Below are 115,343 nucleotides of genomic sequence, written 5' to 3' on the forward strand. Positions count from 1 at the left end.
GGCCGCTCATCCGAACATCCCCTTCTTCAACGGCTACGGCCCAGCCGAGGCGACGGTCTTTGCCCTCATGCACCGCGTGACGCCCGGCGATACCCACGACGCCATCCCGCTGGGCCGGCCGATACCCCGCACCGGCGTGCACGTGCTGGACGGGGAGCGGGAGTGTGACCCCGACGAGATCGGGGAGCTCTGCATCTCCGGCGACGGGGTGTCTCCCGGATACCTCGGTGACGAGGCGTTGACAGCGGCCAAGTTCATTTCGGTGTTGGTAGGCAGCCGCCGTCTGCGGGTGTACCGCACCGGGGACTACGGCAGCAGGAGCACCAGCGGCGTGTTCAGGTTCACGGGACGTCACGACCGCGAGCTGAAGATCCGTGGACACCGGATCGACGCGGGCCAGATCGAGCGGACGGCGTGCGCTTTCGAAGGCGTCGCGCAGTGTGCCGCGCTCCCGCTGCTCGGCCTCTCCGGCCAGCCGGAGTCCCTGGCCCTCGCCGTGGTCCCGGCTGGTGAACACTTGGACGAGAAGGGCCTGAGGGGTGCGTTGACGGCCGGCCTACCGCCGAACTGGGCTCCGAATGTGATCGTCCGGCTTGATGCCCTGCCGCTGACCAGCAACGGAAAGCTCGACACGGTCGCATTGAGCTCCGCCGTCATGGAGTTGGTCGCAGCCCGGGCGCAGGATGATCCCGGTGATCCGATCGAGGAGGTGTTCAGCCGGATCCTCGGCGGCGAACCGGCGGATCCCGACACCTCGATGTTCGATCTGGGCGGCACGTCGCTGAGCGCGATTCGTCTGTGCACAGTCCTGAGCCAGATGACCGGTCTCAGCATTCCCGCGTCGGTCGTGCGCAGCCACCCGTCGCCCAACGCCATGCGGGCTTGGATCGCCAAGCAGTCCGCGGCAATGAACGTCGTCGAAAGCAGGACGGACGCGACCGCGCCGGCCCCGCTGAACGGGATGCAGTCCGGATTCCTCCTGCAGCACCTCGACGGCGACGACACGCAGAACCACCTCCTTTTCGCCTGGCACATCGCCGGCGCTCTCCACACCGAACCTCTCGTCGAGGCGCTGCACGATGTCCACCGACGTCATCCGTTCCTTCAAGGCCGTTACATCTTCGAGGACCAGGCCACATGGAATCCCACCGATCGCCCGGTCACGGTCGAGCACATCGAGGCCCCGGACGAGGCAACCGCCCAACAGCAGGTGCAGGCCGCCCTCAACCGGGCCTTCTCCCTCTTCGATGGGGAAATCTGGCGGGCGGTGCTCTGCCGGCTCGACGAACCCGGACGATGGGTCCTCGGCGTATCCGTTCACCACATCGCGTTCGACGGATGGTCCAAGCGGATCTTCGTAGAGGATCTGGCCGAGGCGTACCGCGCGCGGTGTGAGGGACGTGATGCCCGGTTCGCGCGTTCGGTCGCCGCGCCGTCGGAGATCTACGCGGAGACGCAGCGGATCCGGAGCTTGGCGGATCTCGCGGTGCAACGGGAGTACTGGGCGAAGGAACTGGCTGGGCTCCCGGTGGGCCAGGCGCCGTGGGTCACCCCCACGAAGGGCGTGGAGCCCGGGTTGGCGACGATCGATGTTCCCCTGACGCCGGAACAGGCGGGCTTCTTGGGCCGGCGCTCCATCGGAAACGGCCTCCTTCCGCCAGTCATCGCCGCGCTCGGCGAAACGCTGGGCGACGTCACCGGCGCCGAGGACCTGACCGTCGGCATTCCGGTGTCCCAGCGCTCCACCCCTGCTCTGCAGGACACCATCACTTGCCTGATCGACACGATGTGCGTCCGGCTGCGGGCCCACGTCGCTCACGAAAGCGCGGTTCTCGCCGCGCTGCGCAACAACGACCTGTCCATCGCCGAGGTGGCCCGGCTTGCCCGGTCGGCGGGCCGGCAGCTCTATCAAGTCATCGGCGCGGTGCAGGACTCACCGAGCGCCAAGCTCCAACTCGACGGCTGCACGGTGCGCCCGATCGAGCTGCCGTGCCTCCGCCTCCACGTTCCGCTGCTTGTCGAACTGCTCGCGGACGATGGCATCGCGTCAACGGTGCGGGTCAGTTACGAGACCGCGTCGGTGTCCGAGAGCACAGCCCGAAAGGTCAGCGCAGGTATGGTCGCCCGGCTCACGGACGACCGCGAAATCGGTCGAACTGGACAGCGACGAGCAAGAGGAGCCGCCAACTATGAGGACTGAACACACGAACGTCTCGGACCACACCGCAGCGCTCATCGAGATCTGGTGTGAAGTGCTTGAGGAGGCAGACCTCGACGAGACGTCTGATCTATTCGAGAACGGGGCCACCTCTCTGGACGTCCTCAAGATTGTCGCCCGGGTCTACGACGTCCTCGGTGTGGACCTCCGGCCGCGCGAGGTCTTCACGCATGCCTCGCCCCAGAGCCTGTTGGCATACATCGAGACCTCCCATGCCTGACGAGAATGGGTCAACCGTGAAGCCCTATCTGGTCTGTCACCCGTTCGCCGGAGGCGGCGCCAGCTTCTACCGGGTTTGGCAAAAGCAGTATCGCAAGCAGCCGGGCAGCCTGGCGATCCTGCCACTCCAGCTCCCCGGCCGAGAGGAACTGTTGCACGAGGAGCCCTTCCGCGACCTGTCCAAGGCGGCCGACGCACTAGCGCCGCAGGTGGCCGAGCGAACCGCTGGTCGTCCGGTGGTGCTCTTCGGGCACTGCCTGGGCGCGATGCTCGCCTACGAGGTCGCTTGCCGCTTGCAGAACGTCCCCACCGTCGACCTGCGCCATTTGATCGTGAGCGGCTCACCGGGGCCGTGGAGCGACTGGCGCCAGCTGTCCGGTGGCCTCGCGGACGATGAGCTCGTCGCCAGTGTGGAGGAACTCACCGGCTACCAGCATGAGGCGCTAGCCCATCCCGACCTGCTCGACCTGCTTCTGCCGGCGCTGCGCGCCGATGTCGAGATGCACGCGAGCTATCGGCCGGACTCGATCGAGCCTTTGCGCATCCCGATCACTGCGCTGCGCGGGAAAGACGACCATCTGGTCAGTGCGTCCCAGGCCGGCGGATGGAGAAAGGCCACGGCGGATGAATTCCGTCTCCGCGAGTCACCCGGCGGTCACATGTACCTGGTCGAGTCGCCTGAGCAGGTGATGACCACCGCGACGGCGGTCCTGGCCGGACCGGACTCCTGACTCGGCGCCGGCCCGCCGGTCAGCGCCTATAGCTGGTTAACGAAGAAGTAAGGGCACTCGAATTCCTGCCGCGCCCGGGCCTGCGAATTCTGGCCGCATCACCGACTTCGCCGTTCCGAGCCGCTGCGAAAGCCTCGGCGATGAGGGTAACGGACTCCTCGGAAGCGCCTTCCAACGTCACCTCGGCGCTGCCCAGCCGGAAAATAGGATCCGCGAAGCCCGGCATGTCGGTCTGGACGTTGACCCGGACCCCGGCCTGAGCCAATGCTCCGGAACGTGTTCGTCGCGGCCTGGTCACCGACATCAACCCAGACCTGGTGGTTGTCGGTAAAGCCGTCCGCGCAGCGGACGACCTCAAAATCCCGCGCCGCCAGCTCAGAGCCGAGCCGCCGCGGTCCTTCTGGACAGGATCAACGTCCTGTCCAACTGACCACACGCAGGTCGAACACGGAAATCTACGCAGTCCTTGCGCGGCTCAGACGAGGAAACTGGCCTGGCAATACGAGTGGTCGGAGTCCGTGGTCGCCACCGTGGTGGTGAGCAGCCTGATCGCTTGCCCGTAGAGGATGTAGTCCTTCTGCATGCCGAAGGGCGTCGTGGGCGTGGCGTCGAAGGCGTTGAAATAGTGGCCCGAATGCAGGACCTCGCTCAGGATATCCGTCAGGCGCGCATGGTTGAGGTCGACGGCTGCAACAGTCGGCCCGGCACCGCCGACGGTCAGCAGATCGGCCCGCAACATCTCCCACATCTGCGCGAACATGGGCTCGGTTGGGCTGATGCCAAAGTGGTGCAGCGGAAAGCAGTGCCCGGTGATCAGTCCGAGTGGCTGGCCGTCCAGGTCCAGGCGTGCGACGACATAGCCCTTGTCGTGCAGGCTCCACTTCTGCCCGTCCGGCCGGACAATGCTCAGCCCGGGGTTGGGGAACTGCTTGTACACAGCGTCGTCGATGGGAAATCGGGAGACGACCCCGAGCGCCAGCGATGCGTTCTCCGCCATATGGGAAGCGCTCGTCGGGAAGGATGCGAAGTGCGGATATCCGAGGCACTTCGCCAGATATTCGGCCTGGCCGACCTGGCGTCCGTGATAATCATGGGCCTCCTGAAGGCAGAGCACGTCAGGACGATGTTCCACGAGGAAAGATGCGTAGTAATCAAGCGACGGGCTCACGCCCCGCTGATGGGACTCTCCAAGAATTCCGCCGCCGATATTCCACGTCGCGACCTTAAGGGGGGTAGGCACCATGATGCCGCCACTGTGCCATGGACGGGCGATCGCGACACCCGAACATCTGTCAGGGCTCGGCGCTCACGGAGTCCCTCCGCGGTACTGGAGCAGAGGTAAGGTAGAGGCCGGACTGCGATGAAGGTCCTCCACCTCTCGCCGTCCAACAGAAACGTAAGGGGCGGTGGGTTTACCGGCCGGGTTGCAGGCCCTCGCCGACGCGGCGGGCATGATCGCCTGGGACGTGTCGGTGGACTTCAGCACCGCTCGGGCCCACCAGCACGCCGCCGGGCGAGAAACCCCCACCGGCCGGGGAGGGCCTGGGAGCATCGGGGCGCGGCTCCGCCGAGGACCCGGCCGGACCGGTCCTGGCCGACAAGGCGTACACGTCGAAGGCGAACCGGGCCTACCAGCGCCGGCGTGGCATCGCTGCGACCATCCCGAGCAAGGCCGACAGGACGCCCACCGGCTGGCCAAGGGGTCCAAGGGCGGCCGACCACCGGCCTTCGGCCCGCACATCTATCAGCAACGTCACGCCGTGGAGTGCGGAGTCAACCGCCTCATGTAGTCGAGCCGGTCCGTGACGCCGTTCGACAAGCTGGCCGTCCGTGAACCAGACGCGAATCGCCGGAGCAAATACGCTGATTCCGGTACGGGGTGAGCCCATCAAGATGTGTCCACCTCGGGTCGAGCCGGTCATCTTGCCCTACCCCGCCCGATAGATGAAACCGTCACTGACATCAACGACATCAACCCGGCACCGCGAAGTCACCATCACCCACTCAAAAGCGACAAAGCACTACTAGCTGATGTCAGTACGCGGGCGGCTGCACGATCGGTAAGGTCGGCACAGAGTTGCCCGGCTCGACAGCTCGAATTACTCACTGAAACCGATCTCGCAACCCTGACTCAGCCGTAGCCGACAAGCATCCGGCTAATTCAACCTGCGCTCTTTTCCGCGGTTTCCGGCGGGGACTCGTCAGGCAGGAAACCGTTCCGAGCGGCTGGGGAACCGACCTCATCCGAAGGATGTGACTCATGGCAAAGTCTTTTGCGAAAGATCTACTTCCTGAGGTGCGCGACCGCTTGGGGACAATTGGCTCGCCTGGCGGCGGCTCGCTCTCTGAGCGAGGCGAGGCTGTGGTCCGCAGGTTCAGCAGGCGCGACGAGATGCGATACCTGCTGGACGGGATTCTGTCGGACGACCGTCAGCTCGGCGAGATCGCGGCGCGGTCCTACTATCACGCGAACAGCTTCCTCAAAATCGTTCTGGCGGTGGGCGACGAGAACGCCTGGAAGCTTCGTCTACACGTGTGGCACCCGCGGTCGGAGGCGGATTCCCTGCCGAGGGAGGACATTCACTCACATCGCTGGGACTTCACGACGGCCCTGCTGCTCGGCGAGTACAACGCCCGCGAGTACATGATCGCCCCCGGCGACGGCTACCACCACTACCGGTACACCCCGGTCCGGGCGAACCAGCGCTTCTCGCTCGAGGACATGGGGAGCGAAGAGCTCGCCAAGGTCTGCGACATCAATGTTCACGCCGGCACGGTTTACCACCTTGATCATCGGGTCCTTCACAGCATCGCGCGTTCCAACGACGGGCCCACTGCCACGGTGGTGCTCCAGGGTCCCACGCTGAGGGATTCGACGAATGTCTATCGCACGAGCCCAGTCAGCGAAAAGGGTGGCGGAACAAAGGGGATCTACGTCGAACGACCTTCCGTCGACCAACTGCGCGGGGAGCTGACGCAGCTCCACCACTGGTTGTGACGCGGGTCAGGTGCGCGGGAACATGACCCGGTACAAGTACCCGGCGGATGCGGCCTCCCACTTCACGAAGCACGGCGTCGACCTCACCGTGTACGGGCAAGTGGACCCGTCCATGACCGTCGCCCACGTCAGCGTCACGGAAGGCCACTTTCAGGAGTTCTACAACTCGGAGAGCACCTATGTCTACTACGTCATCAGTGGCTGCGGCACCTTCTATCTAGATGACAAAGCCATCCCGGTGAAAACCAGGGATCTGGTTGTCGTTCCACCAATGACGCGCATCTATTATTTCGGCGCCCTGGAGCTGCTGCTCACGGTCTCGCCGGCCTTCGACGAAGCGAAGGAACGGCACGTCAGGTTCCTGGATAAGAGCCAGATACCGGACACGGCCCGCTCGTGAAGTTCTCAGTCCGTCCTGACTCGGTGTTCCTTGCCTGGTCAAGTGGCTGACCTGGGCACCCGCCCTGAGCTGAGGGTCGCATGATCCGGCTGCCGGTCACCGGCCGGCTGCCTGGTCGGCTCGATCCTCGTACGGGATGACCCATTTGATGGAGAGTGGGTTAGCTAGGGCCGTGACCACGAACGTTTACGGTGTTGGTGGACACGCCGCGCGGCCTGTCGGCCGGGCGGCGTTGTGCCGGTCAGGCTGTGGCGGTGGCAGATCTTGTACGCGTTCGGCGGTTGAGTGATCAGGAAGGTCAGCAGCTGCTCAGAATCACCCGCCGGGGAACCGGCTCGGCGATCCGACTACGGCGGGCGATGGTCGTGCTCGCCTCGGCCGGCGGGAACACGGTGCCGGCGATCGCCCGCCTGGTTCAGGCCGACGAGGACACGATCCGGCAGGTCATCCACCGGTTCAACGAGATGGGGATGGCCAGCCTGGACCCTCAGTGGGCGGGTGGCCGTCCCAGCCAGATCAGTCCTGACGAGGAGCAGTTCATCGTCGAGACGGCCAACACCCGCCCCGAGAAGCTGGGGCGACCGTTCACCCGCTGGAGTATCCGCAAGCTCGCCGACCACCTGCGCCTTCACACCACCCGCCGGATCCGTATCGGGCGGGAACGGCTGCGGCAGTTCCTGCACCGGCACCAGATCAGCTTCCAGCGGACCAAGACGTGGAAGGAGTCCACCGACCCGCAGCGCGATGCCAAACTCGCCCGGATCGAGTACGTGAGCAGCCAGTTCCCGCAGCGGGTGTTCGCGTTCGACGAGTTCGGTCCCCTGGTGATCCGTCCGCAGTCAGGGGCCGGGTGGGCGCCGGCGGGGCATCCGCATCGGCTGCCCGCGAACTACCACAAGCTGCACGGGGTCCGGCAGTTCCACGGCTGCTACTCGGTGGGCGACGACCAACTCTGGGGCGTCGTGCGCCGCCGCAAGAGCGCCGCGAACACCCTCGCCGCCTTGAAGTCGATCCGAGCCGCGCGTCCCGAAGGGGCGCCGATCTACGTCATCCTGGACAACCTATCCGCGCACAAAGGCCTCAAGATCCGCAGGTGGGCGGCCCGCAACAAGGTCGAGCTGTGCTTCACCCCGACCTACGCCTCCTGGGCCAACCCGATCGAGGCCCAGTTCGGGCCGTTGCGCACCTTCGTCATCGCCGGCTCCGACCACCCCAACCACCCGGCGTTGACCCGGAAACTGCAGGCCTACCTGCGCTGGCGCAACGCCAACGCCCGCCACCCCGACATCCTGGCCGCCCAACGCCGCGAACGCGCCCGCATCCGCAGCGAACGACAACGACGCTGGGGCCAACCACCACTCGCGCAGCCTGATCCCAACACTGCGAAACGTTGGCGGTTACGGCACTGCGTGCTGCCCGAACATCAGGCCTCGCCGGCTGGTCGCCCCACCTCGCCAAGCGCATCCAGTAGCCGATTCCTCGCATCCTGCAATCGGACGGGATAGTCCGGCCTGAACACCTCCGCCAGCGAGGTCTCCAACGTCCCGGAGATGCGATACAGCGGGGACCACACCGCACGATCGCGATCGACCAACTCGTCGAAATCGGCAGTGCCCATCATCCGGTGAAGCCAGTCTGAGAGCACCAACGCCTCGTCCCGGCTAAGCCTGATCATGAAGTCGTCCTCCGTCACCGCGCCGAGGCTACCGTCGGCTCGACACCGTGAACGTTCGTGGTCACGGCACTAGTTTTCAAGGGTTGCGGTGACCGGGTGGGGTCATCGCGCGTAGCGTCTCGTCCTCGGCTGGCGGCACGTGGCCGAGTTCGCCGCGCAGCCGGCGGTTGTTGCACCGGTCGATGTATTCGACGGTTGTCATCTCCAGGTCGTCGAGGCCGGGCCACGGGCCTCAGGTGCGGCGAGTCCGGCCCTGTACAGGTCGTTGAACGGCCTCGGCCATGGCGTTGTCGCAGGAGTCGGCCAAGGACCGACCGAGGCGACGGCGCCGGCTTCGGCGAGGCGCTGGCTGTAGCGGATCGCTCGGTATGGGGTAGCCGCGGGCGGATTGAAAGATCAACCCGGATGGCGGTCGGCGTCGCACGATCGCGCCCCTCGAACGCGGCGTCGACCAAGTCGGTCTTGAGGTGGTCGGCGGTGGCCCACCCGTGACCCGGCGGGACGCGTCATTTAGCGCCGTACGCGAGAGGACCGCTCCGCCTCGCGAAATCGGCTGCTGAGCCGCTGGTGAGCCAGGGTCGCCAGGACATAGTCCCCGGCGGTGTGTTCGGAGGTGCTCAGGTCGAGCGCCAACCGGTGGTGAGCACGGCTGTATCGGCTCTCCAGCCGCCGGATCGCCTCTCGCACCAGGCCAGCATCATCGTGGAGCTGGACCAGCCCCCGGGACTGCAGCCAGACACTCCCACCGCGGTACTTCACGATCGACACGGCAGCGCGTGGATTCTTCCGGAAAACGCCGGTGTCCCGCTTGTCGACGAGGAACGCGATGCGGTCCTCCCCCCGAACGTCGAGCACGTCGAACCCGATCTGCCGGCAACGCAGGAGTCCGTGGTGGCCGAAGCAAGCGAGGTGTCCGTAGGTGGGGCTCACTGCGCGGTATCGGCCGGTCCCGGCGTGCCGTGCCATTCCGATGACCGCTAGCTCGTCGCGGGCCTCGCGCAGCTCGGGCTCGTCCTCCGTGTAGTCCTCGTCCGGTCCCCAGAAGTGGTCGTGCGCGACCGACGCAGGCACGTAGGCGTCGCCGTATCTCGGAGGCAGCGTCTCAGCGTACGGCGCGAATCGGGACACGGGCTCGTCCCCGAGTTCGTTGCGGACGTGGAAGGCAAGAACTTCCAGCCGGACCCGCTCGTTCCGTTCCCGTCGGTCCCAGCTCGTGTAGTTGCCGTCCGCTTGCTCGCCGACTTTCGGATTGCTGTACACCCGGGCGAGCGTCCGGATCAGTTCGCGTTCGAGGTCCGGCGACTGCCGAACGAAACCCCCGATTTCGTACGAGAGCTGACTCCCGATGCCGGCCGGAACCGACAGCGCAACAAGCGGGTCGAGGGCCGTCGCTCGCGCCTTGATTCGGTTCTCCACCGTGCTCATGACCACGTTTGCGTCCATCACAGACGCCCAGAGCGGCGTGACACTCACACCGCCCCGTCCAGTGTGCACGGCCAGGTGTGCGTATGGGCGATCGGGGCTCGGCAGATAAGAAGCTCGGCCGAAAGGCGGCTGCAGAATAGAGCGCTCGTCGGACGTCAGCGGCAGGCCGTCCACCTTCTCCAACAACTGGGCGACAACCTGCGCCCGCCGCTGGATCTCGTTTCGCGCCGCACGCGTCTGTGCCACCTCGTCGTCGGAGCGACATCGTCGCTGCGCGGCGTCCTCGAGCAACTGGGCCGATTCGGGTGTGGGCGCTTGAGCGAGCCTCGCTATCAGGTTCGTGTCGCCCGCCTCAAGAGGCGAGGACCACGCGCCAGAGACCGAACCCATCCCACGATTTTGCTGCATTCAGGCACTCCTCTCACTCCACTCGGCCGTCATTAGTCGAGCCACGGCGGGAAGCACGTCACCTCCTCGCGCAGCTGGTTGACGGACGGCCGCTGAACCTCGATCGGTGTTGGCCTCCTCGCCCATCCGGTGACCTCCGATAGAACGCATCCGCCCGACCTGCGGGATGGCCCACGTTCACGGTCGCTACAGCAGATCCGTCGATGTCGAACTAGTCTGCCCTTACTTCACAGCCTCCGGAAGCCCTCACAGGTAACAGGCCGCGGGACCTAACACTCCAGCGTCACTTCGCCTGTCTGCGCTGGTAGTGGGTTCGTCGGGCGCGAGCCTGGGATGTTCGTCGCCAGATCGACCAGTGCGGGGTGTGCGTGGGTGGGAGCGTCACGGCGAGGACGAAGGCGTTGAGGAGTCGGCGGATCTCGGCGACGGTCAGCGCGATGATCTCCGGGTCGACGTCGGGCTGCTGCGCGACGAGGATGGTCAGGACGGCCAGGGCGGCGGCGATCATCTGCCGGGCGAGGGCATGCTTCGTGGCGAACCGACCTGGTCGGGGAGGCCGGCGGCGGCGAGGCGGTCAGGCTACTGACATCTCGACACGTCCGGCAGTGCCGGTGTACTGCCGCTGGCCCCTGACCGAGGACAGGCCTTCCCGAACACATCCTGCGCGAACTCGGCCAAGTCATCACGTAGGCGAGCCACCTCAAGACCATCCATACAGGACACGACGAGCCGCGGATACCGGCAACCACTACGTTGATCAAAACGTGGCAAGTACTACTAGCGCTCGGTGGAGACCCTGCCTGGTACCAGTACGTACGCGTTGGGTCGGTGCCTTAGCCTCAGCCTCAGCCTCCAACCGCTAATAGATCGTCCGGACCGCGCGCCCCGCGGCACTCGGCGCCGCCAGGTTCGTCCTGGTTGACTCTGATAGGCGAGGTAGAATGTCAGTGGACAAAGGCGCTATACCCGGCGCAGCTTCACGAGAACAGCATGGGCGTCAACTGTATGAATTCGCGCGGCGACTTCGCGATGGCCACGGTCGCAGTCGAGATGCCCTGAGCCTGGTCCCCAGCGAGAACCGTCTCTCCCCTTTGGCACAGCTGCCCCTGCAGCTTGATTTTTACAACCGTTACTTCTTCAATGAGGACCACGACCCGGATTATTGGCAGTTCAGGGGCGGGGAGAGCATCGCAGACATCGAAACGGATGTGGCGCACAACAGCTTGAGTGCACTGTCCGACGCGCCGTTCGTCAACCTCCGTCCGGTTTCCGGACTCAGCGCGATGATCATCGCGGTCTCGGGGATGGGTGGCGACACCGGAAACACGATCGTCTGCCTTGATCCCGCGAGCGGAGGCCACTATGCCACCGCGGCAGTGATCAAGCGTTTTGGCTTTGTTCCCGCCACGGTCTCTATCGAAGCAGGTGCCGTGGACGTCGATGGCCTACGGAAGATCCTCTCTTCGCAAAACGTATCCCTGGTCTACCTTGACCTGCCCAACAGCTTGCATCTGCTGGACGTCGCCGCTGTCGCCGCCTGCCTCGCCGAACACAGCCCGCATACCTTGCTGCACGTCGACGCCAGTCACACCCTCGGCCTCATTCTCGGTGGCCAGGCCCCCAACCCACTTGGACTCGGCGCAACCTCCTTCGGTGGCTCTACACACAAGACCTTCCCCGGGCCGCACAAGGGCGTCCTGTTCACCCGACTCCCGCGTGTGCGTCAGCTCATCAAGGATGCGCAGTACGTCCTGCTGAGCAGCCACCACTTCGCCGCGACTCTGGCGCTGGGTCTGGCCGCACGCGAGTTCCAGTATTTCGGCCCCGCTTACGCCCGACAGATCATTGTCAACGCCAAGCGGCTCGGCGCCGAGCTGGCATCGCAGGGCTTTGACGTTGCCCGCTGCACGGACGGGTTCACCGATACCCACCAGGTCTGGGTTGAGATCGGGGACCACGCCACAACCAACAAACTCTCCGCCGCCCTGGCCGAGGCCGGAATCCGAGTCAACGTCCAGACTGGCATACCGGGCTTCTCGGGTCCGGTGTTCCGGTTAGGTACCAACGAGGTCACGTTCGAAGGTGCTACCGAGACGTCCATGACCCTGATCGCCGAGGCATTCTCAGCGGCTCGAGACGGTGCAGCCGGTCGTGCCGCCAGCAAACGCTTACAGGCCCGGCAGTCGTTCGGAAGTCCCTACTTCTTCACTGACATCGAGTAGGCGTAAAGACCCTGGCAGCCCAAGTCGCTGCACGACCTACCTGCACTGACCCGACGCTCGGTGTCGAGCAGGACGCTGACCAGCGTCTCGGCCAGCCAGTCCCGGAACTCCACGACGCTCCAGCCGCACACCTCGGTCAACCGCTCGAACAGCTCGATCGAGGTCAGCGCGTAGATCTGGTCGGCCGCCCGGTCGACGCCCAGGCCGGCGCGGAGCGCACCGGTCTCGGCCAGGTGCTCGGCCGGACCGCGACTGCCGACCCGACGCTGCCGCTCGGTCTCGGCCAACAGGTCGTCCAGCCCGGCCGCGCCGGCACCGGCGGCACCTGCGGCGATCCGCAGGACCCGGCGCACCGGGCCGACCCGCTCGAAGATGGCCACCGCCATCGCCGCGTACCCGGCAAGCTTCCGCACCGGATCGGGCTCGGCGACGATCGCCGACACCTCCGGGCGGGCGTCCTGCGGGATCGGCTGCGCGTCGCCGGCCAGGCTGACGTCGTAGACCAGCTTGGCCAGCCCTGGCTTGCCGCCCGGGCAGGACGCGTAGAGCGTCTGCACGGCCACCCCGGCGACCCGGGCCACCTCGGCCATCGTGGTCGCGGCATAACCACGTTCGAGCATCAGCGCCCGGGCCGCCTCGGCGATCCGCAGCCGGGTCTGCTCGGCGTTCTCCCGACGCAGCTCGCTGACGTACCGCCGCTTGATCCTGTCGTTCATCGCCAGCCATCGTGCCAGAGTATTGACTGGAACAACTTCTAATGAAAGTATCAGCACTCTATTCAACTCGCCGAAGCACGGGCCCGGCGGCGCGTTGGGTCGTACCGCACCAGCCGGACGACCTCGCTCGGTCACCGGTTTTCGCACCGACACGATCCTCGATCCGAGGGAAGGAAGTCGATGAACCGTCACGCCTGGTCACTGCTGGGAACCCTGATCGTCACCGCCGGTATGATCGGCGCCATCGGACCCGCGTCCGCCGCGCCCGGCGAGGCCGGACCCGCCGTTCGCCCCGCCCCCGCGACTGCGGCCGGCGGCGCCGACGCCGGCCGGGCCCGACTGGCGGCGGCGCCGCTCGGGCCGTTCAAGCTGGTCAACTCGCACAGCGGCAAGTGCCTGACGATCGCCGGCGGTAGCATCGGCGACAATGTGGTGGCCGTGCAGTACAACTGCGACGCGCACCTGTCCCGGCAGTGGCTGCTCTACGACGTCACCGGCACCTCGGTCTACCACCTGGTCAACCGGAACAGCGGCAAGTGCCTGACCATCGCCGGCGGGAGCACCGCAACCGACGCGCTGGCCGTGCAGTATGCCTGCGACACCGACCCGTCCCGGCGCTGGACCTTCCACGACGTCACCGGGCTCAGCGACTATCACATCGTCAACGTGAACAGCGGCAAGTGCCTGACCGTCAACGGGGCGAGCACCGCCAACAACGTCAACATCCTGCAGTTCCCCTGCAACACCACCGCGCCCTACAACGAGCGCTGGTACCTCATCGACGCCTGAGCACCCGGCCCCGCGTCTCGATCATCCAGCCACTGTGCCTGGACGTGGCGTACGGCAGCCAGGCGCACGCGGCGAACGCGCTCCAGGCGAACTGCACCGCGAACACCAACCAGCTCTGGTACTTCGACTACACCACGCACATCCCGGGGCTGAACTGGGCCGAGGACATCCACGGCTGATGCCTCGACCTGACTGCACCGCCTCGACTGTCGGGTGGGTGGCGTCTCCACGACGCCACCCACCCGGCGTGCGTCATCGGGGCATCGGTGCGTACTCAGCGACCAGGTACGACCGGTAAGAGATCACCGCGGGAATCGTCACGTTCAACTTCCCCGCTGTCGTGGTCAGCACCTCCTCGTATCCCCACAGCGCGCCAGAGCGCGGATCGACGATCACTGTGTACTGGGCGGGTAGGCCGTGCGCGCGCGACGTGATTGAGAACGCCTCCCCGGCGCGCCCGGTCCGGTCCGTGACGATCCCGGTCACCGTGATGCCCGGCAGGTCGGCCAGCAGCCTGAGCACCGCCGCCTCGTGCACGGACGCACCCGCAGTCAGCCACCCACGCAGCTCGGCGACGTCCGTGGGCACCGCACCCTTGAAGCGGCTGGAGAAACCGCCAGCTGCGAAGTCGCGCGTCTCCTGCGACGCGCCGACCCGGCCGCCCCGCCGCTGCCACTCCCCGCCGGTCGGCGTCCTCCAGGTCGGCCGGTACGCCGAGTGCGGGCTCGTCGTGCCAGCAAGGTCAGGAGGTCGAGCGCCGCCAGACCTCGCCTCCGTCGCCGACGGGCCCGTCGCAAGCCCTGCGCCCCTGACTCCGCCATGCCGTACGTGCTGCCGTAAGCGAAGCAGTGACCCATCGGCTCACGACCTCGCCGGGCCGGGCCTGCCCACCGGCCGGGCACCGACCTTCGACGAAAGCCACCACCCGGGCCCCAGGTGGCCGCCACCTACCCAGTGTGCAGATCGCCGGAAGGCACAGGTGGCGAGCGTCGGTCGACGGGCCCGCACCGGCAGGTGGGCGGACCTCGGTGGAACAGGTGAATCCATCAGAAGGACGCGGTCATGGCGACGTCAGGTGTGATCTTCAAACGGTGCGGGTGCCGAGACGACCAGCGGCGGCGATTGGAGCAGTCCTGCCCCCGACTGGGCGAGCGCGGCCACGGCACCTGGTACTTCCACTGCTCTGCCCGGAACTTGCTCGGCCGCTGCGAGCGGGTCCGTCGAGGTGGTTACCCCTCGCGGACCGCCGCCCGGCATGCCCGCGATGAATGGCTGACCACGACCGAGGCGGATCGGACGGCGCAGGGCTGGACGGTCGAGCGGTGGCTGCGGCACTGGCTCGACAACCGCACGAAGATCCGGCCCACCACCCGCTTCCACTACACCCGCGACGTCGAGAACGTCCTCATCCCCCAGCTCGGCCGCTACCGCCTCGCCGACCTCGACGCCCCGCTCCTGCGGACCGTGTTTGCCGAGATAGCGGCGACGAGAAACAGCAAGGGCCGCCCACAGTCCGCCTCCGCGATGAACCACCTGCGCACCACCCTGCGGGCCACCCTCAACCTCGCGGTCAAGGAAGGCGTCCTGGACTGCAACCCGGCCCGGCACATCGAGATCGCTGGCTACCAGCAACCCCACGCCAAGGAGTGGACCGACGCTCGCGTGCAGTCCTGGGAACAGACCGGCGCCCGGCCGGCCGTGGCGGTGTGGACCGCCGACCAGCTCGCCGAGTTCCTCGGCGCGGTGAACGACGACCCGCTGTTCACCCTCTGGTGGCTCGCTGGGCTGCGCGGACTACGCCGCGGTGAGCTGTGCGGGCTGCGCTGGTCCGACATCGATCTCGACCGCGGCACGCTGACCATCGAACGCAACCGCACCACCGCCGGCTACCACGTCGTCGAGGGCGCACCCAAGACCCCGGCTGGGCGGCGGTCGGTCGCCCTCGGCAAACGCAGCGTGCAGATCCTGCGCGTGCACCGCCGCCACGAGCAAGACCGCAAGGCGGAGGCGGCAGAGAACGGCACGCCCTGGACCGACAGCGGATCCGTGTTCACCCGCTCAGACGGCAAGCCGATCAACCCGAACTACGCCACCACCCGGTTCCGCATCCTCGTGCGCCGAGCGGGACTACCCCCGGTGCGGCTGCACGACTGCGCCACGGCGCCGCGTCCCTCGCCCACGAAGCCGGCGCCGACCTCAAAACCCTGCAGGACCTCCTCGGGCACTCCAGCATCGTAGTCACCGCCGACACCTACACCAGTGTCCTGCCACAGATCCAACGCCGCTGCGCCGACGCCACCGCCCAACTCGTCCTCAACGCCGCCCGCCGCACCCGCCGGAAGATCAGAGCCAGCGCCCGCAAGAACCGGCCCGACCGCGGCCCCAAAGCTGGCACCCCGGCACCGACGAAACCGAAAACAGGTGCTCCGACCCGGCCGAAGGGCAAGCAGGCTACAAAGCCGCAGGTCACGTCCCGACAAACCCGCGAGACGGCCGCTTCCAGGGCTGCACCCACATCGCACCCACGTGACACCCACCGTCCACGCCGGCCAGACAGCAAGAGGAGCCTGACCCGCGTTTCCGCAGGTCAGGCCCTTACGATCTTGTGCGCCCGAAGGGACTCGAACCCCTAACCTTCTGATCCGTAGGCGGCCGCATCCCGCCGCGTCCGTGCAGGTCCGGGCCTGCGAGCGATACGCTCTGAAACTGGACCGATAGTTTGACCACCCCGGGAGCGGCCCGAAATCCGGCCGCGTCCCGGAGCTTTCGCGTCAGTTCCTCGACGTCCGAGCACCCGCGGAGCACCCTGTCAAGCCCCGGGTTTGACACCCGGTGCTCCCGCGGCGAGGCCACCCTCCCCCGCTCGCTCTCCCTGCCGTCAGGACCGCCGGCTGAGGTGGCGCCGTCGCCTTGCGAGACTGCGCGGCGTCTCGGGCTTCGGCGCCTTGGGAGCGATAGGCGGCTTGCTCGCTCCGCGTCGCTTGCGCGGCGGATAGGTGCGCCCCGGCCCGCCGCCCGACATCGGGCGGACAGGATCGCCGGGCCGAACGGCACCGCACATAGACTTTTCCAAGATTCACTCCTCCGACATGAGCAACTGCGCCAAGGATCCCCTCAGACGGGGTTCCCTGCTTGTGGTGATCTTTGCCGACAAAAGTCTGCCACAGCGACCGGCCCGGACGAATCGGAGCGTGAGCGCAGCGTGAGCAGTAGGCCAGAGGGGATGAGAAGCTTCCCTGGCGCAGTGACGTGAGTGCCTGCTCGCAATGAACCGGTGGGAGGGAAACATGCAGTTCGAGCTCTTGGGCGACTTTCACGCCTTCGAGGGCGACCGACGCATTCAGATCAGGTCCATGCAGGTCCGCGCCCTCCTGGCAACCCTTCTGCTCGCGCCCGGGCAACGCGCATCGCACAAGTACATCGCGGACCGCCTCTGGCCAAAGGGCGACTACAACCCGACCAGGGTGCGGTCGTGCTGCCGAAAGCTGCGCAGTTACTTCCCGGACGTCATGCCTGACAGCAATGAGCGGCGCTATTGCAGCCTCCGTGTCGACCGGACTGTTGTTGACTACTTCCGATTCGAGGACAAGCTCGAACTGGCTCGACTTCGGCAAGGCGCGGACCGGATCGGCACCTTGCGCGACGCCCTCGCCGAATGGCGAGGCGAGCCCCTGGGCGAGATCACTGGCGCGGACCTGAGCGACGAGAGGCAGCGCCTCGATCAGAGCCGCCTGCGCGCCACCTTCCTCCTCCTCGATGAGCTGTTGAAGGTCGATGCGTCGGGCTTCAACCGTGAGCTGCGGCCAGCACTGCGTCGGTGGCCAGCGGATCAACCGCTTCTCAGCCTCGAACTACGGTTCCTTGCCAGCACAGACGGCCCGTCGCGGGTCCGCCAGCGATACCAGGAGTGGACGAGACTGCACGGTGCCCCGGACGCCAAGCTGGAGAGGTACGTCGACCAGCTGACCCGCCGTTCCGTCACCAAGCCGGCGCAACCTGGCGTACCGCGCCAGCTTCCGCCCCACCGGGCACCCCTTGCGGGACGGCAGGCGGAGCTCAGCGCTTTGTCGGAGGCGTTGCTGACGGACGCCCCGGCGAACACTGGGCTGGCTGTGGTCACCGGGATGGCCGGCGTCGGGAAGACGCAGCTCGCGCAACACTGGGCGGCTTCGGTGGAGGGCGACTTCCCAGACGGCACGCTCTACGTGGATCTCAACGGCTACACGGCCAACGGGTCTCCGGAGCAGCCGGGCCAGTTCCTGGCCCGGATCCTCAACGACCTCGGCGTCCGGCCCCGCACCCCAACTGTCGATGGGATGAGCACGGAATACCGCACGGAGCTCGCGCGCCGCAAGATCATCGTGCTGCTCGACAACGCCCGTGACGTCCATCAGGTGCGGCCGCTGCTGCCCGGCACCGGCTCGTCGGTAGCCATCGTGACGAGCCGGGACCGTCTCATGCAGATGATCGTCCGTGAGCATGCCAACGAGGTCAGGCTCGGCCCGCTCGGTCACGAGGACGCGGTCGCCCTGCTGACCAGCAAACTCGGTGCCGCGCGGATGCGGGCCGGTGCCGAGCACGTCAGCGAGATCGTCGCGCTGTGCGGCGGGCTACCGCTCGCGCTCTCGATCGTCGCGGCCCAGGCCCGCTCGAGACCCCCCGAGGCCCTCGAGGAGATCACCGCGGCGCTGCGGGAAGAGGGGACGCGCCTGGACTCGCTCGGACACCGCGACGCCGAGCTGAACGTGCGGGCGGCCCTAAGCAGCTCCTACGGCACGCTCAGCGCACCGGCGGCCGAGCTCTTCGCCCGGCTCGCGATCCACCCCGGCCCCACCATCAGCCGTCGGGCAGTCGGCTGTCTCGCCGAAGACACGCCGGCCGTGGCGATCGACGAGTTGATCGAGGCCAGCCTGCTGGATGAGCCGGTGGTCGGCCGGTTTGCCTTCCATGACCTCGTACGGATCTTCGCCGCCGACCGAGCCGCCGCGATGCGGCCTGAGGACCACGACCGCGTCGACCGCCGGGTCTCGGATTTCCTCCTGCGGAACACCTGGGCCTGCGACCGGGTGCTCACCCCGGATCGCGGGCTGCCCATCGCCGGTCCGGACGACATCCACGTTGTCACACCGGCCTCCCCGCAGGAGGCGATGGCTTGGCTACATGCGGAGTACGCCACCGTCACGGCGGCGGTCAGGCGGGCCCACGCCCGGCAGGATGACCGGTATACATGGCTGTTGAGCATGTCGCTGGTGACCTACCAGTGGCGCACCCACCGATACGCCGACGCCGAGCGCTACCTGTCGTACGCGGCGGTCGCTGCCGGCCGCGTCGCCGGTCCTGCCGACCAGGCCATGGTGTACCGGATGCTGGCTGGCTCCCGCCGTGGGCTCTGCGACCTGGAGCAGGCGAAGGCTGACCTGCGGCGAGCGATCTCGCTCAGTGAGGCGGCGGGCCACCCGCTCAGCGTCGCCCATAGCCGGCACTCGCTCGGACTGCTGCACCGGGAGAGCGGCGAACCGCAGATGGCGACCGAGTTGTTCGAGTCGGCGCTGTCCGCATATCGCCAGTTCGGCGACGTCCTCGGCGAAGCCGGCGCCCTCCGAGGACTCGGCACAGTGCGGTTCGACCTCGGCGACCACGAGGGCGCACTCCGGCACGGCCAGGAGGCACTCCGGCTCTTCCTGGCGACCGCCGACATCAACAGCCAGGCGAGCACCTTCATGGATCTCGGACGCGTGCACGCCGCCCGCCGGGACGGACACAGCGCGCTGGACTGCTACGCGTCGGCCGCCGACCGGTATGCCAAGTTGACGTATCCCCGCCGGGAAGCGACGGCGCTTCTGGAGATGTCCGAGGTACTCAACACGTTGAACCGTGTCCCGGAAGCCCGCACTGCGCTTCGGGAAGCTGCAGACCTCCTTCGAGAACTGGAACCGGCGGCCGCCAACGAGGCGGAGTCCCGGCTCGCCGCGCTCTCGGAGTCGCCGCGATGACCGTGGGACGGCGCTCAGCGCGTATCCGACGGCACGCGGTACCAGGCGGCGGGGTCGGGTTGGGGTGCCTTCGGGTGCGGTGGGGTGGCGGAAGTGGGAAGCAAGGGCCGCAGCGCGGCCAGGATGTCGGACACCGACTTGGGACGGTCTGCCGGGTCGAAGGCGACCATGGCCGTGCCCAGCGTCCGCAGCACGGCCGGCATCCCGGTCAACGAGCCCGGCGGGAACTGTTCGGTCTGCTCCTCCGGCCGCCCGCTGTGTTCCTGGTAGGGCAACCGCAACGCGCTCATTTCGAACAGCATTGCGCCGAGGCTGTAGACGTCGACCTGGGGCTGGTGGTGCTGCCGGTGATACTGCTCCGGCGCGGCGTAGCCTGGCGTGCCGCAACCGGTGTACTCCTCGTCCTCACAGGTCGAGACGATGCCGAAGTCGAACAGCCAGATCCGCCCGTCGTGGCCAACCATGATGTTGTCGGGCTTTATGTCGTGGTGCACGATCCCCCGGCTGTGAACGTCGGAAAGGATCTCGCAGAGCTGCGCGAGCACCGAGACAGCGGTTTCCGTGTAGAGCGGTCGGTTCCGCTCGATCAGCTCGCGCAGCAGGATTCCGTCGACGAAATCCATTGCCAGGTACGCCCTGTCCTCATGCGACCCGCGTCGGATGTGGGCCGGCACCCCTGGAATGCCACGCAACGTATCGCCAAGGCTGGCCTCGTCGACGATCCATTCGCCACCCCGGGCGAAGGTGGCGGTTGACTCGAACCTGCGGGGCGGTTGGAGCTTAATTGCCACCTCTCGCTCGCTTTCTATGTCCCAAGCCCGATAGACCTCGGCCGAAGCACCCTCGCCCGCCAGACGGACGACGCGGAACCGGTCGTCGATGACAACGCCACCCCGAAGCACTGACACCCCTGTGAGGAATGAGAACGACATGAGTCACGTGCAGATGTCGGGAATCCCGACCGCCGCGACCGCTGGCATCAAGGTATCGCTGGGCATGTTGGCCTCGAGTACCCATCGATGTCCCGCCCATGATGCCACAGCGGCACGCCGGGGCCGGTCACCCGATGGATCGGCGAGGCGCAAGGTCGAGGCGCTGGAGAGCTTCGCCCAGGGACCGTTCATGGCAATTCTCGACCTGGTCGAGGGCGAGGGAGTCGACGTCGACGAGGCGTTCCGGGAGTTGGACCGGCGAATTGCCGCAGGGCGGAACCGGCCCGTTCACGAGGGCGTCCGCGCGTGGACGGCCCACGCGGTCCGCACCTACCTGCGAGCCTTCGACCGGACGGACGACGCCATCGTCCCGGTGCTGCAGAAGTGGGAGTACCGACGGCACCTGTCACAGGCCGACGACCGCGGTGCCACCGACTATGTGATCACGGCATGGGGGCGCTGCTACACCTCAGCCGATGGGCGCACGCGGGAGTTGCGCCTCATCAAGAATCGCCTGGGGAACGGAAAGCGGACGATCGCCGAGATATCCGTGGCGGCCCTGGTCGTTGCCGCCGGTGTACCCGGCCCGCCTCCGGAACGCGTCCGCGTCCTACAGATCGCACTTGTCGACGGCACCGTGGAGACGCTGTTCGACGACAGCGTCGAGTCGGCTCTCAGCCTCTACCGGGCCCATGGAAAGACCACATTGGGTGAGCTGGTCGACAACATCGAGTACCGGCCTGGAGCCACCTGTGCCAGCTGCGCGCTCGCGCCCCGCTGCCCGGCGCTGCCCCGCGCGCCGGGCCTGTTAGGGATCACGGATCGAAGCCGGCCGCGCCGCACGTGGTCGGCCACCAACGCCCGCCAGTACCGGGACTGCCCAGCCCGGGAGTACCTGCGACGCCAGTGGCTGCCGATCAACACAGACATCGAGTACGGCCCGGCAGCCGAGCGCGGTCGCGCAGTGCACGCGTACCTCGAACGCCAGCACGCCGCTCTGCCCACCGTGCCCTGCACCTCCGACGTCCCGCTCGACTGGGAGTACGACGACCGTCGGCTGTCGGAAGACGATCTGGCACTGGGCCGCAAGCTCATCCGGTACCACGCGGAAGTCTGCCCACTTCAGCACGTGCAGGACCCCTCGGACGTACGCGTCGAACCCGACCTGGTGTTCGACGACGCTGACGCGGATGTCGTCGTCCTCGTCAAGCCCGACCTGCTCTACAGGGAGCACGGCGCCTGGGTGTGGCGTGAGACGAAGACAGTCGGCAGCGACCGCCGACGACTCCGCGACCCGTTGGTGGAATACCCGCAGCTGGCACTGGCCGTAACGCTCATCAGTGCTGGGCGGCTGGGTGGTGGCCGTGGCCGGGTCGAGTTGGAGACGCTGCGTCCTGGGGGTCCGGACCTGGTCATCATCGACCCGTTCACCGCCGAGGTCCGTGCAGCCGCGAGCCGTGCCCTGACGGATCACGTCCGCGCCTGGCATGCCGATGATCGGTTCCTGGCATCGCCCGGCCCGAAATGCGCACAGTGTGAGGTCGCTCGCTGGTGCCCGTCCGGCACAGGCACTCCCGTCGGGGCGGGTCCGATCATGCTGGGACCGACCCGGTGATCCCTGCGGACCTGCACGAGCGCGCTGATTTCAAGAGTCTGTCGCAACTCGCCCGCGGCCTTTTCGAACTGGGCGACGCTACCCGGCGGGGCTCGCTGAACCTGCCCTACCCACCGTCGATACAACGCGCACTGGACCGGGTCGTCCTCGCCTGTCTACGTGAGGGGCGCACACCACCGTCCAGCGTCCCCGAACTCGTTGCCTGGTGCACTGCTCCCCTGGGAGCTCGCTGGCCGTCCTCCGCCCTGCCAGGGTTCCTCAGTGCCGAGGCAACCTTGCTCGATCTACGGCGACGCCTTCCGACCCGCTCGTGCGCAGAACTCGCCGCATACGGGTCGGAAGACTCCGCCGAACGGAGTGTCGTACACAAGCTGGACGAGCTCGCGCAGGCCGCCTCCACGCCAGCAATGTTCGCGCAGTACCGGGACTTCCTGATCGACCGGGTTGCCGTCACCAATGACGACGCGCGGGGCAGGTCCTGGAAGCCCCATATCTGGAAGCGCGTACATGATCTCTACCAACCTCCGGCGCCGGCCCACGCCCACGATGGCCTGACCACCTGCCCGACATGCGGTCTTCTCGCCACGGTGGAGCACGGGCGCATCGCCTGGTGCGAGGGCGAGGTCTGCGAACGGGGGCTGACACCAGGCCCGGCTTACAAGAAGGGCAGCGTACGAGTGCTCGATTCCTCGCTGCGCCTGTTCCTGTCACTGCCAGGGCGGACGGAGCGGGCGGTCATGCGGCGGCTCGCAGAGCAGGGCGTGACCGGAACGCTCCTCCCCGGCGGGCTCGGGGCGTACCAGCTCAGCGAGCCAGTCCTCGGCCGGAGCATCGTGCAAGTGTTCGACAGGGTGGAGCCGCTTCTGCTGGCCGCCCGGCTGAGTGGACGCTCCGATCTGCTGGCCGTCATCCCCGATCACCTGGCGCGGGCGCGTCCCGCACTCCTGGAGTCGGTACGTGCCGCGCTTCCCCCGGAACTCGACGTCGTGGTGACCACACAAACTACCGCTACGGAAGGCGCACCGCAGCATGCGTAGCACGGCGCAAGGGTTTGCCCCGATCATCCAGGCACTGCTACAAGCGGGCGTGCTGCGGTCGCGAGAGTTGCTCAGGCTCTGCGAGGTGGAGCTGGGGCTTCGTCTCCAGCGACACCTGGCCCCGGAAGCCCCTGCCACGGACGCCTGGGTGCTGTTCAGCGGATACCCGTTCGCCCACGCCTGGGGGCTGGTCGCGGATCAACAGAGTGAGCAGATGCTCCGCGTTGCCCGACATAGCCTCTGGACACTCCGCCGCAAGACCGCCTGGGAGGAGGCACTGAGCTCGTACCAGCAGACCGATCCTCCTCTACGCGGCTACGACGTGCCGGACATGTCGCGCCCGGCGACCGAGCGACTGCCCGCCTTCGCGCCAGACCGCTGGGATACCTACGACCTCCTACTCAGGTATGCCCCACCGTTCACGCGAACGGAAATGCCGGTGGCGGGGGACGGCTTGGCCGAATTCCCCATCGGCCGCCACGCGGTGACCGTCCGGCTGTCCGGAACGGGGAACATGCCGGCGCCGACATCGCATGACCTCGGCCTCCTCCCGGCAGGTGGTGGCGCACCGGTCTGCCTACGCTGGCGGGACCTGCTGGAGACCGCGGCGGAGATGGACGAAGTTCTGTTCCAGAACTGGGTGGACAGGCTCTCGCGTACGCACCTGTTCACCAGTTCCGGTGGAGCATTCGCGCCGGACGAGGAATTCTCCGTCGCTGGGGTGCAGCATCTACTCGGCATCGTCGGCGCCGGAAAGAGCACACTGCGCGATGTGATCACCGTGTACCTCGTGAACCGGCACGGATTCTGCGTCACAGTGGTCGTGGGTGACGTGGCCGAGTCGCTCAAGCTGGTGAGCCTCTACAACACCTACCTGACGGCGGGTCGCACCGCCGCCCCGATCATCGGCGCGTCTGGTCGGGAACGGCACGCCCAGCGGCTGCACCGCCGGCTGACCAGCCGGGGAGAGCACAACATCCTGAGTCACACCGACCCGAGCTTCACGTATCTGAGCACGTCCTGCGCGATTAATGCACTGCTCCCCGAGGACGACGACGTACTTCCCTACGGTGCTGCGCCGTGCGCCAGGCTCCAGGTGCGGTCCCGACGAGGGCGAAGCGAAGAGGAGGGCGGCCGGTCCGGAAAGAGGCATGCCTGCCCATACTGGTCCGGCTGCCCCCGCCACCATGGCGCCCGGGAACTCGTGGACGCTCACGTCTGGGTCGCCACGCCGCCGAGCCTGATCGACGCTGCGGTGCCCCGCGTGCAGAACGCCGAGCACCTGCACTACCTCGAGTTGGCCTGCCGACGCAGTGACCTCCTCATCGTGGACGAGGCGGACCGCGTTCAGATGCAGCTGGACCGGATGTTCGCGCCGGCAACGAAACTGGTCGCCGGACTCGGCGACCGTTCCCTGCTCGACGAGCTAAACGCCCACAAGATCCGTGAGCTGGCCGACGGGGAGCGTCTGCAGCTTTCGAACCGCGACGTCGAGGTCTGGAACGCCGCTGTCAACACGATCACGGCAGCGACGGATCGCCTGTACGCAATGCTGGTTGGTGACCATGCACTACGCACCTGGGTGCGGATCGGCTACTTCAACGCCTGGACACTCCAGCTTCAACTCCTCGACGAGCGCTACCCGGACGCTGGCGAGCAGGACCGTGAAGCCCTCGAAAAATGGCTCGACGAATTCCGGGACAACCCGCTCGGGGACCGGCGCCCGGAGCTGCGCCGAGGCTTGATCGACCTGGCCACTGAACTGCTGCACACGAGCTACCAGGAACGCACCCGCCTGCGGCTCGTCGAGTTCGTGGTCGACCTGTTCAACCTGCCGCCATTCCTCGCCGACAAGCAGTGCGCCTTCGAGAAGGCGTCCGAAGAACCGCGCCGGAAGGGGGCGAAGCCGCCGCAGAGCCCGGACGACTGGTTGTCCGAATGGACACGCCGTTTTGAATTCACGCTGCTGCTCGCCGCACTGGAATCGAAGCTGTCACTGATGAACGCCATGTGGCCCCGCGTCGAGGCGACCCTGAAGCTCGGCTTCAACGAGATGTATCGCAGCCCCTTGTCCTACGGGCCGGTCATCCCGGAAGCGCCCATGGGCAACGTTCTTGGCTTCCAATTCCTGGTCAACGGCCCGGACTCGGGCGGTGTCCGCAGCGGCGAGCTCCGGTACTTCCGGTGCAACGGCATTGGCCGGGAACTGTTGCACGCGATGCCCGACATCCCAGTGGCCGACGGCAGGCCGCCGACGAACGTACTGCTCATGTCCGGCAGTAGCTGGGCCGGGGAGTCCAGTCGTTACCACCTCCGGTTTCCGGTCGGCGTGCTCCTCAAGCCGGACCCCGACGAGTTCGAGGCCGTGGTGGCCGGCACGGAGATGCGGCTTGAGCTGCTCGGGGAGGACACTCCGCACCTCCGCGTGTCCGGCGCGAGGCCGGAGGCGCGAACACGGATCCTCACTCAGATGGCGCTCCGGCTCGGTGAGACGCAAGACGGGGAAGCCAGCCTGCTGGAGAAGGAGTTGCTGAGCCTACCGGAGGCTCGCCGTCACGTGCTGCTCCTGGTGGGCAGTTACGACGAGGCCGGGACCCTCGCCGACACGCTGCACACGCTCGGAACCCGGTGGCGCGGCCGGGTGCTACGCCTGGTGGCCGACGACTTCGATGAAGAGTTCGCCACGGACCCCTCCGACGACGACCAACACGCCGGAATTCTGCGCCGTGGCGACGTGGACACCCTCAGAAACACGTCCGCGGAGGTCCTCGTCGCACCGTTGCTCGCCGTCGAACGAGGACACAACATCCTGAACAGCGACGGCCAGGCCGCGATCGGCACCGTCTACTTCCTCGCGCGGCCGAATCCGCGTCCGGACGACATCGGCCTCGCGGTCCACGCCGTCAACGACTGGATGATCAGATCGATCGGCTCCGGTGAGTTCGACGACTGGGTACGTGGCGCCGCCACGCTTAGCGCCGGAGCACGGGAGGTACGCCGGCAGGCAAGACAGACGTGGTACCGGGTGCTACGTCGTTCCCTGGCGTGGAGCCGGCTCAAGGAGGACCGGCCTGCGGTCACCTGGGACATGCTCGTCCTGATCTGGCAGGTCATCGGCCGCCTCGTCCGCGGCGGTGTGCACGCCCGAGTGGTCTTCGTTGACGCCGCGTTCATGCCGAACCTGGGGGATGGGACAGACCTGCCGGACACCGCCGAAACCAGCCTCTTGCACAGCATCTCCGAGGTGCTGGCGCCCTACTTCCTTCCGGACAGCGATGTATCGCCCCGCGACCGGGACATCGTCCAGTCGCTGTACCGGCCCCTCTGGGACGCCCTTGACCGGTTCCTCCCGCCAACTCAGGAGAAGAACGAAACGTGTACACACTGATTCGCCCCACTGCCTACGAGCCCGATCCCGCTGCCGGCCCCTGGCTGGAGCAGTATCACGTCATCCGGTTCGACGAGCGCTGGCGCACAGGCCTCGAAGAGGTGTACCGCCTCGGCTGGAAGAGCAGGCAGAGTCATGTCGGACTGCCGTTGCGCCAGCTCAACGGACTGTTCCGCGCGGTGGCCCCGGGCGTGACGGCGACCGGGCGCGGTGCTGGAAGCGACCCCACGGTGCCGTGGATCTACGCGCGCGAGCCGGTGCCTGCCGACGTAGTCCAGCCCGTGATCTCCTCCTGGGTCACAGGCTTTCCGATCCCCGATGAGCACCAGCAGCGCCTGGCCGACATCGTGGAGACGACCCACGAGAGCACCCCCGAGTGGGACGTGGCGCAGGTCGACCTGACCACCGTCCAGCCCTCGCCGGAAGGCACGGGGGAGCCCTCACGTCAGTTGTACGCACTGGTGCCGGAGATCCTGGCCGCCCGGCTCGCGGCACGCCCGCTGCGCCTACCCGGCGTCGGGCGCGACCTGTGGTTCCGGGTTGTCGCGCGAGAGCAGGGGGCCGAGTTGGTGTCCTGGCCACCGCAGGAATTCGTGACGAACCGTCGCACCTGGTTCTACTCAGCCGTCCTGACCATCACGGTGCAGACCGTGCCCTTCGTTCCGACGTACCGGGTGCATGTGTCGTCCGGGATTCGCCGGTGGATGACCTCCGGCACAGATCTTTCGCATAACCAGACAGCTCGGGTCCTCCTCGATGCTCCGCTTCCCTGGTCCGACCCCACCGAGGAGCGGACGTCTCGGCTGATCGTCAACCGCGTCGGGTGGAGCCGGGACCGGCAGCGCATCGACTGGCGAGACCACAGTGTCGCAGGTCTTCTGCCCGACCTTGACATCGTTCGGACCTATCCGAGGGCGGACGAGGTCGTCGCGCACGCCCCGACCTGGATAAAGGGCCGGGGCGGGATCTCGGCTGGGATCGTGCACCAGAACCGGTACGGGGCCCACGGGGTTGAGACCGGGCTGCTCTCCGGCGAGCGGTCACTCATCGACGGTTGGGTCGAGGAAGGGCTTCGGCCACTGTTCCGCCGGGCACCCGATATGCACAGGGTCCGCGAGGCCAACAAGCCGGCCCTGATCTCCAAGCCTGCCGCGAAGACCAATCCGGCCGGTCACGCCGAGGCAGTGCGGAAAGCGATCGCCGCACGCCGCGAGGCGCTGAAGTCAAGCCTCGCCGGCGAGCCCTTAGATGTGGATCTCCTCTGGCAGTTTCCGGAGACTCGGCACGCGCTCCTGTCCGCACTCGCCGAGCTGCTCGGCTTTCCGACCGACGTCGCCGGCACCGAGCCGGACCAGGAGTGGCGGTGTGAGGGACTACGGGTGCGCGTCCGTACCGCTGAGCTGGGGGCGCTCGGGGCGCCGCTCGACGTCTCCCGGCGGGCGGGTGTGACGCGGTCCGCTGCCTTGGACGAGGGTCTTCGCGCGCGCCGGGTCGCTGTCGCGGCGCGACTGCGCCAACGGTCCGGGCCTCCGGGGCTCGCCGTCGTCGAGATCGGTGGGGAGCAGCGGTTCACCGCTCAGGACTCCGACCCCAAGTTCGCGGTCCGCTTGGGCCTCGCCGACACCGGCCGACTCAGCCAGTTCATCACCGTGCCAACCGACGCCACGGCTGACGTCAGCATGCGGGCGCGTGCCGCGTGGCTGGACGGCCTGCGCCAGCTCGGCGCGACGACCGTCCCCACCCCTCGGGTCAGCGACGAGGTGCCGCAGGACATCCAATACCTGGCGCTGTGGGTAGTGCGCCGACGCGCCAACGGGCCGACCAGGCGGGCGGGGCAGAAGCTGGTAGCGCTCCTGATTCGGCCGCACGACGACCACCACCGTGTCTGCGGGTGGGACGACGTGAGCCGAGAATGGGTGCCCTACCCCGTGCTGCTGCTACGACTCGCTCAGCGCGTGGAGTCGGTCGAAGTTCGGGACACAGAGAGCGACGAACGCGCCAAGCCGCAGGCGCCTTCCCCGGACGAGCAACGCGAGGACATCGAGCGGCAAATCCGTTCCGTCCTCTACCAGGCTCGCCACCAACCGACGCTACTGCTGACGAACGCGGGCAACCTCCGCAGCGCCTGGCAGTGGCTCCGCAACCCCTCGCTCACTCTCGACAGGGTCGGCTTCGCCGCCGACGAACCACAACGGCTGGTCGCCTACGGTCCCGATCTACGCTTCGTCCTGACCCGCGATGGCGCAGGACGGGAGGAGACGCCCCAGTGGTACGCGCCAGCGGCGGACGACGCAGTGGCTGGCCTGGCCAGCGGACTCTGGGCTGCGGAGGACGCGGCGGACGGGAATCGGGTCTTCGTCAGCATCACCGACAAGCCGGCGAGCGCGGGAAAGGTTCACAAGGGGCTGATGAAGCTCGGCCCGCACCCATCATGGCCAAAGGGTCCGTCTGTGGTCGGGCGGAACCCCCAGTACCTCGAACTCGTCGTCCTCGGCTGCCTCTCAGAGAAGGTGCTGGCCGACGCCGGCGTCGTGGACGGCAAACCGGACTCGCCCGCGACCTGGGCGGCCCTCACCCACCAACTCCGCTTCCACGACGACTACCCGCCGCTAGCGCGGCCCCTTCCACTGCACCTGGCGAAGCTCGCCGAGGAGTACGTCCTACCGGTCATGCCCGAGGCGCTGAAGGACTGAGACTCACCGATCGCGACGCGGCGCGGCACCTCCCTATACGGGAAGGTGCCGCGCCGCACCGCGTTCGAAGCGGCGTACCTCGCGGGCGGTCGTGGTCTTCCCGCTGCCGGAGCTTCCGCGAATGATCAGCAGCGTGGAGGGCGCGAGTGCCGCCGCACTATTGCGCGCCCAGGTGGCTGCCGGCCGCAGCTTCCCCTACCGGCTGTCGCACCGCAGGTCGACCTCGCCGACGCATACGTCCGGCAGCGTGTCACCATGCCAGACGGCTCGTCCCAGCGAGACGCGGACCCCGGTGCGCTGGTGGAGTCGGTGGAGTCCGCGCTGGCGCGGCATCGGCAAATGGTGGTAACCGGGTGGCTCTCGCTGCAACAAGTCAACCATGACATTACGGGCTGGTCGCCACGACTTCGGCGGCGCTTGTCGAGAAGAACCGGCGGGCTTCGTTGATGCCGACCCGGGAACTGGCCGAGATGTCCAAGGCGCTCTCACCACAACACTGTCCGCAGCAGTCGCCGCCGAACCCGGGGCAGCCCCAGCCGGTCAGCTATCTTCCCTGGTCACGTTGGTGTGCCCGAAGGGACTCGAACCCCCTAACCTTCTGATCCGAAGCCACACCATCACCATCGCCACAGCGGGAGCCCCACCGGCACCGACCGGGGCCCGAACTGGATGCTTTGATCAACTACTCGATACCTGGGAGCAAGATTCTTAAGAACGCTGCCGATAGGCGCGGAGCATCGTCTCAACGTAGATGGGGGCTAGCCCACGCAGCAGTTCCTCGGGAAGCGCTCCGGCCAGCGCCGTGACTGCGAGATCGACGCCAGGGCTGCTTGGCCCGCCGAACTGCGCGACTAGGCGGTCGACGCCGGCGGCGACGCTGGCGCCACATATGGGGTTCATGGCGAGTTCGGCCAGACGGGTGCCGACGGCGTCCGGCGGTGTGGGAGCCCGCATTAGCCGGATGACATCGGCGCAGTCCTTGGGCTTAACGCGATGCGCGCGACCGCGGTCGCCGTCAGTCAGCCGGTCTGCGATCTTGTGGCTCTTGGCGACCAGAAGAGCTGCGGGGCCCGCCACTCTGATCGTGGCTTGCCGGGTGTCGAGGTCTGGTTCGAGGCTGCCGACCGTCATCTCAGTGTTGTCGACGATGGTCGCTTCGAGTCCTGGCGTCCAGCGGGTGGCGTTCTTTCCGTGGTCGGGCAGCCGGGCGTCGCGTTTGCCTCGTCCGGGTGCGAGCGCTTCGGGAACGAGGAGATCGACGGGTACGAACACGGTCTCTTTTTCGATCTTTGCGGGTGCCAGCCACGTGCCCGGCTCGATGCCGCCGTTGTCGGTCTTCACCTTGAGGGTGAAGCCTGCTTCGGTCATCGCTTCGGCGATGCGCGGGTCGGGGCCGAGCCTGGCCGGGTCGATGCTCAGGTCAGCGTCGGCGGTGAACGGGGCGACGCTGACCTCTAGGTCTGCCTCGCCCGCCTGCAGGTAGATCGCCTGCGCGCCCACCAGTACAACGGCGGCGCGGTGCTCGCCAAGAGCGTCCAGTGCGTTGAGGAGGACGCGGCGGGCAGCCACGTACACGAGGGGATCGGGCGCGGTCACCCGCCGACGCTACACCGGGTTGGGCAGATGGTCTTGGCGCCAGGCCGCGGGATCGCCCGACATCCAGTCCAGCAGTGCCTCGCCCTCCTCTGGGAGACGGCCGTTGCCCGCCAGGCAATCCATGACGAGTTGCGAGAGTCCGACGTGGAATGTGCCGTCTTCGGCCATGCGGGCACGGGCCAGCTGAGATGCGTCGGCTGCGGTGAGCAGGATGATGTTGGCACCCTGCTGTGTGGGCATGAGCTCAAATCGGGATGCGGTCGCGGCGATGTCGGGGACGTAGAGGGCGAGCTGCGTCGGGGCGGCAATCTGCACGTACTCGTTTGCGGCATAGCTGCCGGTGATGACGGCCTGGTCGTCGTTGCTGAGCCTCCGCAGCAGCGATGGGACGCCGGTTCGTGCGATATAGGTCTGGCTGCGGTTGCTCTTGAGCAGGTTGTAGTGCTGCGCTCGGGCGCGCAGCAGTTCTCGCCAGTCGACGCGGGTGACAGCCTTGCTGCCCGGGTCGCGCTCGACCAGGCGGTCGTCAACGAGTGCGGTCAGAGTGCGCGAGACGTAGGCGTTGCTGAGGCCACTGGCCGCAGCGAGATCTACGAGCCGATACGGCGGTGCGAAGTCGGTGAGCACGCGTACCAGAGCGTTGCTGCCGGGACCTTTGAGCCGGACGGGTGGCTTCGCCGGCGGGTTCGGGTCCTGCTGGGCGCCATCGAGCCTGATGTGAATCGCTGGCCGCGGGATCCGGACTAGAACATTTCCGGTGAGGTCGATGTAGTTGATGTCCTGTTCGCGGAGCACTTCCCTTGAACGCGGGCTGAGCCAGGGCGCGACGACGATGATCGGTTCTCGGACGACCCGGCGCATGAGCTGGTGGTTTCCGCCTAGCACACGGTCAACGTCGCGCGGGATGAAGCGCCTGAACGCCTGGACGATGAGCGTGCAGTGGTAGTTCGCCGCCTGGATGTCCCACATGGCGTCGTGTCCTGCGTCGCCGTCCTCGAAGGCCCGGCGGTTAACCTTCATGTCGTCGTCCGTGATCAGCTCAGTGAACTTGTCGAACGCGGCGGTCAGCAATTCCTGCTCAGTGGGGCCGTTCATGCGTCAAAGTTTGCCACAAACCTAGGATTTAGCAGCCATGGGCAAACGCGTGACTCCAGTTAAATCTTGCGGCAGCGCAACTCGAGTGAACCGGACAACTAGCGTGGTAAGGTCCTGTACCGGTCGGCGTTCAGGGTGCGACGGCGTGGTCGGGAGGCGGCGGCCCGCCAAGAGCGACGGCGGTTCTCCTGCGTCCGCAGCAGGAACGCGCCGCCCCCACACATCGTCTTTACCAGGACCCTGGCCCATTCGGGCCGCGACGCTCAGCGATCGACGTATCGGCATCTCGCGGAGAGGAACCTCATGTCCGGTCACCGTCGCCCATGAGTGTCCCGTGACACCAGCTGGAGCGACCTGGCCAGACTGGCCCCTACCCACTGCCTGAGCCTCGGCCTCCGACGAGAGTTGCATGGTTCTGGTTGGGCAAGTGTGCGGATGTCCGGAAGTCACCGGTGGCGAGCGTCGAGAGAAGTTCCCGTACCCGCAGGTCGGGCAACGTCGATGCAACAGGTGACTCCTTCAGAAGGGCACGCTCATGACGGCCTCAGGTGTGATCTTCAAACGGTGCGGGTGCCGAGACGACCAGCGGCGGCGATTGGAGCAGTCCTGCCCCCGACTGGGCGAACGTGGCCACGGCACCTGGTACTTTCACTGCTCGGCGACCAACCTCATCGGCCGCAAAGAACGGGTCCGTCGCGGCGGCTACCCCTCGCAGGCCGCCGCCCGCCGTGCCCGCGACGGATGGCTGACCACGACCGAGGCGGATCGGACGGCGCAGGGCTGGACGGTCGAGCGGTGGCTGCGGCACTGGCTCGACAACCGCACGAAGATCCGGCCCACCACCCGCTTCCACTACACCCGCGATGTCGAGAACGTCCTCATCCCCCAGCTCGGCCGCTACCGCCTGGGCGACCTCGACGCCCCGCTGCTGCGGACCGTGTTTGCCGAGATAGCGGCGACGAGAAACAGCAAGGGCCGCCCACAGTCCGCCTCCGCGATGAACCACCTGCGCACCACCCTGCGGGCCACCCTCAACCTCGCGGTCAAGGAAGGCGTCCTGGACTGCAACCCGGCCCGGCACATCGAGATCGCTGGCTACCAGCAACCCCACGCCAAGGAGTGGACCGACGCTCGCGTGCAGTCCTGGGAACAGACCGGCGCCCGGCCGGCCGTGGCGGTGTGGACCGCCGACCAGCTCGCCGAGTTCCTCGGCGCGGTGAACGACGAGCCGCTGTTCACCCTCTGGTGGCTCGCTGGGCTGCGCGGACTACGCCGCGGTGAGCTGTGCGGGCTGCGCTGGTCCGACATCGATCTCGACCGCGGCACGCTGACCATCGAACGCAACCGCACCACCGCCGGCTACCACGTCGTCGAGGGCGCACCCAAGACCCCGGCTGGGCGGCGGTCGGTCGCCCTCGGCAAACGCAGCGTGCAGATCCTGCGCGTGCACCGCCGCCACGAGCAAGACCGCAAGGCGGAGGCGGCAGAGAACGGCACGCCCTGGACCGACAGCGGATCCGTGTTCACCCGCTCAGACGGCAAGCCGATCAACCCGAACTACGCCACCACCCGGTTCCGCATCCTCGTGCGCCGAGCGGGACTACCCCCGGTGCGGCTGCACGACTGCGCCACGGCGCCGCGTCCCTCGCCCACGAAGCCGGCGCCGACCTCAAAACCCTGCAGGACCTCCTCGGGCACTCCAGCATCGTAGTCACCGCCGACACCTACACCAGTGTCCTGCCACAGATCCAACGCCGCTGCGCCGACGCCACCGCCCAACTCGTCCTCAACGCCGCCCGCCGCACCCGCCGGAAGATCAGAGCCAGCGCCCGCAAGAACCGGCCCGACCGCGGCCCCAAAGCTGGCACCCCGGCACCGACGAAACCGAAAACAGGTGCTCCGACCCGGCCGAAGGGCAAGCAGGCTACAAAGCCGCAGGTCACGTCCCGACAAACCCGCGAGACGGCCGCTTCCAGGGCTGCACCCACATCGCACCCACGTGACACCCACCGTCCACGCCGGCCAGACAGCAAGAGGAGCCTGACCCGCGTTTCCGCAGTTCAGACCCCTCTTGATCTTGTGCGCCCGAAGGGACTCGAACCCCTAACCTTCTGATCCGTAGTCAGATGCTCTATCCATTGAGCTACGGGCGCCTGGTGCTCGGCCAGTCTACACAACCGGCTTTCGCGCGGAGACTCCGGGATTCGAACCCGGGAGGGGCTTTAAGACCCCAACCGCATTAGCAGTGCGGCGCCATAGACCAGACTAGGCGAAGTCTCCTCGGTGGCCCGGAGGTCACCGCGCCCGAGAATACAGGTCCACACCCGTCGGGGGCAAAGCGGATACCGGCACCCCGCCGAACCCGCCGCGTCGTCGCCGTGTGCCAGGTCACGTCCACGACTACGCTCCATCGATATGCAGGAGCAGCCGCCGAGCGATCCGCCCCGTCGCGAGCCCCCCGCCAAGGCCCGGCGGAGCCGCTCCCCCCGACCGACCTTCAGCCCGCCGCCGACCCCGGAACCGCCGTCGACGGACGCGGGGGACGAGACGAACGACACGCCGCCCCGCAGGCGGGCGCGCGGGGCCGCGCCGAGCGTCCTCTTCCAGCCACCGACGCCGGCCGCCGACGTCCCGCCGGCCCCGCGTCCGCGACCGGCCGCCGAGCCGGCCACGACCGGTTCCGGGCCGTCGGTCGGCGAACCAGCCGCACCGGAGACCCCCGGTTCGGGTACGCCTCCCGCTGACCCGGCGACGGCCGGCCTCCCCACGGCAGCCGGGGCGACCGACCCGACGCCGGCACCCGACGTGCCGGTGCGTGCGCCGGAACCGGCCGAAGGGGGGCCGGCCGACACGCCAACCGCCACCGCTACCCCCGTGGGCGGAGCGGCCCCGAAGCGGGCGCGTCGCACCCCCGCCGAGAAGGCCGCGCCGACCGCTCGGAAGGCGCCCGCCACCAGCCGGAAGACGTCCGCCGCACCGGAGTTCACCGCGCCGGACAGGACGGACCGGTCCCCATCGGGCACGCCCGACGCGGCGGCGGACGCGGCGGGGCCCGCCCCACGGCCGACCCGGGCCCGGCGGAGCACGAAGACCGCCCCGGCGGCGAAGACCAGCCCCGCGAAGCGCGCCACCACGCCGACGCCGGCCGAGTCCGGCCCGGACGCGGCAGCCGACGACCGGCCGAAGACACGTCCCGCCGTGCGCAAGCGCACCGGTGCCACGGCCGAACGGCCGGCCGAGCTGATCGTGGGCCCGAACGTGCCCGGCCCCGACGCGGGCCGACCCGAGCGGACCGAGCACCAGCCGACCGCACCCGAGCCGGCCGAGCACCAATCAGCTCCACCCGAGCCGGCCGCATCCGAGCAGCCTGAGCAGAGGCGGAGCGACCAGGAACCGGCCGGACCGCACCGGTCGGGCACAGAGGTGACCGACGCGGCGGACACGCGTACCCCGGTGGCGGGCTGGTCGGCGGTGGGGCCGCGCCTGCGCGACCACCCCGGGTTCGCGCCGGAGCTGCTGGCCCTGGCCGCGGTGGACGCGCTCGGGCCGCGGGCCCGGAGCTGGGTGGAGCAGGTCCGGTCGGCCTATCCGGCGGCGGACGCGGACGGGGTGGCCCGGCTGGCGACCCGGCGGTTCGTCCGGATGGCCGGTACGGGTGGCGCGCTGGCGGCGGGGGCCGGGGTGTTCGCGCCGGCCGCGGAGCTGGCCGCGGTGCTCTGGACGCAGGCGAACCTGGTGCTGCACGTGGCGGCCGCGTACGGGCGGGACCCGGCGCATCCGGACCGCGCGGCCGAGCTGCTGGTGCTGACGTCGGTGCACCCGGACGACGGGGCCGCGCGGGCAGCGCTGGCGGCGGCCCGGGCGGCGGACGTCCCGGCGGACGGGCCGTGGGGCCGGACCGCCGAGGCGGCCTGGCGGCTGGCCACGCCGGTGGCGGCGCAGGCGGGCGGCTGGCTCGGGTTGCGCCTGGCGGCGCGGTTGTTGCCGGGCGCGGCGGTGCTGGCGGCGGCGATCGGCGGTACGGCCGCGGCGGAGCGGGTCGCCGCCCGGGCGGTCGCCCGGTACCGGCGCGCCGGTCAGAGCCAGTCGAACCAGGATCTCGGCAGCAGCGCGTAGCCGACGAAGGCGACCACGTCGAGCAGCGTGTGCGCGACGATCAGCGGAGCCACCCGGCGGGTGCGCAGGTAGAACAGCCCGAAGATCACGCCCATCACGGCGTTGCCGAGGAACGCGCCGAAGCCCTGGTAGAGGTGGTAGGAGCCGCGCAGCACGGCGCTGGTGGCGACGACCGCGCCGAGCCGCCAGGTGAGCTGCCGCAGCCGGGTGATCAGGTAGCCGACCACGATCACCTCCTCCAGCACGGCGTTCTGCACGGCGGCGAGGATCAGCACCGGCACCGCCCACCACAGGTCCGGCAGCGCGGCCGGCACCAGCGTGGCGTTCACCCCGAGCTGGGCCGCCGCCCAGAACAGCGCCAGCCCGGGCAGGCCGATGAGCGCGGCCAGGCCCGCGCCCCGGGCCAGGTCCGCACCGGGCCGGGTCAGGTCGACGCCGAGCGTCCGCGCCGGGTCGCCGGGGTCACGCGCCAGCAGGTGTACGGCGAGCAGCACCGGCAGCAGCGCGAAGACGATCCCGAGCAGTTGGTAGGTGAGGTCGAGGTACGGCCGGGCCGAGGTGGACGTGTTCAGCGCGGCGGTCTGCTTCGACAACCCGCCCGACGCGGTCAGCTTCGCGATCAGCGAGACCAGCGCGTACACGGCCGACTGGCCGAGGGAGAGGCCGAGCACGAGCAGCGTCTCGGTGCCCAGCACCCGGCGGGAGACCGGCCGGGCCGGCTCGTCAACCGTCACCGGACCATGAAACCACTTCGCCGGGCAAATGAGCCGGTCGCACATTGTGTGCGACCGGCAGGCACGCTCCGTGGACATTCTATCCGGGCCGATCCGCCCGTCCGGAGAAGGAGCGTGCCCCTGTGGAGAACGTCGCGCGGCTGTTGAAGGAGAGCTGGGCCCTGGTCGAGGAGCACGGGGAGCGGCTCTGCGGCCACTTCTACGCCCGGATGTTCCTGCTCGACCCGGAGCTGCGCAAGCTCTTCCCGGTGCAGATGAGCGGGCAGCGCGACCGACTGCTGGAGGCGATCGTGACGGCCGCCCAGACGGCGGACGACCCGGAGGCGTTCGACGAGTACCTGCGCGGGCTGGGCCGGGACCACCGGAAGTACCACGTCACGGCGGACCACTACGCGACGCTGGGCGTCGCGCTGCTGGACGGCCTGCGCACCGTCGCCGGGGACGGCTGGAGCCTGGAGTACGACCAGGCGTGGCGGGACGCGTACGCGAGCATCAGTGAGCGGATGCTCGCCGGCGCGGAGGCCGACGGGAACCCGCCGTTCTGGCACGCGGAGGTGCTGACGCACGAACGGCACGGCCCGGACACCGCGGTGCTGACCGTGCGGGCGCTCCAGGCGCCGCTGACCTGGCAGGCCGGCCAGTACGTCAGCGTGGAGGTGCCCCGCTACCTGCCGCGTACCTGGCGGACGTACTCGGTGGCGAACGCCCCGAACGAGGAGAACGTGCTGGAGTTCCACGTCCGTACGCCGGCCAGGGCCGCCGGTTGGGTGTCCGGTGCGCTGGTGCGCCGGACCAGGCCGGGTGACCTGCTGCGGCTGGCCGCGCCGATGGGCTCGATGACGCTGGACCCGGACTCCACCCGGGACATCCTCTGCGTGGCCGGCGGGGTGGGGCTGGCCCCGATCAAGGCGCTGGTGGAGGAGCTGACCCGGGTCAACCGCACCCGCTGGGTGCACGTCTTCTACGGCGCCGGCCACCCGGACGAGCTGTACGGGCTGCCCGGCCTCCAGGAACTGGTGACGGCGTATCCCTGGCTGTCGGTGACGCCGGCGTGCAGCGCCGACCCGGACTTCGCCGGTGAACTCGGCGACGTCTCCGAGGTGGTCACCCGGTACGGCCCCTGGACCACGCACGACTGTTACGTCTCCGGCTCGGCCGCCATGGTCCGGGCGACCCTGCGGGCGCTCGCCGCCGACGACGTCCCGCCGGACCACATCCGTTACGACACGTTCGGCACCCTGTAGACCCTCCTCCCCCCAAGCCGGGTCGCGTGCCCCCGCCCCCTGGGGCACGCGACCCGGCCCCCCGTTTCCCGGTACGCGGGCCAGGCGGCAACCAGCCCGCGTGCCGGAGCCCTTCTCAGTAGCGCCAGGGGGTGCCGGTCTCGCGGTACTCCTCCACCGGCACCAGGGGCACGCCGGGTGCCATCCGGTCGACGTAGAGCCGCCCCTCCAGGTGGTCGATCTCGTGCGCGACCAGGCGCGCCATCGCGTACTCGAAGGACGTGATGACGCGGCTGCCGTCCCACTGGGCGTGTTCCACGTCGATCCGCAGCGGCCGGGGCACCAGGCCGCGGTGGTCGAAGAAGGAGAGGCAGCCTTCGTACTGCTCGTCGGTCTCGGTGGTGGCGTCCACCACCCGGGGGTTGAGCAGCACGACCGGTTCGGCCGCCCGGTCGGCGGGGCGGACCAGCGCGGCGGCCCAGCCGATCCCGAGTTGCGGCGCGGCCAGGCCGACGCCCTTGCTGAACGGGTGCAGCTCGTCCAGGCGGGCCAGCATGCCGGCGAGCCGGTCGACCACCTGCCGGGCGTGCCGTTCCTCGGCCGGCAGGTCGAACTGGCGGGCGGGCTGCCGGAGCAGGTCGTCGCCGCGTTGCACGATGCCGGCCGCGCGCATCCGGTCGCTGGCGCGCACCCGGGTCTCCCCGGCGGGCGAGCTGTCCGGTTCGGTGTCCGGCGCGGGGCTGCGGAACCGCCACTGCATCCGGTAGCGGGCGTTCAGCGGCGGGTCGTCGGTCCCCCACTCGTAGATCACCCGGTCGGCGTCCCGGCTCTGCTGGATCGGGGTCCGCAGCGGGCCCTCCTCCGCCGACAGCGAGGTCTCCGCGCCCCACACCTTGGGGTCGAGGTCCGCCGGCAGGTCGAGGCGGACCGCGAGGTGCCGGGTGGGCAGGCGTACGGCGCGCTGGAACCAGGGACCCCACTTGTCCCGTCCGACGCGGTAGGCGTACTCGATGGTGACCCGGTCGCCCGGGTAGAGCGGGAAGCGGCCCTCGTCGTTCTCGAAGAGCAGCCAGATCTCCTTGAACGCGTCCCGGTCGTGCTTGGCCCGCCAGTGCATCGGCTCGCGTCCGCTGCCGTCGTCCCGGTACGCGGCGAGTTGCAGCTCGGCGAACGTGAGCGGGTGCTCGCGGTGGTGCCGGTTGGAGCGGCCCGGGTCGTTCGGGTAGCGGTCGACGGCGACCCGGACCAGGTAGCGGGTGACCGGTTCGGTGCCGGCGTTGTACAGCTCCCGCCGGATGGTGCAGTGGTAGCCGTCGCCGGTGTGGGTGAGCGTGGCGACCTCGCGTTCCACCACCAGGCCGGTGCCGGGGGGCAGCCACTGGCCGGGGACGGGTGGATCGCGGTGCGTCCCGGTGGCCCGGCTGTGCCGCAGCTCGTCGTACTCCCGGAAGCGCTGCCAGATCGCGCCGCTGGCCTCCAGGACGGCCTCGGCCCGGCGGGCGAAGTCCTCGGTGGGCCGGTGCCGGCGCCCTTCGACGTGGCTGACGTAGGACGGGTCGAAGCCCATCAGCGTCGCCAGCTGCTTCTTGGACAGCCCTCGGCCGGTGCGGTGCCGGGCGAGCTCGACCGCGAAGGACTCGGCGGCACGCTCGATCGGTGAGGTCATCAGCTTCCTCGTACGCGGGAAGACCATCTTCACGTTTCGTGGCCGAACGTGTACGGAAACTGCCTCGTATTCGACAGTCATCTTGACAATTCAGCGGCAGGCGTCGATGCTTGCGCGGCCCGGCGAGCCCTCCGGCCGGCGTTTTCCGCCCACCCCGCCGGGTAGTACACGACGGCGACGGAGTGACCGGGACCTCCCCATCAAGCCCGTGGTGCCACTTCCCTCCGTCCGGGAGTGTGGTTAGGCTAGCCTTAGCTTCGGTCGACGGCACGCGCCGGCCGACGGGCTACCGGACGGGGGACGGCCAGGTGACTGCGGTGATGCCGGGGCGCGACGTCGCCACCCCGTTCGCCCCGGTCACCGCGACGCTGCGCGCCATGTTCGGCACCGACGACCTGCCCGGTCTCGCGCCCGGCCTGCTGGTCCGCGACGAGTTGGACCGCTGGGCCCCGGCCACCCGCCTGATCGACGGCACCCTGCTCCCCGGCTTCCTGGCCGCCGCCGGCCGGCGCTGGGGCGGCACCCCGCACGCCTGCGCCGCGCTCGCCTGGAAGTCCTACAGCTACTGGACCGCGTTGCCGGCCGTGCTCGGCTGGGCCTCGGCGCGCCGGGTGCCGCTGCTCGATCCCGCCGACGTGCTGGTGCACTTCGAGGACCACCACCAGTTGCTCACGCTGGGGCTGCGCGGCTCCACCCCGGTGGCCGTGCTGCCCGGCGACCCGCTGGCGCTGGCCGGCGCGCCGGGCGTCCGGGTCGTCGCCGACGAGGCGGCACTGCTCGGCGCGCTACGCGCGACGCTGCTCGACGCGCACTTCGCCCCGCTGATCACCGCCATCCAGCGCGAGGTCCGGATCGGCACCCGTACGCTGCTCGGCTCGGTGGCCTCCGGCATCGCGCACGGCCTGCTGCGCGCGGCGGACGCGCTGCCCGGCCCGACCACGGTGGCCGTCGGCACGCTGCTCGACGCGCTCGACCTGGCCGACCTGGTCGAGCTGGTGCCCGGCCCGACCGGCGAGCCGACCGTGCAGCGGCGCACCTGCTGCCTGGCCTTCACGCTGCCCCGGCCGAAGGTCTGCCAGGGCTGCTGCGTCCGCTGACCGTCGGTCAGTCGACGAGCGGGCGCACGTCCCACAGCCAGACCCCGCCGGTACGCGTCGGGGTGATCCCGGTCAGCTCGGTCATCGCCCGGCGCAGCGACTCGGCCGGCCGCAGCCGGGGGTCGAGGATCACCGCCCCGGCCCGCCAGTGCCGCAGGTCGTCCACGGCGTCCACCCGGTCCTGCGGAGTGATCGGCGGCACCGCGTCGGTACGCCGTACCGTCTCGAAGAACGTGCTGGTGGGGCGCGGCGGCGCGGTGAAGAGCGCGACCCGGTCGGCGCCCGGTCGGGTGTCCGGATAGAGGAAGTAGCCCCGGGCCAGCGGCATGTCCAGCCGGGTCTCGGCGGACCAGCGCAGCGGGACCGCGTAGGTGGTGTCGGGCAGCGGGAGCGTGACGATGCTCCGCCCACCCGCCACGTAGGGCCGCCACGCCCCGGAGGTGACGAACGCCGGGGTCGGGTCCAGCCGGGTCGCGGGCAGCGGGGTGGGCAGGATCGGCAGCAGCGCCATGGCGAGCACGGTGCCGGTGGCGAACCGGAGCTGTTCCCGGGCGGCCGGGTGCCGGTGGGCCAGCCGGCGGACCCGTTCGACGCCGAGCGCGAGCAGCACGCCGATGATCGGGGTGAGCGCGAGCGACCAGCGGGTGGGCACCACCGCGTGCAGGACCGGCAGGTTCTCCAGCGCGGCCCACGGCCCGGGGATGCCGGTCTCCCGCCCGTCGAACCGGATCTCCCGGCCGAGCGAGAAGAGACCGAACACCACGGCGACCGTGGCCAGCCCGAGCACCAGCGCGTCCCGGCGCAGCCACCAGACCAGCGCGACCACAAGCACCACGAGCGGCCAGCCGAAGAACGCGTTCTCCTCGGTGGCGTTCTTGACCAGCGGCGCGCTGCCCCGGGCGTCGCCGGCCACCGACTCGCGGGACCAGGCCAGGTAGGCGGCGAGGTCGGTGGAGTAGCCCCGGATCAGCGTGGAGAGCCCGGAGTACGCGCCGGGGCCGGCGAACTGCACGTGCAGCGGGTACGCCAGCAGCGCCCCGGCCACGACGGCGGCCACCCCGAGCCCGGCGGCGAACGGCCGGGCCGCCGACCGGAGCGCGGGCCGGCCGAGCACCAGCGCCAGCACCACGCCGCCCAGGCCGAGCGCGGTCATCAGCAGGATCTCCAGGTTGAGGAACGCCTGCCAGACGATCACCAGGCCGAGCAGCGACCCGTTGCGCAGCCAGCGGCCGGGCTGCGCCAGCCGGAGCGTCCGCCAGACGATCAGCGGCACCACGAACTGGCTGACGATGTTGGGGTGGGCGTTCGCGTGCGACACCATGGCCGGCGCGAACGCGCAGAAGCCGGCGCCCAGCCAGGCCGGCCCCCGGGCGCCGACGACCACGCGGGAGAGCAGGAAATACCAGGCGGCGCCGGTGGCGGCCAGCCCGAGCGTGAGAAAAACGAGGAACGACCATCGCGGCCCGAACCACACCGTTATCGGCGACAGGGGCAAGGAAACGGATAATACGGACGTGTTCCCCATGAGATTGACGACGTCCGGCACATTCATCCGGTCCGAGGTGAACGGATAGGCGAAATGAGTGACCACGCGCGCACCGTGTGCCATCATCCATTCGAACTGTGCCTGGTCGGTGCGATTGTCCCGCACACCGTTGGCCGGATCGATCCAGAGCCGGGCGGTCACCCAGAGCGCGAGCAGCACGAAGCTGAGCACGGCGAGGGCGTCGGTCCACCGTCCTCGTCGCGGGTCCACGCCCGGCTGGGGAGTAGTCATGACATTTCAGAGCGTAGTCATTGTATGACGGCCAGGTGACATATTCCGGGGACTCGCGTACTATGTGCCGGGTTCGCCGACCGCCGATCACGTGCCCCACCCGACCGCAATTCGGCCAGCGCGGTGCCCCCGATTTTCCCGCCGGCCATTCAGATGGTTGACTCTGAACGGTCCAGGCGCGGGTCAGTCATATCGTGAGGAATCGACGCATGGCAGAAATCACTGGGGATCAGCGCGTCCAGGCGGAGGTGCTCGAAGGCCTGGCCACGGCGGTCAACCACCGGCGGTGGTTCGTCGAACTGGCCGTGCCCTACCTCGGTGACAACCCCATCGAGATCGGCAGCGGCCTCGGCGACTACGCACTCGCCTGGTCCGAGCACATCCCCCGCATCACGGCCACCGAAGCCGACCCGGACCGGCTGGTCAAGCTCAAGGAGCGGCTGTCCGAGCACCCCGGCGTCGAGGTCCGGCAGATGCTGTTGCCGCACACCGAGCGGGGCGACTACAGCGCCGCCGTGTCGTACAACGTGCTGGAGCACATCGACGACCACGTGGGCGCGCTGCGCAGCATGCGCGACCTGGTCCGGCCCGGCGGCGCCGTGATCATCATCGTGCCGGCGTTCCAGTTCGCCATGGGCCCCGCCGACATCGCGACCGGCCACGTGCGGCGCTACACCAAGAAGACGCTCGCCACCGCGATGACCGACGCCGGCCTCACCGTGGAGAAGATCCACTACGCGAACGCGCTCGGCCTGATCGGCTACTTCATGGCCACCAAGGTCTTCCGGCTGATGCCGAAGGAGGGCCCGATGGTGAAGGTGTACGACACGCTGGTGCTGCCCGCCACCAAGGCCGCCGAGCAGCGCATCCGCCCCCCGTTCGGCCAGTCCGTCTTCGCCGTGGCCCGGGTGTAAGGCCGGGCCCCCTCTTAACGCCTTCGGTAGAGATGGGGCCCCTTCTCAACACCACGTGTTAAGAAGGGGCCCCTCCTTGCACCTCGGTCAGTCCTTGACCTGGTACGTGGGGCGGATCACCGCGCGGGCCAGCGTGTGGAACGCGAGGTTGAAGCCGACGAAGGCCGCGCTCGCCTCCTTGCCCACGTCCAGGCGCTCCACGTCGACCGCGTGCACCGCGAAGACGTACCGGTGCGGACGGTCCCCCGGCGGCGGCGCGGCACCCCCGTAGCCGGTGTCGCCGTAGTCGTTGCGGATGCTGAACGCGCCACCGAGGTCGGCCTCCCGCGCCGCGGCCGGCAGCTCGGTGACCGAGGCGGGCACGTTCACCAGCACCCAGTGCCAGAACCCGCTGCCGGTCGGCGCGTCCGGGTCGAAACAGGTGACCACGAAGCTCTTCGTCTCCGCCGGGAAGCCCGACCAGGACAGGTGCGGCGAGACGTTCCCACCGCCGGCGCTGCCGTGCGCGTACCGCGCGTCCATCGGCTCGCCGTTGTGCACGTCGTCGCTGGTCAGGTCGAACGACGGCACGGTCGGCAGCAGCTCGTACGGGTCCGGGGCGATCGGTCGTTCCAGGGTCATCGAAACGGGTCCTTCCGGGTGCGCGAAATGTTCTGCGCCCTTCATACCCCGCTACCGGCTGACCATCTCTGGCGATCCGGACAGACGCGTACGGGCGACGCGCCGCCCGGCGGCACGGGATGGGCTCGGCACGGGATGGGCTCGGCTCGGAACATGGGCCGCCCGCCGGCTCCTAGAACCGTCGGCCCGTCCCAGCTCCGCCTCGACGACGTCGAGCGGGCGACTGGTCGAGCCCTCCGGCGAACGACCACAGGCAGGAGCGCCAATGTTACTTCTTGCGTCGGCCTGCCGACAGATGCACCTACAACTGACGCGATATCCTGCGCAATGATCTCCGCCCACCTCCCCGGATGCACAGGCTCGAAATGAGAGAAATGTTGGGCAGTAGTTTTTTCGAAAGCGACTTCTTCGGCGTGGCCGGGTTCCTGCTCTCACTCATCGCGATACCGATCACCTTCATTGTCGCCCGGCAAACCCGCCTGCGGCCCGAGATGCATTACGTGACGGACCATGACGTGCTGGTCGAGCCCAAGGCCGAACTGATCGACAGAGGCTTGACGATCGCCTTCGCGGATCAGAAGCTGCGTCAGGTGAGTCGCACCTACATCGCCGTCTGGAACAATCGGGGCGACACGATCAAGGGATCGGACATATTAACGGAAGACCCACTTCGCGTACAGCTCGAAGACCTCGACACCGTCGTCGACGTGAGCATCGTGTGGTACAGCCGGGAGCAGAACCGTCTCACCGCGCACCGCGACGCGGACGATCCCTCCAAGGTGACGATTGGCTTCGACTTCCTGGACTCCAACGACGGAGCCGTCATTCAGGTGGTACACGAGCAGGGCTCACCTGTCCTTGCCGGAACCATCCGCGGCTGCACGATCCAAAAAAAGGGGGACGGCAATCTGACCGAGTCTGCATTGAATCAGGTCAGAAACAAATCCGTCTGGAGGAGGATCATCCGCAAGGGCGACGGCCCTTCACTCTCCCTCTCCATTCTCTGCATGCTGGGCGCCGCGTCATACCCTTTTCTGGACCCGTTCGTACAGCGACTCAAGAACCCTCACGAGCTGATAGATCCCGCAAAGTACGACTTGCGTACCGTGCAGGGACAGGAAGAATTTGCCAGAGAAGTCGGCCCCATGGACTCGAGTGATGTCGACAGATTCGCGGACTGGGCGATCCTGGTCCTCGGCTTGGTGCTCATCCTTGGCGTGATCGTGACGCTATACACCCGGGCGAGGAGCCTTGTTCCTGTATCGATCCTGCGCTATCGCGCCGAAGATGCCAAGCCCGTCATCGCCGACGTGCCGCGGCAGCAAAGCCCTGGGGCACCTCTCGCGAACCAGTGAGGCCCGGCCCAGCAGGCGCACCCCCTCCGTCGGCACGGTGCTGCTCGACGGGGCGTTCACCTGCACTGGGCGGAGGGTGTGGGATTCGAACCCACGAAGACATCGCTGCCTTACCGGTTTTCAAGACCAGCGCCATCGGCCACTAGGCGAACCCTCCCGGCGCGCTCCCCGAGGGGTACGCGACCGCGCCTAGTCTGCCACGAACGGCGCATCGGGTAAGACTGAGCCATGCGCGCTGTCACGATCACGGAACCCGGCGGACCCGAGGCACTCGTCTGGGCGGAGGTCCCCGACCCCGAACCCGGCCCCGGTGAGGTGGTCGTCGAGGTGCGGGCCAGCGCCGTCAACCGGGCCGACCTGCTGCAACGGCAGGGGCACTACCCGCCGCCGCCGGGCGCGTCCGCGTACCCCGGGTTGGAGTGCTCGGGGACGGTCCGCGCGCTCGGCTCCGACGTGACCGGCTGGTCGGTGGGCCAGGAGGTCTGCGCGTTGCTGACCGGCGGCGGGTACGCCGAGCAGGTCGCCGTGCCGGCCGGGCAGTTGCTGCCGGTGCCGGACGGGGTGGACCTGGTCGACGCCGCCGCGCTGCCGGAGGTGGCCTGCACGGTGTGGTCGAACGTGGTGGACCTGGCCGGGCTGGCCGAGGGGGACACGCTGCTGGTGCACGGTGGCGGCAGCGGCATCGGCACGTTCGCGATCCAGCTCGGGGTGGCGCTGGGCGCGACGGTGGTGGCGACCGCGCGGGCGGCCAAGCACGAGCGGCTGCGCGAGCTGGGCGCCGCGCACACCGTCGACTACCGGGAGCAGGACTTCGTCGAGGAGGTCCGCCGGGTCACCGACGGGCGCGGCGCGGACGTGATCCTGGACATCATGGGCGCGTCCTACCTGCCGCGGAACGTGGCGGCGCTGGCGACCGGCGGCCGGCTCGTGGTGATCGGCATGCAGGGCGGGCGCAAGGGCGAACTCGACCTCGGGATGCTGCTGGCGAAGCGGGCCTCGGTGCACGCCACCGCGCTGCGTTCCCGCCCGCTCGCCGAGAAGGCGGCGATCGTCCGGGGCGTACGCGAGCAGGTGTGGCCGCTGGTGGCAGCCGGCCGGGTCCGGCCGGTGGTGCACGCCCGGGTGGGGATGGCGGACGCCGCCGACGCGCACCGGCTGGTGGAGACGAGTGACCACCTGGGCAAGGTGCTGCTGGTGCGGTGACGCTCAGCCCGGGTCGGCACGCGGGAGCACCAGGCGCGCGCCGGGGCCCTCGGTGGCCAGCGAGTCGCCGGGGTTGTAGAGCGTGCAGCGCTGCAACGACAGGCAGCCGCAGCCGATGCAGCCGTCCAGGTCGTCGCGGAGCTTGCCGAGCAGTCGGATCCGCTCGTCCAGCCGCTCCCGCCAGCCCCGGGAGAGCGCCGCCCAGTCCTCCGGGGTGGGGGTGCGGCCGGCGGGCAGCGAGTCCAACGCCGCCCGGATCTCGTCCAGCGAGACGCCGACCTGCTGGGAGATCCGGACGAAGGCCACCCGACGCAGCTCGGTGCGGGCGTAGCGGCGCTGGTTGCCGCCGGTGCGGACGGCGTGGATCAGGCCGAGCCGCTCGTAGTAGCGCAGCGCGGAGGGTGCCACGCCGCTGCGCTCGGCGAGCTGGCCGATGGTGAGCGTTGCCTCGTGCATCACAGGACCTTGAGGTGAAGTTCGGTTGAGGTTCGAGGCTATCGGCATGACGACGACCACCGCCACCGAGCTGGCCGCGCTGCTGGAGCGGATCCGTGCCGGCCGCGAGTTCGGCGCGAACGTGTACTCGACGCTGGACGTGCTCCACGTGCTCTACGACCGGGTGCTCCGGATCACCCCGGCGACCGTGGCCGACCCCGACCGGGACCGGTTCCTGCTCTCCAAGGGGCACGCGGTCGCCGGCTACTACGCGCTGCTCGCCGCGCGGGGCTTCGTGCCGGTCGAGTGGCTGGACGACCAGGGCGGGCCGGCCAGCCGGCTCGGCGACCACCCGGACCGGACGCTGGTGCCGGGCGTGGAGATCGGTTCCGGGTCGCTCGGCCACGGGCTCGGGCTGGGCGTGGGCACCGCGCTCGGCCTGCGGGCCCAGGGCCGCCCCGACCCCCGGGTGTACGTGCTGCTCGGCGACGCCGAACTGGACGAGGGCGCCAACCACGAGGCGATCGCGTACGCCGGCGCGACCGGCCTGGCCAACCTGACCGCGATCGTGGTGGACAACCGCTCCGCCACGCACGGCTGGCCGGGTGGGGCCGCCAGCCGGTTCACCGTCAACGGGTGGACCGCCGCCACCGTGGACGGCCACGACCACGACGCCCTGCACGCCGCCCTGACCGGGCACGACCACCACCGGCCGCACGTCGTCGTCGCGGCCGTCACCGACGGGGAGTGACCATGACCATGCGGGACGCGTTCGTGACCAGCACCGAGGAGGTGCTGGCGGACCCGAGGAGCGTGCTCGTGCTGGCGGACATCTCCGCCGCCGCGTTCGCCCCGGCCGCCGTCCGCCACCCGGACCGGGTGGTCAACGTCGGGATCCGGGAACAGCTCATGATCGGTGTGGCCGGCGGGCTGGCGTTGACCGGGCAGCGGCCGATCGTGCACAGCTACGCCCCGTTCCTCGTCGAGCGGGCGTACGAGCAGATCAAGCTGGACCTCGACCACCAAGGGGTCGGCGCGGTGCTGGTCAGCATCGGCGCCTCGTACGACCGGGCGGCGGCCGGTCGGACCCACCTCGCGCCGGCCGACGTGAGCCTGATCGACACGCTCGACGGGTGGACCGTGCACGTGCCGGGTCACCCGGACGAGGTGCGACCGCTGCTGCGGGACGTGGTGTGCGGGACCGAACCGGCGTATCTGCGGCTGTCCACCCGGGGCAACGCGTCCGCGTACCCGGAGGCGGGTGACCTGCGGGTGGTCCGGGACGCCGGGCCGGGCGCGCCGCTGCTGGTGGCGGTCGGGCCGGTGCTGGACGCGGCGCTGCACGCGGTGGCGGACCGGCCGGTCACGGTGGCGTTCACCCACCGGCCCCGGCCGTTCGACACGGCCGGGCTGCGGGCGCTGGCCGGCGGCGAGGTGATCCTGGTCGAGCCGTACCTGGCCGGCACGTCCACCCGGGTGGTGTCCGACGCGCTGGCCGACCGGCCGCACCGGCTGCTCGCGCTCGGCGTCGGCCGGGCGGAGCTGCGCCGCTACGGCGGCCCGGCGGACCACGACCGCTGGCACGGGCTGGACGCGGCCGGGCTGCGCCGTTCCGTCGACGCGTTCCTCGGCGCCTGACACGACGGAACCCCGCACCGCCGGGGTGCGGGGTTCCGGTGCGTCGGGTCAGCGCGCGGCGGTGGGACCGACCGGGCGGCGACGGGCCCGCTCGCGGGCCAGGATCCAGATCGCCTCGACGCCGTCCTTCCAGGTGATCTTCTTGCCCTCTTCCCGGCCCCGGGCGCGGTAGCTGATCGGCACCTCGTAGGGGCGGATGCGCTGACGGAGCAGCTTGCCGGTGACCTCGGCCTCCATGCCGAAGCCCCGGGAGCGCACCTGGAGCGAGCGGTAGAGCGCCAGCGGCATCAGCTTGAAGCAGGTCTCCAGGTCGCCGATGTAGGAGTTGTAGAGCACGTTGGCCGCCAGCGTGACGCCCTTGTTGCCCATCACGTACCAGAAGCTGTAGGAGCTGTGGCTGCCGAACGTGCGATTGCCGTAGACCACCGTGGCGTGCCCGTCGAGCACCGGCTGAAGCAGGCGCGGGATGTCCTGCGGGTCGTACTCCAGGTCGGCGTCGAGGATGACCATGTATTCACCCTCGGCGTTGTCGACGGCGGTCTTGATGGCCGCGCCCTTGCCGGCGTTGCGCGGATGGGTGATCACCCGCAGCCGGGCGTCGTCCACCCGGCCGAGCACCTCACCGGTGCCGTCCCGGCTGCCGTCGTCCACGACGACCAGCTCGATCTCGCACGGGTAGTCCACCGCCAACGCCTGCTTGAGGGCGTCCGCGATGCGTTCTTCCTCGTTGTAGACCGGCATGAGGATCGAAAGCTTCACGGGTTCTCCATGGAGGTGACGGCAGGTCGGGGCATAGCGTAGCCTGGCAGATTCCTGAGGTCACGACAGCCCGCCCACCTTACTCCTGGCGGAGCGGCACCACGACCAGCCGGGCCACCCCCTTGTCCCCCTCCTTGGCGCCGGCCACGCCGACCGTCGTGCCGACCTTGATCTCGTTCGCCTGGATCGTCGCGCGGCGCTCGACCACCCGCAGCTTCTCGCCGAACGTCCAGGTCATGGTGAAGCCGTCGGTGGACTTCACGGTCATCGACTTCGCGTCGACCGCGGTCACCTCACCGCGCTGGACGGCTACCGTCTTCGTCCCGTTCTCCTTGGTCTGCACCACGACCTCGCCGTGCAGCCGGTTCTTGCGCAGCAGCACCCGGGCCCGGTGCCGCTTGCGCCAGTCCTGCGCCCGGTCCCCCTTGCGGTCCGGTCCGGCCTGCTCGTCCGGCGTGCCGGAGCCGGCCAGCTCCGTCGGCGTGCCGGAGCCGCCCTGCGCCGCCGGCGTGCCGGAGGCCGACGGGGCGGGTGCCGCGACCGGATCGACGTCCAGGTCGGCCGGGTCGACGCCGAGCGCGGCCAGGGCCTGCCCGTCGGTGCCCATGGCGGCGGCCACCTCGACCGCGGTCTCCCGGGCCGCGTCGGCGCCGGTCTGCGCCGCGCCGCACCCGGCGAGGCCGAGCGCCGCGGCGGTGAACAGCGCGGTGGCTCCGGTGACGATTCGCTGACGTGCCATCGGTGTTCCTCTCGTCGGTGGTGACGTCAGCGTTCCGCACCGGCGCGAGCGGACCGTCAGGCCGATGTTCGAGCCAGGTAAGGATCTCCGGGCAGCCGGACCGTGAACGCCGCGCCGCCCTCCGGCGCGTGCCCGGCGGCGATGTCGCCGCCCAGCCGGCGCACCAGCCCGGCGGCGAGCGCCAGCCCCAGCCCGCTGCCGACCTTGCGCACCCCCCGGTAGCGCTGGTGCAGCGCGCCCCGCTCGAACGCCACCGCCAGGTCGTCGTCGGTGAAGCCGGGCCCGCCGTCGCGGACCTCCAGGACCCCGCCGGCCGCCGGGTCCGCGCCGGCGGGCCGGACCGCGAGCACCACCGGCGCCCCCGGGGGTACGACCCGCAGCGCGTTCTCCAGCAGCCCGTCCACCACCTGCCGGATCCGGCCCGGATCGGTGTACGCCGGCACCGGCCCGCCCGGCGTCTCCACCCGGAACGGCACCCCGACCGCCGTGCACCGGTCCGACCAGGTGCGCTCCACGTCGGCGGCGAGCCGGGTCAGGTCCACCCGCACCGGTTCCAGCGGGAAGTCCGCCGCCTCCAACCGGGCCAGCGCCAACAGGTCGCTGACCAGCCGGTCCAGATGCTCGGCCTCGGCCAGCACGGTACGCCCGGTCGCCGGCACCGCGTCCGCGTCGAGCACCCCGTCGGCCAGCGCCTCGGCGTAGCCCCGGATGGCGGTGAGCGGCGTCCGCAACTCGTGCGAGACGGAGAGCAGGAACTCACGCTGCCGGCCCTCGCTGGTGGCCAGCGCGGCGGCCAGCCCGTTGAGCGCGTACGCCAGGTCGGCCACCTCGTCGGGCGGCTCGACCGGCACCCGGACCGCCCGGTCCCCGGCCCGGAGTCGGGCGGCGGCGGTGGCCGCGACGCGGATCGGTCGGGCCAGCCGGCGGGCCAGCAGCAGTCCGGCGACCGCCCCGGCGGCAAGCCCGGCGAGCAGCGGCAGCCAGAGCCCGCGCAGCACCTGCCGCCAGGGGCCGGCGGTGGCGGCGCGGGTGAGCACCACCCCGTCGCCGCCGGGCAGCGCCCGTGCCTCGACGAGCCGGCGTTCCCCGTCGACGAGTCGCCGGCCGGAGACGTTGCCGCCGGCAGCCACCCGGGCGACCAGCGGCGCGGGCAGGCCACTCCGGTCGGCCCGGCCGTCGCGGACCAGGTACACGTCGATCTGCTGCTGGCGGAGCTGCCGGATGAGCCGGTCCCCGGCGCTGTCGCGTTGGCGTACCGCGCGGACGCGCAGCACGTCGGCGGCGAGCCGGGCCTGGGCGGCCAGCGCGTCCTGGTCCCGCCGTTCCGCGCCGCGTACCGCCAACGGCACCGCCACCAGCGCGGTGACCAGCACCGACACCAGCGCCACCGCACAGGTGACGAGCACCGCGCGGGCGGTGAGCGTGTGGCCCGGCCAACGGCGGGCGGGCGGTGCGGCGGGCCCGGTCCGGATCACCGGCAGCGCCACGGTGGGCTGGTCAGGCATCGGCCGCGTACCCGACGCCGCGGTGGGTGCGGATCACGCTGGCCGGGCCGAGCTTCGCCCGGACCTGCGCCACGTGCACGTCCACGGTCCGGGTGCCGGCGTGCGCCGCGTATCCCCAGACGCCGGCCAGCAGTTCCTCCCGGGTGAACACCCGGCCGGGGCGGGCCATCAGGTGGGCGAGCAGGTCGAACTCGGTGGAGGTGAGCTGCACCGGCGCCCCGCCGACGGTCACCGCCCGGCGGGCCGGGTCGAGCGTGACCGGGCCGAGCACCCGCGGCTGTTCGGCGGTGGCCGGCGTGCCGGCGCTGCGGCGCAGCACCGCGCGGACCCGGGCGACCAGTTCACGCGGGCTGAACGGCTTGGTGACGTAGTCGTCCGCGCCCAACTCCAGGCCGACCACGCGGTCCACCTCGTCGTCGCGGGCGGTGAGGAAGATGACAGGCGTCCAGTCACCGGCCGCGCGCAGCCGCCGGCAGATCTCGGTGCCGGCCAGGCCGGGCAGCGCGATGTCGAGCACGCAGGCCACCGGGCGCAGCCGCCGCGCGGCGGCCAGCCCGGCCGTGCCGTCCCGTTCCAGGTGTACGCCGAAGCCGTCCCGGGTCAGGTAGAGCCGGACCAGGTCGGCGATGGACGGCTCGTCCTCCACCACGAGGACGAGCCCGCGCTGCGCGGTGTCGGCGGTCACCGGCCCATGATGACCGACCGGTGGCCGCCGGGAAGGTCCGGGAGATGTTCGGGTTCGGTAAGGAGAACGTCAGCGGGCCGACGCCGGACGGAACACGACCGGCCGGGGGCCGGCCGGCCAGTCACCGATGGTGGCGACCAGGCGTTCCGCCGGGGTACGCAGCCGGGTCCGGAAGGCGTGGTGGAGCAGCGCGTCGAGCTGCCACACCCCCTTCGGGTGATGGGTCCGGATGAGGAAACGTTCGCGTACGCCGTCGATGGCGGTGGCCGCCAGCTCCACGCGGTGCGCCCGTGGGTCCGGGCTCCAGGTGACGTTGCTGAGCTCCCGCAGCTCGGTGTTGAGGTGCAGGCGCAGCCGGTGCAGCAACCGGGTCTGCCGGGTCACCACCAGCCGGCGATGGGTGAGGAGCATGAGGTATTCGCCGCCGACCGGATGCTCCGGGCGGCTGCACCTGGTGACCAGGATGGTGGCGTCGCCGGAGCCGACGCAGCGCCGGAACACCGGCATGTGGCGGGTGGCGGTCTGGGTGGCCAGGCCGGTCTCGGCCGCCGCCGGGAGGAACGTTCGGGAGAACACGTCCATGTCGGGTGCAACGAGCGGTTGACCCGTAGTGACATGGGTCACCCTGGATTTCTGGAACTTCCACCCGCTCTCAGAGCAGTTCGACGATGGTGGCGTTGGCCATGCCGCCGCCCTCGCACATGGTCTGCAGGCCGTAGCGGATGCCGTTGTCCCGCATGTGCTGGAGCATCGTCGTCATGATCCGCGCGCCGGACCCGCCGAGCGGGTGGCCCAGCGCGATCGCGCCACCCCGGGGGTTGAGCCGCTCCGGGTCCGCCTCGGTCTCGGCCAGCCAGGCCAGCGGCACCGGGGCGAACGCCTCGTTCACCTCGTACACCCCGATCTCCTCGATGCCCAGCCCCGCGCGGCGCAGCGCCTTCGCGGTGGCCGGGATGGGCGCGGTGAGCATGGCGACCGGATCGTCGGCGGCCACCACGGCGGTGTGCACCCGGGCCAGCGGGCGCAGGCCGTGCCGGCTGGCCCACTCGGCGGTGGTCACCGCCAGCGCGGCGGCGCCGTCGGAGATCTGCGACGCGGAGCCGGCGGTGACCACCCCGTCGGCGCGGAACGGGGTCTTCAGTTCGCCGAGCTTGGCCAGCGTGGTGTCCCGGCGGATGCCCTCGTCGGCGGTGAACTTGCCGCCGTCGGCGAGCACCACCGGGGCCAGCTCCGGCTCGAACGCGCCGGCGTCCTGCGCGGCCGCCGCCTTCTCGTGGCTGGCCAGCGCGAACTCGTCGAGCTGGGTGCGCGAGAAGCGCCACCGCTCGGCGATCAGCTCGGCGCCGACGCCCTGGTTGAACGGCAGCGGCGAATCCTCGGCGACGCCCTCGGCGCCGCGGTAGCGGGCCAGGATCGCCGGGCTGAACGGCATCCCGCCGGCCACGCTGGAGCCCATCGGCACCCGGGTCATCGACTCGACGCCACCGGCGACGACCAGGTCGGCCTGGCCGGAGAGCACGGTGGCGGCGGCGAAGTGCAACGCCTGCTGGCTCGACCCGCACTGCCGGTCGAGCGTGGTGCCGGGCACGGACTCGGGCCAGCCGGCCGCCAGCACGGCGTTGCGGGCCACGTTCCAGGACTGCTCGCCGACCTGCGACACGCAGCCCCACACCACGTCGTCGACCTGACCGGGGTCGATGCCGGTGCGCTCGGCCAGGGCGCGCAGCACGTGGGCCGAGAGGTCGACCGGGTGCACGCCGGCGAGGCTGCCCTTGCGCCGCCCTACCGGGGTCCGCACCGCACCGACGATGACCGCGTCACTCATGTCTACTCCCCGGTAACCTCGCTTGAGCCCATAGTACGTGCTGACCTGACCGTCGTCCCTCCTCGCCGCCCCGGTCGTGCCGTCCGGTGGCGCCGTCCGGGCGAGCCTTCTCCGGGCGGCCTTTCCGGGCGTGCCGGATGGCCCCGGCCGCTGGCATGCTGGGCGGATGGATCCACAGCCGCCACCGGTCCGGCAGTGGCGCGTGCCCCGGGCGCTGCCGGTGGTCAAGGCGCTCGGCGCGCTCGCCCTGATCGCCCTGGGCCTGGCGCTCGCCGACGGCGACCCGGTCCGCCCGGCGCTCGCCGGCTCGCTCGCCGCCGCGCTGCTCGCATGGGCGCTGCGCGACCTCGTCGCGCCGGTCCGGCTCGCCGTCGACCCCGAGGGCCTCACCGTGATCCGCGGGTACGCCGGCCGACGCCGGCTCCCGTGGGCCGCGGTGGAGGCGATCCGGCTGGACCGACGCAGCCGACGCGGGGTCACCGCCGAGACGCTGGAGATCGACGCCGGGGAGTCGCTGCACCTGTTCGGCCGCCGCGACCTGGACGCGCCACTGGAAGAGGTGGCCGCCACGCTCACCGCCGCACGCGCCGCCGCACGCTGACGCGGCCCGCGCCGTTGCGCGCGCTGAGGAGGCCCCGCGCCGATCCGCGCGGCGGGCCGCCCGTCGGTCACGATGGGTAGGCGTCGGAACATACAGGTGCGGCGACCACTATGCGTGACGGCTCGTTGATCCATCTCCGAGTGGCCGGCCTTACCGCCACCCAGCATTCCGGCGCTGAGCTGGGGAAATACTTTGAAGGCCGGGCCACCCACAGGTTGTCCTCCGCGCGCCTTTGCTCTGCAGCCACCGGCGCAGCGGCAACGCTCGGTTACTGCTGCGCCGGTGGCTGCAGAGCAAAGGGACTCTGGGGACGATGCCTACCCAGCCCCGGAAGGCACGCACAGTGACGGCCATCCGCACCAACCCGCCGACGGCGGGCCGCACCACCGGAAAGGGGGCCGCGACGGTCGTCGTGGGGCGCGCGGGAGCGGGCCGGATCAGCCGGTCAGCGCGGCGGTGCGGACGAGGGCCAGGCCGATCAGGGCCACCAGCACGATCGCGCAACCCGCCGTCTGGAACACGGTCCGGCGCATCCGCGGGGCGTACGCCAGGACCAGCGCCGTCACGGCACCGACCACCAGGCCGCCGAGGTGCCCGGCCACCGAGATGCTCGGCACGGTGAACGTGAAGATCAGGTTGATCACCAGGATCGGGACGATCGCCGAGGTGTCCCGACCCAGCCGGCGCATGATCACGAAGATCGCGGCGAACAGACCGAAGATGGCGGTCGACGCGCCGGCCGTGAACCGGTTCGGCTCGGTGAAGACGTAGGCTGCCACGTTGCCGCCGAGCCCGGCGAGCAGATAGAGCGCCAGGAAGCGCAGCGGTCCGAGCACCGCCTCCAGCGTCCGGCCGAGCACCCAGAGCGCCCACATGTTGAGCAACAGGTGCAGCACGCCGTAGTGCAGGAACATGGCGGTGACCAGCCGGTACCACTCGCCGTCGACCACCCCGCCGACGGTGCCGTCCGGGAAGGCGGCCAGCCCCAGCACCGCGCCCCACTCGGTCAGCGGCGTCCCGCCGCCCATCAGGCCGCCGAGACCGCCGCCGGCGATCGCGTTCCCGCTGCGGGCCGACGCGATGGAGAGCAGCATCATCAGCACGTTCAGCGCGATGAGGGCCTTCGTCACGTAGCCCTGGCGGCCGGCGGCACCGCCTCCGAAGGCGGTACGCGCCGGCCGCACGCTGCGGCGTCCCTCGGCGACGCACTCCGGGCACTGGTGGCCGACGGAGGCGTCGCGCATGCACTCGGGGCAGATCGGCCGGTCGCAGCGGGTGCACCGGAGGTACGTCTCCCGATCGGGATGCCGGTAGCAGACCGGAGTGGTCGGCACCGGCCCCTCGGTGGCGTCGCCTGCCTGCCCGGAGCGCTCAGTCATGCGAGCAAAGGTACCCGCGCGACGGTCAGGACTGCTGCCGCTCGATCTCGACCCGCTCGATCACCACGTCCTGGATCGGCCGGTCGCTCGGCCCGGTCGGGGTGTTCGCGATCGAGTCGACGACCTTCACCGACTGCTCGTCGGCGACCTGGCCGAAGATGGTGTGCCGGTTGTTCAGGTGCGGCGTCGGCCCCACCGTGATGAAGAACTGCGAGCCGTTCGTGCCCGGCCCGGCGTTCGCCATCGCCAGCAGGTACGGCCGGTCGAAGCGCAGCTCCGGGTGGAACTCGTCGTCGAACTTGTAACCCGGGCCACCGCGCCCGGTGCCGGTCGGGTCGCCCATCTGGATCATGAAACCGCTGATCACCCGGTGCGAGATGGTGCCGTCGTAGTACGGCCCGCTGCCCGGCTGACCGGTACGCGGGTCGATGTACTCCCGGTTGCCCTCGGCCAGCTCCACGAAGTTGCGGACGGTCTTCGGCGCGTGGTTCGGGAAGAGCTCCAGCCGGATCGGGCCGGCGTTGGTGTGCAAGGTGGCGTAGACAGCCTCGGCCACGGGTACTCCTCACTCGTTGGTCAGTTCCTTGCGGATCCTCCCATGTGCCCGATCTGGCCATGCGGAGGCATCCGAAGGTGGAGGATGACGAAGGAACAACTCCCAGGAGGTGGGACCGTGTTTGGAATCGGGCGGCGAAAGACCCAGGGCCAGCTCGCCAAGGCCGAGTTGAACCAGGGCATCGGTCACCTGAGGCAGGCCGCCTCGCACGCGGCGAAGGGTGCCGGGGCCACTGTCGGCCCGCGGGTCCAGGCAGCCCGGGTCGCCGTCGCGCCGACCGCGGTCATGGTCCGGGACCGGGCGTCCAGCGGCGTCGCGTCGAGCGCCGCCGCGCTCGCCCCGGTGCTCCTGGCCGTGCGCAGCGCCCGGACCGAGGCGGCCGGCAAGGCGCGCACCGGTCGCAAGGTGGTGGCGGCGAAGCAGTCCGCGATGACGAAGAAGGCGAAGAACATGAAGCCCGGAAAGAAGAAGCAGCGCAGGTCGCGGGGCATGACCGCCGGTCTGCTGGTGGCCGGCACCGTCGCCGGCCTGGCCGGGGCGATGGCCATGCGCCGCCGCCGCGAGCAGCAGGAGTGGGCCGAGTACGACCCGACCGGCACGCTCGGCCCGACCGGTCAGGACACGTTGGAGCCGATGCGGGAGGACGTGGACACGATCGTGGTGGAGACCCCGGACGCCAGCGCGAAGGTGACCCAGGCCGGCCCGGCCGGCGCCGGCAGCTCGACGGTGGCCGACGGCAGCAGCGCCTCGACCACCACGCCCGGCCCCGACCCGGTGATCCACCCGAACAGCCAGGTTCCCTCCGTCGCCGAGGGCGCCCGGGACGTCTCCGGCCGGCCGGCCGACGACATCACCAAGGCCACCCAGAACGGCCGGAGCGCGGCCAAGGCCAGCGGTCGCCACTGAGCGCGGTTCGAGCCGTCGGAACAGCGCCGGCGCGCGGGCACGTCCCGCGTGGCCGGCGCTTCCGCATGCCGGCCTACCGTGCCGGGAGGGTGTCGCCGGTCACAACCAGCCGTTGCGGCGGAACCAGCGGTAGAGCACGAACGACAGCGTCAGGTTGACCGCCCACACGCCCGGATAGCCGTACGTCCAGGTCAGCTCGGGCATGTTCTGGAAGTTCATGCCGTAGATGCCGGCGATCGCGGTCCACACCGCACCGATGGCGGCCCAGGCGGCGATCTTGCGCATGTCGTTGTTCTGGTCGACGGTGACCTGGGCCAGCCGGGCCTGGAGGATCGAGTTGAGCAGGTCGTCGTACGAGTTCACCTGCTCGACGGTGCGGCTGAGGTGGTCCTGCACGTCGCGGAAGTAGCGCCGCACCTCCTGCGGCACCGCGCGGTTGACCTGGGCGGTGAGCGTCATCAGCGGGCGCTGCAACGGCACCACCGCCCGCTTGAACTCGACCAGTTCCCGCTTCATCTGGTAGATCCGCTGGATCCGGCCGCTGCTCTGCCGGTCGAAGACGTCCGCCTCCAGCACGTCGAGGTCGTCCTCCAGCCGGTCGGCGACCTCCAGGTAGAGGTCGACCACCCGGTCGGTGATCGCGTACGCGACCGCCCACGGCCCCTGCCGCAGCAGGTCGCGCTTCGCCTCCAGGTCGGCGCGGACCGGCGACAGCCGGCAGGCGTCCCCGTGCCGCACGCTGATCACGAAGTTCGGCCCGATGAAGAGCATCACCTGGCCGGTCTCCACCACCTCGGAGTTCTCGGTCAGCTCGGCGTGCTCGCAGTAGCGGGCGGTACGCAGCACCAGGAAGACGATCTCGCCGAAGTGCTCCAGCTTCGGGCGCTGTTCCGCCTTGACCGCGTCCTCCACGGCCAGCTCGTGCAGGCCGAACGTGGCGGCGATCTCGGTCATCTCGGCCAGGTCGGGCTCGTGCAGGCCGAGCCAGACGAAGCCGTCCCGCTCGCGGCGGGCGGCGGCCAGGGCCTCCGCGTACTGCGGGCGGCCGGGTCGACGCTCGCCGTCGACGTAGAGCCCGCAGTCGACGATGCCGCTGCGCCCGGGACGGGTCGGCTGGGGCGCTCGCGGGGAGCCGTCGGCGTTGAGGATGCGGGACATGGCGCGTACCGGCGCCGCCCAGGCACGTGGCCGGGGCGGCCGGTCGCCGTACTGGCCGTCGGTGCGGTCGCGTGCCACCCGGTCCGTCATCTCTCGCCCCCTCTCCACGAAGCTGCGGCTTGCAGGTTACGCCGCTCGGAGGCGGGGGTGGGCGGCCCGCGGTGCGGTGCCGGGCGGGCCGGCCGCGTCAGGGGGGTGAGGGGCGACACGGCCCACCCGGCACCCGTGGGGGCGGGAGTGATGCTGGGGGCGTCGCCGATCCGGGGCCGACCGCCGAAAGGTGAGCGACGCTCGCAGCATTGTGAGCCGAAGGCCGGCCCGGCGGGAGAGCCGAGCCGGCCAGTGGGGCCACTCTGTCGGAAACCCGACAGAAAATCAGGCGCGAACGGCGGCCATCGCCTCGGCGAGCCGCCGCACGCCCTCGTCGATCCGGTCCGCCGTCACCGCCGAGTACGCCAACCGCAGCGCGTGCCGACCGCCGTCGACCATGAAGTCGCTGCCCTTGACCACCGCGACGCCGCGCTCGGCGGCGGCCGGCGCCAGCCGGTCGACCTCGACGTCCTCCGGCAACTCGATCCAGAGGAAGTAGCCGCCGTCGGGCTCGACGAACCGGGCCTCCGGGATGTGCCGGCGCAGCGACTCGGCCAGCGCCCCGGCCCGCTCGCCCAGCGCCGTCCGGACCGTGTGGATCGACCGCTCGATCGAGCCGGAGACGCAGAACTGGTGCACGATCGCCTGGGCCACCATGCCCGGCGAGATGTAGAGGTTCGTGGCCCGCTTGGCGATCGCCGCGATCAGCTCCGCGGGGCCGACCAGGTAACCGACCCGCACACCGGGGCAGACCGTCTTGGTGAAGCTGGAGGCGTGCACCACCACGCCCCGGGTGTCCATCGACAGCATCGAGGGCAGCGGCTCGCCCCGGAACCGGATGTCCGCGTACGGGTCGTCCTCGAAGATCGTGAACTCGTACTCGGCGGCCAGGTCGAGCAGTTCACGTCGCTTGTCCAGGGAAAGCGTGACGCCGGCCGGGTTCTGGTAGTTCGGGATCACGTGGGCCAGTCGCGGCCGGACCCCGGACTCCAGCAGCTTGCGCAGCTCGGCGGTGTCCAGGCCGTCCGGCTGGATGGTCACGCCGTGCACCTCGCCGCCCATCTGCTGGAGGTTGAGCAGCGTGCGGTCGTACGTCGGGCGCTCGACGACCACCGCGTCGCCCCGGCGTACCAGGTGGTCGAAGAGGAACGCGTCGGCCTGCAACGAGCCGTTCGTGACCAGCACCTGGTCGGCCTCGACGCCGTGCTTCTCGGCGATCCACTTCCGCAGGGGCGGGTAGCCGACAGAGGTCCCGTACGCGGTGACCCCGGCAGGGTCGGCGTCGAAGGCGCGGACGGCGGCGGCCTTGAGCCCCTCGACATCGACGATGTCCAACGAGGGAGCCCCACGGGCGAAGGAGATCAGCTGCTCGGCGGTCATGCGCAGAGCCTAGGGCCTGCCCGGCTGGGTCCGAACGGCATACACGCGAAGTTCAACATGCGGGCGGTGACCGGCGGCGACCAGCACCGACAGGGAGACGAGGCCGGCTCGGGACTGTCTACGATCCGACCGGACGCTGGCGCCGGTGACACCGGTCGCCGAAGGATGACGGGTCGCGGCAGACCCGCGAGACAGGGGATGGACTCGTGACCGAGGACGAGACGGGACGACTCGACGACCAGCAGTTCGCGCAGTGGCTGGCCACCGAGGCGGGGGCGGCGCTCACCGCGCTGCGGGACCGGCAGGGCTTCGCCGACCCGAAGGCGCTCAAGGACGCCGGCGACCGGGCGTCGCACGAGCTGATGACCGCGGCGCTGGCGCGGTGGCGTCCGGCGGACGCGGTGCTCTCCGAGGAGGAGGCCGACGCGCGCCGCGCCTGGGCGGACGGGGAGCGGGCGCCCCGGCACGAGGCGGACCGGGTCTGGATCATCGACCCGCTGGACGGGACCCGCGAGTTCTCCGAGGCCGGCCGGGACGACTGGGCGGTGCACGTGGCGCTCTGGCAGCGCTCGGCCGCGCCGGACGGCGCGCTGATCGCCGGTGCGGTCGGCATGCCGGCGCGGACCACTGTGGACGGTGCGCCGGTCGTGCTCGGCACCACCTGCCCGACGCCGAAGGCGACCGACGGGCCGATCCGGATCGCGGTGAGCCGCAGCCGCCCGCCGGCGTTCGTGGGCGAGCTGGTGGAGCTGCTGGACGCCCGGGCCGTCCCGATGGGCTCGGCCGGGGTCAAGGTGTGCGCGGTGGTGACCGGCGAGGTCGACGCGTACGTCCACGCGGGTGGCCAGTACGAGTGGGACAGCGCCGCGCCGGTGGCGGTGGCACTGGGCGCGGGCATGCACGCGTCCCGGATCGACGGCTCGCCGCTGCGCTACAACCGGGCCGACCCGCGCCTGCCCGATCTGCTGGTCTGCCGCCCCGAGTTGGCCGACCGGCTGCTCGCCGCGATCGCCCGCACCGGGGTCGAGATGCCCGCTTCGGCCGTCACCGGTGACCGGGGTGAGGCGTTCGGCTGAGAGTGACGGTACGTACGGCCAGGGTGAATCGGGGTTATCGTCGGGTGCGAATGCGCGTCCGACCGGAGCCCGAGACCTCGGGCCGCCGACAGCCAGGGAGGGCCATGCCGGCCGACCGAGACCCGCACGATGCTTTCGAGGAGCCGACCGGCCTGTGGCCGGGGCAGGACGTTTCTCGCCAATCGGGCAGCCCCGCGCTGCCCTGGCCGGAGACCCCGACCTCGCCACCGGCGCCGGTCCACGCACATGCCCACGGTGATCTGCCCTGGCCGGAGCGGGAGCTGCCCGGCCCCGGTCACGCGGACCAGTCCTGGGTGGACGCCGCGCCGGCCTGGTCGGGGCACGAGCCGCCCGGCCGGGTCGGCGTCGAGCACGCCGTGCCCGGCCCCGACCGGACGCCCGCCGCCTGGGCCGACGGCACGACCACCGCGTCCGCCCACTGGGGCGACGGAACGACGGCCACCGCCCGCTGGGGCGACGCGCCCACCGCGCCGGCGGACTGGGCCGAGGAAACGACCGCGTCCGCGAGCTGGGGCGGGACCCCGCCCGTCGGCTGGGGCGGGGAGGCATCCGCCGGGTGGGGCGCGGCGACGACCGCGACCGCCACGCTGACCGGGCCGCCGCCCGGAGGCGTACCCACCGGGCCGGACGCGGGCGGTCCCGGCCAGCCGCCGCTTCCCCCGGTCACGTCGGACCCGCCGCCCGGCGGGCCCCGGCGGCGCTGGCGCGCGGTGCTGGCGACGGCCGTGGCGCTGGCCCTGACCGGCGGTGGCGTCGCGGTGGCCGCGCTGCGACCGGACGCGACCAACCCGCAGGCCAGCGAGGTGCCGAAGAGCGCCGGCCCGGCCCCGTCGGCCGGCCTGGGTGCGCCGGTCACGCCCGGCGCCGCCCCGAGCGCGGACCAGGGCCTCGGCGGCAAGCCCGGTGCGAAACCGTCGGCCTCCGCCGCCCCGGGCGCCAAGGGCTTCGCCGGTACGCGGGAGACGCTGCCCGGCGCGTCGATCGGCGTGCAGAACGGGGAGACCTTCGGCCAGGCGCTGAGCCGCTCCGACCGGACGTTCGGCAAGCTCCAGATGGCCCGGATCTTCTTCCCCGGCCTGCCGCCGGCCTGGTCGGGCAGTCGCGCCGACGTGGTCGACCGCACCGTGGTGGTGTCCTTCAAGGCGTCACCCCAGGAGATCAACTCCGGCAGGCACGACTCCCGCCTGCGCTCCTGGTTCGCCTCGATCCCGCGCGACCACAACGTGTACTGGTCCTACTTCCACGAGCCGGAGGACGACGTCGAGCGCGGTGCGTTCAGCACCGACGCGTACCGGACGGCGTGGAAGCGGGTCGCCGGCCTGGCCGAGCAGGCGGGCAACCCCAGGCTGATCAACACGCTGATCCTGATGTGCTGGACGCTCGACCCGAAGTCCGGGCGCAGCTTCGACGCGTTCTACCCCGGCGGCAACGTGATCGAGGCGCTCGGCTGGGACTGTTACAACTGGGGCAAGAAGTGGAAGCGGTACGCCTCGCCGCAGGAGATCTACGGCCCGATGATCAACAAGTCGAAGGCGCTGGGCAAGCCGTGGGGCGTCGCGGAGACCGGCAGCGACCTGGTGCCCGGTGACTCCGGCACCGGCCGCGCCGAGTGGATCCGGTCGATGTCCGGCTTCCTCAACGGCCAGCGGCCGGAGTTCGTGGCCTACTACAACCAGACCGTCAGCCAGGGCGACTTCCGGCTGCTCGACCAGCCGAGCATCCAGGCGTGGAAGTCGTTCTGCGTGGCCTGAGCCGGCCGGCGGACCGCGACGGGCGGGCGACCTCGGTCGCCCGCCCGTTTCCTCGCGTACGGCTCAGATGCCCCGGCCGCGCTTGTGCAGCGTGCGCAGCACCCGGTCGGCCTGCACCGCCCGGCTCGCCACCGCCAGCGCCAGGTAGGCGCGCGGCTCCTTCGGGTTACGGGCCAGCGTGCGCCGGGCCCACCGGACCGCGTCCCGCCGATTGCCCATCGCCGCCTGCGCGAACGCGATCTGCCCGGCCACCCGGGCCTCGCCGTGCGGCACGGTGGCGAACTCGGGATAGCGGCGCAGCAGCCACTGCAACGCGGTCGAGATGGTCTCCCACCGCTGCGCGAAGTAGGACCGCTTGTGCCAGCGCACCAGCACGTACGGGCTCTCCACGTTTACCAGCGGCGCGTAGCGGGCGGCCCGGAGCAGGAACTCGTAGTCCTCCGCGTAGCTGCCCGGGATCTGCTCGTCGACCAGCCCGATCGCGTCGAGCAGCGCGGCCCGGCGGATCAGGAACGTGGACGGGTGCAGCTCGGTGAGCCGGTCCCGGAGCAACGCCTCCAGCGAGATCCGCGCCCGGTCCAGCGAGCGGTCCACCGTCCGGTCGTCGTAGCTGACCCGGATGCCGCAGCTCACCAGCGCGCCGTCCGGGTGCGCGTCGAGCGCCCCGAACTGGGCGGCCAGCTTGCCGGGCAGCCACTCGTCGTCGTCGTCGCAGAACGCCACCCAGTCGCCGGTGGCTGCCTCGATGCCGGTGTTGCGCGCCCCGGCCAGCCCCGCGGTGCGGGTGTTCGTGATGACCCGGACCCGCCGGTCACCGCGGTCGGACTCCAGCGACCGGTCCGGCTCGGACTGGTCGTAGACCACGATCGCCTCGATCAGGCCGGGGTGCGCCTGGCTGAGGATGGCGTCGAGCGCCGCGCGCAGCAGCTCCGGACGGTCCCGCGTCGGTACGACGACCGAGATGCTCGGCCCACTCATGTTCTCTCCACGGATTCGTCGGATCCCCGCTGGCCCAGGTAGCCGTAGCGGACTCGGAGCGGCAGCGTGGCCAGGCTGACCACGGCCCGGCTGCGGCGCGGCAGGCGGTCCCGCCACGCCTCGTCCCGGCGTACCGTCAGCGGGCCGCCGCTGAACCGCAGCGGGTTGCCCGCGACGCTGTGCGCGCGGAACGGCGCGGCCGGCTCGGCCGCCGGGTCCGGCGCGTCGCCGGCCAGGATGCGCAGCGCCGCCGGGTCGTCCGGCAGGCCGCTGAAGTCGCGTACCCGGCGGACGGTGCCGGCCGGGTCGGCGGTGAAGTCCTCGTAGCGCAGCCGGAGCACCTTCGCCCGCTGGGCGAGCAGGTGGAACGCGGCGTTCTGCGCGGTCCACAGCTTGCTCACCTCGAACGGCGAGAAGGTCGGCATGAAGTCCTCGCCGTCCACCACCTCGGGCCGGCGCACCTGCTTGCCCCAGGAGTACGCGACCGCCCGGCTGTCCCGGACCAGGTGCAGCACCCGCAGGTCGAGCCCGTCGGCCCAGCTCAGCGCGAAGGCGAGCGAGGCGTGCTTGCTGGAGTCGACCACCACCCGCGCCCCGGTCACCGCGAGCGCGGCGCGGTAGATCCGGGTGTAGAGGTCGGCGTAGCGGCGGACGTCGGCGAGCTGCTCCGGCGGGAGCGAGGTCTTCGCCAACCGGGGAATGTGCCGGGTCCGGTCGACCCGGTCCTTGAGCGCCAGCACGTCGTCCCGGTCGATCGCGGACCAGCCGCCGAACGCCTGCTCGCCGACCTGCTGCCAGAACGGGCAGGCGGTGAACCGCTCCCCGCAGCCGCACCGCTCGTCCGCGCCGAGCGCCCGCTCCCAGAGATGCACCACCTCACCGACCGCGCACACGTCGGGACTCTGCGCCAGCAGCAGCTCCAGCAGCGTGGAGCCGCTGCGGCCGAGACCGCCGACGAAGAGCACCCGCGGCTGCGCCGGCTCCGGGGCGCTCATCCGCGCCGCCCGCCGGCCCGCTGGCGGACCCGCCGGGCCACCAGGTCGTCGATCACGGCGCCGACCCGGGCGACCGCCTCGGCGCGCGGGTCCGGCCGACCGGGGTCGGCGGCCAGCACGAACCGGCCCGGGTCGGCCAGCCCTTCGTCCAGCGCGGCGAGCAGCTCGGCCTCGGTCTCGCAGAGCCGGACCATGCCGGCCGCGCCCAGCCGCCGGGAGAACAGCTGCTGGTGGTTGTCGACGTGCTCGTCGTGGGCCGGGTCGCGGGGCACCACGATCGGCAGGTGGCCGGTGCGGCGGGCCTCGGTGATGGTGGCCGGCCCGCCGTGGCTCACCACGAGCGTGGCCTCGGCCATCGCGCGTTGCAGCTCCTCGTGGCCGAGGAACGGGGTGGCCTCGGGCAGCGCCGGCGGGCGGCTGTGGCCGTACTGGAGGACCAGCCGGACGCCGGGGCGGGCGGCGTGCCAGCGCTCCAGCCAGCCGACGAGGCGGTCGAAGCGGTGCACGTCGGTGCCGACCACGACCAGCACGTAGGGCCCGGACCGTCGGTCCCGCTGCTGCGGAATGAGCCCCATCAGAGGAGGTTCCCCACGACGGTCGCCTCCGGATACATCCGGCGCTGCTCCTCCCACTGCACGAGCATCGCGGAGAGGAACGGCCGGCAGAGCCGGGCGGTCAGCGTCGCGCTGTCGATGCGGTCGTAGACCTCGATGTAGACCGTGGGGATCCGGCGCAGCCGGGCCGCCACCACGAACGGCAGGGCGACACCGGCGCCGGTGGTGACCACCGCGTCCACCCGGCGTCGGCGGATCACCTTCAGCGCGAGGAACGCGTTGCGGACCAGGTTCTTGACGTTACGGGTGGTGGGGTGGTGCGCCCAGACCACGTCCTCGCCGTCGAGCAGCGAGCGGGCGTCCGGTGTGTCGAAGGTGACCCATGCCCGGCCGCGTTCCCGGTACCACGGTTCGAGAGCCAGGAGCTGGGCCAGATGCCCGCCACTGGAGCCGACCAGCAGGACCTGCCCCGAGCCCTCGGTTGACCCGCTCACCACAACGTTTCCTCCCGTAACCGTGCGACCGCGCCCGGATTTACGTGAATGACCCTCGGACGCGCCCTGACAACCTACTGGCGCGGCCTGGGCAACTGAAGGGGCCGTTGGACGGATCCCGGCCGGCCGGTCGGGTCACCTCGGGATTCCCGTCGCCGGTATCCGGCCGGCGGTGCGACCCGCCAGGTCAGCCGCGTTGACCCCGGGTCGGTGGGCCGGGACCACGGGCACCCGGGGGGATGTGTCAGGATTCCGTCACCGCTCCGTACGCGAGCCGGCGGCGACGCCGACTCCCGGGGGCAGGTCGGGCCCGATGCCGGGAAACCCGCTGAATGGCCAGCACGGATCGGCCATCTCTCCGCGGGCTGCCCACACCTGGGCAGGCTTACCGGAACGTGAGCAGACTTTCCCTCAACGTTCGGATCGGGGACACTCGAAGTCACGGTCAGTTCCAGCTGTGCCGTGGACTGCCCGGCTCGGTCGAAAGGGAGCGACAGACTCTGATGCCCTCACCCCATTTGGCCGAGAACGACTCCGACGGTCTTGCCCTGATGGCGTACCTGGGCTGGTTGCGCCGCCGCTGGTGGATCCTGCTGCTCGCCGCGGTCCTCGGCCTGGCCGGCGGCCTGGCGATCAACCAACTCCAGGACGCGCGCTACACCTCGACCACCTCGCTGCTGGTACGCCCGCTCGGCTCCGGCGCGGAGAGCAACCCGAACGCCAAGGTCAACCTCGACACCGAGGCACAGGTGGTCCGGTCGCTCGTGGTGGCGGAGCGGGCCAAGGGCCTGATGAAGGTCACCACCGGCGGTGACGAGCTGGTCAAGTCCGTGACCGTCAGCGTCCCGCCGAACAGCCAGATCCTCCAGGTGGCCTACGAGGCGGGCACCCCGGCCGAGGCGCAGGCGGGCTCGCACGCGTTCGCCCAGGCCTACCTCGACCTGCGCAAGGCCACCGCGCAGAAGGCGCTGGAGAACGAGACCAACGCGCTCAAGCAGCAGATCGCCGAGGTGAACAAGCAGCTCAGCGCCGTTGCCGGGCGGATCGCGGCGGCCCCGGCCAACTCCCCCGAGCGGGAGCGCGCCGAGGCGGACCGCGGCGTGCTCACCAACCAGCTCAGCGGCCTGAACAACCGGCTCAGCCCGCTGGTCTCGGCCGACTCCGACCCCGGTGAGATCATCTCCGACGCCCGGCTGCCCGAGCGGCCCAGCTCGCCGAACCGCACGCTGAACCTGGCCAGCGGCATGGGCGCGGGCCTGCTGCTCGGCATCGTGCTGGCGCTGGTGCTGGACCGGCTCGACACCCGGATCCGGCGCGGACGCGACATCTCCGACCGGGTAGGCCTGCCGCTGCTGCTGGAGCTGAACACCCGCCCGCCGTCGCTCTCCGTCCTGCCCGCCACCCACCGGATCTCCCGCGAGCTGGGCCGGCTGCGCAACGTGCTGCTCTCCGCCGTCCCCGAGTCGGCCCAGGCCGGCCGCGGTCGTCAGCTCCTGCTCTGCGACGGCTCGGCCGGCACCGCCGCCGGGTTCGTCGCCGCCAACCTGGCCGCCGCGTACGCCCGCACCGGCGCGCAGGTCGCGCTGGTCACCACCAAGCCGGACTCGGCGCTGAGCGGCATCACCGGCGTCGCCGAGGGGCGGCACAGCCTCGCCTCGGTGCTCCGCCGCGACGTGCCGGTGCTCAAGGCGCTCGCGCCGGTGCCGGGCCTCGGCCAGCTCCGGGTGCTCGTCCCCGGCGAGCTGGACGCGGAGGTGGAGCTGCCGGTCGCCGGTCTGCTGGAGATCCTGCACGAGCTGACCGCACGCTTCGACCACGTGCTGATCGAGACCGGGCAGCCGACCCAGGCCGTGGAGGCCCAGGCGCTGGGCCGCTACGTCGACGCGGTGATCGTGGTGGCCGAGTCCGGCAAGACCCGCAGCGGTGAGATCACCGCCGCCCTCCAGCAGTTCGAGCAGGTCAACGCGCCGGTCATCGGTGCGGTGCTGGCACCGCGCCTGCCCGCGCCGACCGGCGGCGCGACCCGCCCCGTCGCGGCGGCCGGCTCGACCACCCCGACCACCTCGGCGACGCCTGCCAACCGGCCCAAGCCGCGACCCAGTCCCGGCCCGTCCGCCGAGTCGACGATGGTGCTGCCGCGCATGCAGTCGTCCCGTTCCGGCCCGACCGCCGGGCCGGCGAAGCCGGCCGCTCCGGGCAAGGGCGCCGCGCCGGTGAAGCCGCCGGTCGGTCCGGGCAAGCCGCAGGCCGGCCCCGGCAAGCCGATGCCGGTCAACGGCACCGGTGGCACCTACCGTTCCCGGGGCGACGGCGGTGACGGCCGCAGCTACGCCATCGACTCCGGCGAGGACCTGGGGTGAACCGCCGGCAGATGCTCCGCGCCGCCCTCGCTCCGGCCGTCGTTCTCGGCGTCGGCACGGGGTGCAGTGAGCCCCAGCCCAAGCCGGGCAGCGTCGACGTGGCCGACCCGGGCAGCGTCGCCGCGACGCCACCGTCGGCCAGTCCGACGTCGAGCCTGCCCACCGGCCCGCTGACCGGGGCGCCGGTCGGCACCCCGGCGGCGGCCACCCGCCAGGCGGTCGCGGTGCCGATGCGGGTGAGCCCCGCCACCACCCCGGCCGGGCTGGACGCCGCCGATCTGGTCTACGCCGAGTTCGCCGAGTCGGACACGCTGCACCTGACCGCCGTGTTCCACTCCCGGGACGCCAGCAAGATCGGGCCGGTGACCGAGATCCGGCCGGTCGACATCCGCTCGGTCTCGGTGCTGCGCCCGTTCGTGGGGTATGACGGCGGTCCGACCGGTTTCCTCAGCCAGTTCGAGAGCTCCGACCTCGACGGCGTCACCCCGGACGACGACGGCAAGGTCTTCAGCGGCGACTACACCTCGACGGCCGCGCTGCTCAAGGCCGCCCCGAAGGGGGGTCAGCCGCCCACGCCGGCGCTGGACCACGCCACCGACGGCGACGCGCTGGCCGCCCGGGACCTCGTGCCCGCCACCGAGCTGTCGATCACCGTCTCCGGCGGCCCGCCGATGGTCTGGCGGTACGACCAGCCGAAGGCCCGCTGGGTCGGCAAGGTCGGCACCGCGACGGTGACCGCCGCCTCGGTGATCGTGCTGACCATGGAATACCGCACGCTCGAGGTCCGTAAGCCGTCGTTCCGCGCGCTGCCGTCGGCGAACGTCTTCGGCGAGGGCGCGGTGGTCGCGGTGTCCGGCCCGACCAGCGCGAAGGGTCGCTGGCGCAAGCCCGGCCTGGGGATGGTCTGCACGCTCGCCGACGCCGGGGGTGACCTGCTGCACCCGCAACCCGGCAACGCCTGGGTGATCTACGCGCCGACCACCGCCAAGGTCACCGTGAAATGAGTACCGTCACCCCACCCCGCCCGGCGCGCGGGTCGGTCCCGGTGGGCGCGGTGGTGCCGCCGCCCGGCGGCAACCGCCTCGCACCGGTGCGGGCCCGGCCGAAGGGCTGGTCCTGGCGGCTGCCGACCGCGTGGCCGCTGATCTCGCTCTTCCTGCTCTGGCCGGTGTGGTGGGCGCTCGGGGTGTCCAGCTTCGTCTTCATCATCTTCGCGGTGCCGATGGTGGTGCAGATGGCCCGGCGCGGTCCGGTCCGGGTGCCGCCCGGCTTCGGCATCTGGCTGCTGCTGCTGCTCTGGCTGTTCCTGTCCGTGTCGACGCTCGGGCTGACCGCCCCGGACACGTTGCCGCCCGGCGGTGGCGGTGGCCGCTACCTCGGCTGGGGCATCCGGCTGGCCAACTTCGTCGCGATGACCGTGGCCATGCTCTACGTCTACAACCTCAGCGAGAAGGAGCTGTCCCGCCGCCGGATGATCCGGCTCTTCGGGTTCATGGGCGTGGTGGTGGTCGTCGGCGGCTGGCTCGGCTCGCTCTTCCCCACCACGGGATTCGTCGCGCCGCTGCGCTTCGTCCTGCCGCACTCGATCGCCACCCACCCCTTCGTCGCCTCGCTGATGGACGTGAAGTTCGCCCAGGTGCAGCAGGTGATCGAGGGGGAAGCCAGCTCACCGCGACCGTCCGCGCCGTTCACGTACACGAACTCGTGGGGTGAGAACACCGCGATCCTGCTGGTCTGGCTGATCGTCGGCTGGGTGGTGCTGGGCAGGCCGCTGCGCCGTACCGCCGGCGTGGCGATCGCGCTCGCCGCGATCTTCCCGATCATCTACTCGCTCAACCGCGGGCTCTGGATCGGTCTCGGCATCGCCGCGGTCTACGTGGCGCTCCGGCTCGCGCTGCGCGGCCGGATGGTGGTGCTCGGCGGGCTCGCGCTGGCGGTCGGGCTGATCGGCGTGCTGATCGTCGCCACCCCGCTCGGCCGGACGTTCGACGAACGGTTGCAGAACGGGCACAGCGACGACATCCGCACCACGCTGTCCGAGGGCGCGGTCGCCGCCGCCAACCACTCGCCGATCCTCGGCTACGGCGGCAACCGCGCGCTGGTCGGCAGCAACCGGTCCATCGCGATCGGCAAGTCCGACGACTGCAAGCAGTGCGGCAACCGGGAGCTGGGCAGCAACGGCCAGCTCTGGGCGCTGCTGGTCGGCCAGGGCTGGGTCGGCGCGCTGGCCTACAACGGCTTCTTCCTCTACTGCCTCTGGCGGTACCGGCGCGACCACAGCCCGATCGGGATCGCCGGCACGCTCGTGATCATCCTGATGCTCTTCTTCCAGTTCACCTACGGCGCACTGGAAGCCACCCTCGCCTACGCCCTGATCTCGGTCGCCCTGCTGGCCCGCAACGACCAGCTCCGCCGCGCGCTCGCGCCGGCGCCACCCAAGGGCACGATCGCCGGGCTACGGGCCCGACTGGAAGCAGCCGGTGAACGTTGATGGTGCTCCGCGTACCCCCGGACGGCGACGGCCGTTCCGCCTACCTCGGTGAGCTGGCCGACCTGATCTGGCCCGCACCTGCCGAACCCGCGCTGCGCCGGGGCGGCGCCGGCTGGGTGGTGGTGCCCTCGGCCGCCCGCCCCCGGCTGCTGGTGCCCACCGGCTCGGGCCGGGCCGCCGCCGGCGCCGTCCGGCACTCCACCGAGGCGGTCGGCCGCAAGGCCAAGCTGGTCCGGCAGGGGTTGGCCACCGCGTTCCGGCTCGGGCTGGGGCCCGTGGTTTTCCGCGACCGGCTGGTGGTCGCCGGTGGCGGGCTGGACGCCCACCTGACCGAGGTGCTGGGCGAGCCGGCGCTGGTCAGCCTGCACATCGGTCCGGCGCGGGCCAACCGCAAACCGGTGCTGCAACTGCTCGCCCCGGACGGCCGGGCCCTCGGCTACGCCAAACTCGGCGTCGACCCGCTGACCCGGGCCCTGGTCGACGCGGAGGCCGCCGCGCTGCGCCGCCTCGCCGGCCTGCCGCTCGGCCCGGTGGTCCTGGCCGGGGTCCGCCACCACGGCGACTGGCACGGGCACGCGCTGCTGGTCCAGGAGGCGCTGCCGGTACGGCTGCCCCGGGCCGCCCCGGCCGACGCGGCGGCGGCCGAGCGGGCCGCCATGGTGGCGGTGGCCGCTTGTCTCGGCGTACGCCGGGAGTCGTGGGCGGGCAGCGGGCACGCGGCGCGGCTCGGTGCGGCGGTGGACGCGCTCGGCGACCGGCCGGAGGCCGGGCGGCTGCGCGCGGCGCTGAGGTCGGTCGCGGACGCCGACCCGGTGGTGGCGTTCGGCGCCTGGCACGGGGACTGGAACGGCGGCAACAGCGCGGTGCTGGCCGACGGTCGGGTGCTGGTCTGGGACTGGGAGCGGTTCGAGGCGGACGTGCCGGCCGGCTACGACGCGCTGCACCTGGCGGTGCAGGGTGCGATGAGCCACGCCGGGGTGGAGCCGATCGAGGCCGCCCGCGCGTTGATCGCCGGCGCCGACCGGACGCTCGCGCCGTTCGAGCAGGTCGGTGGGGGCGCCGACCTCGTCGCCGTGCTCTACCTGGTGGAGCTGGCGGCACGTTATCTGCGGGACCGGCAGGCCGAGGCGGGTGCGCGGCTGGGGCACGTCGACACCTGGCTGCTGCCCGCCGTCGAGGAGCACCTGGCCCGCCGGGCCCGGTGAGAGTGAGGAGTGGGGACGTGACGGTGGCCAGGGAGCAGGCGCTTCGCGCGGTGAAGTCGGTGAGTCGGACGGTCGGTCGGTTGACCGCGGGCTCCCGGATGGTGCCGGGATTCCTGATCGTGGGGGCGCAGCGTTGCGGCACCACCTCGCTGTTCAAGACGCTCTCGCAGCATCCCGGCGTGCTGCCGCCCGCGTACCACAAGGGCGTGCACTACTTCGACGTCGACTACCACCGGGGGATGAGCTGGTATCTCGGCCACTTCCCCACCAACGGCAAGGCGGACGCGGTGAAGGCGCAGCTCGGCGTGCGCGGGATCACCGGCGAGTCGAGCCCGTACTACATGTTCCACCCGCTGGCCGGTCAGCGGATCGCCAAGGACCTGCCGTCGGTCAAGCTGCTGGTGCTGCTGCGTGACCCGGTGGAGCGGGCCTACTCGGCGCACTCCCACGAGCTGGCCCGCGGCTACGAGACCGAGGCGGACTTCGAACGCGCGCTGGCGCTGGAGGAGCAGCGGACCGCGGGCGAGCGGGAGCGGATGACCGCCGACCCGACGTACGCCAGCGAGCACTTCCAGCACAACTCCTACCTGGCCCGGGGCCGCTACATCGAGCAGGTGGAGCGGCTGGAGGCGCTGGTCGGCCGGGACCGGCTGCACGTGATCGACAGTGACGACTTCTTCGCCGACCCGCGGCCGTCCTTCGACGCGGTCTGCGACTTCCTGGAGCTGCCCCGCTGGGCGGACATCTCGTTCGGCAAGCACAACTCGCGGTCCCGTGCGCCGATGTCGGCCGAGCTGCGGGCCCGGCTGGAGGACCACTTCGCCCCGTACGACGAGCGGCTGGCCACGTGGTGGGGACGCGTGCCGTCGTGGCGGCGGTGACCCGGCAGGACGCCGACGCCACGGTCGTCCTGCCGGCGGTCGGTCCGGGTCCGGGCGCGGGCGCGGGCCTGGGCGGCGCGGCCCGGCAGGGCTTCGCCAACCTGCTCGGGGTGGGGCTGGCCGCGGTGGCCGGCTTCGGTCTCAACATCGTCATCGCCCGGGGCTGGTCGGTCCGCGAGGCCGGCATGTTCTTCGCCGCCACCAGCGCCTTCATGATCGCCGCGTCGACGGCCCGGCTCGGCACCGACGTGGGCACCGTCTACTTCGTCAGCCGGCAGCGCACGCTGGACCGGCGCGACCAGATCCGCGGCACGATCCTGGCCGGTCTGCTGCCGGTGCTGGTGGTCGGCGCGCTGCTGGGCGTGGCCGGCTGGCTGGCCGCCCCGGCGCTGGCCCGGGCGACCATGCCGGAGGCCGGTCCGGGCGCGGTGACCGCGCTGCGCATCCTGCTGGCGTTCGTGCCGCTGGCCGCGCTCAACGACTACGCGCTGGCCGCCTGCCGTGGCTTCGGTCAGATGCGCCCGCTGCTGACCGTGGAGCGGCTCGGCCGCACGCTTGTGCAGTTCCTGGCCGTGGCGGTGGCCGCCTGGCTCGGGCTCTCCGCCACCGTCGCGTTGCCGCTGGCCTGGGTGGTGCCCTATCTGCTCGCCGCCGTGGTCGCGCTGGTCTGGCTGGGCCGGCTGGTCGGCCGGGCCGGCCGGCAGGTGACCCGGCCGGTCCCGGTCGGGGAGATGGCCGGGCCGTTCTGGCGGTTCACCGGCCCCCGCGCGATCAGCAGCGTGGCCGCGATCGTGGTGCAGCGGTTGGACATCGTGCTGCTCAGCGCGCTGCGCGGGCCGGCGGACGCGGCGATCTACACGGCGGCGACCCGGTTCCTGGCGTTGGGTCAGCTCTCCAGCGTCGCGCTCTCCAGCTCGGTGCAGCACCGGCTGGCCGCCGCGTTCGCCCGGAACGACCGGGCCGACGCCCGGCAGCTCTACCAGGCCGCCACCGGCTGGCTGGTGCTGCTCTCCTGGCCGGCGTACCTCATCTTCGCGGCGTTCGCCGCGCCCATGCTGTCGCTGTTCGGCGCCGGCTACGACGACGGCCGCCGGGTGGTCGTGCTGCTCGCGCTGACCATGCTGGTGGCGACCGGGTGCGGCATGGTCGACATGGTGCTCAACATGGCCGGCCGTACCGCGTGGACGTTCTACAACGCGATGGGCGGCACCGTCCTCAACGTGGTCGCCAACCTGCTGCTCATCCCGCGCCACGGCATCCTCGGCGCGGCCCTGGCCTGGACCCTCTCCATCCTGGTCACCAACCTGGTGCCGTTGACCCAGCTCTGGTGGTCGATGCGGCTGCACCCGTTCGGCGCCGGCACCCGGGCCGCGATGGCGTTGGCCGTCGCCGCGCTGGGCCTGCCGCTCGGCGTGGCCACCCTGCTCGGCGCGACGCCGCCGGTGCTCGCGCTGGTGGCGGTCGCCGGGGTGGCGGCGTACCTGGCGGGGGCGTGGCGCTGGCGGCGCACGCTGCATCTCGACGCGCTCCGGTCGCTGCGCCGGGGCCGCAACCGCGCCGGGGCGGACCCGGCGACCCGGTCCTGACCGTTCCTGCTCACCGATGGGATCTTCGATGACCAGCGACTCCTCCCCCGCCCCGCACGCCGGGCTGTCCACGGTGAAGGCCGCGAAGCTCGCCGCGGTCGGCCTGCTGGCGGACCGCAAGGAACGCCGGGACCTGGAGCGGCCGGTGGAGGCCGGCAAGCGGAAGCTCACCCTGAAGGTGGAGCGGCCGATCTTCATCCTCGGCGCCCCGCGCTCCGGCACCACGTTCCTGGGTAGCTGCGTGGGGGCGTTGCCGGACGTGTCCTACCACTACGAACCGCGGCTGACCAAGGCGGTCGCCCGCTGCGTCTACGAGGGAAGCTGGACCCGGCAGCGCGCCGCGCGCTACTTCCGTGGCTACTACGGCGCGCTGCTCGCCGCCGCCGGCCACGGTGGGCTGCGGTTCGCCGAGAAGGACCCGGAGAACTGCTTCATCGTGCCGTTCCTGGCCGAGGTCTTCCCGGACGCGGTCTTCCTGCACGTCTACCGGGACGGCCGGGACGTGGCCGTGTCGCACGCGGAGCAGCCCTGGTTGAACGCCGCCTCGACGGGCAGCGGGCGCAGTGGTCGCGGCGGTACGCCGTGGGGCGCCGCGCCGCGGTTCTGGGTGGAGCCGGAGCGGCGCGAGGAGTTCACCCGCGTCTCCGACCTGGGGCGGTCCGCCTGGATGTGGCGGCGCTTCACCAGCAGCGCGTTGGCCCAGCTCGCGGCGCTGCCGGCGGACCGGGTCCGGCACCTGCGCTACGAGGACGTGGTCACCCGGCCGGCCGAGGCGGCCGAGGTGGTGGCCGATTTCCTGGAGGTCGGCGACCCGGCCGGCCGGCAGGCGCTGCACGCCCGGTTCGGGCAGGCCCGGCCCGGCTCGGTGGGGCGCTGGCGGAAGCGACTGACCGAAGAGGATCTGACCGACGTGCTGGCCCAGGCCGGACCGTTGTTGACGGAGCTCGGCTACCACCCGTGAGGGCGCTGGCACGGGTAGAGTGCCAGGGGTCGCCCGCCCGGCCCGGCGTGCCGTCCCGCTGACGCGGGCCCGCCCGGCAGACATGACAGTGGACCGGCGACCATCCTGGGGAGAGGTTGCGGTGGTACGACGGTTACGACGGACGATGGCAGCCGTGTTCGCGTTGGCCCTCCTGGCACCGGCGGTCGCGGCGTGTGACTCGGGGTCGGGCGACCGGGCCGGGGAGACCGCGTCGGCGGTGCCGCCGCCGCCCACGGTGACGCCCCGCAAGGGCGCGGTCCAGACCACCGGGCGCGGGCCGGAGCTGCCGGAGAAGGGCGCCTGGGTGGGCGCCTGGGTGAAGCCGCAGTTCCACAACGCCACCGGCCGGGCGGCGGCGTGGGACGACTTCAACCGGGCGGCGGGCGGCCAGCTCGCCATCGCGCACATGTTCCACGAGTGGAACGAGCCGTTCCCGGCTGGCACCGAGCGGGCGTTCCAGGCGCAGGGCAAGCTCCAGATGATCTCCTGGCAGGGCACCGACACCCGGTCGACGGTCAGCGGCGTCTACGACAACCTGATCCGGCAGCGGGCGCAGGACGTCAAGGCGTTCGGCGTGCCGGTGCTGCTGCGCTACCGGTGGGAGATGGACCGGCCGAACCTGGCCGCCAGCATGCACTCCCCGGAGGACTACGTCGCCGCCTGGAAGCACGTGCGCGCCATCTTCACCGAGGTCGGCGCCACGAACGCGGCCTGGACGTGGTGCCCGCACGCGGACGGGTTCGCCGAGCCGGAACGCCGGGCCGCCGACTACTACCCCGGTGACGACCAGGTCGACTGGCTCTGCACCGACGTCTACCCGAGCCCGGAGTGGAACAGCTTCAGCAACCGGATGGACCACTTCATGGCGTTCGCCAAGAAGCATCCGCGGCCGGTGGTGATCGGCGAGTTCGGGCTGACCCAGGACGGCCGGCCGGGCCAGCGGGCCGAGTGGATGCGCGAGGTCGGTCCGTACCTGAAGAAGCACCCGCAGATCAAGGCCGTGATCTATTTCGCGGCCAAGCAGACCGAGAAGCCGCTGTACGACAGCACGTTCGGCAACGACCCGGAGAGCGCGGCAGTGTTCCGCGAGCTGGCCACCGATCCGTACTTCAATCCACCGATGCCGGATCTCAGCGCCTCCGGTGTGCCATCTCCCGCACGCACAGAGTGATCTTCACTCGTCTTTTCGTTCGGCTCGGGTCGATTGTTGTGTCAAAAAGGCCGGTCCCGGGTGGACGGGCGGCAGGCGAATGCGAGAAGGTATTGCTCTCACGTCTGCGGTCGGCCGTGCGACGCCACACCTCGCGTCGGCACCGGCCACGATCGCAGCGCCTCCGACGTTCCCCCGGAGCAGCCTGTGCCTTCCTCGATCCTGAGACACCGATCGGTGTCCGCCTTCGGTGCTGCCGTGCTCGGCATCGCCACCCTGTTCACACCGGTGCCGGCACTCGCCGCACCGGCGTCCACGGTCGCGCCCGACCACAGCACGCTGGTCGGCGAGGTGCCCTCGGACAAGACGCCGAACATCAACGACGGCAACGTCGTGGCCATCCACGACGCCGGCACGAAGGTGATCGTGGGCGGCTCGTTCACCGAGGCGCAGAACCGCGGCTCCTCGCCCACCCCGGTCGCTCGCCGGGGCCTGCTCGCCTTCGACAAGGCGACCGGCAAGATCGACAACGCGTTCGCGCCGGTGCTCGACGGTGACGTCACCGCGATCATCGCCGGCCCGACCGCGGGCACGGTCTACGTCGCCGGCACGTTCAACAAGGTCGGCGACAAGAACTTCCGCAAGCTCGCGCTGCTGAACGTCGCGGACGGCACCCCGGTCGACGGCTTCAAGGGCCCGGCGTTCAACGGCACGGTCAACGACATCGCGCTGATCGACGGCCACCTGCTGGTCGGCGGCATCTTCAGCACGGTCACCGCGACCACCAACCGCGCCGGGCTCGCCTCGCTGAACCCGACCACCGGGGCGGTGGACGACTACCTGACCGTGTCGCTGACCGAGCACCACAACTGGACGCCGACGAACGGCGGCGCCTCGGCCGGCGTCGGCGTCGAGAAGCTGACCGTCTCGCCGGACGGCAAGCACCTCGTGGTGATCGGCAACTTCAAGAAGGCCGACGGCGCGGTGCACGACCAGATCGTGCGGATCAACCTGGGCACCGGCTCGGCCACCGTCGCCGACTGGAACACCGACGACTACTCCGGCGCCTGCAAGTACAGCGCGTTCGACTCGTGGGTCCGGGACGCGCAGTTCTCCCCGGACGGCAAGTACTTCGTGGTGGTCACCACCGGCGCGTCGTACCCGGGCACGCTCTGCGACTCGGCGGCCCGCTGGGAGACCGACGCCACCGGCGCCGGCCAGAAGCCGACCTGGACGAACTTCAGCGGCGGCGACACGTTCCTCTCCGTCGGCATCAGCGAGAAGGCCGTCTACGTCGGCGGCCACTTCCGCTGGGCGAACAACCCGCTCGCCCGCGACAAGGCCGGCCCGGGCGCGGTGCCGCGGGCCAGCATCGCGGCCCTCGACCCGGCCAGCGGGCTGCCGCTCGCCTGGAACCCGGGCCGCAACCCGCGCGGCTACGGCGTCACCGAGATGCTGGTCACCCCGCAGGGCCTCTGGCTCGGCAGCGACCAGGACTACATCGGCAACTTCGAGTACCAGCGGAAGAAGATCGCCTTCTTCCCGCTGGACGGCGGCAGCACGCCGCACTCGACCAGCACGAAGGGCCTGCCGGGCGACGTCTACCAGGCCGGCCGCGCGGCACAGACCGAGGTCCTCTACCGGGTCAACGCGGGTGGCCCGGCCATCCCGGCGACCGACGGCGGGCCGGACTGGGCCGCCGACACCGACACCGCGCCCAGCCCGTACCACAACAGCGGCAACAGCGCGAAGGCGTACCCGACCAACGCGACGTTCGACGCCACGGTGCCGGCCAGCACCCCGGCGACGCTGTTCAACACCGAGCGGTGGGACCAGGCGACCGCGCCGGACATGCAGTGGGACATCCCGGTCGCGGCCGGCACCCGGGTGGACGTCCGGCTCTACCTGGCCAACCGTTACGCCGGCACCGCAACCGTGGGCAAGCGCAAGCTCGACGTCAGCATCGACGGCGTACTCAAGCTGAACGACTTCGACCCGGTGGCGGCCGCCGGCGGCACGGACCGCGGCACCATGCAGTCCGTCTCGGTGGTCAGCGACGGCGTGGTCGACATCGACTTCGGCCGGGTCCTGGAGAACCCGCTGATCCAGGGCATCGAGATCGTCAAGACCGCGCCGACGCCCGACGCGTCGGACGTGCTCTACCGGGTCAACGCCGGTGGCGACCAGCTCGCCGCGCCGAGCGGCCCGGCCTGGGCCGCCGACACGCTGGCCGCGCCGAGCGCCCTGCACAACGCCGGCAACACGGTGACGACGTACACCACCGACGCGACGGTCGACGGCACCGTGCCGGCCGGCACGCCGGTCCAGCTCTTCAGCAGCGAGCGGTGGGACGAGTCGCCCGCGCCGGACATGCAGTGGGACTTCCCGGTCCCGGCCGGCACGCCGGTGCAGGTGCGGCTCTACCTGGCCAACCGCTGGGCCGGCACCGCCACCGCCGGCAAGCGCAAGTTCAACGTCAGCATCGACGGCGTGCAGAAGCTGAGCAGCTTCGACCCGATCGCCGCGATCGGCGCCACCAACAAGGGCACCATGCGGGCGTTCGCGGTCACCAGCGACGGCAACATCGACGTCGACTTCGGTCGGGTCCTGGAGAACCCGCTGGTGCAGGGCATCGAGGTCGTCAAGCTGCCGCCGGTGCCGCCGGCCACCACCGTCGACAGCATCACCAAGCGGTCGTACGACGGCGCGACCGGCGTCGGCAACGCGATGTCGGTGCCGAACCCGGACAACACCCGCTGGTCGACCGTCAAGGGCGCGTTCTGGGTCGGCGGTGACCTGTTCTACGGCGTCGGCGGCGACCTCTACAAGCGCTCGTTCGACGGCACCGAGTTCGGCACCCCGAAGAAGCTCGACCCGTACCACGACGAGAAGTGGGACACGGTCGTCACCGGCTCCGCGCCGGAGGGCCAGACGTACGCGGGCATGACCACCAACTTCGCCGCCGAACTGCCCAACGTGACCGCGATGTTCTACAAGAGCGGCCGGGTCTACTACGCGCTGGCCGGCCAGGGCACGCTGTTCTCGCGGCAGTTCACGCCGGACACCGGCACGGTCGGCGCGGAGCGGACCACGATCACCGGGACCACCGCGTTCGCGGACGCGGGCGGCCTGTTCCTGGACGGCGACAAGCTCTACGTCGTCTCCCGGAGCACCGGCACCCTGTCCTCGATGGACTGGGCGGACGGCGTGCCGACCGGCACCGCCACCACCCGCAGCGGTCCTGCCGTCGACGACGTGGACTGGCGCGGCACGACGGTCTTCGTCGGTCCCTGACGTTCACCTCGCACGACGATGGCCCGGCCGGTAACGGCCGGGCCATCGTGCTTTGTAAGGCGGGGCCCCCTCTTAACGCCTGCGGTAGAGGAAGGCGCCCCGCTTGACACCACGTCGCCGGGAGCGGCGCGGATGGCTACTGTCGGAGCGTGCCCACCGACCCCCTCCGCTGTGCCGGCGCGCTGATCGTCGACGACGACGGCCGCATCTTCGTCCAGCGTCGCTCGCCCGAGCGGCGTCTCTTCCCCAACTGCTGGGACATCGCCGGCGGCCACCTGGAGCCGGGCGAGGAGATCGACGACGCGCTGCGCCGGGAGGTCGCCGAGGAGACCGGCTGGGCGGTGTCGCACGTGCTCGGCCTGGTCGGCGAGTACCGCTACACCGGCGACGACGGGCTGGACCGGGTGGAGACCGACTTCCTGGTCCGGGTGGACGGCGACCTGAGCCGGCCGCGCCTGGAGCCGACCGAGCACACCGAGTTCCGCTGGCTGGCGGAGCGGGACATCGCCCTGCTGGACGAACACCGGGACGTCAACGACGGGCTGCTCCGGCGGATCGTGGCGGACGGCTTCGCGGCGCTGCGGTCGATCGGGCTGTAAGGCGATCATGGCCTGAACCACGGCCGCCGGGCCGCCGACGATATCCTCACCTCGTGGAATCCGGTCGAGAAGAGGAGCGTGTCGGCATGATCGGGATGGTGCTCGCCGCGGGTGCGGGGCGCCGGCTGCGGCCGTACACGGACACCCTGCCCAAGGCCCTGGTGCCGGTCGACGGGGAGGTCACCATCCTCGACATCGCGCTGCGCAACCTCGCCGCGGTGGGGCTGACCGAGGTGGTCATCGTGGTCGGCTACGCGGCCGACGCGGTCCGGCAGCGGCAGGCCGAGCTGGCCGGGAAGTACGGCGTCACGATCACGCTCGTCGACAACGACAAGGCCGAGGAGTGGAACAACGCGTACTCGCTCTGGCTGGCCCGGGAGCACTTCTCCCGGGGGGTGCTGCTGGTCAACGGCGACACCGTGCACCCGGTGAGCGTGGAGAAGACGCTGCTGGCCGAGCGCGGCCCCGGCATCCTGCTGGCCGTGGACACGCTCAAGCCGCTGGCCGAGGAGGAGATGAAGACCACCTTCGACGCGGCGGGCCAGCTCACCCGGATCACCAAGCTGATGGACCCGGGTGAGGCGTACGGCGAGTACATCGGCGCGACGCTTATCGAGCCGCAGGTGGCCGACGCGCTCGCCGACGCGCTGGAGGCGACCTGGCGGCGCGACCCGAACCTCTACTACGAGGACGGCTACCAGGAGTTCGCCGACTCCGGTGGCGAGGTGCGGGCGGCGCCGATCGGTGACGTCTCCTGGGTCGAGGTCGACAACCACGAGGATCTGGCCCGGGCGCGGGAGATCGCGTGCCGCTACTAGCCCGTAGCGTCCTCACCCCGCTGCACATCGACGTGCGGCGGGGCGCGGTGGCGGACCTGGCGGCGATCCTCTCCGACGGCCGGATCTCGGCCGGCGGCGACGTCGCCGTGGTGGTCGGGCCGGGGCAGGGCGAGAAGATCGCCGAGCTGCTCCGGCCGTCGCTGCGGTCGGCGGACGTGTTCACGGTGGCCGGGGGCACCCTGGACGCCGCCGACGAGCTGGGCGGCAAGCTGCGCGCCAGGTCGTACGACGCGGTGGTCGGCATCGGCGGCGGCAAGACCATCGACGTGGCGAAGTACGCGGCCACCCGGCGTGGGCTGCCGATGGTGACGGTGGCGACCGCGCTGGCCAACGACGGTATCGCCTCCCCGGTGGCCAGCCTGATCACCGAGGGGTTGAAGGGCTCCTACGGGGTGCACATCCCGATCGCGGTGATCGTCGACCTCGACTTCGTGGAGGCCGGGCCGGAACGGCACAACCGCGCCGGCATCGGCGACGTGGTCAGCAACATCAGCGCGCTGGCGGACTGGGAGCTGGCCCGGCGGGTACGCGGCGAGCCGGTCGACGGGCTGGCCGCCTCGCTGGCCCGGGCCGGCGCGGAGGCGGTGCTGAACCATCCGGGTGACATGACCGACGACGCGTTCGTCACGGTGCTGGCCGAGGCGTTGATTTCCAGCGGCCTGGCGATGGCGGTCTGCGGCACCAGCCGCCCGTCCAGTGGCGGCTGCCACGAGATCATGCACGCGATCGACGCGCTCTTCCCGGGCACCGCCTCGCACGGTGAGCTGGCCGGGCTGGGCGCGTTGTTCTGCACGTTCCTGCGCGGCGACGAACGCCGGTTCGCGGAGATGTCCGCGTGTCTGGCCCGGCACGGGCTGCCCCGGCTGCCGTCCGAGGTGGGCCTGACCGACCACCAGTTCGTCGAGGCGGTGCAGTTCGCGCCGGCGACCCGGCCGGACCGCTACACCATCCTGGAACACCTGACGATGTCCGCTTCCGAGACCCGGGAACGGCTGGCAGACTACGCCGGTGCCCTCCGCGACCACCTTGGCTGAGCCCCGTCCCACCGTCACCGACTTCCACCGGGTCAACCGGGGAGGCGGCCTGTTCAGCGAGTCGATCAGCCAGTGGATCGGGGCGGCGTTCGCGCTCGTCGCCCAGCGGCTGGGGCTGCGCCCGACCGCGCTGACCCTGGCCAACCTGGTGCTGGGGCTGGCCGCCTCGGTCACCGTGGTCGCGCTCGCCGACGACGTGGCCGCCGGCACCGTCGGAGCCTGGGTGGTCGGCCTGGTCGCGCTGGTCGGTTGGCAGATCGCGTACGCGTTGGACTGCGCCGACGGGCAGCTCGCCCGGGTGACCGGTCAGGGCAGCGCGGCCGGTGCCCGGGTCGACGTGCTCTGCGACGTGGCCGCCCAGATCGCGCTGGTGGCCGCGTTGTCCGCCACGGCCGTGGCGCAGCGCCCGGCCACGCCGGTCTGGCTGGTGGCGGTCTTCGCCGGCACCTGGATGGTCAACCTGGTGACCTCGGTGATGCAGTCCGGCCCGAACGCGGCCAGCATGGTCACCTCGACCTCGTTCCCGGTGCGCGTGGTGAAGCTGGTCCGCGACTACGGCGCGGTGATCTTCCTGGCCGGGCTGGTGCTGGTGTTCGCGCCCGCCTTGGCGTTCTGGCTGGTGGTGGCGTTCACCGTGGTCAACGGCGGCTTCCTGCTCGCGAGCATCGCCTTCTCCGCCCGCGCCGCGTGGTAAGGCGGGCCCCCCTGTTAACGCTTTAGGTAGAGGCGGGGCCCCTTCTTAACACCACTCGGCCGTGGCGCACTCCGCACGCGCGATCTTGCATTTGCGGACCAGGCAAAAAGGATGAGACGCCCTTCTGGAGGGCCGAAAGCGCAAGATCGGCGCGAGCAGACTGGATCAGCTCTCTGGCGGTGGCGGTTCGTCCGCTCCCCGCGCCTTCCATGGCTGATGCTCGGTGATCCAGGCTTCGACGTCATCCACCAGCCAGACCGCCCCGCCGGCCAACCGGTCGAACGGCTCTGGGAAATCAGGTCGGCTGGTGAGCTGGACGATGCGGACGCGCGAGACGCCCAAGCGCTCTTGAAGCTCCGCGCTCCCATACAGCTTTCGCCGCCAGCCCATGAACGAAGCATCCTGAGCCGACCCTCTTCCGAACTAGTAAGCCCCTCACTGTCAGCCGAAGGTGCTGACTAACAGCTATAAAAGCGTCTCTCGACCCCCTGACATACTTGACAGGGGGGAGGGGCATAGGGACCCTAGATGAGTCCCACTTTGGGTTATGAGCCCACCACGCCACCGAATCGCCGTCGCCGAGCCTGCTTGTAGAGGTGGGTAGGGCAGGGGACAACGAAACACCAAACCGCTCAGGTCACTCGCCGGGCACAACAGGTGCTGCTGGTGGCGCTTGATCAAGAAGTACCCGGCGGCTCGGGTAGGAGCGGATGCCGCTTCGCGTGGCGGTCCACGCCGAGTAGGAAGCCACAACATTCAGGGAGGCCCCATGGCACGGCATTCGAAGGACCCGACGCGCCCTGGTCTGCTGCGCAGACTCTGGCCATTTACGCACCGTCGACTGAACCCGCTCGACCGCCTCGCCCCGCCGAGGAGCCGTCCGAGCCGGGCAGGCGCATACCGGGCCGTCGGCGTTGCCCGGGTGCCCTACCTGCGGGAACGGCCGTTGCTGACGCTTGCCTGGGAGTATCGGGCGGGGTGCTGGTCGTGACGGGGCGACGGAAGTCCGGGACCGAGGACCGGGGCGAGCAGATCCAGGCGGCGGAACGGGAGGCCGCCCGGCAGCGACTTCTCGCCCAGGCCGAGGCGGAGCGGATACCGGCCGAGGAGTCCACCCGGGCGGTGCCGGACCGGCGGTGGCAGCGTGAACAGCAGTGAGCTGCTGCCGGTCGGCCGGCGCGTGGCGTACTGGCGAGGGCGGCGCAAGCTGTCGCAACAGGTGTTCGCCGACCGGCTCGGTCGATCGAAGTCCTGGGTCGACAAGGTCGAGCGCGGAGTCCGGTCGCTCGACAAGGTGTCAACGCTGCGGGACATCGCCGCCGTCCTCCGGATCGACAGCGCCGTGCTGCTCGGCCGGGACGCTCAACCCGCTGAAGCTGCCGTGCAGGCCGAGGGCGTGGATCGGATCCGGGCGGCGCTGTCGGCGTACGAGATCGCTTTGGTCCGGCCGACCGCCCACGGCCCGGTGCTGCCGGCGGACCGGTTGGCCCGGGATGTCGAGCACGCGTGGGTGACGTTCCAGCACGCCCGGTATCCGCAGGTGGTTGCCGCCATGCCGGGTCTGCTGGCCGGTGTGCGGCGCGTCGCCGCCGACGGGTGGGGGCGCCCGCTGCTGGTGGAGGCGTACCGGCTCACCGCGTCGCTGCTGGTCAAGCTCGGCGAGGTCGAGCTGGGCTGGCTGGCCGCGGACCGGGCCATGACTGGCGCGACCGGCGATCCGGTGTTGGTGGCCGCCGCTACGGTGCAGCTCGGCCAGGTGTTCCGCGCGTCGGGGCGGGCGCGGGAGGCACAGTCGGCGACCTTGGCCGCCGCGTACCGGATCGCCCCCGAGGACGGTTCTCCCGGCGCGTTGTCGTTGTGCGGGACGTTGCTGGTGCAGGCCGCGCTGGCGGCGGCCCGCCGAGGTGACGCCCGCGTCGCCACCGACCTCATCGACGAGGCCGCCGGCATGGCCGCCCGGGTGGGCGACGGCCACGACCATCACCGGACCGCATTCGGGCCGACGGCGGTCGATCTGGCCCGTACCGTTGCCGCGCTCGACCTGGGCGACGCGAGCGGGGCGGTCGCCTGGCACGAGAAGACGACCGCGCGGGACGCCTGGCGGTGGCTACCGGTAGAGCACCGGTCGGCGCACCTGATCGACGCGGCTCGCGCCTACCTCCAGGCCGGCGACCCCGTCGGCGCGGGCCGCGTGCTGGTTGACGCGGATCGGATGGCGCCCGCCGAGGTACGCCAGCGGCCGGTCGCCCGGGAGGTGCTCGCCTGGGTGGTCCTTGACCCGCGCGCCCCGGCCACGATCATCCAACTCGCCGCCGCCCTCGGGGTGAGTTGAGCATGACCGGGCCGTTCCTGTCGTGGCCCAGATCCGCAACCGGCTGATCCTCACCGCCCGAGCGGTCCTCCCCGACCATCGGACCCACCCGGACGGCAGGTGCCGGGTCTGCCGGACGGCGGACTATTCGGTGGCGATCGCCGCCCGCAACGTCATCAGCGTCGTCCAGCAAGCCACACCCTTGGGCCAGCCCGGCAAGCCCTCTCTTCTTGGTCGTAGGAGGCGACTAGCCTGTGGGGCCAAGCCTGAAGAGACGCCATGGGGACGAGGCACGTGATAACCGGTGAGCTGAAGAGCAAGATCGACCGCGTCTGGGACGCCTTCTGGTCGGGTGGCATCTCGAACCCGCTGGAGGTGATCGAGCAGATCACCTACTTGCTGTTCATCAAGCGGCTGGACGAGATCGAGACGCGGGAGCTGAAGAAGGCCGAGCGCTTCCCGAACGCCAAGGTCACTCTACGGTTCGGGCCTGATGAGCAAGAGCTTCGATGGTCCAAGTTCAAGGACCTAGACCCTGAGACGATGTTCAAGACCGTCACCCACCGGGTCTTCCCGTACCTCCAGACACTCGGCGGCGACGGATCGACCTACTCGCACCACATGCGGGACGCCCGGTTCACCATCCCCAGCCCCGCGCTCCTCGACCGGGTAGTCGAGATGCTCGACAAACTCCCAATGGAAGACCGGGACACCAAGGGTGATCTCTACGAGTACATGCTCAGCAAGATCGCCACGGCCGGCCACAACGGACAGTTCCGGACGTCGCGGCACATCATCCAACTGATGGTCGAGATGACGGCCCCGCAGCCGAAGGACGAGATCTGCGACCCGGCCTGCGGCACTGCGGGCTTTCTCGTCGAGGCTAGCGATTACGTCCGACGCACTCATGAGGACGCGCTACTCGACGCTGAGCAGCGGGATCACTTTCACAAAAGCATGTTCCACGGCTTCGACTTCGACAACACGATGCTACGGATCGGCAGCATGAACATGCTGCTGCACGGCGTCGAGAACCCAGACATCCGCTACCGCGATTCACTGGCAGAGAATGTGAGCGGAGAGTCCGAGAAGTACTCGCTGATCCTGGCCAACCCTCCCTTCGCCGGCAGCCTAGACTATGAGAGCACATCTAAAGATCTCCAGCGGATCGTCAAGACCAAAAAGACCGAACTGCTATTCCTCGTCCTGTTCCTCCGGCTCCTCGAAACCGGCGGCCGAGCCGCCGTGATCGTGCCCGAGGGGGTGCTCTTCGGATCGAGCAAAGCCCACAAGGAGCTGCGTCGGATTCTGGTCGAGGACCAGAAGCTCGACGGCGTGGTCAAGCTGCCTAGTGGCACGTTCAAGCCCTACTCCGGCGTCTCCACGGCGATCCTGCTTTTCACCAAGACCAACAGCGGCGGGACCGACAATATCTGGTTCTACGAGGTGGCTGCCGACGGTTGGAGCTTGGACGACAAACGGACGCCTCTCCTGCCGGCGGAGAAGCTGGGGCCGAGGGCGATGCTGACTTCGGACGAGCACGCGAAGAACAACTTGCCGGACGTCTTGGAGCGGTGGACCCGCCGTAGCCACGACGAGATGCAGCGGGCGCGGACCGAACAAAGTTTCAGTGTCCCTAAGCGAGAAATCGTCGAGCAAGGCTACGACCTCAGCCTCAACCGTTACAAGCAGGCAGTTCACGAGGAGGTAGAGCGTCGCTCACCGCTCGATATCTTAGCCGACCTGGAGCGCCTAGAATTCGAGATACGACAGGATATGAGCAACTTGAAGAGGAAACTAAATTGAGTGAGTGGCGGCTCCTATCACTTGCGTCCGTTGGAACGGTAACCACAGGATCCACGCCTGCCACCACCGACGGCATCAACTATGGCGGTGAAGTACCCTTTGTGACACCTGCCGACCTAGGCACACTGCATCAAATCACGACTGCCGGACGCTCATTAAGCACAATCGGAGTCCGAGCCGCACGCCTCGTACAACCCAACAGCGTTCTTGTCTGCTGCATCGGGGCGACCCTCGGCAAGGTGGGGATCGCGGGAATAAAGCTGGCAACCAACCAGCAGATAAATGCAGTCACCTTCGATGAAAGCATTATCGCTCCAAGGTTCGGACTTCATGCGCTGCGCCACATGCGGTCAAGTTTGCGACTAATGGCGTCCGCAACCACTATGCCAATACTTAGCAAGTCACGATTCGAGAAGATCCAGATTCCAGTGCCGCCGATGCCGGAACAGCGAAGGATAGCGGAAATTCTGGATCAGGCGGATGAGCTGCGCGCCAAGCGCCACGAATCCCTTACCCAACTCGACGAGCTTACCGAAGCCATATTTCTCAACCTCATCAACTCCAAGTGCGCGGAAAGAGTCGGCTGGGACAACTCTCTTCAGTTGGGCCACGTTGCTGAAATTTCGTCTGGCATAACAAAGGGCAGGAAAACGCTAGAGAAGTCGCTGCGGGCCATTCCATACCTCGCTGTGGCAAATGTCCAGGACAAGCGCCTGGCGCTCTCACATGTGAAGCAGATCGAAGCAACGGAGAGCGAGATTGAGCGCTACCGTCTACGGAAGGATGATCTACTCCTGACGGAGGGAGGCGACCCAGATAAGCTTGGCCGGGGATCCCTGTGGAATAACGAGCTTCCGGAGGCGATCCACCAAAATCATATTTTCCGAGTCCGAGTAACCGATCCACGTCGCGTGGATCCCGTCTACTTGAACCACCTCGTATCCTCAGACAGAGGCAAGCAGTACTTTCTGCGGTCGGCAAAACAGACTACGGGCATCGCGTCAATCAATATGGCGCAGCTTCGACGCTTCCCGCTGCTGTTGCCTCCGATCGAAGTTCAGCAGGAGTTCGCCCGCCAAGTGGAAGCTGTTCAGTCGCTCACTGCGACGCATCGGGCCAGCTTGGCGGAGCTGGACGCGCTGTTCGCGTCGTTGCAGGATCGGGCTTTCCGGGGGTTGCTCTGATGTGAGATGCTCGGCGGCTGTCCACAGTGGGGGTAGACGTGAGCAACTTCGAGTTCCTGCGCGCCGAGTGGCCTGAGCTGCGTGACGAGGCCCTGCGGGCCGAGCGACTTGCCGTCGCCGACCCGCGGGGCTCGTGCTTCTATGCTCGACGCACCCTGGAACTCGCGCTCGGCTGGCTCTTCGACGCCGACGCGACACTCAAGAAGCCCTACCGGAACGATCTCTCCGGGAAGATCCACGAGCCGACGCTACGCAACCTGGTCGGCACCGCCATCCAGACCAAGATGAACATCATCCGCCAGCAGGGCAATCGTGCTGTGCACGAGCGGACGACGGTGACCTCGAAGCAGTCGATGTCGGTCCTCCGCGAGCTGTTCCACGTCACGTACTGGATCGCCCGGCACTACACCCGCGACCAGGCGCAGGTCCCGGCGAGCGCCCTAGCCTTCAACCCGGATCTGATTCCCCGTCCGGAGGTCCGGCAGCAGACCCAGGCAGAGCTGAAGACGCTCGCCGAAAAGCTTGCCGCTCGGGACGCCACCCTGGCTGCCGAACGCGACAAGAGCGCCACCCTCGACGCCGAGCTGGCGAAGTTGCGCGCCGAGGTCGCCAAGGCGAAGGCCGCCAACGACGCCCGTTCCGACGACCACGACTACGACGAGGCGCAGACCCGCGACCTGTTCATCGATCTGATGCTGGCCGAGGCCGGCTGGCGGCTCGACGGGCCGGACGACCGCGATTCCAAGGCGACCCGAGAGTTCCCGGTGACCGGCATGCCCAACGGTACGGGCACCGGCTTCGTCGACTACGTGCTGTGGGGTGACGACGGCAAGCCGCTCGCGGTAGTCGAGGCCAAGCGTGCGCGGCGGGACGCCACCATCGGCCGGCAGCAGGCCAAGCTCTACGCCGACTGTCTGGAGCAGCGGTACGGCCAGCGGCCGGTCATCTTCTACACCAACGGCTACGACACCTGGCTGTGGGACGACAAGCGCTACCCGCCCCGATCGGTGCAGGGCTTCTACACGAAGGGCGAGTTGGCGCTCCTGATCCAGCGTCGCACCACCCGCGAGCCGCTCGCCGGCGTGCCCGTCAAGGAGGAGATCGTCGGGCGGCCCTACCAGCTCCGGGCCATTCGGAAGATCGGTGAGGCGTTCGAACGGGACCAGCAGCGCCAGGCGCTCGTGGTGATGGCCACCGGTGCCGGCAAGACCCGCACCGTGATCGCCCTGGTCGACCTGCTGATGCGGGCCAACTGGGTCAAGCGGGTGCTCTTCCTCGCCGACCGCACCGCCCTGGTCAATCAGGCGGTCAACGCGTTCAAGACGCACCTGCCGCAGGCGGCCACCGTCAACCTGGTCACCGAGCGGGACACCGAGGGCCGGGTGTACGTCTCGACGTACCCGACCATGATGGGCTTGATCAACGAGACCGCGAGTGGCGGACGGCGCTTCGGGCCGGGCTACTTCGACCTGGTGGTCATCGACGAGGCGCACCGCTCGGTCTACCAGAAGTATCGGGCGATTTTCTCCTGGTTCGACAGCCTGCTGGTCGGGCTCACCGCCACCCCGCGCAACGAGATCGACCGCAACACCTACAGCCTGTTCCACCTGGAGGACGGCGTCCCCACCGATCACTTCGACCTCGACGAGGCGATCGACGGCAACTACCTCGTTCCGCCACGCGCGGTCTCCGTGCCCTTGAAGTTCCAGCGCGACGGCATCTCCTACGACGAACTCACCCAGGAGGAGAAGGACGAGTGGGACTCACTCGACTGGGGTGACGACGGGCCGCCGGACAGCGTCGACGCGGACGCGGTCAACAAGTGGCTGTTCAACGCCGACACCGTGGACAAGGTCCTGGAGACGTTGATGACCCATGGTCACCACGTAGCCGGCGGTGACCGGATCGGCAAGACGATCATCTTTGCCAAGAACGAGGCCCACGCGCGGTTCATCGAGGAGCGGTTCGACCTGGCGTGGCCGACACATGCCGGCCACCACGCCCGGGTCATCACGCACAAGACCGTGTACGCGCAGAGCCTCATCGATGCCTTCTCCGACCAGGAGAAGGCCCCGCACATCGCGATCTCGGTGGACATGCTCGACACCGGCATCGACGTGCCCGAGGTCGTCAACCTGGTCTTCTTCAAGATCGTACGGTCGAAGTCGAAGTTCCTCCAGATGATCGGCCGGGGCACCCGGCTCTGCCCGGATCTCTACGGACCCGGGCAGCACAAAAAGGACTTCTACGTCTTCGACTTCTGCCAGAACTTCGAGTATTTCAACCAGAATCCCGAGACTGCGCAGGGGAAGCTGGGCGAGTCGCTGACCACCCGGCTGTTCAAGGGTCGGCTCGATCTGATCCACCAGCTCGACCAGCGTCTTCCCGCCGACGCGAGCCCCGACTCGGACGCGGACGGGACGGAGAGTGAGGCGGGTCTGCGCTGGGAGCTGGCCCGGAACCTGCACTCCCGGGTCGAGAACATCCACCAGGACAGCTTCGTCGTACGCCCCAAGCGGCGCCTGTTGAACTACTACCTCGACTTCACGCACTGGCACCGGCTCACCCCCGAAGCGGTGGACGAGATCGGCGACAACCTCGCCAACCTGCCCACTGCCGTGCAGGACCCCGACGAGGCGGCCAAGCGGTTCGACCTGATGGTGCTGCGCCTCCAGCTCGGGCAGTTCCGGGTGGTGCCCGGCTACGACCAGCTGCGCCGGCAGGTGCAGGAGATCGCCTCGGCGCTGCTGGAGCAGACCAGCATCCCGGCGGTCCGCGAGCAGCAGCAGCTCCTCGACGAGGTGGCCGGCGACGAGTGGTGGCAGGACGTGACGCTGCCGATGCTGGAGCTGATGCGCCGACGCCTGCGCGGGTTGGTCCGACTGATCTCACGCGCCAAGCGGGCCATCGTCTACACCGACTTCAGCGACGAACTGGGCGAGATCGCGGTGGTCGCGCTCAACGACATCAGGATCGGCACCGACTTCGAGCGGTTCCGCGCCAAGGCACAGGCATACCTGCGCGCCCACGAGGACCACCTGGCGTTGCAGAAGCTGCGCCGCAACAAGCAGCTCTCTCCCACCGACCTCGACGAGCTGGAACGGATGCTGGTGGCCAGTGGTGGCGGCACCGAGGACATCGCCCGCGTCCGCCGCTCGTCCGACGGGCTCGGGCTCTTCATCCGCTCGCTGGTGGGGCTCGAACGGGAGGCCGCCAACGAGGCGTTCAGCGAGTTCCTGGTCGGCCGCACGCTCACCGCGAACCAGATCAACTTCATCGACCTGATCGTCGCGCACCTGACTCGGAACGGCGCCATGGAGCCCGAACGGCTCTACGAGTCCCCGTTCAGCGACATCGCACCGGATCCAGACTCGATCTTTCCGTCTGCCGACGTGGACCGCCTGGTCAGGATCATCAACTCCGTTCGGGACTCCGCCACCCCCACCGGTGAGGTGGCGTAGGGGCACTATTGGCGGGCAGCGGTGCGGCGTTGGCGTGCAGACTCGTAGAGCAGGACGGTCGCGGCGGCCGCCGCGTTCAGGGAGCTGGCGGCTCCGGACATCGGGATCCGGACGAGCTGGTCACAGGCCGCACGCCAGCCGACGCTGAGACCTGTGGTCTCGTTGCCGATGAGGGTCAGCGTGGGTCGCGTGAAGTCGTACTCGGCGGCATCCCGTGCGCCGTGCTCGTCGGCACCCACCACGCCGACGCCGACACCGGCGGCGCGCACGTCGGCCACCCAGGCCAGCACGGCCTGGTGTGCGGGCACCCGGACCACGGGCAGCGCGAACAGCGAGCCGGTACTCGCCCGCACCGCCTTCGGGTCGTACACGTCGGCGGCATGGCCGGTGACGATGACGCCGGACGCGCCGAGGGCGTCCGCGGACCGGATGACCGTCCCGATGTTGCCGGGGCTGGTGGGCCGGTCGAAGACGACGACGTTCATGGTCGGCCCGGCCGGGATACGGCACAGGTCGTCCTCGCGTGCCGCGACCACGGCCAGCAGCTCCGGTGCCGTGTCCGCCTTGCCGCCCAGCTCGTGCATCAGTTCCCGGGCGACGGCGAACCGCTCGGCCCGGACGGTGTCCAGGGTTCTGCGGGCCCAGCCGGACATCTGGGCGTCGGCGTCGTAGAGCAGCTCCCGGACCTGCCAGCCGTGTTCGACGGCCATCGCGATCGGGCGTACGCCCTGCACGAGGAACTCGCCGCGACGCTGCCGCTTGGCCCGGTTACGGAGCAGCGCCTCCCACTGCTGGAACCGGGCGTTGCGGCCACTCACCCGCACCGTCACCGGTTTGCCCCGGCAACGGGGGTGTCCCGTCCGAGTCCCCGCCGAATCGCGATCTCCACCGGCGAGTACGCGCCGTCGGCCCGGTCCAGTTCGTACGGCGCGGCCGGCATCAGCGGCGGCTGGGCCATGAAGCGCGGTCGCGTCCCGTGGTGCGGTTGGGCCGCGTGCACCAGGAACGGATGGCACAGGAAGACGTCGCCCGGGGACCCGGTGGCCAGGGCGAGCGGCCGGTGGTCGGAGGCCGCCACCAGCTCGGGGGCGAGGTCCAGCCCGCTCGCCCCGTCCTCGCCGTACTTCTCCAGCACCTTCGGCACGTCGAGGTGTGAGCCGACCCGGATCCGGGTCGGGGCGTCCTCCGCACCGACCTCGCTGAACAGGAACAGCATCAGCAGCGCCCGGTCCCGGGAGCGGACGTTCGTGAAGTACCAGTTCGCGCCCTCCGGCAGATAGCTGCCCTCGATGTGCCAGCCCGCGTCGTCCGGCTCGTCCTCGTGCGGGAAGCGCAACGGGAACGTACCAAGCGAGTAACGCGGTTCCCACCGTCCCGCGCCGACGAGCAGGTCGTACGCGTGGTGGAGGAACGGCGAATTGGGCGCGGCGGCGAACGGCCCCTGCGCCATGCCGGGCACCCAGTGCACGGGCTGCGTCCAGGTGGCCGGGTCGTCCGGGTCGCAGCCCGTCTCCCGCCACAGCAGTCGCGCGCAGTCCGCGGCCACGCGCGGTGCGACAGCCCCCGCCAGCTTCACGAAGCCGTCGCGAAGGAACCGGGATACCAGTGTCTCGTCGTCCATGCCTCCCATCGTGTGGTGGCACCGGTCCCGGTCACCCGACACTTCCCGCGCCGCGTCGGTCGGGTGGGCCGGGAAAGAGGCGGCGGGAGGGAGCGGGTCAGGACAGGGAAGCGTAGACGTCGATCAGGCGCTTGGTGATCACGTCGGGGTGGAACGTGCGCTCGTAGCGGGTGCGGGCCGCGCCGGCCAGGGCGCGCGCCTCCGCGGCGGCCAGCGGCAGCGCGGCAGCCAACGCGTCGGCCTCGGGCGCCACCACCCAGCCGGCCTCGCCCCGCTGCACCCCGGTCGGCAACGGGACGTGCCCTTCCCCGGGCGCGGCGGTCGCCACCTCGGCCGGCCCGGTGCCGGCCGGCTCGCGGGGGGTGTCCGCGCCGACCAGGTACGGGATGCCGCCGAGCGCGGTCCCGAGCACCGGCCGACCGGCGGCCAGCGCCTCGATGATCACGGTGGGCAGCACGTCGTGCCAGGTCGAGGTGGCCAGCACCACGGCGCTGTCGGCCAGCGCGGCGCGTACCCCCTGGCGGTCGAGCTGGCCCAGGTAGCGCACGTCGGGCCGCTCGGCGGCGGCCGCCTCGGCCAGCGGGCGCAACTCGCCGTCACCGGCGATGCGCAGCGGGCCGAGCGCGCCCACCGGGTGTCGCCGCCACGCCGCGAGCAGCAGGTCCAGGCCCTTCTCCGGGCTGAGCCGGCCCATGAACAGGAAGCCGTCCCCCACCGGCGTCGGCGTGCCCGGGTCGGGCACCGCGTTGGGCTTGACCACGATCCGCTCGTCCGGGATGCCGTAGTCCCGCAGGTGGTCGGCGACCGCCGAGGTCAGCGCGATGAACCGGTCCACCGACCGCCAGGTCGGGCGGTGCACGGCCAGCGTGGTGGCCATCAGCGCGCTCTGCGCCCGGGAGTCGCGGTAGCAGCGGTGCACGATCGCCGGCACGCCCAGCGCGCGACCCCGGCAGTCCTGGCAGATCACGCCGTCGCGGAAGTAGAGACCGGAGGAGCAGACCTGCCGGTAGTTGTGCACCGTCTGCACCACCGGCACGCCGCGCTTGTGCGCGGTCCGCACCACCCAGGGCGAGAGCAGCGGGTACGGGTTGTGCAGGTGCAGCACGTCCGGCCGGTGCTCGACGAGCAGGCGGTCCAGGTCGTGCTGGGCCTTCGGGGCCCAGATCGGCGAGATCGGCAGCAGCGCCTTGGCCGGCTTCGACATCGACGGGATCTCGTCGGAGCTGCGCAGGAACGGCAGCACCTCCACGCCGGCAGCGGTGAGCTGGGCGATCTCCGCGTCGACGATGGTGTTCTCGCCGGACGGCTGAGCTTCCCGGTACCGGTTGTGCGCCACCACGATTCTCACGGGAAAGAAGGCTACCGTTGTCCCGTGCCTGAACTACCGGAGGTGGAAGCGCTCGCCGGATACCTGCGTGAGCGGGCGGTGGGCCGGCGGGTCGAGCGGTTCGAGGTGGCCTCGATCAACGCGCTGAAGACGTACGATCCGCCGCCCAGCGCGGTCGCCGGTCGGACGGTCACCGGCGCGGGCCGGCACGGGAAGTTCCTGGACGTCCGGTTCGAAGAGGATCTGCACCTGGTGATCCACCTGGCCCGGGCGGGCTGGCTGCACTACCGGGAGGCGTTTCCGTCAGCGACCCCGCTGCGGCCCGGCAAGGGCCCGATCGCGGTGCGGGTACGCCTCGACGACGGTTCCGGCTTCGACCTGACCGAGGCCGGCACCCAGAAGAAGCTGGCCGCCTACCTGGTCACCGATCCGGCCCAGGTGCCCGGCGTGGCGAAGCTGGGGCCGGACGCGCTGGCGGCCGACCTGCCCACGTTCGTCGAGCGGCTGCGCAGCCGCCGGGGGCAGGTCAAGGGCGTGCTGACCGACCAGTCGGTGCTGGCCGGCGTGGGCAACGCGTACTCGGACGAGATCCTGCACGCGGCGCGGCTCTCTCCGTTCGCGATCACCGACCGGCTCACCGACGACCAGCTCGCCGGCCTGCACGCGGCGACCCGGACGGTGCTGGGCGACGCGGTCCGGCGGTCGATGGGCCAGCGGGCCGCGGAGCTGAAGGGGGAGAAGCGCTCGGGCCTCAAGGTGCACGCCCGGAAAGGGCTGCCCTGTCCGGTGTGTGGTGACACGGTGCGTGAGGTCTCGTTCGCCGACTCCAGCCTCCAGTACTGCCCCACCTGTCAGACCGGCGGCAAGCCGTTGGCTGACCGAAGGTTGTCCCGACTCGTACGGTGAGTAACCACACCCGGTGGTTACTGAGCGGAATCGACCGGGGATCGCGGAAGGTCCCGGTCGGTGGCTCTACCCGAGCCGTCATCCATCGGTATAGTGGCTCGGTCCCCGGCTTCACAACTGACTCGGAGCCGGCCAGATCGCCACGGTCAACGTGGGAGACTGGAACGGTGAGCGACCCGCGTCCTCACGGCGAGTGAGGTTCGGGTCATGCGGGAGGACATGGGTTGAGGTGACGACAAGCCTCCAGCGCCCGGTAACCGACACAGGCCGGAGCAAGAGCGTGCGGCACGTCGACAGCTTTGAGATCCAGCCGCCGACACCGCCGTCGCACAACGGCGTACCCCGGTCGGGATGGGCTCGCGCCCGCCGCCGGGTCTCCCGCTGGCACCGTCCCTACATCGCGGTCCTGCTGCTGGCCGACTTCGGCGCCGCGGCGCTGGCCAGCTTCCTGGCCGTGCAGATCTTCGAGCAGGCCGACTCCGGCTTCAAGAACTCCCCTCAGGTGTGGTTCTACACCGTCGCGTTCCTGCTGCTGCCGCTCGGCTGGCTGCTCATCCTGTGGGGAAACCGGGCGTACGACCGGCGCTACCTGGGCCTCGGTCCGGACGAGTTCAAGCGCGTCATCCGCTCCGGTGTGGCCGTTGCCGCCACCGTTTCGTTCCTGGCCTTCGCCACGGTGACGTCACTGTCCCGGTGGACGGTCGGCTTCGCGCTGCTCGGCGCGCTGCTGCTGATTCTGCTCGGCCGGATGATCGCCCGGGCCGGTCTGCACGCGTTGCGCCGCCGGGTCGGTCAGGCCGGGCACCGGATGGTGCTGGTCGGCACGCTGCCGGAGTGCCTGGAGGTCTACACCACGGTCACCCGCAACCCCGGCGTCGGCCTGGTGCCGGTCGCCATCCACCTCACCGACGGTTACGCCGCCGCCCGGGGCCTGGAGACGCCGGTGCCGGTGTACGCCGGCCGCGACGTGCTGGCCCTGGTGCGGGAGGTCGGCGGCGACACCATCGCGGTCTGCGGCTCGGCCACCGCCGAGCCGGGTGAGCTGCGCCGGCTGGCCTGGCAGTTGGAGGGCTCCGGCGTCGACCTGGTGGTCGCGCCCCAGCTCACCGACATCGCCGGCCCCCGGGTGCACATCCGCCCGATCGAGGGCCTGCCGCTGCTGCACGTCGAGGAGCCGACCCTCTCCGGTCCGGCGCTGCTGCTCAAGAGCCTGATGGACCGGGTCGCGTCCGGGCTGGGCCTGCTGGTGCTCGCCCCGCTCTTCGCCGCGGTCGCGCTCGCCATCCGCATCTCCGACCCCGGCCCGGTGTTCTTCCGGCAGCCCCGGGTGGGGCACGAGGGGCGCACGTTCCGGGTGTGGAAGTTCCGCACCATGTACGTGGACGCGGAGGAGCGACTGGCCGGCCTGGTCGACCAGAACGAGACCGACGGCATGCTGTTCAAGATGAAGCAGGATCCCCGGGTCTTCCCGGTGGGCCGCTTCCTGCGGGCCTCGTCGCTGGACGAGCTGCCCCAGTTGATCAACGTGCTCTGGGGTGAGATGTCGCTGGTCGGCCCGCGTCCGCTGCCCGCCGACGACGGCGACTTCCTGGGCGACGTGCGACGCCGGCTGCTGGTCCGGCCGGGCATGACCGGGCTGTGGCAGGTGTCCGGCCGCTCCGACCTGTCCTGGGACGAGGCGGTCCGGCTCGACCTCTACTACGTCGACAACTGGTCGCTGGCGTACGACCTGAGCATCCTGTGGCGGACCGTCGGAGTGGTGCTGGCCCGCAAGGGCGCGTACTAACGTTCCCGGGGTGGGTGGCAACCTCTCGGCCGTCTTCGCCGTCGTCTCGCTGGTCACCGCGTTGGCCGCGGCGCTCTGGGCGGTGCTGCGGTTGCGCGCCCGACGGGGCATCGCCACCGCGACCCAGCGGGCCACGTACGAGGTGCTGCACACCGCCGGCCTGGCCGCCGAGCCGCTGCGCGCCGGCCTGAGCGCGGCGGGCGCGGCGAAGGCCGTACGCCATCTGCGCGCCCTGGTGGGCGCCGCCGGCCTGGCGCTGACCGACCGCGAGATGCTGCTGGCCGTCGACGGGCGCGGCGCGCACCACGGCGACCAACTGGTCGCGGCGGCCCGGCGGGTGGTCGACAGCGGGCGCTCCACCGTGCTGCGCGAGTCGGAGCTGCACTGCGACCTGGTCGACTGCCCGGTACGCGGCGCGGTGGTGGCGCCGCTGAGCGCGGACGGCCGGGTGGTCGGCGCGCTGGTGGCGGTGGCCGACGAGCGACCGGCGCCCGGCCTGGTGCAGGCCACGCTGGAGACCGCGCACTGGGCCGGCGACCAGCTCGCCCTGGCCGAGCTGGACTCGTCGCGGGAACGGCTGGCCCGGGCCGAGGTACGCGCGCTGCGCGCCCAGATCAGCCCACACTTCATCTACAACGCGCTCACCGCGATCGGCTCGTTCGTGCGGACCGACCCGGACCGGGCCCGGGAGCTGATCCTGGAGTTCGCCGAGTTCACCAGGTACTCGTTCCGCTCGCACGGCGAGTTCACCACGCTGGCCGAAGAGCTGCGCTCGATCGACCGCTACCTGACCATCGAGCGGGCCCGGTTCGGCGAGCGGCTCCAGGTGCGCCTCCAGATCGCCCCGGAGGTGCTGCCGGTGACGCTGCCGTTCCTCTGCCTCCAGCCGCTGGTCGAGAACGCGGTGCGCCACGGCTTGTCCCGCAAGCCGGGCACCGGCATGGTGAGCATCGAGGCCCGGGACGCGGGCGCCGAATGTCACATCACGGTGGAGGACGACGGAGTGGGGATGGATCCGACCACGCTGACGGCGGGCATCGCCGAGGTGTCAGGTGTCGGCAGCGACCCGGCCGACGACCCGGGGCAGCACGTCGGCCTCTCCAACGTCGACGAGCGGCTGCGGTCGGCCTTCGGGGACCGCTTCGGCCTGGTCGTCGAGACCGGCCTGGGCTCGGGTACGAAGGTCAGCATGCGGGTGCCGAAGTTCCACCCCGGCGTCCGGGTCTCGTCATGACCGCGACCGGCACCGGGTTCCTCCGCGTGCTGGCCGTGGACGACGAGCCGCCGGCCCTCGACGAGCTGGCCTACCACCTGCGCACCGATCCCCGGGTGGCCCGGCTGCACACCGCCGGCGACGCCACCGAGGCGCTGCGGGTGCTCCGCGACGACGACGTGGACGTGGTGTTCCTCGACATCCGGATGCCGGGGCTGGACGGCATGGAGCTGGCCCGGGTGCTGCGCCGGTTCGCCCGGCCACCGGCGATCGTCTTCGTCACCGCGTACGACGACGGCGCGGTGGACGCGTTCGACCTGGGCGCCACCGACTACGTCCGCAAGCCGGTCCGGGCCGAGCGGCTGGCCGAGTCGCTGCGCCGGGTGATCGGCTCGCGGGTGGTGCCGTCGCATCCGGCAGCGCTGGCCCGGGCGGAGGAGGACCCGACGATTCCGGTCGAGTTGGCCGGCACCACCCGGATGCTGCCCCGCTCGGCGGTGCGCTGGGTGGAGGCGCAGGGCGACTACGCCCGGCTGCACACCGCGGAGGGCTCGCACCTGGTCCGGGTGTCGCTGGCCACGCTGGCGGAGCGCTGGGCCGACGCGGGGTTCGTCCGCGTCCACCGGTCGTACCTGGTGCAGTTGCGGCTCATCGCCGAGCTGCGGCTGGTCAACTCCGGTTACGTGGTGGTGGTCGACGGGACGGAGCTGCCGGTGAGCCGCCGGCACACCCGGGAGCTGAAGGACAAGCTGGTCCGCGCCGCCAAGCAGGACTGGAGCCGCTGACTCCACAGTCGATTCCGCCGGTACGGCTGATCGACGCGTGTCGCACCGCGTACCTATCCTGGCCGGGCCGATCCCGGACGGGGCGCGGGGGGCGGTGTGGGCGAAGCCTGCGCGGGGTCGCCCCACCATCCTCACGTTGGGACGCAGATGCGTTTTTCCTTCGCACGTCGTGCCGCCACCGCGGCCGTCGTCGCCGGTTTCCTCGTCCTGCCCGGGTCAGCCCCGGCGCAGGCCGCGGAGACCAGCACGGTCAGCGGACGGCTGACCACCAGCTCCGGCGCCGGCGCGGCCGACGCCCAGGTCGAGGTGTTCGACGCCGACAGCTACGCCACGGCCGGCTGGACCACCACCGACAGCGACGGCCGCTGGTCGGTCGGCGGGCTGGACGCGGGGCGCTACCTCGTCGGCTTCCACCCGGTCGACCAGCCGGCGCAGTACTACCGGCAGCAGGCCGTGATCTGGGACGCCGACCCGGTGACGGTCGGCAGCGGCGAGACCGCCACCGCCGACGACCAGCTCCGGGCCACCGGCCTGCTCACCGGGCGGATCACCGACGCCGGTGGCGCACCCGTCGCCTGGCTCAGCATCTACGCCGACCGGCCCGACAACTCCGCGAACGCCTACGGGTCCACCGACGAGGACGGGCGCTTCCGGATCGCCGCGACGCCCGGCGACTACACCCTCTCCTTCCGGCCGATCGAGGGCTCCTACCAGACCCAGTACGTTCCCGGGAAGCTCGACGAGGTCGACGCCGGCCGCTACCGGGTGACCGCCGACCAGGAGACCGTGGTCAACGAGACGGTGCTGCCCACCGGCAGCCTCACCGGCACGTTCACCACCGCGGCCGGCGCGCCGCTCGCCTCCGCCCGGGTCGCGGTCAACACCGCCAACATGTACGGCGGGGTCGACGCCGAGACCGCTGCCGACGGCACCTTCACCGTCCCGGCGCTGCTGGCCGGCTCCTACAAGGTGCGTTTCGAGACCGACGACCGGACGCAGTACTACCGGGGCAAGCTCGACTACACCGACGCGAACCTCGTGGTGGTGCGCGGCGGCCAGCGGACCCGGATCGCCGACGCGCTGCTCGGCACCGGCTCCGTGCGGGTCCGCGCCGTCGACTCGGTCACCGGCGCCCCGGTGACCGACTTCTGCGTCGAGTCGGCGGAGACGTGCAGCCGGGGCACCGGGGCCGTCACCCTCACCGGCCTGCCGCAGGGCCGGCACGAGATCTACGTCTACACGGCGGACCGCCTGCACTTCGACCGCCGCCTCACCGTGCGGGTGCTGGCCGGCCAGACCACCGAGGTCGCCCCGAAGCTGCGCCCGGGCGCGCTGATCACCAGCACCATCGTCGACCGGGCCACCGGGCGGCCGGTGGCCGACGTCTGCCTCGACGCGTTCCTGCCCAAGCAGGCCGGGCTGGTGGACGGGCACGGAAACTGCAGCGACCAGGCCGGACGAATCCGGGTGGGTCCGCTGGCCGGTGGCACCTACCGGCTCTTCGCCGACCCGGGCGACGCCCCCTACGGTCGGCAGTGGGTCGGCGCCGACGGCGGCACCGGTGACGAGCGGCAGGCCGCCACCGTCACCGCGACGGTCGGTACGGTGACCGCCGGGCCGCAGGTCCGGCTCGACCCGGCCGGCCGGATCACCGGCACGGTCACCGACGCGGCCACCGGCAAGCCGGCGAACTCGGTCGACGTCTCGGTGCTGACCGGTCACCCCGGTGTCGGCGTCAACGACGCCAGCACCGACGAGCAGGGCCGCTACACGCTCGACCGCCTCGGCCCGTACGACTGGCCGGTGGTCTTCAGCGGCCACCCGTACGCCGTCCACTGGTCCGGTGACGCGGTCAGCCGCTACACCGCCACGCCGGTGCCGGTGACCGCCGGGGGCACCGCGACCCTCGACACCGCCATGCGGGCGGGCAGCACGGTGACCGGCACGTTCACCAACCAGGACGGCGCGTCGTTCACCAACGGCTGGGTGGTCGCCCGCAGCGCCGACACCGGCGACGTTGCCGGCTCCGGCTGGATGTCCGACGGCCGCTACACGCTCCAGGTCACCGGCCGCCAGCGCGTCTACGTCACCTACGACGTGTCGTTCGCCGGCCAGGACTACTCCGGCCGCTACCTGGTGACCGACCCGGACGGCACCCGCAAGCTCGGCTTGTTCGTGGTGCCGGCCACCGGCACGCTCACCGCCGACCTGGTGGTCCCGACGAGCTGACCCGGCACGTGCGGGGCCAGTCCGTGGGCCGGCCCCGCACTGCTGTTCCGGTCCCGTCGTCCACAACGGGTCCGCGCTCATCCACCGAGTTGTCCACAGGTGTGCGGCGTTATCCACAGGTTGTGCACAGCGCCGTCCACGCTGCGCTTGACATTCACGCTGAGCGGGCGAGACTGCCGGGGATGACCGCAGCCGACGACCAGCAGCCGGCGGGGCAGCCCGTCGCGGCGGCCCCGGTCCCCGGCCCGCGCGTCCCGCAGCGGACCCGGGTCGTGCTGGCCGAGGTCTCCCGGACCGGCAGCCGCGCCGACCGCACCCGCTCCGAGCTGACCCAGCAGACCCGGGTCGGCGAGACGCTGGTGCAGGGCCTGATGCGCGCCCAGCTCTCGCTGGCGCTGCGGCTCAGCCTGCTGGTGGTGATCGGGCTGGGCGGCCTGCCGTGGCTGTTCGCCATCGCGCCGTCGGTCGGGCGGGTCACCGTGCTCGGCGTGAACCTGCCGTGGGTGCTGCTCGGGGTGGCCGCGTTCCCGTTCCTGATCGTGGTCGGCTGGGCGTACGTGCGGCTGGCGGAACGCAACGAGCAGGACTTCGTCGACCTGGTCCAGCGGCCGGAGCGCTGATGGCCAACGGGTACGTGGTCCCCGCGATCGTGGCGGTCACCCTGGTCACCGTCGGCATCGGCTTCTACGGCCTGCGGCTGGCCCGCACCACGTCCGACTTCCTGGTCGCGTCCCGGGCGGTCAGCCCGACCTGGAACGCCGCCGCGATCGGCGGGGAGTACCTGTCGGCGGCCAGCTTCCTGGGCGTGGCCGGCCTGATCCTCAAGTACGGCGTGGACGTGCTCTGGTACCCGGTCGGATTCGCCGCCGGCTACCTGGCGTTGCTGCTGTTCGTGGCCGCCCCGCTGCGCCGCTCCGGCGCGTTCACGCTGCCGGACTTCTGCGAGGTGCGGCTCGGGTCGCGTCGGCTCCGCACGATCGCCACCGTCTTCGTGATCTTCATCGGTTGGCTCTACCTGGTGCCGCAGTTGCAGGGCGCCGGGCTGACGTTGGCCACGCTGACCGGGTCGCCGTACCCGGTCGGGGCGCTGCTGGTGGCCGTGGTGGTGACCGCGAACGTGGCGCTGGGCGGCATGCGGGCGATCACGTTCGTGCAGGCTTTTCAATACTGGCTCAAGTTGACCGCGCTCGCCGTACCGGCGATCTTCCTGGCGTTGCAGTGGCAGGCCGACGCCCGCCCGGCGGTGACGCCACCCGACGGGCCGGCGTTCCGGACCGCGACCACCGTGGTGGTCGAGCACCGCGCGACGCTCACCCTGCCCGACGGCGACGTGCGGGAGGTACGCCCCGGCGACCGCCTCGACTTCGCCGCCGGTGACCCGGTGCCGGAGGTGTCCGGCGCGGCGATCGCCGCCACCGACTGGCTGCTGCCGGACACCGCCGGCGACGACGACCGCAGCCTGTTCGCCACGTACTCCCTGATCCTGGCCACGTTCCTGGGCACCATGGGGTTGCCGCACGTGCTGGTGCGCTTCTACACCAACCCGGACGGCGCCGCCGCCCGGCGCACCACACTCGTGGTGCTGGCCCTGGTCGGCGTCTTCTACCTGCTGCCCACGATCTACGGCGTGCTGGGCCGGATCTACACGCCGCAACTGCTGGTCAGCGGTCAGACCGACGCGGTGGTGGTGCTGCTGCCCGGCGCGGCGCTCGGCGACGGCGTCACCGGCCGGCTGCTCGCCGCACTGGTCGCCGCCGGCGCGTTCGCGGCGTTCCTCTCCACCTCGTCCGGGCTGCTCACCAGCGTCGCCGGGGTGATCTCCACGGATGTGCTGGGCCGCGGCTCGGTACGCGGTTTCCGGCTCGCCACGGTGATCGCCGGCGCGGTGCCGGCGGTGCTCGCGTTGAACGTCTCCGGGCTGGACGTGTCGCAGGTGGTGGGGCTGGCGTTCGCGGTCGCCGCGTCGAGCTTCTGCCCGCTGCTGGTGCTCGGCATCTGGTGGCGCGGCCTGACCGACCTGGGCGCCGCCGCCGGGGTGCTGGTGGGCGGCGGTGCGGCGATCGGCGCGGTGCTGGTCACCGTGCTGGGCCCGCCGCTGACCGGCTGGCCGGCGACGCTCACCACCCAGCCGGCGGCGTGGACGGTGCCGCTGGCGTTCACGGTGATGGTGGTGGTCTCCATGGCCAGCCGGCGACGCCTGCCCCGCGACGTCGGCACCACCATGCTCCGCCTGCACACGCCGGAGTCGCTGCGCCTGTAGGCGCCTACCTCTCAGGTATGACGGAAAGATCGTCCTTCGGCCCGAGCAGGCGCTGGCCGGGGCGGGCTACCGTCGGACCATGACCGATCAGCACCCGGCCCTGCACCTCCGTGGCCTGGCCAAGCGCTTCGACACGAAGGTCGCGGTGGCCGGGGTCGACCTGGCCGTGCCGACCGGCTCGTTCTACGGCCTGCTCGGCCCGAACGGGGCCGGCAAGACCACCACCCTCTCCATGGCCGTCGGCCTGCTGCGGCCCGACGCCGGCGAGGCCCGCGTCCTCGGGTACGACGTCTGGGCCGACCCGGTCCGCGCGAAGAGCCTGCTCGGCGTGATGCCGGACGGCGTACGCCTCTTCGACCGGCTGAGCGGGGCGGAGCTGCTGGCGTACCACGGTCTGCTGCGCGGCATGGACCCGGCGGTGGTCGACCAGCGGGCGGCGGAGCTGCTCGACGTGCTGGCGCTCGGCGACGCCGGCCGCACGCTGGTGGTCGACTACTCGGCCGGCATGAAGAAGAAGATCGGCCTGGCCTGCGCGCTGCTGCACGGCCCGCGCCTGCTGGTCCTCGACGAGCCGTTCGAGGCGGTCGACCCGGTCTCGGCGGCGCTGATCCGGGACATCCTGCACCGGTACGTGACCGGTGGCGGCACGGTGGTCTTCTCCAGCCACGTGATGGAGGTGGTCGAGCGGCTCTGCTCGCACGTGGCGATCCTGGCCGACGGCACGATCAAGCGGGTCGGCACGCTGACCGAGGTGCGCGGCGACCGGTCGCTGGAGGACGTCTTCGTCGAGGTCGTCGGCGGCCGGACCGCGACCGGCGAGGAGCTGTCGTGGCTGTCCCGGTGACCGCCGTCGAGCCCCCGGCGCGGGCCGTCTCGCCCCGGCACTTCGTCCGGCTGAAGCTGCGGGTGCTCGGCAACAACTTCCGTGGCCAGGCGTGGCGGATCGCGCTGTTCGTGCTGGGTGTGCTGTTCGCGCTCTGGTTCGCCGCGACCGGGTTCTTCCTGCTGGCCGCGCCCGGCCTGGCCGACGAACCCCGGTACGCGTTGCTGGCCGCCGCGTTCGGCGGCGGCGTGCTGACGCTCGGCTGGCTGCTGCTGCCGCTGGTCTTCTTCGGCGTGGACGAGACGCTGGACCCGGCCCGGTTCGCGCTGCTGCCGCTCTCCCGCCGGACCCTGGTCACCGGCCTGCTCGCCGCCGCGCTGGTCAGCGTGCCGGCGCTGGCCACCCTGATCACGGTGGCCGGGTTGGTGATCACCGCGGGCGCGCTGGGCGGCTGGTCGGCCGCGCTGGTGGAGGCCGTCGGCGTGGTCACCGGGCTGCTGGTCTGCGTGGCCGGGGCCCGCGCGCTGACCAGCGCGTTCGCCACCATGCTGCGGTCCCGTCGGGTCCGTGACCTGGCCGCCGTGCTGCTCGCGGTGCTGGCCGCGCTGCTCGGGCCGTTGCAGTTGCTGGTGCTGGCCGCGGTGCGCAGCGCCGACTGGGACCGGCTGACCGGGGTGGCCCGGGTGGTCGGCTGGACGCCGTTCGGCGCGCCCTGGACGGCCGGCATCGACGTGGCCGAGGGCCGGGCCCTCGCGGCCGTGGTGAAGCTGCTGATCACCGCCGCGACGATCGGCGTACTCCTGCTCTGGTGGTCGCGGTCGTTGGAGTCGGCGATGGTCGGCGCGGCGAGCGCCGGGCCGGCGCGGGCCCCGCGCGGCGTGGTCGGCGGCGCGATCGCGCAGCTCTTCCCGCGCGCGGTCGGCTGGGCCCGGCGGGACCGGTTCGGCGCGTTGGTGGCCCGGGAGTGCCGCTACTGGTGGCGGGACGCCCGACGGCGGGCCAACCTGATCACGGTCGCCGTGGTGGGCGTGTTCGTGCCGGTGATGGTCAACCTGGGTGGCGCGTCGCTCGCGGTCGAGGGCGGGGCCGCGTTCGGCGAGGCCAGCGCCAACTCCTCCCCGGTGCTGGTCAGCATCTCCATGGTCTTCGTCGGGGTGCTCGCCTCGGTGACGCTGGCCAACCAGTTCGGTTTCGACGGCAGCGCGTACGCGGCGAACGTGGTCGCCGGCGTGCCGGGCCGGGTGGAGCTGCGGGCCCGGATGACGGCGTTCTCGCTCTACGTGGTGCCGATCCTGCTGGTCGTCGCGGTGGTGCTGGGCGTCGTGCTGGGGCGGCCGGAATGGCTCGGGGTGATGGCCGGCGGGCTGTTCGCCGCGTACGGCTGTGGGCTGGCGATCAACGGGTTCATCTCGGTGCTCGGCGCGTACTCGCTGCCGGAGACCAGCAACCCGTTCGCCATGAACACCGGCGCGGGCATCGCGAAGAGCCTGTTCACGCTGCTGTCCATGGTGTCCTCGGCGGCGGCGGCGATCCCGTTCGTGGTGGCCGCCGGGCTGCTCGGCGACGTCTGGCTCTGGCTGGCGCTGCCGGTCGGCGTGGCGTACGGGACGGGCGCGGCGCTGCTCGGCGCGTACCTGGCCGGGGACGCGTTGGACCGCCGGCAGCCGGAGCTGCTGGCCTCGGTCACGCCGAGGCGCTGATGCCGGTCGTCGAGGCGGTCGTCACCGTGCCGGTCCCGCCGGAGCTGGCGTTCGCGGTCTCCCAGACCGTCGCACCGGTGCGTTACCGGTGGGACCCGTTCGTCCGCGAGCAGCACTTCGTCGACGGCGCGACCCGCCCCGGCCGGGGCGTGCGCACTTTCACCCGCTCCCGGCACGGGTTGACCATGGTCAGCGAGTACGTCTCCTGGGCGCCACCGACCAACGTGGGCATGAAAATGGTCCGTGGACCGTGGTTCTTCGAACGCTTCGGCGGCGGCTGGCGCTTCGCGCCCGGCCCGGAGCCGGGCACCACGGTAGCCACCTGGCGGTACAACTTCCGGTGCCGGCCGGCGTTCCTGCGCCCGGTGGCCGAGCGGATCGGCGGATGGCTGCTCGGCCGGGACATCCGCCGCCGGATCGCCGGGTACGCGGCCGGCTGCGCCGACCCCGAGGTGCTGGCCGCCGCCCGCCGCACGCTGCCGTCCTAGCCTCGGCGCTCGGCGCTCGGCGGCAATTTACTTTTTTTGCGCTATGACCGTGAGTCATAAATATGACCCAGAGTCATGACGGAAAAAACCGGTGCCTTGTTCCGGCCGTGGACCGTCGCCGGAAGGAGGCGCTACACGGTGCGGCGCATCGCGGCGTAGACGTGGTGACCGTCGCCGACGCTGAGCACGTTGACCAGCTCCCAGCCGTAGTTCGACAGGTGCTCGACAGCCTCCATCAACGGCGGGAAGCCGCTGCTGCCCCACTTGTGCCGGGCGATGACCATCAGATGCCGGTGCGGGTAGGCGCGCAGGTCGACCTGACCGCCGACGATGGCCTCGGCGGTGATGACGCGGTCCTGGGCGAGCTTCTGCGGGGGTACGAGAGCCATGCCCCGGAGGGTAGGCGGATCAGTCGAGCGGCGCCCGGTGGAGGTGGGCGAGCAGGGAGCGCCAGGCGTCCGGCGTGAAGGTGAGGGCCGGGCCGGACGGGTCCTTGCTGTCCCGGACCAGCACCACACCGGGCAGGTTGCCCGCCACCTCGACACAGTTGCCGGCGTTGTCGGATCGCGAGGATTTCTGCCATGCGGGCTGGTTCACGACGTCACCTTCAACTTGTGGATCAGATCGAGTGAGGCACGCTCCGGCAGCGCCTCCCCGAGCAGGATCTCCCACTTGCGCAGCATGAGGCGGATCCACTCCGGATAGTCGGCGATCTGCCCTCGCGCCGGGTTGTCGAGGCAGAGCATGTGCTCGCCGCCCGGCAACTCGGCGATGGCGAAGCCGCCGCCGAGTGAGAGATGTGCGCCGATGTCGAGAGGTAGGACATGCAGGCGGACCCGTGGATGTTCTGCCGCGTCGAGTAGCCGGCCGAACTGGCCGTCCATGACCGCCCGCCCGCCGATGGACCGCCGTAACGCGCTCTCGTCGACGATGAAGACGCAGTCCGGCGCATCCGACTTCGCGAGCACCCGCTGGCGAGCCATGCGCAGCGCCAGCAACTCGTCCACCCGGTCCTTCCCGTACAGGCGGCCGGCCTCGAAGATGGCTCGGGCGTATTCCTCGGTCTGAAGGAGGCCGGGGATCGCGCACGGCTCGAAGTTGCGAATCAGGACCGCCTGATCTTCGTAGCCCTGCCAGGGCAGGAACCACGACGGTGAGCGGTCGCCGTCGTACTCCCTCAGCAGGCTTGCCAGGAGGCCGCCGGTGCCGAGCGCCTGGTCGGCGGCGATGGCGAACTCCATCGTCGGTCGGCGGCGGCCGGTCTCGATGGCGGCCACGGTCGACGGGCTCCATCTGATGGTGGCCGACAGCGCCTCCTGCGAGAGGTCCGCTCCGGCGCGGGCAGCTTTCAGCGCCCGGATCCACACCTCGATGTCCATCCTCACCCCGTTGGTAAGTACGCGACTTCGCTCCGTAGTAACTCCTGGCATCCTGCCCTGTCGGTCGGGACGCGTCCAGGGTGGAGGCACGCGGCCCGGCCGGTGGAGGCCACGACCCGGTGGCCGGTCCTGCGACGGGTCGCCCCGACCATCCCCGGTCGGGGCGACCCCTTCCCAGGGAGGCGCGAGTGCGAAGAGATCCGGGAGATCTTGGAAGAAAGGTGCCCCCCGAGGGGCCCGTAGCTTCCAAGATCGGGAGGGACCGGGCGCACGTGCCGATGCGCCCGACGTGGCGGTGCCGGGCGTGCGGGGCGACCGGACCGCGCTGTTGTTCCATCTCGGCGGGCTGCTCGCCGAGGCGAACGAGCAGCTCAGCGACGCCACGGACCGGTACTGGCGCTTCCTCGGCTGGGCGCGGGCCCGGGGCGGCACAATGTTTCACGTGAATCATGAGCAGCCGGGTGCCGAGATCCACCACACCGACCCGTTCGCCGTGCCGGCCGGGCAGCGCTCGCCGGCACGCCGGCTGCGTGGCCGGCTGGCCGCCCCGGTGACGCTCTGGACCGCGCCCGGCCCGGCCGGGCTCACCGTCTCCTCCACGCTGATCGCGGAAGGGGAGCCGGACCGGCTGCTCGGCCTGGTCGACGCGGAGTCGGAGCTGTGGGCGGCGGTCGAGGACGCCGGGCGGTTCGCGGTCGCGCCGCTGGGCCCGCGCCACCGGCAGCTCGCGGACCGCTTCGCCGGCCTCTTCCCGTCGCCCGGCGGCCTGTTCGCGCTGGACGCCTGGACCGAGACGCCGTACGGGCCGGTGCCGGCGGACGCCGGTGGCTGGGCCGGCTGCCGGCTCGACGCGGCCCGCGAGTACGGCTGGGGTCTGCTGGTGGAGGCCACCATCGAGGCGGTCGACCTCCCCGGCGAGAGTGCTCCCCTGCTGCACTACCGGGGCCGCTACCGGGAGCTGACCGACTAGGTCGGGAACCTCCGGCACGAGCGGCCCGGAGGTTCCCGACCGGGCTACTTGGCGAGCCCGCCGCCGCGCTGCTGGCTGGTGGACGGGCCGGACGCGCCACCGCTCGGCGGACGGACGCTCGGGGGGCCGGCTCGGCCCGCGTCACCGGTGGAGGTCATCCGGGCGATCGCGGCAGTGTTCCCGTTCTGGACCTGCGCGATCCGTTCCGTCGGGCTCTCACTGCCCCGCAGGTAGGCACGCTGGACGTCCTGGTTCGTGTACCCACCGTCGCGTACCGCGTCGCGGACGGTCCGGGTCTCCTCCCGATAGGTGAAGCCGCGCTGCCCCGGCTGGCCCGCCGTCCGGAAGTCCAGCCCGGCCGCGGACTGCGTCATGTATTCCGTCATCCCCTCCACGGTGGAGTCGGTGAGACGACTGTCCGGCGCCTGGAGGCTGGGGTGCTCGATGCGGTGGAAGTTCTCGTGGGCCTGCGCGAACACGGTGTGATTGTTCGGGTTGAGGTAGGTGTCGCGTTCCCCGACCGGCCCCCGGGTGGTGATGCCCTCCACGTGCGCGGCCCGCCCGAACGCCTGCCCGGGCGCGCCGGCGTCGTTGGCCGCCACCTGCGACACGAACTCGCTGTAGCCGGGGTGGTGCACCCGGCTGTCGTCCGCCAGCGCCGAACGGTGCTCGTCGGTGTACATGTCGCTGCCGGTCAGATAGTTGCCGACGATGTTCCGGGCGCGGTCGTTGTTCTGCTCCGGGGTGGGGTGCACCACCTGATCCGGTTCCGGGGAGGGGGTCGACTCGGTCGGCTGCCGGCCGACGTACCTGACCTCGCCGGTCGCCGCGTTGCTGATCTGGATGTCCGTGCGCTCGGGGTGATTCGCCCGCACCGCCTCCTCGATCCGCGCGCGCCAGGCGTCGTCCACCGCGAACGGCACCAGCACGGTCGTCCGGTTGGCGTCCTGGCCACTGTGCACGTAGTCGACCTGGATGCTGCTGTCTTCGCCATAGGGCAGGTAGAGGTGCCCTCTCGTCGCTGGCATGGCACTCCTTCCGAAGGTGCCCCCCACGACGGGCCGGGTTCCGTCCGGGTTCACGGTCGACCCGGATCCGACCGGTTAGCGGAGTGATCTGGGTCACTGGGCGCAGCGGGGGCGCCGTTCGGCGCAGCCGTCGCCCGGGGCCAGGCTGAGCCTTTCGCGCCGGGAGGCGCGCTCTCTAGCGTGCCCGGAAAATCCCCCACGCCTGCGAAGGTGGTGATCCACAGATGTCCACGGACACACCCGCGTCCGCACCCTCCGAGTCGACGGCGGAACGGTACCTAGCCGTCCAACGGTCGGACGAGTTCGCCGGGTTGCGGCGCGCGCTGCGCGGCTTCGTCTTCCCGATGACCGTCGCGTTCTTCCTGTGGTACGCGCTCTACGTCATCCTCTCCGCGTACGCGCGGGGATTCATGGGCACGAAGCTGGTCGGCAACATCAACGTCGCCCTGGTCTTCGGCCTGCTCCAGTTCGTCTCCACGTTCGTCATCGCCTGGCTCTACTCGCGGTTCGCCAACCGGCGGATCGACCCGGTCGCCGACCGGATCCGCGCCGAGATGGGGGAGGTGAACCATGAACACGGTCCTCGCGGCTGAGGCGGGCAGCACCACCGCCCGGAACCTCACCATCACGCTGTTCCTGATCTTCGTGGCGATCACGTTGGCGATCACGGTCTGGGCCAGCCGGCAGACCAAGACCGCCACCGACTTCTACGCCGGTGGGCGCTCCTTCTCCGGCTTCCAGAACGGCATGGCGATCGGCGGCGACTACATGTCCGCCGCGTCCTTCCTGGGCATCGCCGGCATCATCGCGCTCTACGGCTACGACGGCTTCCTGTACTCGATCGGCTTCCTGGTCGCCTGGCTGGTGGCGCTGCTGCTCGTCGCCGAACTGCTGCGCAACTCCGGCCGGTACACGATGGCGGACGTGCTGGCGTTCCGGATGCGGCAACGGCCGGTCCGGACCGCGGCGGCGGTCTCCACCATCACCGTGTCGATCTTCTATCTGCTGGCCCAGATGGTCGGCGCGGGCGCGCTGGTGGCGCTGCTGCTCGGCATCAAGCCGGGCACCACGTTCCTCGGCATGGACGCGGACACCGCCAAGGTGGCCACCATCGTGCTGGTCGGCGCGCTGATGATCATCTACGTCACGGTCGGCGGCATGAAGGGCACCACGTACGTCCAGATCGTCAAGGCGTTCCTGCTGATGACCGGCGCGCTGGTGATGACGCTGCTGGTGCTCGCGAAGTACAAGTTCAACCTGTCCTCGCTGCTGGGTGACGCGGCCGCCGCCTCCGGCAAGGGCGCGGCGTTCCTGGAACCCGGGCTGCGTTACGGCGTGGAGACGCCCGGCGACGCGCTGAAGACGTTCTACAGCAAGATGGACCTGCTCTCGTTGGGCATCGCGCTGGTGCTCGGCACGGCCGGCCTGCCGCACATCCTGATCCGCTTCTACACCGTGCCGACCGCGCGGGCGGCCCGCAAGAGCGTGCTCTGGGCGATCGGCATCATCGGCGCGTTCTACCTGCTCACCCTGGCGCTCGGCTTCGGCGCGGCGGCGATCGTCGGCGGGCAGGCGATCACCGCGCAGGACAAGGCCGGCAACACGGCCGCACCGCAGCTCGCCGAGGCGCTCGGCGAGGACTTCTTCGGCGGGAACCTGGGCGGCGCGACCCTGCTGGCGATCATCGCAGCGGTCGCGTTCGCCACGATCCTCGCGGTGGTGGCCGGGCTGACGCTGGCGTCGTCGTCCAGCCTGGCGCACGACTTCTACGCCAACGTGGTGAAGAACGGGCAGACGTCGGAGCGGCAGGAGGTGAACGTCGCCCGGATCTCCGCGCTGGTGATCGGCGCGGTCTCGATCGTACTGTCGATCTTCGCGCAGAACCTCAACGTGGCGTTCCTGGTCGCGTTGGCGTTCGCGGTGGCCGCCTCCGGCAACCTGCCGGCGATCCTCTACAGCCTCTTCTGGAAGCGGTTCAACACCTCGGGCGCGGTGTGGTCGATCTACGGCGGCCTGCTCGCCGCCGTGCTGCTGGTCTTCTTCTCCCCGGTCGTCTCCGGCGCGCCGACGGCGATGTTCCCCGACCACGACTGGCACTGGTTCCCGCTGTCGAACCCGGGCATCCTCTCCATCCCGTTCGGCTTCCTGTGCGGCTGGCTCGGCACGGTCCTGTCCAAGGAGCGCGACGACGACAAGTACGCGGAACTGGAGGTGCGCTCGCTCACCGGCGCGGGCGCGCACTGACGGGTAGCTGTCAAGCGGGGCCCCCGCCTCTACCGGAGGCGTTAAGCGGGGGCCCCGCCTTACCTGTATAGGGTGGCGGGCATGAAGGTTGCCCCGCGGTTTGGTGCCGGACACCGCATTCTCGTCACCGGCGGCGCCGGCTTCGTCCCGTCCCACCTGGTCGACCGGCTCGTCGAGCGCGGTTGCACGGTGGTGGTGCTGGACAACTTCGTCACCGGCTCCAAGGACAACGTGTCCCACCTGCTGGAGAAGCCGACGTTCACGCTGGTCGAGGCGGACATCTCCGACGGCCTGCCGACCGACCACCCGGCGATGACCGAGCGGTTCGACGCGATCCTGCACATGGCGTCCCCGGCCAGCCCGACCGACTTCGAGAAGCTCCCGGTGGAGATCCTCCGGGTGGGCTCGGTCGCCACGCTGGCCCTGCTGGAGCGCGCCACCGCCGACGGCGCGCGGTTCCTGATGGCCTCCACCTCCGAGGCGTACGGGGACCCGAAGGAGCACCCGCAGCGCGAGACGTACTGGGGCAACGTCAACCCGATCGGCATCCGGAGCGTCTACGACGAGGCGAAGCGCTTCTCCGAGGCGGCCACCATGGCGTACCACCGCAGCCGGGGCACGGACACCGCGATCGTCCGGATCTTCAACACGTACGGCCCGCGGATGCGGCCGGACGACGGCCGGGCCATCCCGACGTTCATCTCCCAGGCGCTGCGCGGCGAGCCGATCACGGTGCACGGCACCGGCAACCAGACGCGCTCCATCTGCTACGTCGACGATCTGGTGCGGGGCATCCTGCTGCTGCTCGACTCGACGCAGACCGGGCCGATCAACTGCGGCACCGAGCACGAGATGTCGATGCGGCAACTCGCTGAGACGATCGTGTCACTCACCGGAAGCACCTCCGAGGTGAGCTACATCACGCGCGCCTCGGACGACCCGGAGATGCGCCGCCCGGACCTGACGCTCGCCCGTGAGCTGCTCGGATACGAGCCGAGCGTGACGCCCGAAGACGGCCTCGGACGCACCATCGCGTACTTCCGCGGGCGGCTAGGGTACTGAGCCCGGCTGTCAGCCGGCTGAGCGCCGCGCGCGCCTGAGCGCGGTGGTGGAACGGCCGACCTACCCTCGGTTGCATGTCAGCGACCTCGTCTGCCGGCGCACCTCTCCCCCGCCCCCTGAACCGGGGTGCGGGCCGCGCCTCGGTCCCCGGCTCCGGCCGGGACGCCACCTCGCGCGCCCGCGCCACGGAAACCCGCTGGTACCCGTCACACGACGAGGCGCCCCGCTCGGGCGGCCCGGCTGGTCCGGGCGGGCCGGGCGGGCCCGGTGGCACGGGCGGCGGCGGCTTCGGTGGGCCAGGGCGTCGGCCCCGCCCGCGCTGGGGGCGCATCGGCCTGGTGGCCGGCATCGCGGTGCTGGTGCTGGCGCTGCTCGGCGGGATCGGGGCCTGGTTCTACGCCCGCAACCTCGACGACGACCTGGCCCGCACCGATCCGTTCTCGGAGATCACCGGCGGCCGGCCAGCCAAGAAGGTCGACGGCGCGTTCAACATCCTGCTGGTGGGCAGCGACTCGCGGGACCCGGACGCCCCGGTCGACGGCGCCGGCAAGTGGCGGGCGGACACCGTGATCGTCATGCACATCCCGGCCGACCACAAGCGCGCCTACCTGGTCTCCGTCCCGCGTGACCTGTACGTGCCGATCCCGGAGAACGCGGGCGCGTCCTGCGACTCCGGCTCGCGCAACAAGATCAACGCGGCGTTCGCATTCGGCGGCCTGCCGCTGGCGGTGAAGACCGTGGAGTGCTTCACCGACGTACGCATCGACCATGTCATGGCCATCGACTTCGCCGGGTTCAAGGACGTCACCGACGCGCTGGGCGGCGTCGACCTGAAGGTGGAGCGCACCGTCACCTCGATCCACAAGCCGTACCGGACGTTCACCAAGGGCGTGAACCACATGAGCGGCACCGAGGCGCTGGACTGGGTCCGGCAGCGCAAGCAGTTCCCGGACGGCGACTTCGCCCGGATGCGCCACCAGCAGGAGTTCCTGAAGGCGCTGATGGACAAGGCGGCGAGCACCGGCACGCTGACCAACCCGAAGAAGCTGAACGACTTCCTCAAGTCGGTCACCGCCGCCGTCACGGTCGACCAGGGATTCTCGTTGACCGACATGGCGGTGCAGTTCCGCAGCCTGCGGGGCGAGAACCTGACGTTCGTCACCAGCCCGAACCTGGGGGGCCAGACCGTCGACGGCCAGTCGGTGGTGGTCTCCGACCGGGAGAAGGCGCTGGCGATGTACCAGGCCATCGCCGGGGACAAGAT

Annotated in this window: 96 protein-coding genes, 3 tRNA genes and 2 pseudogenes (2 of these 101 running past the window's edge); 62 read left to right on the forward strand and 39 right to left on the reverse strand. The window is 70.6% G+C overall.

Annotated features, from left to right (window positions below; all coding sequences use genetic code 11):
- The 3 genes in view from OG767_RS00255 to OG767_RS00265 are tightly spaced (at most 16 nt apart) and all read left to right on the forward strand, a layout consistent with a single transcriptional unit that may run on beyond the window.
- Window positions 1–2,200 carry the 3' portion of an AMP-binding protein gene (locus tag OG767_RS00255; RefSeq protein WP_405091654.1) on the forward strand. 812 nt of this gene lie to the left of the window's left edge, so only the last 2,200 of its 3,012 coding nucleotides appear in the window; its start codon lies beyond the left edge, outside the window; the stop codon is at window positions 2,198–2,200.
- Window positions 2,190–2,438 carry an acyl carrier protein gene (locus OG767_RS00260; protein WP_405091655.1) on the forward strand — a complete coding sequence of 83 codons (249 nt, stop codon included), beginning with the start codon at window positions 2,190–2,192 and terminating at the stop codon, window positions 2,436–2,438. Before OG767_RS00255 ends, OG767_RS00260 begins: the two co-directional genes overlap by 11 nt.
- Window positions 2,439–2,454: 16 nt before the next feature.
- Window positions 2,455–3,168, forward strand: coding sequence for a thioesterase II family protein (locus tag OG767_RS00265; RefSeq protein WP_405091656.1), 714 nt, complete (start codon window positions 2,455–2,457; stop codon window positions 3,166–3,168).
- A gap of 475 nt (window positions 3,169–3,643) precedes the next feature.
- Here OG767_RS00265 and OG767_RS00270 read toward each other — a convergent pair whose 3' ends face one another.
- On the reverse strand, window positions 3,644–4,411 hold the full coding sequence (locus tag OG767_RS00270; protein ID WP_405091657.1) for an endonuclease/exonuclease/phosphatase family protein: 768 nt from the start codon (window positions 4,409–4,411) through the stop codon (window positions 3,644–3,646).
- A 175-nt stretch (window positions 4,412–4,586) separates the two neighbouring features.
- Here OG767_RS00270 and OG767_RS00275 point away from each other — a divergent pair.
- The 4 genes and pseudogenes from OG767_RS00275 to OG767_RS00290 form a co-directional block, all read left to right on the forward strand.
- A pseudogene (locus OG767_RS00275) lies at window positions 4,587–4,955 on the forward strand (IS5/IS1182 family transposase); the annotation flags it as partial.
- A 473-nt stretch (window positions 4,956–5,428) separates the two neighbouring features.
- On the forward strand, window positions 5,429–6,166 hold the full coding sequence (locus OG767_RS00280; protein WP_405091658.1) for a hypothetical protein: 738 nt from the start codon (window positions 5,429–5,431) through the stop codon (window positions 6,164–6,166).
- A 22-nt stretch (window positions 6,167–6,188) separates the two neighbouring features.
- Window positions 6,189–6,566 (forward strand): cupin domain-containing protein, encoded by a 378-nt coding sequence (locus OG767_RS00285; protein WP_405091659.1) that lies wholly within the window; start codon window positions 6,189–6,191, stop codon window positions 6,564–6,566.
- A 254-nt stretch (window positions 6,567–6,820) separates the two neighbouring features.
- Window positions 6,821–7,921: pseudogene (locus tag OG767_RS00290) on the forward strand (IS630 family transposase); the annotation flags it as partial.
- 396 nt (window positions 7,922–8,317) lie between these two features.
- Here OG767_RS00290 and OG767_RS00295 read toward each other — a convergent pair.
- The 3 genes from OG767_RS00295 to OG767_RS00305 all read right to left on the reverse strand — a co-directional run bounded on the left by OG767_RS00295 (window position 8,318) and on the right by OG767_RS00305 (window position 10,582).
- The gene (locus tag OG767_RS00295; protein WP_405091660.1) at window positions 8,318–8,443 is read right to left on the reverse strand and encodes a hypothetical protein; all 126 of its coding nucleotides are present in this window, start codon (window positions 8,441–8,443) and stop codon (window positions 8,318–8,320) included.
- A 308-nt stretch (window positions 8,444–8,751) separates the two neighbouring features.
- Window positions 8,752–10,056 (reverse strand): hypothetical protein, encoded by a 1,305-nt coding sequence (locus OG767_RS00300; RefSeq protein ID WP_405091661.1) that lies wholly within the window; start codon window positions 10,054–10,056, stop codon window positions 8,752–8,754.
- A 301-nt stretch (window positions 10,057–10,357) separates the two neighbouring features.
- A complete protein-coding gene (locus tag OG767_RS00305; protein ID WP_405091662.1) occupies window positions 10,358–10,582 on the reverse strand; it encodes a hypothetical protein in 225 nt (74 codons plus the stop codon).
- Window positions 10,583–11,015: 433 nt separating this feature from the next.
- Here OG767_RS00305 and OG767_RS00310 point away from each other — a divergent pair, with 433 nt between their 5' ends.
- Window positions 11,016–12,296, forward strand: coding sequence for a hypothetical protein (locus OG767_RS00310; RefSeq protein ID WP_405091663.1), 1,281 nt, complete (start codon window positions 11,016–11,018; stop codon window positions 12,294–12,296).
- On the opposite strand, the gene OG767_RS00315 is transcribed toward OG767_RS00310, so the two are convergent.
- Window positions 12,272–13,012, reverse strand: coding sequence for a TetR/AcrR family transcriptional regulator (locus tag OG767_RS00315; RefSeq protein ID WP_405091664.1), 741 nt, complete (start codon window positions 13,010–13,012; stop codon window positions 12,272–12,274). The two genes, OG767_RS00310 and OG767_RS00315, sit on opposite strands and share 25 nt — an antisense overlap.
- Window positions 13,013–13,192: 180 nt before the next feature.
- Between OG767_RS00315 and OG767_RS00320 the strand changes: the two genes are divergently transcribed.
- Together OG767_RS00320 and OG767_RS00325 are read left to right on the forward strand one after the other, a co-directional pair.
- Window positions 13,193–13,801, forward strand: a complete 609-nt coding sequence (locus OG767_RS00320) for an RICIN domain-containing protein (RefSeq protein WP_405091665.1) — start codon at window positions 13,193–13,195, stop codon at window positions 13,799–13,801.
- A gap of 44 nt (window positions 13,802–13,845) precedes the next feature.
- Entirely contained in the window at window positions 13,846–13,980 is a 135-nt protein-coding gene (locus OG767_RS00325; RefSeq protein ID WP_405091666.1) for a hypothetical protein, read from the forward strand.
- Between the two features lie 73 nt (window positions 13,981–14,053).
- Here the strand turns inward: OG767_RS00325 and OG767_RS00330 are convergent, their stop codons facing one another.
- The gene (locus OG767_RS00330; RefSeq protein WP_405091667.1) at window positions 14,054–14,389 is read right to left on the reverse strand and encodes a hypothetical protein; all 336 of its coding nucleotides are present in this window, start codon (window positions 14,387–14,389) and stop codon (window positions 14,054–14,056) included.
- A gap of 474 nt (window positions 14,390–14,863) precedes the next feature.
- On the opposite strand from OG767_RS00330, the gene OG767_RS00335 reads away from it, so the two are divergent.
- Together OG767_RS00335 and OG767_RS00340 are read left to right on the forward strand one after the other, a co-directional pair.
- The gene (locus OG767_RS00335) at window positions 14,864–16,039 is read left to right on the forward strand and encodes a tyrosine-type recombinase/integrase (protein WP_405091668.1); all 1,176 of its coding nucleotides are present in this window, start codon (window positions 14,864–14,866) and stop codon (window positions 16,037–16,039) included.
- Between the two features lie 1,049 nt (window positions 16,040–17,088).
- Window positions 17,089–19,794 (forward strand): AfsR/SARP family transcriptional regulator, encoded by a 2,706-nt coding sequence (locus OG767_RS00340; protein WP_405091669.1) that lies wholly within the window; start codon window positions 17,089–17,091, stop codon window positions 19,792–19,794.
- A gap of 14 nt (window positions 19,795–19,808) precedes the next feature.
- Here the strand turns inward: OG767_RS00340 and OG767_RS00345 are convergent, their stop codons facing one another.
- Window positions 19,809–20,726: a serine/threonine-protein kinase gene (locus tag OG767_RS00345; RefSeq protein WP_405091670.1), complete on the reverse strand. Its 918-nt coding sequence runs from the start codon at window positions 20,724–20,726 to the stop codon at window positions 19,809–19,811.
- On the opposite strand from OG767_RS00345, the gene OG767_RS00350 reads away from it, so the two are divergent.
- From OG767_RS00350 to OG767_RS00365, 4 genes are read left to right on the forward strand one after another with little or no spacing between them, the layout of a single operon-like run.
- On the forward strand, window positions 20,725–22,341 hold the full coding sequence (locus OG767_RS00350; RefSeq protein WP_405091671.1) for a PD-(D/E)XK nuclease family protein: 1,617 nt from the start codon (window positions 20,725–20,727) through the stop codon (window positions 22,339–22,341). The genes OG767_RS00345 and OG767_RS00350 overlap by 2 nt on opposite strands.
- On the forward strand, window positions 22,338–23,378 hold the full coding sequence (locus OG767_RS00355) for a hypothetical protein (RefSeq protein WP_405091672.1): 1,041 nt from the start codon (window positions 22,338–22,340) through the stop codon (window positions 23,376–23,378). The genes OG767_RS00350 and OG767_RS00355 overlap by 4 nt, the downstream gene beginning before the upstream one ends.
- A complete protein-coding gene (locus OG767_RS00360) occupies window positions 23,371–26,766 on the forward strand; it encodes a signal recognition particle (RefSeq protein WP_405091673.1) in 3,396 nt (1,131 codons plus the stop codon). Before OG767_RS00355 ends, OG767_RS00360 begins: the two co-directional genes overlap by 8 nt.
- Window positions 26,754–29,459 carry a pPIWI_RE module domain-containing protein gene (locus OG767_RS00365; protein WP_405091674.1) on the forward strand — a complete coding sequence of 902 codons (2,706 nt, stop codon included), beginning with the start codon at window positions 26,754–26,756 and terminating at the stop codon, window positions 29,457–29,459. Before OG767_RS00360 ends, OG767_RS00365 begins: the two co-directional genes overlap by 13 nt.
- A 708-nt stretch (window positions 29,460–30,167) precedes the next feature.
- Here the strand turns inward: OG767_RS00365 and OG767_RS00370 are convergent.
- Window positions 30,168–31,055 carry a hypothetical protein gene (locus OG767_RS00370; protein ID WP_405091675.1) on the reverse strand — a complete coding sequence of 296 codons (888 nt, stop codon included), beginning with the start codon at window positions 31,053–31,055 and terminating at the stop codon, window positions 30,168–30,170.
- A gap of 9 nt (window positions 31,056–31,064) precedes the next feature.
- A complete protein-coding gene (locus tag OG767_RS00375) occupies window positions 31,065–32,150 on the reverse strand; it encodes a helix-turn-helix domain-containing protein (RefSeq protein WP_405091676.1) in 1,086 nt (361 codons plus the stop codon).
- 595 nt (window positions 32,151–32,745) lie between these two features.
- Here OG767_RS00375 and OG767_RS00380 point away from each other — a divergent pair.
- Window positions 32,746–33,861: a tyrosine-type recombinase/integrase gene (locus tag OG767_RS00380; RefSeq protein WP_405091677.1), complete on the forward strand. Its 1,116-nt coding sequence runs from the start codon at window positions 32,746–32,748 to the stop codon at window positions 33,859–33,861.
- A gap of 369 nt (window positions 33,862–34,230) precedes the next feature.
- Here the strand turns inward: OG767_RS00380 and OG767_RS00385 are convergent.
- Window positions 34,231–34,303: transfer RNA gene (locus OG767_RS00385), tRNA-Arg, on the reverse strand.
- Window positions 34,304–34,339: 36 nt separating this feature from the next.
- Window positions 34,340–34,430, reverse strand: a tRNA-Ser gene (locus tag OG767_RS00390).
- A 594-nt stretch (window positions 34,431–35,024) separates the two neighbouring features.
- Here OG767_RS00390 and OG767_RS00395 point away from each other — a divergent pair.
- Window positions 35,025–36,266, forward strand: coding sequence for a hypothetical protein (locus tag OG767_RS00395; protein WP_405091678.1), 1,242 nt, complete (start codon window positions 35,025–35,027; stop codon window positions 36,264–36,266).
- On the opposite strand, the gene OG767_RS00400 is transcribed toward OG767_RS00395, so the two are convergent.
- Entirely contained in the window at window positions 36,227–37,000 is a 774-nt protein-coding gene (locus OG767_RS00400; RefSeq protein ID WP_281934165.1) for a CPBP family intramembrane glutamic endopeptidase, read from the reverse strand. The two genes, OG767_RS00395 and OG767_RS00400, sit on opposite strands and share 40 nt — an antisense overlap.
- Before the next feature lie 122 nt (window positions 37,001–37,122).
- Here OG767_RS00400 and OG767_RS00405 point away from each other — a divergent pair, with 122 nt between their 5' ends.
- The gene (locus OG767_RS00405) at window positions 37,123–38,244 is read left to right on the forward strand and encodes a globin domain-containing protein (RefSeq protein WP_405091679.1); all 1,122 of its coding nucleotides are present in this window, start codon (window positions 37,123–37,125) and stop codon (window positions 38,242–38,244) included.
- 115 nt (window positions 38,245–38,359) lie between these two features.
- Here OG767_RS00405 and OG767_RS00410 read toward each other — a convergent pair whose 3' ends face one another.
- Window positions 38,360–39,892, reverse strand: coding sequence for a peptide deformylase (locus tag OG767_RS00410; RefSeq protein WP_405094094.1), 1,533 nt, complete (start codon window positions 39,890–39,892; stop codon window positions 38,360–38,362).
- A gap of 317 nt (window positions 39,893–40,209) precedes the next feature.
- On the opposite strand from OG767_RS00410, the gene OG767_RS00415 reads away from it, so the two are divergent.
- On the forward strand, window positions 40,210–40,986 hold the full coding sequence (locus OG767_RS00415) for a hypothetical protein (RefSeq protein ID WP_405094095.1): 777 nt from the start codon (window positions 40,210–40,212) through the stop codon (window positions 40,984–40,986).
- Between the two features lie 7 nt (window positions 40,987–40,993).
- On the opposite strand, the gene OG767_RS00420 is transcribed toward OG767_RS00415, so the two are convergent.
- Entirely contained in the window at window positions 40,994–42,763 is a 1,770-nt protein-coding gene (locus tag OG767_RS00420; RefSeq protein ID WP_405091680.1) for a hypothetical protein, read from the reverse strand.
- Window positions 42,764–42,972: 209 nt separating this feature from the next.
- Here OG767_RS00420 and OG767_RS00425 point away from each other — a divergent pair, with 209 nt between their 5' ends.
- Window positions 42,973–43,677: a bifunctional 2-polyprenyl-6-hydroxyphenol methylase/3-demethylubiquinol 3-O-methyltransferase UbiG gene (locus tag OG767_RS00425; RefSeq protein WP_107156514.1), complete on the forward strand. Its 705-nt coding sequence runs from the start codon at window positions 42,973–42,975 to the stop codon at window positions 43,675–43,677.
- An 87-nt stretch (window positions 43,678–43,764) separates the two neighbouring features.
- On the opposite strand, the gene OG767_RS00430 is transcribed toward OG767_RS00425, so the two are convergent.
- Window positions 43,765–44,298, reverse strand: coding sequence for a YbhB/YbcL family Raf kinase inhibitor-like protein (locus tag OG767_RS00430; RefSeq protein ID WP_405091681.1), 534 nt, complete (start codon window positions 44,296–44,298; stop codon window positions 43,765–43,767).
- 374 nt (window positions 44,299–44,672) lie between these two features.
- Here OG767_RS00430 and OG767_RS00435 point away from each other — a divergent pair, with 374 nt between their 5' ends.
- Complete coding sequence (locus tag OG767_RS00435) at window positions 44,673–45,653, forward strand: hypothetical protein (RefSeq protein WP_405091682.1); 981 nt, start codon at window positions 44,673–44,675, stop codon at window positions 45,651–45,653.
- A gap of 70 nt (window positions 45,654–45,723) precedes the next feature.
- Here OG767_RS00435 and OG767_RS00440 read toward each other — a convergent pair.
- Window positions 45,724–45,810: transfer RNA gene (locus OG767_RS00440), tRNA-Ser, on the reverse strand.
- A 71-nt stretch (window positions 45,811–45,881) separates the two neighbouring features.
- Here OG767_RS00440 and OG767_RS00445 point away from each other — a divergent pair.
- Window positions 45,882–46,856, forward strand: a complete 975-nt coding sequence (locus tag OG767_RS00445; RefSeq protein ID WP_405091683.1) for an NAD(P)H-quinone oxidoreductase — start codon at window positions 45,882–45,884, stop codon at window positions 46,854–46,856.
- A 3-nt stretch (window positions 46,857–46,859) separates the two neighbouring features.
- On the opposite strand, the gene soxR is transcribed toward OG767_RS00445, so the two are convergent.
- The gene (gene soxR / locus OG767_RS00450) at window positions 46,860–47,312 is read right to left on the reverse strand and encodes a redox-sensitive transcriptional activator SoxR (protein WP_405091684.1); all 453 of its coding nucleotides are present in this window, start codon (window positions 47,310–47,312) and stop codon (window positions 46,860–46,862) included.
- Window positions 47,313–47,358: 46 nt separating this feature from the next.
- On the opposite strand from soxR, the gene OG767_RS00455 reads away from it, so the two are divergent.
- The gene (locus tag OG767_RS00455) at window positions 47,359–48,042 is read left to right on the forward strand and encodes a transketolase (RefSeq protein ID WP_405091685.1); all 684 of its coding nucleotides are present in this window, start codon (window positions 47,359–47,361) and stop codon (window positions 48,040–48,042) included.
- 8 nt (window positions 48,043–48,050) lie between these two features.
- Entirely contained in the window at window positions 48,051–48,929 is an 879-nt protein-coding gene (locus OG767_RS00460) for a transketolase family protein (protein WP_405094096.1), read from the forward strand.
- 48 nt (window positions 48,930–48,977) lie between these two features.
- Here OG767_RS00460 and OG767_RS00465 read toward each other — a convergent pair whose 3' ends face one another.
- From OG767_RS00465 to OG767_RS00490, 6 genes are all read right to left on the reverse strand, one after another.
- Window positions 48,978–49,688, reverse strand: a complete 711-nt coding sequence (locus OG767_RS00465) for a glycosyltransferase family 2 protein (protein WP_405091686.1) — start codon at window positions 49,686–49,688, stop codon at window positions 48,978–48,980.
- A gap of 79 nt (window positions 49,689–49,767) precedes the next feature.
- Entirely contained in the window at window positions 49,768–50,427 is a 660-nt protein-coding gene (locus OG767_RS00470) for a hypothetical protein (protein WP_405091687.1), read from the reverse strand.
- A gap of 56 nt (window positions 50,428–50,483) precedes the next feature.
- A complete protein-coding gene (locus OG767_RS00475; RefSeq protein ID WP_405091688.1) occupies window positions 50,484–51,932 on the reverse strand; it encodes a sensor histidine kinase in 1,449 nt (482 codons plus the stop codon).
- A complete protein-coding gene (locus tag OG767_RS00480; RefSeq protein ID WP_107156506.1) occupies window positions 51,925–52,617 on the reverse strand; it encodes a response regulator transcription factor in 693 nt (230 codons plus the stop codon). Before OG767_RS00480 ends, OG767_RS00475 begins: the two co-directional genes overlap by 8 nt.
- 69 nt (window positions 52,618–52,686) lie before the next feature.
- Entirely contained in the window at window positions 52,687–53,199 is a 513-nt protein-coding gene (locus OG767_RS00485) for a hypothetical protein (RefSeq protein ID WP_405091689.1), read from the reverse strand.
- Window positions 53,200–53,269: 70 nt separating this feature from the next.
- Entirely contained in the window at window positions 53,270–54,442 is a 1,173-nt protein-coding gene (locus OG767_RS00490) for an acetyl-CoA C-acyltransferase (protein ID WP_281934145.1), read from the reverse strand.
- A gap of 166 nt (window positions 54,443–54,608) precedes the next feature.
- Here OG767_RS00490 and OG767_RS00495 point away from each other — a divergent pair, with 166 nt between their 5' ends.
- Entirely contained in the window at window positions 54,609–55,043 is a 435-nt protein-coding gene (locus OG767_RS00495; RefSeq protein WP_281934143.1) for a PH domain-containing protein, read from the forward strand.
- A 437-nt stretch (window positions 55,044–55,480) separates the two neighbouring features.
- Here the strand turns inward: OG767_RS00495 and OG767_RS00500 are convergent, their stop codons facing one another.
- Together OG767_RS00500 and OG767_RS00505 are read right to left on the reverse strand one after the other, a co-directional pair.
- Window positions 55,481–56,422, reverse strand: coding sequence for a rhomboid family intramembrane serine protease (locus OG767_RS00500; protein ID WP_405091690.1), 942 nt, complete (start codon window positions 56,420–56,422; stop codon window positions 55,481–55,483).
- Window positions 56,423–56,447: 25 nt separating this feature from the next.
- The gene (locus OG767_RS00505) at window positions 56,448–56,978 is read right to left on the reverse strand and encodes a peptidylprolyl isomerase (RefSeq protein WP_107156502.1); all 531 of its coding nucleotides are present in this window, start codon (window positions 56,976–56,978) and stop codon (window positions 56,448–56,450) included.
- An 84-nt stretch (window positions 56,979–57,062) separates the two neighbouring features.
- On the opposite strand from OG767_RS00505, the gene OG767_RS00510 reads away from it, so the two are divergent.
- Entirely contained in the window at window positions 57,063–57,884 is an 822-nt protein-coding gene (locus OG767_RS00510) for a hypothetical protein (RefSeq protein WP_405091691.1), read from the forward strand.
- A 99-nt stretch (window positions 57,885–57,983) separates the two neighbouring features.
- Here the strand turns inward: OG767_RS00510 and corA are convergent, their stop codons facing one another.
- Window positions 57,984–59,132, reverse strand: a complete 1,149-nt coding sequence (gene corA / locus OG767_RS00515; RefSeq protein WP_405091692.1) for a magnesium/cobalt transporter CorA — start codon at window positions 59,130–59,132, stop codon at window positions 57,984–57,986.
- 285 nt (window positions 59,133–59,417) lie between these two features.
- Window positions 59,418–60,512, reverse strand: coding sequence for a PLP-dependent aminotransferase family protein (locus OG767_RS00520; protein ID WP_107156499.1), 1,095 nt, complete (start codon window positions 60,510–60,512; stop codon window positions 59,418–59,420).
- 206 nt (window positions 60,513–60,718) lie between these two features.
- On the opposite strand from OG767_RS00520, the gene OG767_RS00525 reads away from it, so the two are divergent.
- Entirely contained in the window at window positions 60,719–61,588 is an 870-nt protein-coding gene (locus OG767_RS00525) for a 3'(2'),5'-bisphosphate nucleotidase CysQ (RefSeq protein ID WP_405091693.1), read from the forward strand.
- Between the two features lie 104 nt (window positions 61,589–61,692).
- Window positions 61,693–63,360: a hypothetical protein gene (locus OG767_RS00530; RefSeq protein WP_405091694.1), complete on the forward strand. Its 1,668-nt coding sequence runs from the start codon at window positions 61,693–61,695 to the stop codon at window positions 63,358–63,360.
- A gap of 63 nt (window positions 63,361–63,423) precedes the next feature.
- Here OG767_RS00530 and OG767_RS00535 read toward each other — a convergent pair whose 3' ends face one another.
- Genes OG767_RS00535 through OG767_RS00550 form a run of 4 tightly spaced genes read right to left on the reverse strand, consistent with a single transcriptional unit; the run spans window position 63,424 to window position 66,384 of the window.
- Entirely contained in the window at window positions 63,424–64,338 is a 915-nt protein-coding gene (locus tag OG767_RS00535) for a glycosyltransferase family 2 protein (protein ID WP_107156496.1), read from the reverse strand.
- Complete coding sequence (locus OG767_RS00540) at window positions 64,335–65,333, reverse strand: sulfotransferase (protein WP_107156495.1); 999 nt, start codon at window positions 65,331–65,333, stop codon at window positions 64,335–64,337. Before OG767_RS00540 ends, OG767_RS00535 begins: the two co-directional genes overlap by 4 nt.
- The gene (locus tag OG767_RS00545) at window positions 65,330–65,908 is read right to left on the reverse strand and encodes a glycosyltransferase (RefSeq protein WP_405091695.1); all 579 of its coding nucleotides are present in this window, start codon (window positions 65,906–65,908) and stop codon (window positions 65,330–65,332) included. Before OG767_RS00545 ends, OG767_RS00540 begins: the two co-directional genes overlap by 4 nt.
- Complete coding sequence (locus tag OG767_RS00550; protein ID WP_107156493.1) at window positions 65,908–66,384, reverse strand: UDP-N-acetylglucosamine--LPS N-acetylglucosamine transferase; 477 nt, start codon at window positions 66,382–66,384, stop codon at window positions 65,908–65,910. Before OG767_RS00550 ends, OG767_RS00545 begins: the two co-directional genes overlap by 1 nt.
- Before the next feature lie 500 nt (window positions 66,385–66,884).
- Between OG767_RS00550 and OG767_RS00555 the strand changes: the two genes are divergently transcribed.
- The 13 genes from OG767_RS00555 (at window position 66,885) to OG767_RS00615 (ending at window position 83,496) form a co-directional block, all read left to right on the forward strand.
- Complete coding sequence (locus tag OG767_RS00555) at window positions 66,885–68,741, forward strand: Wzz/FepE/Etk N-terminal domain-containing protein (RefSeq protein ID WP_405091696.1); 1,857 nt, start codon at window positions 66,885–66,887, stop codon at window positions 68,739–68,741.
- Window positions 68,738–69,745, forward strand: a complete 1,008-nt coding sequence (locus OG767_RS00560; RefSeq protein ID WP_405091697.1) for a DUF3048 domain-containing protein — start codon at window positions 68,738–68,740, stop codon at window positions 69,743–69,745. The genes OG767_RS00555 and OG767_RS00560 overlap by 4 nt, the downstream gene beginning before the upstream one ends.
- Window positions 69,742–71,232, forward strand: coding sequence for an O-antigen ligase family protein (locus tag OG767_RS00565; protein ID WP_405091698.1), 1,491 nt, complete (start codon window positions 69,742–69,744; stop codon window positions 71,230–71,232). The genes OG767_RS00560 and OG767_RS00565 overlap by 4 nt, the downstream gene beginning before the upstream one ends.
- Window positions 71,232–72,437: a hypothetical protein gene (locus tag OG767_RS00570; RefSeq protein ID WP_405091699.1), complete on the forward strand. Its 1,206-nt coding sequence runs from the start codon at window positions 71,232–71,234 to the stop codon at window positions 72,435–72,437. The genes OG767_RS00565 and OG767_RS00570 overlap by 1 nt, the downstream gene beginning before the upstream one ends.
- A 17-nt stretch (window positions 72,438–72,454) precedes the next feature.
- On the forward strand, window positions 72,455–73,318 hold the full coding sequence (locus tag OG767_RS00575; RefSeq protein ID WP_405091700.1) for a sulfotransferase domain-containing protein: 864 nt from the start codon (window positions 72,455–72,457) through the stop codon (window positions 73,316–73,318).
- Window positions 73,285–74,904, forward strand: coding sequence for a polysaccharide biosynthesis C-terminal domain-containing protein (locus OG767_RS00580; protein WP_405091701.1), 1,620 nt, complete (start codon window positions 73,285–73,287; stop codon window positions 74,902–74,904). Before OG767_RS00575 ends, OG767_RS00580 begins: the two co-directional genes overlap by 34 nt.
- A 28-nt stretch (window positions 74,905–74,932) precedes the next feature.
- On the forward strand, window positions 74,933–75,865 hold the full coding sequence (locus OG767_RS00585) for a sulfotransferase family protein (protein WP_405091702.1): 933 nt from the start codon (window positions 74,933–74,935) through the stop codon (window positions 75,863–75,865).
- A gap of 145 nt (window positions 75,866–76,010) precedes the next feature.
- A complete protein-coding gene (locus OG767_RS00590) occupies window positions 76,011–77,057 on the forward strand; it encodes a glycoside hydrolase family 26 protein (protein ID WP_405091703.1) in 1,047 nt (348 codons plus the stop codon).
- 216 nt (window positions 77,058–77,273) lie between these two features.
- A complete protein-coding gene (locus OG767_RS00595) occupies window positions 77,274–80,330 on the forward strand; it encodes a malectin domain-containing carbohydrate-binding protein (RefSeq protein ID WP_405091704.1) in 3,057 nt (1,018 codons plus the stop codon).
- 149 nt (window positions 80,331–80,479) lie between these two features.
- Window positions 80,480–80,929 carry an NUDIX domain-containing protein gene (locus OG767_RS00600; protein ID WP_199199666.1) on the forward strand — a complete coding sequence of 150 codons (450 nt, stop codon included), beginning with the start codon at window positions 80,480–80,482 and terminating at the stop codon, window positions 80,927–80,929.
- 86 nt (window positions 80,930–81,015) lie between these two features.
- A complete protein-coding gene (locus tag OG767_RS00605) occupies window positions 81,016–81,747 on the forward strand; it encodes a sugar phosphate nucleotidyltransferase (protein WP_405094097.1) in 732 nt (243 codons plus the stop codon).
- Window positions 81,735–82,802 carry an iron-containing alcohol dehydrogenase family protein gene (locus OG767_RS00610; RefSeq protein ID WP_343444388.1) on the forward strand — a complete coding sequence of 356 codons (1,068 nt, stop codon included), beginning with the start codon at window positions 81,735–81,737 and terminating at the stop codon, window positions 82,800–82,802. The genes OG767_RS00605 and OG767_RS00610 overlap by 13 nt, the downstream gene beginning before the upstream one ends.
- A complete protein-coding gene (locus OG767_RS00615) occupies window positions 82,777–83,496 on the forward strand; it encodes a CDP-alcohol phosphatidyltransferase family protein (RefSeq protein ID WP_405091705.1) in 720 nt (239 codons plus the stop codon). The genes OG767_RS00610 and OG767_RS00615 overlap by 26 nt, the downstream gene beginning before the upstream one ends.
- Before the next feature lie 165 nt (window positions 83,497–83,661).
- Here OG767_RS00615 and OG767_RS00620 read toward each other — a convergent pair whose 3' ends face one another.
- Complete coding sequence (locus tag OG767_RS00620) at window positions 83,662–83,886, reverse strand: AlpA family transcriptional regulator (RefSeq protein WP_281934100.1); 225 nt, start codon at window positions 83,884–83,886, stop codon at window positions 83,662–83,664.
- A 597-nt stretch (window positions 83,887–84,483) separates the two neighbouring features.
- On the opposite strand from OG767_RS00620, the gene OG767_RS00625 reads away from it, so the two are divergent.
- From OG767_RS00625 to OG767_RS00645, 5 genes are all read left to right on the forward strand, one after another.
- The gene (locus OG767_RS00625; protein ID WP_281934098.1) at window positions 84,484–84,654 is read left to right on the forward strand and encodes a hypothetical protein; all 171 of its coding nucleotides are present in this window, start codon (window positions 84,484–84,486) and stop codon (window positions 84,652–84,654) included.
- The gene (locus OG767_RS00630; protein WP_405091706.1) at window positions 84,641–85,828 is read left to right on the forward strand and encodes a helix-turn-helix domain-containing protein; all 1,188 of its coding nucleotides are present in this window, start codon (window positions 84,641–84,643) and stop codon (window positions 85,826–85,828) included. Before OG767_RS00625 ends, OG767_RS00630 begins: the two co-directional genes overlap by 14 nt.
- Before the next feature lie 258 nt (window positions 85,829–86,086).
- Window positions 86,087–87,613, forward strand: a complete 1,527-nt coding sequence (locus OG767_RS00635; protein WP_405091707.1) for an N-6 DNA methylase — start codon at window positions 86,087–86,089, stop codon at window positions 87,611–87,613.
- On the forward strand, window positions 87,610–88,797 hold the full coding sequence (locus tag OG767_RS00640; protein WP_405091708.1) for a restriction endonuclease subunit S: 1,188 nt from the start codon (window positions 87,610–87,612) through the stop codon (window positions 88,795–88,797). Before OG767_RS00635 ends, OG767_RS00640 begins: the two co-directional genes overlap by 4 nt.
- Before the next feature lie 38 nt (window positions 88,798–88,835).
- Window positions 88,836–92,258, forward strand: coding sequence for a DEAD/DEAH box helicase family protein (locus OG767_RS00645; RefSeq protein ID WP_405091709.1), 3,423 nt, complete (start codon window positions 88,836–88,838; stop codon window positions 92,256–92,258).
- Window positions 92,259–92,263: 5 nt separating this feature from the next.
- Here the strand turns inward: OG767_RS00645 and OG767_RS00650 are convergent, their stop codons facing one another.
- The 3 genes from OG767_RS00650 to OG767_RS00660 all read right to left on the reverse strand — a co-directional run bounded on the left by OG767_RS00650 (window position 92,264) and on the right by OG767_RS00660 (window position 95,227).
- On the reverse strand, window positions 92,264–93,088 hold the full coding sequence (locus OG767_RS00650) for a TrmH family RNA methyltransferase (protein ID WP_405091710.1): 825 nt from the start codon (window positions 93,086–93,088) through the stop codon (window positions 92,264–92,266).
- A complete protein-coding gene (locus tag OG767_RS00655; RefSeq protein WP_405091711.1) occupies window positions 93,085–93,879 on the reverse strand; it encodes a phytanoyl-CoA dioxygenase family protein in 795 nt (264 codons plus the stop codon). The genes OG767_RS00650 and OG767_RS00655 overlap by 4 nt, the downstream gene beginning before the upstream one ends.
- Window positions 93,880–93,976: 97 nt before the next feature.
- Window positions 93,977–95,227 carry a glycosyltransferase family 4 protein gene (locus OG767_RS00660; protein WP_405091712.1) on the reverse strand — a complete coding sequence of 417 codons (1,251 nt, stop codon included), beginning with the start codon at window positions 95,225–95,227 and terminating at the stop codon, window positions 93,977–93,979.
- Between the two features lie 24 nt (window positions 95,228–95,251).
- Between OG767_RS00660 and OG767_RS00665 the strand changes: the two genes are divergently transcribed.
- The 10 genes from OG767_RS00665 to OG767_RS00710 all read left to right on the forward strand — a co-directional run bounded on the left by OG767_RS00665 (window position 95,252) and on the right by OG767_RS00710 (window position 107,396).
- Entirely contained in the window at window positions 95,252–96,112 is an 861-nt protein-coding gene (locus OG767_RS00665) for an Fpg/Nei family DNA glycosylase (RefSeq protein WP_405091713.1), read from the forward strand.
- Between the two features lie 280 nt (window positions 96,113–96,392).
- Complete coding sequence (locus OG767_RS00670; protein ID WP_281934084.1) at window positions 96,393–97,898, forward strand: sugar transferase; 1,506 nt, start codon at window positions 96,393–96,395, stop codon at window positions 97,896–97,898.
- Window positions 97,899–97,908: 10 nt separating this feature from the next.
- On the forward strand, window positions 97,909–99,132 hold the full coding sequence (locus tag OG767_RS00675) for a sensor histidine kinase (RefSeq protein WP_405091714.1): 1,224 nt from the start codon (window positions 97,909–97,911) through the stop codon (window positions 99,130–99,132).
- Window positions 99,129–99,896: a LytR/AlgR family response regulator transcription factor gene (locus OG767_RS00680; RefSeq protein WP_405091715.1), complete on the forward strand. Its 768-nt coding sequence runs from the start codon at window positions 99,129–99,131 to the stop codon at window positions 99,894–99,896. Before OG767_RS00675 ends, OG767_RS00680 begins: the two co-directional genes overlap by 4 nt.
- Window positions 99,897–100,043: 147 nt before the next feature.
- Window positions 100,044–102,125, forward strand: coding sequence for a carboxypeptidase regulatory-like domain-containing protein (locus tag OG767_RS00685; protein ID WP_405091716.1), 2,082 nt, complete (start codon window positions 100,044–100,046; stop codon window positions 102,123–102,125).
- A gap of 182 nt (window positions 102,126–102,307) precedes the next feature.
- Window positions 102,308–102,745 (forward strand): hypothetical protein, encoded by a 438-nt coding sequence (locus OG767_RS00690; protein WP_107156467.1) that lies wholly within the window; start codon window positions 102,308–102,310, stop codon window positions 102,743–102,745.
- Window positions 102,745–104,385, forward strand: a complete 1,641-nt coding sequence (locus tag OG767_RS00695) for a cation acetate symporter (protein ID WP_357298594.1) — start codon at window positions 102,745–102,747, stop codon at window positions 104,383–104,385. The genes OG767_RS00690 and OG767_RS00695 overlap by 1 nt, the downstream gene beginning before the upstream one ends.
- Before the next feature lie 79 nt (window positions 104,386–104,464).
- Window positions 104,465–105,229 (forward strand): ABC transporter ATP-binding protein, encoded by a 765-nt coding sequence (locus OG767_RS00700; RefSeq protein ID WP_107156465.1) that lies wholly within the window; start codon window positions 104,465–104,467, stop codon window positions 105,227–105,229.
- Window positions 105,214–106,908: an ABC transporter permease gene (locus OG767_RS00705; protein WP_405091717.1), complete on the forward strand. Its 1,695-nt coding sequence runs from the start codon at window positions 105,214–105,216 to the stop codon at window positions 106,906–106,908. Before OG767_RS00700 ends, OG767_RS00705 begins: the two co-directional genes overlap by 16 nt.
- Window positions 106,908–107,396: an SRPBCC family protein gene (locus OG767_RS00710; protein WP_405091718.1), complete on the forward strand. Its 489-nt coding sequence runs from the start codon at window positions 106,908–106,910 to the stop codon at window positions 107,394–107,396. The genes OG767_RS00705 and OG767_RS00710 overlap by 1 nt, the downstream gene beginning before the upstream one ends.
- A 131-nt stretch (window positions 107,397–107,527) precedes the next feature.
- On the opposite strand, the gene OG767_RS00715 is transcribed toward OG767_RS00710, so the two are convergent.
- From OG767_RS00715 to OG767_RS00725, 3 genes are read right to left on the reverse strand one after another with little or no spacing between them, the layout of a single operon-like run.
- A complete protein-coding gene (locus tag OG767_RS00715; RefSeq protein ID WP_281934068.1) occupies window positions 107,528–107,785 on the reverse strand; it encodes a hypothetical protein in 258 nt (85 codons plus the stop codon).
- A 19-nt stretch (window positions 107,786–107,804) separates the two neighbouring features.
- Window positions 107,805–107,993 carry a DUF397 domain-containing protein gene (locus OG767_RS00720; RefSeq protein WP_405091719.1) on the reverse strand — a complete coding sequence of 63 codons (189 nt, stop codon included), beginning with the start codon at window positions 107,991–107,993 and terminating at the stop codon, window positions 107,805–107,807.
- Window positions 107,990–108,775 carry a Scr1 family TA system antitoxin-like transcriptional regulator gene (locus tag OG767_RS00725; RefSeq protein WP_405091720.1) on the reverse strand — a complete coding sequence of 262 codons (786 nt, stop codon included), beginning with the start codon at window positions 108,773–108,775 and terminating at the stop codon, window positions 107,990–107,992. The genes OG767_RS00720 and OG767_RS00725 overlap by 4 nt, the downstream gene beginning before the upstream one ends.
- Window positions 108,776–109,121: 346 nt before the next feature.
- Here OG767_RS00725 and OG767_RS00730 point away from each other — a divergent pair, with 346 nt between their 5' ends.
- On the forward strand, window positions 109,122–109,745 hold the full coding sequence (locus OG767_RS00730) for a flavin reductase family protein (RefSeq protein ID WP_405094098.1): 624 nt from the start codon (window positions 109,122–109,124) through the stop codon (window positions 109,743–109,745).
- A gap of 44 nt (window positions 109,746–109,789) precedes the next feature.
- On the opposite strand, the gene OG767_RS00735 is transcribed toward OG767_RS00730, so the two are convergent.
- A complete protein-coding gene (locus tag OG767_RS00735) occupies window positions 109,790–110,773 on the reverse strand; it encodes a hypothetical protein (protein ID WP_405091721.1) in 984 nt (327 codons plus the stop codon).
- A 224-nt stretch (window positions 110,774–110,997) separates the two neighbouring features.
- On the opposite strand from OG767_RS00735, the gene OG767_RS00740 reads away from it, so the two are divergent.
- The 4 genes from OG767_RS00740 to OG767_RS00755 form a co-directional block, all read left to right on the forward strand.
- The gene (locus OG767_RS00740; RefSeq protein WP_091061706.1) at window positions 110,998–111,366 is read left to right on the forward strand and encodes a DUF485 domain-containing protein; all 369 of its coding nucleotides are present in this window, start codon (window positions 110,998–111,000) and stop codon (window positions 111,364–111,366) included.
- Window positions 111,344–113,017, forward strand: coding sequence for a cation acetate symporter (locus OG767_RS00745; protein ID WP_405091722.1), 1,674 nt, complete (start codon window positions 111,344–111,346; stop codon window positions 113,015–113,017). The genes OG767_RS00740 and OG767_RS00745 overlap by 23 nt, the downstream gene beginning before the upstream one ends.
- 81 nt (window positions 113,018–113,098) lie before the next feature.
- Window positions 113,099–114,079 (forward strand): NAD-dependent epimerase/dehydratase family protein, encoded by a 981-nt coding sequence (locus tag OG767_RS00750; RefSeq protein ID WP_107156559.1) that lies wholly within the window; start codon window positions 113,099–113,101, stop codon window positions 114,077–114,079.
- 74 nt (window positions 114,080–114,153) lie between these two features.
- Window positions 114,154–115,343, forward strand: partial view of an LCP family protein gene (locus OG767_RS00755; RefSeq protein ID WP_405091723.1) — the 5' portion only. Its footprint extends 55 nt past the window's final position; 1,190 of the gene's 1,245 nt are visible here — the first part of the coding sequence; its start codon is at window positions 114,154–114,156; its stop codon lies beyond the right edge, outside the window.

The organism is Micromonospora sp. NBC_01392, assembly GCF_045040125.1.
Taxonomy (GTDB): Bacteria; Actinomycetota; Actinomycetes; order Mycobacteriales; family Micromonosporaceae; genus Micromonospora.

Coding starts and splice junctions, on each gene's coding strand:
- OG767_RS00750 (WP_107156559.1), top strand. CDS start 113,099: ATGAAGGTTGCCCCGCGGTTTGGTGCCGGACACCGCATTCTCGTCACC.
- OG767_RS00745 (WP_405091722.1), top strand. CDS start 111,344: ATGAACACGGTCCTCGCGGCTGAGGCGGGCAGCACCACCGCCCGGAAC.
- soxR (WP_405091684.1), bottom strand. CDS start 47,312: ATGCACGAGGCAACGCTCACCATCGGCCAGCTCGCCGAGCGCAGCGGC.
- OG767_RS00530 (WP_405091694.1), top strand. CDS start 61,693: ATGCCGGCCGACCGAGACCCGCACGATGCTTTCGAGGAGCCGACCGGC.
- OG767_RS00475 (WP_405091688.1), bottom strand. CDS start 51,932: ATGCCTGACCAGCCCACCGTGGCGCTGCCGGTGATCCGGACCGGGCCC.
- OG767_RS00740 (WP_091061706.1), top strand. CDS start 110,998: ATGTCCACGGACACACCCGCGTCCGCACCCTCCGAGTCGACGGCGGAA.
- OG767_RS00655 (WP_405091711.1), bottom strand. CDS start 93,879: ATGGACGACGAGACACTGGTATCCCGGTTCCTTCGCGACGGCTTCGTG.
- OG767_RS00280 (WP_405091658.1), top strand. CDS start 5,429: ATGGCAAAGTCTTTTGCGAAAGATCTACTTCCTGAGGTGCGCGACCGC.
- OG767_RS00360 (WP_405091673.1), top strand. CDS start 23,371: ATGCGTAGCACGGCGCAAGGGTTTGCCCCGATCATCCAGGCACTGCTA.
- OG767_RS00605 (WP_405094097.1), top strand. CDS start 81,016: ATGATCGGGATGGTGCTCGCCGCGGGTGCGGGGCGCCGGCTGCGGCCG.
- OG767_RS00535 (WP_107156496.1), bottom strand. CDS start 64,338: ATGAGTGGGCCGAGCATCTCGGTCGTCGTACCGACGCGGGACCGTCCG.
- OG767_RS00350 (WP_405091671.1), top strand. CDS start 20,725: ATGAGTCACGTGCAGATGTCGGGAATCCCGACCGCCGCGACCGCTGGC.
- OG767_RS00700 (WP_107156465.1), top strand. CDS start 104,465: ATGACCGATCAGCACCCGGCCCTGCACCTCCGTGGCCTGGCCAAGCGC.
- OG767_RS00285 (WP_405091659.1), top strand. CDS start 6,189: ATGACCCGGTACAAGTACCCGGCGGATGCGGCCTCCCACTTCACGAAG.
- OG767_RS00585 (WP_405091702.1), top strand. CDS start 74,933: ATGACCAGCGACTCCTCCCCCGCCCCGCACGCCGGGCTGTCCACGGTG.
- OG767_RS00345 (WP_405091670.1), bottom strand. CDS start 20,726: ATGTCGTTCTCATTCCTCACAGGGGTGTCAGTGCTTCGGGGTGGCGTT.
- OG767_RS00510 (WP_405091691.1), top strand. CDS start 57,063: ATGACGAAGGAACAACTCCCAGGAGGTGGGACCGTGTTTGGAATCGGG.
- OG767_RS00570 (WP_405091699.1), top strand. CDS start 71,232: ATGGTGCTCCGCGTACCCCCGGACGGCGACGGCCGTTCCGCCTACCTC.
- OG767_RS00555 (WP_405091696.1), top strand. CDS start 66,885: ATGCCCTCACCCCATTTGGCCGAGAACGACTCCGACGGTCTTGCCCTG.
- OG767_RS00340 (WP_405091669.1), top strand. CDS start 17,089: ATGCAGTTCGAGCTCTTGGGCGACTTTCACGCCTTCGAGGGCGACCGA.
- OG767_RS00635 (WP_405091707.1), top strand. CDS start 86,087: ATGGGGACGAGGCACGTGATAACCGGTGAGCTGAAGAGCAAGATCGAC.
- OG767_RS00620 (WP_281934100.1), bottom strand. CDS start 83,886: ATGGGCTGGCGGCGAAAGCTGTATGGGAGCGCGGAGCTTCAAGAGCGC.
- OG767_RS00430 (WP_405091681.1), bottom strand. CDS start 44,298: ATGACCCTGGAACGACCGATCGCCCCGGACCCGTACGAGCTGCTGCCG.
- OG767_RS00315 (WP_405091664.1), bottom strand. CDS start 13,012: ATGAACGACAGGATCAAGCGGCGGTACGTCAGCGAGCTGCGTCGGGAG.
- OG767_RS00685 (WP_405091716.1), top strand. CDS start 100,044: ATGCGTTTTTCCTTCGCACGTCGTGCCGCCACCGCGGCCGTCGTCGCC.
- OG767_RS00590 (WP_405091703.1), top strand. CDS start 76,011: ATGGCAGCCGTGTTCGCGTTGGCCCTCCTGGCACCGGCGGTCGCGGCG.
- OG767_RS00455 (WP_405091685.1), top strand. CDS start 47,359: ATGACGACGACCACCGCCACCGAGCTGGCCGCGCTGCTGGAGCGGATC.
- OG767_RS00495 (WP_281934143.1), top strand. CDS start 54,609: ATGGATCCACAGCCGCCACCGGTCCGGCAGTGGCGCGTGCCCCGGGCG.
- OG767_RS00375 (WP_405091676.1), bottom strand. CDS start 32,150: ATGAACGGCCCCACTGAGCAGGAATTGCTGACCGCCGCGTTCGACAAG.
- OG767_RS00545 (WP_405091695.1), bottom strand. CDS start 65,908: ATGGGGCTCATTCCGCAGCAGCGGGACCGACGGTCCGGGCCCTACGTG.
- OG767_RS00435 (WP_405091682.1), top strand. CDS start 44,673: ATGTTGGGCAGTAGTTTTTTCGAAAGCGACTTCTTCGGCGTGGCCGGG.
- OG767_RS00305 (WP_405091662.1), bottom strand. CDS start 10,582: ATGATCGCCGCCGCCCTGGCCGTCCTGACCATCCTCGTCGCGCAGCAG.
- corA (WP_405091692.1), bottom strand. CDS start 59,132: ATGACGGACCGGGTGGCACGCGACCGCACCGACGGCCAGTACGGCGAC.
- OG767_RS00310 (WP_405091663.1), top strand. CDS start 11,016: ATGTCAGTGGACAAAGGCGCTATACCCGGCGCAGCTTCACGAGAACAG.
- OG767_RS00500 (WP_405091690.1), bottom strand. CDS start 56,422: ATGACTGAGCGCTCCGGGCAGGCAGGCGACGCCACCGAGGGGCCGGTG.
- OG767_RS00415 (WP_405094095.1), top strand. CDS start 40,210: ATGCCGGGGCGCGACGTCGCCACCCCGTTCGCCCCGGTCACCGCGACG.
- OG767_RS00735 (WP_405091721.1), bottom strand. CDS start 110,773: ATGCCAGCGACGAGAGGGCACCTCTACCTGCCCTATGGCGAAGACAGC.
- OG767_RS00445 (WP_405091683.1), top strand. CDS start 45,882: ATGCGCGCTGTCACGATCACGGAACCCGGCGGACCCGAGGCACTCGTC.
- OG767_RS00695 (WP_357298594.1), top strand. CDS start 102,745: ATGGCCAACGGGTACGTGGTCCCCGCGATCGTGGCGGTCACCCTGGTC.
- OG767_RS00690 (WP_107156467.1), top strand. CDS start 102,308: ATGACCGCAGCCGACGACCAGCAGCCGGCGGGGCAGCCCGTCGCGGCG.
- OG767_RS00460 (WP_405094096.1), top strand. CDS start 48,051: ATGCGGGACGCGTTCGTGACCAGCACCGAGGAGGTGCTGGCGGACCCG.
- OG767_RS00270 (WP_405091657.1), bottom strand. CDS start 4,411: ATGGTGCCTACCCCCCTTAAGGTCGCGACGTGGAATATCGGCGGCGGA.
- OG767_RS00715 (WP_281934068.1), bottom strand. CDS start 107,785: ATGGCTCTCGTACCCCCGCAGAAGCTCGCCCAGGACCGCGTCATCACC.
- OG767_RS00260 (WP_405091655.1), top strand. CDS start 2,190: ATGAGGACTGAACACACGAACGTCTCGGACCACACCGCAGCGCTCATC.
- OG767_RS00295 (WP_405091660.1), bottom strand. CDS start 8,443: ATGACAACCGTCGAATACATCGACCGGTGCAACAACCGCCGGCTGCGC.
- OG767_RS00710 (WP_405091718.1), top strand. CDS start 106,908: ATGCCGGTCGTCGAGGCGGTCGTCACCGTGCCGGTCCCGCCGGAGCTG.
- OG767_RS00540 (WP_107156495.1), bottom strand. CDS start 65,333: ATGAGCGCCCCGGAGCCGGCGCAGCCGCGGGTGCTCTTCGTCGGCGGT.
- OG767_RS00335 (WP_405091668.1), top strand. CDS start 14,864: ATGGCGACGTCAGGTGTGATCTTCAAACGGTGCGGGTGCCGAGACGAC.
- OG767_RS00485 (WP_405091689.1), bottom strand. CDS start 53,199: ATGGACGTGTTCTCCCGAACGTTCCTCCCGGCGGCGGCCGAGACCGGC.
- OG767_RS00320 (WP_405091665.1), top strand. CDS start 13,193: ATGAACCGTCACGCCTGGTCACTGCTGGGAACCCTGATCGTCACCGCC.
- OG767_RS00680 (WP_405091715.1), top strand. CDS start 99,129: ATGACCGCGACCGGCACCGGGTTCCTCCGCGTGCTGGCCGTGGACGAC.
- OG767_RS00420 (WP_405091680.1), bottom strand. CDS start 42,763: ATGACTACTCCCCAGCCGGGCGTGGACCCGCGACGAGGACGGTGGACC.
- OG767_RS00725 (WP_405091720.1), bottom strand. CDS start 108,775: ATGGACATCGAGGTGTGGATCCGGGCGCTGAAAGCTGCCCGCGCCGGA.
- OG767_RS00470 (WP_405091687.1), bottom strand. CDS start 50,427: ATGGCACGTCAGCGAATCGTCACCGGAGCCACCGCGCTGTTCACCGCC.
- OG767_RS00520 (WP_107156499.1), bottom strand. CDS start 60,512: ATGACCGCCGAGCAGCTGATCTCCTTCGCCCGTGGGGCTCCCTCGTTG.
- OG767_RS00565 (WP_405091698.1), top strand. CDS start 69,742: ATGAGTACCGTCACCCCACCCCGCCCGGCGCGCGGGTCGGTCCCGGTG.
- OG767_RS00490 (WP_281934145.1), bottom strand. CDS start 54,442: ATGAGTGACGCGGTCATCGTCGGTGCGGTGCGGACCCCGGTAGGGCGG.
- OG767_RS00425 (WP_107156514.1), top strand. CDS start 42,973: ATGGCAGAAATCACTGGGGATCAGCGCGTCCAGGCGGAGGTGCTCGAA.
- OG767_RS00300 (WP_405091661.1), bottom strand. CDS start 10,056: ATGGGTTCGGTCTCTGGCGCGTGGTCCTCGCCTCTTGAGGCGGGCGAC.